General features: G+C 72.9%; 102 protein-coding genes and 3 pseudogenes (2 of these 105 only partly in view). 52 read left to right on the plus strand and 53 right to left on the minus strand.

Translation table 11 applies throughout. The features are described from left to right. Positions 1 to 784, minus strand: partial view of an amidohydrolase gene (locus KV205_RS25480; RefSeq protein ID WP_265866946.1) — the 5' end (the start) only. It extends 851 nt beyond the left edge of the window; only the first 784 of its 1,635 coding nucleotides appear in the window; it begins with the start codon at positions 782 to 784; the stop codon falls past the left edge of the window. Positions 785 to 910: 126 nt separating this feature from the next. Here KV205_RS25480 and KV205_RS25485 point away from each other — a divergent pair, with 126 nt between their 5' ends. The 3 genes from KV205_RS25485 (at position 911) to KV205_RS25495 (ending at position 4,498) form a co-directional block, all read left to right on the plus strand. Then, positions 911 to 1,633 carry a TetR/AcrR family transcriptional regulator gene (locus tag KV205_RS25485; protein WP_265866947.1) on the plus strand — a complete coding sequence of 241 codons (723 nt, stop codon included), beginning with the start codon at positions 911 to 913 and terminating at the stop codon, positions 1,631 to 1,633. A gap of 145 nt (positions 1,634 to 1,778) precedes the next feature. After that, positions 1,779 to 3,176, plus strand: coding sequence for an FAD-binding oxidoreductase (locus KV205_RS25490; RefSeq protein WP_265866948.1), 1,398 nt, complete (start codon positions 1,779 to 1,781; stop codon positions 3,174 to 3,176). A gap of 107 nt (positions 3,177 to 3,283) precedes the next feature. After that, on the plus strand, positions 3,284 to 4,498 hold the full coding sequence (locus KV205_RS25495) for an exo-alpha-sialidase (RefSeq protein ID WP_265866949.1): 1,215 nt from the start codon (positions 3,284 to 3,286) through the stop codon (positions 4,496 to 4,498). A gap of 1 nt (position 4,499) precedes the next feature. On the opposite strand, the gene KV205_RS25500 is transcribed toward KV205_RS25495, so the two are convergent. The 3 genes from KV205_RS25500 to KV205_RS25510 form a co-directional block, all read right to left on the minus strand. Further along, positions 4,500 to 5,552: a M4 family metallopeptidase gene (locus KV205_RS25500; protein WP_265866950.1), complete on the minus strand. Its 1,053-nt coding sequence runs from the start codon at positions 5,550 to 5,552 to the stop codon at positions 4,500 to 4,502. A 141-nt stretch (positions 5,553 to 5,693) separates the two neighbouring features. Beyond that, complete coding sequence (locus KV205_RS25505) at positions 5,694 to 7,001, minus strand: glycoside hydrolase family 6 protein (protein ID WP_265866951.1); 1,308 nt, start codon at positions 6,999 to 7,001, stop codon at positions 5,694 to 5,696. A 110-nt stretch (positions 7,002 to 7,111) separates the two neighbouring features. After that, complete coding sequence (locus tag KV205_RS25510; protein ID WP_265866952.1) at positions 7,112 to 8,011, minus strand: glycosyltransferase; 900 nt, start codon at positions 8,009 to 8,011, stop codon at positions 7,112 to 7,114. A gap of 358 nt (positions 8,012 to 8,369) precedes the next feature. Between KV205_RS25510 and KV205_RS25515 the strand changes: the two genes are divergently transcribed. The 8 genes from KV205_RS25515 to KV205_RS25550 all read left to right on the plus strand — a co-directional run bounded on the left by KV205_RS25515 (position 8,370) and on the right by KV205_RS25550 (position 20,371). Then, positions 8,370 to 9,845, plus strand: coding sequence for a sugar transferase (locus KV205_RS25515; protein ID WP_265866953.1), 1,476 nt, complete (start codon positions 8,370 to 8,372; stop codon positions 9,843 to 9,845). 92 nt (positions 9,846 to 9,937) lie between these two features. After that, positions 9,938 to 11,080, plus strand: a complete 1,143-nt coding sequence (locus tag KV205_RS25520) for a Gfo/Idh/MocA family protein (protein ID WP_265866954.1) — start codon at positions 9,938 to 9,940, stop codon at positions 11,078 to 11,080. After that, positions 11,077 to 13,209: an aminotransferase class I/II-fold pyridoxal phosphate-dependent enzyme gene (locus KV205_RS25525; protein ID WP_265866955.1), complete on the plus strand. Its 2,133-nt coding sequence runs from the start codon at positions 11,077 to 11,079 to the stop codon at positions 13,207 to 13,209. Before KV205_RS25520 ends, KV205_RS25525 begins: the two co-directional genes overlap by 4 nt. Next, entirely contained in the window at positions 13,206 to 13,922 is a 717-nt protein-coding gene (locus KV205_RS25530) for an acetyltransferase (protein ID WP_265866956.1), read from the plus strand. Before KV205_RS25525 ends, KV205_RS25530 begins: the two co-directional genes overlap by 4 nt. Then, on the plus strand, positions 13,922 to 15,037 hold the full coding sequence (locus KV205_RS25535) for a DegT/DnrJ/EryC1/StrS aminotransferase family protein (RefSeq protein WP_265866957.1): 1,116 nt from the start codon (positions 13,922 to 13,924) through the stop codon (positions 15,035 to 15,037). Before KV205_RS25530 ends, KV205_RS25535 begins: the two co-directional genes overlap by 1 nt. A 293-nt stretch (positions 15,038 to 15,330) precedes the next feature. Beyond that, on the plus strand, positions 15,331 to 18,585 hold the full coding sequence (locus KV205_RS25540) for a DUF4082 domain-containing protein (RefSeq protein ID WP_265866958.1): 3,255 nt from the start codon (positions 15,331 to 15,333) through the stop codon (positions 18,583 to 18,585). 79 nt (positions 18,586 to 18,664) lie between these two features. Next, positions 18,665 to 19,711 carry a glycosyltransferase gene (locus KV205_RS25545; protein WP_265866959.1) on the plus strand — a complete coding sequence of 349 codons (1,047 nt, stop codon included), beginning with the start codon at positions 18,665 to 18,667 and terminating at the stop codon, positions 19,709 to 19,711. 51 nt (positions 19,712 to 19,762) lie between these two features. Next, positions 19,763 to 20,371 carry an acyltransferase gene (locus KV205_RS25550; RefSeq protein ID WP_265866960.1) on the plus strand — a complete coding sequence of 203 codons (609 nt, stop codon included), beginning with the start codon at positions 19,763 to 19,765 and terminating at the stop codon, positions 20,369 to 20,371. On the opposite strand, the gene KV205_RS25555 is transcribed toward KV205_RS25550, so the two are convergent. Then, on the minus strand, positions 20,346 to 21,053 hold the full coding sequence (locus KV205_RS25555; RefSeq protein ID WP_265866961.1) for a hypothetical protein: 708 nt from the start codon (positions 21,051 to 21,053) through the stop codon (positions 20,346 to 20,348). The genes KV205_RS25550 and KV205_RS25555 overlap by 26 nt on opposite strands. 44 nt (positions 21,054 to 21,097) lie before the next feature. Between KV205_RS25555 and KV205_RS25560 the strand changes: the two genes are divergently transcribed. Further along, positions 21,098 to 23,167, plus strand: coding sequence for an O-antigen ligase family protein (locus KV205_RS25560; RefSeq protein ID WP_265866962.1), 2,070 nt, complete (start codon positions 21,098 to 21,100; stop codon positions 23,165 to 23,167). Then, positions 23,167 to 24,099, plus strand: coding sequence for a glycosyltransferase family 2 protein (locus KV205_RS25565; protein WP_265866963.1), 933 nt, complete (start codon positions 23,167 to 23,169; stop codon positions 24,097 to 24,099). The genes KV205_RS25560 and KV205_RS25565 overlap by 1 nt, the downstream gene beginning before the upstream one ends. On the opposite strand, the gene KV205_RS25570 is transcribed toward KV205_RS25565, so the two are convergent. From KV205_RS25570 to KV205_RS25610, 9 genes are all read right to left on the minus strand, one after another. Beyond that, entirely contained in the window at positions 24,096 to 24,899 is an 804-nt protein-coding gene (locus KV205_RS25570) for a glycosyltransferase family 2 protein (protein ID WP_265866964.1), read from the minus strand. The genes KV205_RS25565 and KV205_RS25570 overlap by 4 nt on opposite strands. Beyond that, positions 24,899 to 25,561 (minus strand): class I SAM-dependent methyltransferase, encoded by a 663-nt coding sequence (locus KV205_RS25575; protein WP_265866965.1) that lies wholly within the window; start codon positions 25,559 to 25,561, stop codon positions 24,899 to 24,901. The genes KV205_RS25570 and KV205_RS25575 overlap by 1 nt, the downstream gene beginning before the upstream one ends. A 129-nt stretch (positions 25,562 to 25,690) precedes the next feature. Beyond that, positions 25,691 to 26,743, minus strand: a complete 1,053-nt coding sequence (locus tag KV205_RS25580; RefSeq protein WP_265866966.1) for a hypothetical protein — start codon at positions 26,741 to 26,743, stop codon at positions 25,691 to 25,693. Continuing rightward, complete coding sequence (locus KV205_RS25585) at positions 26,733 to 28,280, minus strand: oligosaccharide flippase family protein (RefSeq protein WP_265866967.1); 1,548 nt, start codon at positions 28,278 to 28,280, stop codon at positions 26,733 to 26,735. The genes KV205_RS25580 and KV205_RS25585 overlap by 11 nt, the downstream gene beginning before the upstream one ends. Before the next feature lie 17 nt (positions 28,281 to 28,297). After that, a complete protein-coding gene (locus tag KV205_RS25590; RefSeq protein WP_265866968.1) occupies positions 28,298 to 29,110 on the minus strand; it encodes a chain length determinant protein in 813 nt (270 codons plus the stop codon). A 117-nt stretch (positions 29,111 to 29,227) separates the two neighbouring features. Further along, a complete protein-coding gene (wecB, locus tag KV205_RS25595; protein WP_265866969.1) occupies positions 29,228 to 30,343 on the minus strand; it encodes a non-hydrolyzing UDP-N-acetylglucosamine 2-epimerase in 1,116 nt (371 codons plus the stop codon). A 5-nt stretch (positions 30,344 to 30,348) separates the two neighbouring features. Next, entirely contained in the window at positions 30,349 to 31,608 is a 1,260-nt protein-coding gene (locus KV205_RS25600) for a nucleotide sugar dehydrogenase (protein WP_265866970.1), read from the minus strand. Continuing rightward, positions 31,608 to 32,390, minus strand: coding sequence for a WecB/TagA/CpsF family glycosyltransferase (locus tag KV205_RS25605; protein WP_265866971.1), 783 nt, complete (start codon positions 32,388 to 32,390; stop codon positions 31,608 to 31,610). Before KV205_RS25605 ends, KV205_RS25600 begins: the two co-directional genes overlap by 1 nt. Beyond that, positions 32,387 to 33,595, minus strand: a complete 1,209-nt coding sequence (locus KV205_RS25610; RefSeq protein WP_265866972.1) for a hypothetical protein — start codon at positions 33,593 to 33,595, stop codon at positions 32,387 to 32,389. The genes KV205_RS25605 and KV205_RS25610 overlap by 4 nt, the downstream gene beginning before the upstream one ends. Positions 33,596 to 34,066: 471 nt before the next feature. Between KV205_RS25610 and KV205_RS25615 the strand changes: the two genes are divergently transcribed. From KV205_RS25615 to KV205_RS25625, 3 genes are all read left to right on the plus strand, one after another. Next, positions 34,067 to 35,359, plus strand: coding sequence for an MFS transporter (locus tag KV205_RS25615; protein WP_265867042.1), 1,293 nt, complete (start codon positions 34,067 to 34,069; stop codon positions 35,357 to 35,359). Between the two features lie 5 nt (positions 35,360 to 35,364). After that, on the plus strand, positions 35,365 to 36,393 hold the full coding sequence (locus KV205_RS25620) for a TolB-like translocation protein (protein ID WP_265867043.1): 1,029 nt from the start codon (positions 35,365 to 35,367) through the stop codon (positions 36,391 to 36,393). 174 nt (positions 36,394 to 36,567) lie between these two features. Further along, complete coding sequence (locus KV205_RS25625; RefSeq protein WP_265866973.1) at positions 36,568 to 37,752, plus strand: hypothetical protein; 1,185 nt, start codon at positions 36,568 to 36,570, stop codon at positions 37,750 to 37,752. A 4-nt stretch (positions 37,753 to 37,756) separates the two neighbouring features. On the opposite strand, the gene KV205_RS25630 is transcribed toward KV205_RS25625, so the two are convergent. Genes KV205_RS25630 through KV205_RS25640 form a run of 3 tightly spaced genes read right to left on the minus strand, consistent with a single transcriptional unit; the run spans position 37,757 to position 39,062 of the window. Continuing rightward, a complete protein-coding gene (locus tag KV205_RS25630; protein ID WP_265866974.1) occupies positions 37,757 to 38,344 on the minus strand; it encodes a HutD family protein in 588 nt (195 codons plus the stop codon). 34 nt (positions 38,345 to 38,378) lie between these two features. After that, positions 38,379 to 38,588, minus strand: coding sequence for a hypothetical protein (locus KV205_RS25635; protein WP_265866975.1), 210 nt, complete (start codon positions 38,586 to 38,588; stop codon positions 38,379 to 38,381). A 54-nt stretch (positions 38,589 to 38,642) separates the two neighbouring features. After that, complete coding sequence (locus KV205_RS25640) at positions 38,643 to 39,062, minus strand: hypothetical protein (protein ID WP_265866976.1); 420 nt, start codon at positions 39,060 to 39,062, stop codon at positions 38,643 to 38,645. Between KV205_RS25640 and KV205_RS25645 the strand changes: the two genes are divergently transcribed. The 3 genes from KV205_RS25645 (at position 39,049) to KV205_RS25655 (ending at position 41,574) form a co-directional block, all read left to right on the plus strand. Further along, positions 39,049 to 39,435, plus strand: a complete 387-nt coding sequence (locus KV205_RS25645) for a hypothetical protein (RefSeq protein WP_265866977.1) — start codon at positions 39,049 to 39,051, stop codon at positions 39,433 to 39,435. The genes KV205_RS25640 and KV205_RS25645 overlap by 14 nt on opposite strands. 174 nt (positions 39,436 to 39,609) lie before the next feature. After that, positions 39,610 to 39,813: a cold-shock protein gene (locus KV205_RS25650; protein ID WP_007502648.1), complete on the plus strand. Its 204-nt coding sequence runs from the start codon at positions 39,610 to 39,612 to the stop codon at positions 39,811 to 39,813. A gap of 87 nt (positions 39,814 to 39,900) precedes the next feature. Continuing rightward, positions 39,901 to 41,574 carry a DEAD/DEAH box helicase gene (locus KV205_RS25655; protein ID WP_265866978.1) on the plus strand — a complete coding sequence of 558 codons (1,674 nt, stop codon included), beginning with the start codon at positions 39,901 to 39,903 and terminating at the stop codon, positions 41,572 to 41,574. Here the strand turns inward: KV205_RS25655 and KV205_RS25660 are convergent. The 6 genes from KV205_RS25660 to KV205_RS25685 all read right to left on the minus strand — a co-directional run bounded on the left by KV205_RS25660 (position 41,549) and on the right by KV205_RS25685 (position 44,387). After that, positions 41,549 to 41,980 carry a hypothetical protein gene (locus tag KV205_RS25660; protein ID WP_265866979.1) on the minus strand — a complete coding sequence of 144 codons (432 nt, stop codon included), beginning with the start codon at positions 41,978 to 41,980 and terminating at the stop codon, positions 41,549 to 41,551. The two genes, KV205_RS25655 and KV205_RS25660, sit on opposite strands and share 26 nt — an antisense overlap. A gap of 261 nt (positions 41,981 to 42,241) precedes the next feature. Then, positions 42,242 to 43,168: a MurR/RpiR family transcriptional regulator gene (locus KV205_RS25665; protein WP_265867044.1), complete on the minus strand. Its 927-nt coding sequence runs from the start codon at positions 43,166 to 43,168 to the stop codon at positions 42,242 to 42,244. Between the two features lie 70 nt (positions 43,169 to 43,238). Beyond that, complete coding sequence (locus tag KV205_RS25670; RefSeq protein WP_265866980.1) at positions 43,239 to 43,448, minus strand: multicopper oxidase domain-containing protein; 210 nt, start codon at positions 43,446 to 43,448, stop codon at positions 43,239 to 43,241. A 125-nt stretch (positions 43,449 to 43,573) separates the two neighbouring features. Continuing rightward, positions 43,574 to 43,702: a hypothetical protein gene (locus KV205_RS25675; protein ID WP_265866981.1), complete on the minus strand. Its 129-nt coding sequence runs from the start codon at positions 43,700 to 43,702 to the stop codon at positions 43,574 to 43,576. Between the two features lie 11 nt (positions 43,703 to 43,713). Next, positions 43,714 to 44,025, minus strand: coding sequence for a hypothetical protein (locus KV205_RS25680; RefSeq protein ID WP_265866982.1), 312 nt, complete (start codon positions 44,023 to 44,025; stop codon positions 43,714 to 43,716). Further along, complete coding sequence (locus tag KV205_RS25685; protein WP_265866983.1) at positions 44,022 to 44,387, minus strand: darcynin family protein; 366 nt, start codon at positions 44,385 to 44,387, stop codon at positions 44,022 to 44,024. Before KV205_RS25685 ends, KV205_RS25680 begins: the two co-directional genes overlap by 4 nt. Positions 44,388 to 44,522: 135 nt before the next feature. Between KV205_RS25685 and KV205_RS25690 the strand changes: the two genes are divergently transcribed. Continuing rightward, positions 44,523 to 45,239: a TetR/AcrR family transcriptional regulator gene (locus tag KV205_RS25690; protein WP_265866984.1), complete on the plus strand. Its 717-nt coding sequence runs from the start codon at positions 44,523 to 44,525 to the stop codon at positions 45,237 to 45,239. Between the two features lie 10 nt (positions 45,240 to 45,249). Here the strand turns inward: KV205_RS25690 and KV205_RS25695 are convergent, their stop codons facing one another. The 8 genes from KV205_RS25695 to KV205_RS25730 all read right to left on the minus strand — a co-directional run bounded on the left by KV205_RS25695 (position 45,250) and on the right by KV205_RS25730 (position 54,811). Further along, positions 45,250 to 46,116, minus strand: a complete 867-nt coding sequence (locus KV205_RS25695; protein WP_265866985.1) for a DUF4239 domain-containing protein — start codon at positions 46,114 to 46,116, stop codon at positions 45,250 to 45,252. A gap of 98 nt (positions 46,117 to 46,214) precedes the next feature. After that, entirely contained in the window at positions 46,215 to 47,765 is a 1,551-nt protein-coding gene (locus KV205_RS25700) for a polysaccharide lyase family 1 protein (protein ID WP_265866986.1), read from the minus strand. Positions 47,766 to 47,976: 211 nt separating this feature from the next. Further along, a complete protein-coding gene (gene menC / locus KV205_RS25705) occupies positions 47,977 to 49,089 on the minus strand; it encodes an o-succinylbenzoate synthase (protein WP_265866987.1) in 1,113 nt (370 codons plus the stop codon). Positions 49,090 to 49,113: 24 nt separating this feature from the next. Then, complete coding sequence (locus tag KV205_RS25710; RefSeq protein ID WP_265867045.1) at positions 49,114 to 49,842, minus strand: GNAT family N-acetyltransferase; 729 nt, start codon at positions 49,840 to 49,842, stop codon at positions 49,114 to 49,116. Between the two features lie 41 nt (positions 49,843 to 49,883). Then, positions 49,884 to 50,966, minus strand: a complete 1,083-nt coding sequence (locus KV205_RS25715; protein ID WP_265867046.1) for a M20 family metallopeptidase — start codon at positions 50,964 to 50,966, stop codon at positions 49,884 to 49,886. Between the two features lie 233 nt (positions 50,967 to 51,199). Further along, positions 51,200 to 52,825 (minus strand): CdaR family transcriptional regulator, encoded by a 1,626-nt coding sequence (locus tag KV205_RS25720; protein WP_265866988.1) that lies wholly within the window; start codon positions 52,823 to 52,825, stop codon positions 51,200 to 51,202. 148 nt (positions 52,826 to 52,973) lie between these two features. Then, the gene (locus tag KV205_RS25725; RefSeq protein WP_265866989.1) at positions 52,974 to 53,504 is read right to left on the minus strand and encodes a universal stress protein; all 531 of its coding nucleotides are present in this window, start codon (positions 53,502 to 53,504) and stop codon (positions 52,974 to 52,976) included. A gap of 5 nt (positions 53,505 to 53,509) precedes the next feature. After that, positions 53,510 to 54,811, minus strand: coding sequence for an SLC13 family permease (locus KV205_RS25730; RefSeq protein ID WP_265866990.1), 1,302 nt, complete (start codon positions 54,809 to 54,811; stop codon positions 53,510 to 53,512). A gap of 182 nt (positions 54,812 to 54,993) precedes the next feature. Between KV205_RS25730 and KV205_RS25735 the strand changes: the two genes are divergently transcribed. Continuing rightward, complete coding sequence (locus KV205_RS25735) at positions 54,994 to 57,141, plus strand: glycoside hydrolase family 9 protein (protein WP_265866991.1); 2,148 nt, start codon at positions 54,994 to 54,996, stop codon at positions 57,139 to 57,141. Between the two features lie 94 nt (positions 57,142 to 57,235). On the opposite strand, the gene KV205_RS25740 is transcribed toward KV205_RS25735, so the two are convergent. The 4 genes from KV205_RS25740 to KV205_RS25755 form a co-directional block, all read right to left on the minus strand. Then, complete coding sequence (locus KV205_RS25740) at positions 57,236 to 58,096, minus strand: class II fructose-bisphosphate aldolase (RefSeq protein ID WP_265866992.1); 861 nt, start codon at positions 58,094 to 58,096, stop codon at positions 57,236 to 57,238. 9 nt (positions 58,097 to 58,105) lie between these two features. Beyond that, positions 58,106 to 59,050: a 1-phosphofructokinase family hexose kinase gene (locus KV205_RS25745; protein WP_265866993.1), complete on the minus strand. Its 945-nt coding sequence runs from the start codon at positions 59,048 to 59,050 to the stop codon at positions 58,106 to 58,108. Then, on the minus strand, positions 59,047 to 59,988 hold the full coding sequence (locus tag KV205_RS25750) for an ROK family protein (protein WP_265867047.1): 942 nt from the start codon (positions 59,986 to 59,988) through the stop codon (positions 59,047 to 59,049). Before KV205_RS25750 ends, KV205_RS25745 begins: the two co-directional genes overlap by 4 nt. 74 nt (positions 59,989 to 60,062) lie before the next feature. Beyond that, on the minus strand, positions 60,063 to 60,935 hold the full coding sequence (locus tag KV205_RS25755) for an SIS domain-containing protein (protein WP_265866994.1): 873 nt from the start codon (positions 60,933 to 60,935) through the stop codon (positions 60,063 to 60,065). Between the two features lie 188 nt (positions 60,936 to 61,123). On the opposite strand from KV205_RS25755, the gene KV205_RS25760 reads away from it, so the two are divergent. Next, complete coding sequence (locus KV205_RS25760) at positions 61,124 to 61,909, plus strand: DeoR/GlpR family DNA-binding transcription regulator (protein WP_265866995.1); 786 nt, start codon at positions 61,124 to 61,126, stop codon at positions 61,907 to 61,909. Positions 61,910 to 61,945: 36 nt separating this feature from the next. Here the strand turns inward: KV205_RS25760 and KV205_RS25765 are convergent, their stop codons facing one another. Genes KV205_RS25765 through KV205_RS25775 form a run of 3 tightly spaced genes read right to left on the minus strand, consistent with a single transcriptional unit; the run spans position 61,946 to position 64,988 of the window. Continuing rightward, positions 61,946 to 62,803, minus strand: coding sequence for a carbohydrate ABC transporter permease (locus KV205_RS25765; protein ID WP_265866996.1), 858 nt, complete (start codon positions 62,801 to 62,803; stop codon positions 61,946 to 61,948). After that, entirely contained in the window at positions 62,800 to 63,684 is an 885-nt protein-coding gene (locus KV205_RS25770; protein WP_265866997.1) for a carbohydrate ABC transporter permease, read from the minus strand. The genes KV205_RS25765 and KV205_RS25770 overlap by 4 nt, the downstream gene beginning before the upstream one ends. A gap of 47 nt (positions 63,685 to 63,731) precedes the next feature. Next, entirely contained in the window at positions 63,732 to 64,988 is a 1,257-nt protein-coding gene (locus KV205_RS25775) for an extracellular solute-binding protein (protein WP_265866998.1), read from the minus strand. Positions 64,989 to 65,267: 279 nt separating this feature from the next. On the opposite strand from KV205_RS25775, the gene KV205_RS25780 reads away from it, so the two are divergent. Next, the gene (locus KV205_RS25780) at positions 65,268 to 68,441 is read left to right on the plus strand and encodes a TIM-barrel domain-containing protein (RefSeq protein WP_265866999.1); all 3,174 of its coding nucleotides are present in this window, start codon (positions 65,268 to 65,270) and stop codon (positions 68,439 to 68,441) included. 179 nt (positions 68,442 to 68,620) lie between these two features. Further along, positions 68,621 to 69,061, plus strand: a complete 441-nt coding sequence (locus KV205_RS25785; RefSeq protein WP_265867000.1) for an ATP-binding protein — start codon at positions 68,621 to 68,623, stop codon at positions 69,059 to 69,061. Here the strand turns inward: KV205_RS25785 and KV205_RS25790 are convergent. Further along, positions 69,058 to 69,708: a TetR/AcrR family transcriptional regulator gene (locus KV205_RS25790; protein ID WP_265867001.1), complete on the minus strand. Its 651-nt coding sequence runs from the start codon at positions 69,706 to 69,708 to the stop codon at positions 69,058 to 69,060. The genes KV205_RS25785 and KV205_RS25790 overlap by 4 nt on opposite strands. Before the next feature lie 185 nt (positions 69,709 to 69,893). Further along, a complete protein-coding gene (locus KV205_RS25795; protein ID WP_265867002.1) occupies positions 69,894 to 71,069 on the minus strand; it encodes an ROK family transcriptional regulator in 1,176 nt (391 codons plus the stop codon). 233 nt (positions 71,070 to 71,302) lie between these two features. Between KV205_RS25795 and KV205_RS25800 the strand changes: the two are divergent. The 5 genes and pseudogenes from KV205_RS25800 to KV205_RS25820 form a co-directional block, all read left to right on the plus strand. Further along, positions 71,303 to 71,665, plus strand: a pseudogene (locus KV205_RS25800) (alpha-galactosidase); the annotation flags it as partial. Between the two features lie 67 nt (positions 71,666 to 71,732). Further along, positions 71,733 to 72,404 carry a response regulator transcription factor gene (locus KV205_RS25805; protein WP_265867003.1) on the plus strand — a complete coding sequence of 224 codons (672 nt, stop codon included), beginning with the start codon at positions 71,733 to 71,735 and terminating at the stop codon, positions 72,402 to 72,404. After that, positions 72,401 to 73,723 (plus strand): sensor histidine kinase KdpD, encoded by a 1,323-nt coding sequence (locus KV205_RS25810; protein WP_265867004.1) that lies wholly within the window; start codon positions 72,401 to 72,403, stop codon positions 73,721 to 73,723. The genes KV205_RS25805 and KV205_RS25810 overlap by 4 nt, the downstream gene beginning before the upstream one ends. A gap of 96 nt (positions 73,724 to 73,819) precedes the next feature. Next, complete coding sequence (locus KV205_RS25815; RefSeq protein WP_265867005.1) at positions 73,820 to 75,487, plus strand: alpha/beta hydrolase; 1,668 nt, start codon at positions 73,820 to 73,822, stop codon at positions 75,485 to 75,487. Between the two features lie 72 nt (positions 75,488 to 75,559). Then, positions 75,560 to 75,797 (plus strand): annotated as a pseudogene (locus KV205_RS25820) (aldo/keto reductase); the annotation flags it as partial. A 32-nt stretch (positions 75,798 to 75,829) separates the two neighbouring features. On the opposite strand, the gene KV205_RS25825 reads toward KV205_RS25820, so the two are convergent. The 10 genes from KV205_RS25825 to KV205_RS25870 all read right to left on the minus strand — a co-directional run bounded on the left by KV205_RS25825 (position 75,830) and on the right by KV205_RS25870 (position 84,604). Then, positions 75,830 to 76,909 (minus strand): LLM class flavin-dependent oxidoreductase, encoded by a 1,080-nt coding sequence (locus KV205_RS25825; protein WP_265867006.1) that lies wholly within the window; start codon positions 76,907 to 76,909, stop codon positions 75,830 to 75,832. Further along, entirely contained in the window at positions 76,906 to 78,294 is a 1,389-nt protein-coding gene (locus KV205_RS25830) for an NtaA/DmoA family FMN-dependent monooxygenase (protein WP_265867007.1), read from the minus strand. The genes KV205_RS25825 and KV205_RS25830 overlap by 4 nt, the downstream gene beginning before the upstream one ends. Positions 78,295 to 78,314: 20 nt before the next feature. Then, a complete protein-coding gene (locus KV205_RS25835) occupies positions 78,315 to 79,520 on the minus strand; it encodes an LLM class flavin-dependent oxidoreductase (protein ID WP_265867008.1) in 1,206 nt (401 codons plus the stop codon). A 269-nt stretch (positions 79,521 to 79,789) separates the two neighbouring features. Then, positions 79,790 to 80,245 carry a rhodanese-like domain-containing protein gene (locus KV205_RS25840; RefSeq protein WP_265867009.1) on the minus strand — a complete coding sequence of 152 codons (456 nt, stop codon included), beginning with the start codon at positions 80,243 to 80,245 and terminating at the stop codon, positions 79,790 to 79,792. After that, on the minus strand, positions 80,236 to 80,799 hold the full coding sequence (locus KV205_RS25845; protein WP_265867010.1) for a cysteine dioxygenase: 564 nt from the start codon (positions 80,797 to 80,799) through the stop codon (positions 80,236 to 80,238). The genes KV205_RS25840 and KV205_RS25845 overlap by 10 nt, the downstream gene beginning before the upstream one ends. A gap of 109 nt (positions 80,800 to 80,908) precedes the next feature. After that, positions 80,909 to 81,895, minus strand: coding sequence for an ABC transporter substrate-binding protein (locus KV205_RS25850; protein WP_265867011.1), 987 nt, complete (start codon positions 81,893 to 81,895; stop codon positions 80,909 to 80,911). A 123-nt stretch (positions 81,896 to 82,018) separates the two neighbouring features. After that, on the minus strand, positions 82,019 to 82,771 hold the full coding sequence (locus KV205_RS25855; protein WP_265867048.1) for an amino acid ABC transporter ATP-binding protein: 753 nt from the start codon (positions 82,769 to 82,771) through the stop codon (positions 82,019 to 82,021). 62 nt (positions 82,772 to 82,833) lie between these two features. Further along, positions 82,834 to 83,874, minus strand: a complete 1,041-nt coding sequence (locus KV205_RS25860) for an amino acid ABC transporter permease (RefSeq protein ID WP_274710877.1) — start codon at positions 83,872 to 83,874, stop codon at positions 82,834 to 82,836. 23 nt (positions 83,875 to 83,897) lie between these two features. Further along, the gene (locus KV205_RS25865) at positions 83,898 to 84,428 is read right to left on the minus strand and encodes a GNAT family N-acetyltransferase (protein WP_265867012.1); all 531 of its coding nucleotides are present in this window, start codon (positions 84,426 to 84,428) and stop codon (positions 83,898 to 83,900) included. Continuing rightward, positions 84,428 to 84,604: a hypothetical protein gene (locus tag KV205_RS25870; RefSeq protein ID WP_265867013.1), complete on the minus strand. Its 177-nt coding sequence runs from the start codon at positions 84,602 to 84,604 to the stop codon at positions 84,428 to 84,430. The genes KV205_RS25865 and KV205_RS25870 overlap by 1 nt, the downstream gene beginning before the upstream one ends. Before the next feature lie 819 nt (positions 84,605 to 85,423). Here KV205_RS25870 and KV205_RS25875 point away from each other — a divergent pair. From KV205_RS25875 to KV205_RS25885, 3 genes and pseudogenes are all read left to right on the plus strand, one after another. Beyond that, positions 85,424 to 85,629, plus strand: a pseudogene (locus tag KV205_RS25875) (amino acid ABC transporter permease); the annotation flags it as partial. A gap of 147 nt (positions 85,630 to 85,776) precedes the next feature. Further along, the gene (locus KV205_RS25880) at positions 85,777 to 86,652 is read left to right on the plus strand and encodes a DUF1684 domain-containing protein (protein WP_265867051.1); all 876 of its coding nucleotides are present in this window, start codon (positions 85,777 to 85,779) and stop codon (positions 86,650 to 86,652) included. A 182-nt stretch (positions 86,653 to 86,834) separates the two neighbouring features. Continuing rightward, the gene (locus tag KV205_RS25885) at positions 86,835 to 87,158 is read left to right on the plus strand and encodes a rhodanese-like domain-containing protein (RefSeq protein WP_265867014.1); all 324 of its coding nucleotides are present in this window, start codon (positions 86,835 to 86,837) and stop codon (positions 87,156 to 87,158) included. Between the two features lie 33 nt (positions 87,159 to 87,191). Here the strand turns inward: KV205_RS25885 and KV205_RS25890 are convergent, their stop codons facing one another. After that, positions 87,192 to 87,944 (minus strand): bacterial transcriptional activator domain-containing protein, encoded by a 753-nt coding sequence (locus KV205_RS25890; RefSeq protein WP_265867015.1) that lies wholly within the window; start codon positions 87,942 to 87,944, stop codon positions 87,192 to 87,194. Positions 87,945 to 88,149: 205 nt separating this feature from the next. On the opposite strand from KV205_RS25890, the gene KV205_RS25895 reads away from it, so the two are divergent. The 19 genes from KV205_RS25895 to KV205_RS25985 are packed head-to-tail and all read left to right on the plus strand — an operon-like array spanning position 88,150 to position 112,244. Continuing rightward, complete coding sequence (locus tag KV205_RS25895) at positions 88,150 to 88,689, plus strand: DUF4255 domain-containing protein (RefSeq protein ID WP_265867016.1); 540 nt, start codon at positions 88,150 to 88,152, stop codon at positions 88,687 to 88,689. Next, a complete protein-coding gene (locus KV205_RS25900) occupies positions 88,686 to 89,267 on the plus strand; it encodes a hypothetical protein (protein ID WP_265867017.1) in 582 nt (193 codons plus the stop codon). The genes KV205_RS25895 and KV205_RS25900 overlap by 4 nt, the downstream gene beginning before the upstream one ends. A 23-nt stretch (positions 89,268 to 89,290) precedes the next feature. After that, on the plus strand, positions 89,291 to 91,840 hold the full coding sequence (locus tag KV205_RS36440) for a phage tail sheath subtilisin-like domain-containing protein (protein WP_265867018.1): 2,550 nt from the start codon (positions 89,291 to 89,293) through the stop codon (positions 91,838 to 91,840). Between the two features lie 34 nt (positions 91,841 to 91,874). After that, entirely contained in the window at positions 91,875 to 92,324 is a 450-nt protein-coding gene (locus KV205_RS25910) for a phage tail protein (RefSeq protein WP_265867019.1), read from the plus strand. 4 nt (positions 92,325 to 92,328) lie between these two features. Continuing rightward, positions 92,329 to 92,793, plus strand: a complete 465-nt coding sequence (locus tag KV205_RS25915) for a phage tail protein (RefSeq protein ID WP_265867020.1) — start codon at positions 92,329 to 92,331, stop codon at positions 92,791 to 92,793. A gap of 1 nt (position 92,794) precedes the next feature. Next, positions 92,795 to 92,968: a DUF5908 family protein gene (locus KV205_RS25920; protein WP_265867021.1), complete on the plus strand. Its 174-nt coding sequence runs from the start codon at positions 92,795 to 92,797 to the stop codon at positions 92,966 to 92,968. After that, the gene (locus KV205_RS25925; RefSeq protein WP_265867022.1) at positions 92,965 to 93,639 is read left to right on the plus strand and encodes a hypothetical protein; all 675 of its coding nucleotides are present in this window, start codon (positions 92,965 to 92,967) and stop codon (positions 93,637 to 93,639) included. Before KV205_RS25920 ends, KV205_RS25925 begins: the two co-directional genes overlap by 4 nt. After that, complete coding sequence (locus KV205_RS36445; protein ID WP_265867023.1) at positions 93,636 to 95,375, plus strand: phage baseplate assembly protein V; 1,740 nt, start codon at positions 93,636 to 93,638, stop codon at positions 95,373 to 95,375. The genes KV205_RS25925 and KV205_RS36445 overlap by 4 nt, the downstream gene beginning before the upstream one ends. 9 nt (positions 95,376 to 95,384) lie before the next feature. Beyond that, positions 95,385 to 95,660 carry a PAAR domain-containing protein gene (locus KV205_RS25935; protein WP_265867024.1) on the plus strand — a complete coding sequence of 92 codons (276 nt, stop codon included), beginning with the start codon at positions 95,385 to 95,387 and terminating at the stop codon, positions 95,658 to 95,660. Next, positions 95,657 to 96,070, plus strand: coding sequence for a GPW/gp25 family protein (locus KV205_RS25940; protein ID WP_265867025.1), 414 nt, complete (start codon positions 95,657 to 95,659; stop codon positions 96,068 to 96,070). Before KV205_RS25935 ends, KV205_RS25940 begins: the two co-directional genes overlap by 4 nt. Further along, complete coding sequence (locus tag KV205_RS25945; protein WP_265867026.1) at positions 96,067 to 98,775, plus strand: baseplate J/gp47 family protein; 2,709 nt, start codon at positions 96,067 to 96,069, stop codon at positions 98,773 to 98,775. The genes KV205_RS25940 and KV205_RS25945 overlap by 4 nt, the downstream gene beginning before the upstream one ends. Then, positions 98,772 to 100,595, plus strand: a complete 1,824-nt coding sequence (locus KV205_RS25950; RefSeq protein WP_265867027.1) for a hypothetical protein — start codon at positions 98,772 to 98,774, stop codon at positions 100,593 to 100,595. The genes KV205_RS25945 and KV205_RS25950 overlap by 4 nt, the downstream gene beginning before the upstream one ends. Then, entirely contained in the window at positions 100,588 to 101,433 is an 846-nt protein-coding gene (locus tag KV205_RS25955) for a hypothetical protein (protein ID WP_265867028.1), read from the plus strand. The genes KV205_RS25950 and KV205_RS25955 overlap by 8 nt, the downstream gene beginning before the upstream one ends. Before the next feature lie 14 nt (positions 101,434 to 101,447). Continuing rightward, complete coding sequence (locus KV205_RS25960; protein ID WP_265867029.1) at positions 101,448 to 103,490, plus strand: hypothetical protein; 2,043 nt, start codon at positions 101,448 to 101,450, stop codon at positions 103,488 to 103,490. Then, on the plus strand, positions 103,490 to 104,836 hold the full coding sequence (locus KV205_RS25965) for a contractile injection system tape measure protein (protein WP_265867030.1): 1,347 nt from the start codon (positions 103,490 to 103,492) through the stop codon (positions 104,834 to 104,836). The genes KV205_RS25960 and KV205_RS25965 overlap by 1 nt, the downstream gene beginning before the upstream one ends. Then, a complete protein-coding gene (locus KV205_RS25970) occupies positions 104,824 to 106,128 on the plus strand; it encodes an ATP-binding protein (protein ID WP_265867031.1) in 1,305 nt (434 codons plus the stop codon). Before KV205_RS25965 ends, KV205_RS25970 begins: the two co-directional genes overlap by 13 nt. Then, positions 106,125 to 111,230, plus strand: coding sequence for a hypothetical protein (locus tag KV205_RS25975; RefSeq protein WP_265867032.1), 5,106 nt, complete (start codon positions 106,125 to 106,127; stop codon positions 111,228 to 111,230). The genes KV205_RS25970 and KV205_RS25975 overlap by 4 nt, the downstream gene beginning before the upstream one ends. Before the next feature lie 16 nt (positions 111,231 to 111,246). Next, positions 111,247 to 111,879, plus strand: coding sequence for a hypothetical protein (locus KV205_RS25980; protein ID WP_265867033.1), 633 nt, complete (start codon positions 111,247 to 111,249; stop codon positions 111,877 to 111,879). Beyond that, positions 111,876 to 112,244 (plus strand): hypothetical protein, encoded by a 369-nt coding sequence (locus KV205_RS25985; protein ID WP_265867034.1) that lies wholly within the window; start codon positions 111,876 to 111,878, stop codon positions 112,242 to 112,244. The genes KV205_RS25980 and KV205_RS25985 overlap by 4 nt, the downstream gene beginning before the upstream one ends. Here the strand turns inward: KV205_RS25985 and KV205_RS25990 are convergent. Then, on the minus strand, positions 112,203 to 112,877 hold the full coding sequence (locus tag KV205_RS25990) for a BTAD domain-containing putative transcriptional regulator (RefSeq protein ID WP_265867035.1): 675 nt from the start codon (positions 112,875 to 112,877) through the stop codon (positions 112,203 to 112,205). The two genes, KV205_RS25985 and KV205_RS25990, sit on opposite strands and share 42 nt — an antisense overlap. A gap of 570 nt (positions 112,878 to 113,447) precedes the next feature. Continuing rightward, entirely contained in the window at positions 113,448 to 114,413 is a 966-nt protein-coding gene (locus KV205_RS25995) for a YafY family protein (protein ID WP_265867036.1), read from the minus strand. Between the two features lie 53 nt (positions 114,414 to 114,466). Here KV205_RS25995 and KV205_RS26000 point away from each other — a divergent pair, with 53 nt between their 5' ends. Beyond that, positions 114,467 to 114,872, plus strand: partial view of a TIGR03086 family metal-binding protein gene (locus KV205_RS26000; RefSeq protein ID WP_265867037.1) — the 5' portion only. Its footprint extends 209 nt past the window's final position; 406 of the gene's 615 nt are visible here — the first part of the coding sequence; its start codon is at positions 114,467 to 114,469; its stop codon lies beyond the right edge, outside the window.

Raw genomic sequence — 114,872 nt, forward strand, 5'->3', positions numbered from 1 at the left:
CCCGGTCCCACCACAGCGCGCCGGTGACCCTGGCGGTGAGGGTGCCGTCCTGGGCGGCGGCGAGATACGCGTCGGAGGGGTCGGGGCGGCCGGCGAACTCGCCGAGGATGGCGTCCTGCCAGCCGGTGATGCCGAGCGAGTGCAGCAGGGTCTGGGCGCGCAGCAGTCCGGCGACGCGGTCGGCGGTGGTGCCGGGCGGGATCAGCCGGGAGACCAGGGCCGCCGCGCCTTCCTGGAGGACGCCGGTGGGGTGGCCGTCGGCGTCCCGCTCGATCCGGCCGTCGGCCGGGTCGGGGGTGTCGGCGGTGATCCCGGCGAGTTCCAGGGCGCGGGAGTTGGCCCAGGCGCCGTGGTGGTCGCGGTTGACAAGCAGGACCGGACGGTCGGAGACGAGCGCGTCGAGCAACTGCCGGGTGGGCAGGCCGCCTTCGAAGCTCTCCATGGACCAGCCGCCGCCGGTGATCCACGCGTGGTCGGGGTGGGCGGCGGCGAAGCCGGCGATGATCCGCCGGTAGTCGTCGACGCCGGTGGTGCCGCTGAGGTCGCACTCGGCCAGCTCGACGCCTCCGTACACGGCGTGGATGTGGGAGTCCTGGAAGCCGGGGATCAGCAACTTACCGGTGAGGTCGACGACTTCGGTCTTCGGGCCGACGAGTTCGCGCACCTCGTCGTGGCCGACGGCGACGATCCGCTCGCCGGTGACGGCGAGCGAGGTGGCCCGGGTGCGGGCCGGGTCGCCGGTGAAGACGGGACCACCGGTGAAGACCAGGTCGGCCGTGGTCATCTGCGTACTCCTGGAGGGTGAGGGAGCCCCGGAAGAGGGCTGGGGAGGGAGGTGCGCCATGCAACCGCCGCCGCCGTTCGAACGTCAAGGGTGTTGTCGTAAGCGCTCCCCCGGTAGGGTCCGGCCATGGCCGAACGAGTGGTTCCGGAGGGCCGGCGGCAGCGCCGCCGCCCCACCAAGCAGGGCACCGTGCTCTCCGAGCGGGTGATCGTCGAGACGGCGCTGCGGCTCGTCGCCCAGCACGGCGCGGAGGCGTTGTCCGTACGGCGTCTGGGCGCCGCCCTGGGCTCGGATCCCAGCGCGCTCTACCGCTACTTCCGCAACACCGACGACCTGCTGCTCGCCCTCGCCGACGAGATGGTCGGCCGGGCGCAGGCGGGCTGGCGGGCCACCGGCGAGTGGCGGGCCGACCTGCGCGAGATCGCCCTGCGCATCCACGCCGCCTACCTGGCGAACCCACAGGTCGCGGCGCTCGCCGCGCACCGCACGACGGGCCGGGCGCACGAGACCCGCGCGGTGGAGGCGATCCTCGGCGTGCTGCGCCGCGCGGGCTTCCCGGACGCGGAGGCGGTCCGGATCTATCACGCCTTCGTCGACCAGGCCCTGGCCTTCGCCGCCCTCGACGCCGCCGCCCTCGCCCTGCCGGAACCGGCCCGCGAGGCCGACGAGCAGGTCTGGCACGCGGCCTACGGCAAGCTCTCGCCCGACACCCACCCGAACGTGGCGGCGACCTACCCGCTGCTCGCGGCGGACATGCGGGACAGCGGCCACCCCTTCGCGCTGGAACTGATGCTGGACGCGGTGGGGGCGCGGCTGGCGGCGCGCCTTGCGGCGCTCGGCGAGGGATAGGGGACCCGGTCCCGGGCGCGGGCCCGGGTCGGCGGCGCTTACGTCAACACCATTGACGGAAATCGGCCGTGCCCGGTCTCATGGCGGCACTTCGAAGGCGTGCGGCCCCGAGGCCCCGCCTCCGCGATCCGAAGGAGCACCGCCCATGGACCCCCTGCACGCGCTCCGGGACGCCTCGCCCACCCCCTTCTGGCTGGACGACGCCGACCGCCGGCCGCCCGCCGCGCCGGCTCTCGTCGGGCCGACCGACTGCGATCTGCTCGTGGTCGGCGGGGGTTACAGCGGGCTGTGGACCGCGCTGATCGCCAAGGAGCGCGATCCGTCGGCCGATGTCGTGCTGATCGAGGCGGGCCGGGTCGGCGGCGCCGCGTCCGGGCGGAACGGCGGCTTCTGCGAGTCGAGCCTGACGCACGGACTGGGGAACGGCCTTGCCCGCTGGCCCGGGGAGATCGGGCGGCTCGAACGGCTCGGCCGGGAGAATCTGCAGGCCATCGAGGACACGGTCGCCCGGCACGGCATCGACTGCGACTGGCGGCGCAGCGGCTCCCTGGTGGTCGCCACCGAGCCGTACCAGCTCGCGGGCCTGAAGGAGGAGGCCGAGGCCGCCGCGCGGTACGGCGCGGACGTGGCGCTGCTCGACGAGGCCGCGGTGCGGGCCGAGATCGACTCCGCCACCTTCCTCGGCGGGCTCTGGAACAAGGACGGGGTCGCCATGGTCGACCCGGCCCGGCTCGCCCACGGCCTCAAGCGCGCCTGCCAGGAGCTCGACGTGCGGGTGTACGAGCACACGCCGGGCATCCGGCTCACCGAGGACGGCGCCCGGATCGCCGTCACCACGCCCTACGGCCGGGTGCGCGCCCGCAAGGTCGCGCTCGCCACCAACGCGTACCCCTCGCTGCTTCGCCGGCACCGCCCGTACACCGTCCCCGTCTACGACTACGCGCTGATGACCGAGCCCCTGACGGATCATCAACTCGCCTCCGTGGGCTGGCGGAACCGGCAGGGCTTCGCCGACTGCGCCAACCGCTTCCACTATGTGCGCCTGTCGGCCGACAACCGGATCCTGTGGGGCGGCTTCGACGCCGTCCACCGCTTCCGGGGCGGTGTGCGGGCCGAGCGGGACCAGCGCCCGGAGACCTTCGCGACCCTCGCCCGGCACTTCTTCGAGACCTTCCCGCAGCTCGCCGGGGTCCGCTTCGGCCACGCCTGGGGCGGCGCGATCGACACCAGCACCCGCTTCTGCGTCTTCTTCGACACCAGCCACCGCGGCCGGGTGGCGTACGCGGCCGGTTACACCGGTCTCGGCGTGGGCGCCACGCGCTTCGGCGCCGAGGTGATGCTCGACCTGCTCGCCGGGGCGCGCACCGAGCGCACCTCGCTGGAGCTGGTGCGCCGCAAGCCGCTGCCGTTCCCGCCGGAGCCGGTGCGGTCCGTCGGCATCGGGATCACACAGTGGGCGCTCGCCCGCGCCGACGCCCGCGAGGGGCGCCGCAATCTCTGGCTGCGCGCCCTGGACCGCGCGGGCCTCGGTTTCGACAGCTGACCCACCGCCCGTACCGCTGCCGCGTTCACCTCGTCTTCGCCCGCCGACTCCCGTCCCATGGCCCGCTGTTGGGGGTCGTGTCGCCGGGGCGAGGTGCGGTGGGCGGCATGCGACGGGGGCGATGGCGGCAGTGGGGACGGGTGGCGGCGGCGGTCGCGCTGACGGCGGCGGCCCTGGCGGCGGACGAGCCGCCCGGGCCTGCGCGGTGCACGGGCTCGGTGCCGTACGCCGCCGGGACCGGCGGCTACGCGGTCTACCGGATACCGGCCGTCGTCCGCACCCCCGTCGGCACCCTGCTCGCCTTCGCCGAGGGCCGGGTGCACGGGGCGGGGGACGCGGGCGCCGTGGATCTGGTGCTGCGGCGCTCGGGCGACGGCGGCTGCACCTGGGGGCCGCTGATCGTGGTCGCGGCCGGACACGGGGACACCCGCGGCAATCCGGCCCCGGTGGTCGACCCGGCGAGCGGCGACGTCGTGCTGCTCTCCTCGGGCAACGCCGGTACGTCGACCGAACGCGCCGTGCTCCAGGGGCGGGTGGACCCGGCGCGCGGACGGCGGGTGTACGTCCAGCGCAGCGCGGACGACGGGCGCGTCTTCTCCGCGCCCGAGGACATCACCGCCTCGGTAAGGCGGCCCGACTGGCGCTGGTACGCCACCGGCCCAGGGCACGCGCTCGCCCTCACCCACGGCCGGTACGCGGGCCGGCTCGTCGTCCCCGCCGACCACTCGGCCGCGCCGCCGCCCGGCTCCACGGACACCGGCCGCGAGCCGCGCCACTACGGCGCGCACGCCCTGCTCAGCGACGACGGCGGCCACAGCTGGCGGATCGGCTCCGTGGACGAGTCCTACGACGGACGCGTCAACAGCAACGAGACCACGGCGGCCGAACTCCCCGACGGCAGCCTCTACTTCAGCACCCGCGACCAGCTCGGCGACGCCCCCGGCCAGCGCGCCGACAGCCGTTCGGCCGACGGCGGCGCGAGCCTGGAGCACCCGTACGCGCCGCAGCCCGCGCTCGCCGTCGTACCCGTCGTGCAGGGCAGTCTGCTGTACGTGCCCGGGCCGGGGCCGGGGCGGCCCGGGCTGCTGCTGTTCTCCGCGCCGTCGGTGCCGGACCGGCGCGCCGCCGAGGCGCTGTGGACCAGCGCCGACGGCGGCCGCACCTTCACCCGGGCGCTCACCCTGTCACCGCGCCCCGCCGCGTACTCGGACCTGGTGCGGGTGGACGCGGAAACGGTCGGCGTGCTGTACGAGACGGGGGTGCGCGGCCCGTACGAGTCGATCGCCTTCCGGCGCGTCCCGCTGGCCCGGCTCGGCCGATGACTCAGACGCCGGGTATCTCCCGGGCCCGGAAGGCGTCGCGGACCGCGTCGGCGGCGGCCTGCCCGTACATGCTCCGGGCGGTGGCGACGGTCTGGGCCGCCGCGGCCGAGAAGGAGGTGTCGGGGGCGAAGCCGAACTGGGCGTTCACGATGATCCGGTCGGCGGTACGGGCGCCGAGCGCCGTGCGGATGTCCCAGAGCGCGCGGGACCAGATCTCGCCGTCCGCGTGGACCTCGCCGACCCGGTCCGCGTAGACCTTGGTGCCGTCCAGGCGCCGCAGGCAGTGCGGGGCGCCGCTGTACATGACGGAGTCCCAGTCGCCGACGCAGGCGAGGTCGGTGCGCACCGGCCAGCCGTGGCGATTGGCGGCGTTCGTGCCGACGGCGACGGCGAGGTAGTCGCCGAAGGCCTCGCCGATCGCGCCGGCCTCGGCGGAGGCGCCGAAGCCGGGCACCTGGGCCTCGTGCACGGCGTGCCCGTACTCGTGGACGATCACCTCGGCGTCCTCGGCGTCGTCGACGCCGCCCTTGCCGAAGCGGATCTCGTCCTTCTTGTCGGTGAAGAAGGAGTTGTCGGCGCCCCACTGGTTGATCCGCACGGGCTGCACCCGGTCGTTGGCGCCCGGCAGTTCGCTGCCGAAGCCCAGGCTCTGGAGGTAGTCCTGCGCCTCGTTGACCCAGAAGTACGCCATGACCTGCTCGAACTGGTCGTCGTGGCGGTCGTAGCCGCCCGCGTCGGCGGTCTTGGCCGAGGCGCCGGTGTCGGACCGGACGGAGGCCCAGCGGCCGGAGAGGCCGCCGCTGCCGTCGAGGTTGCGCAGCTCCGCGAGCGTGTAGGCGGAGGCGGGCACCGCGGTGGCGGAGTCCTTGGCGTCGGTGAGCGACTGGTCGCCCGTGGACTGCACGGGGTTGACCATGAAGATGCGGGCCTGGGGCCCGGCGGAGTGCGGGGCGGTGTCCGCGGCGGCGGCCGGTCCGGCCAATCCCGCAGGGGCGATCAGCGCCACGGTGGCGGTGGCCGCGGCGATCAGGCCGCGGGATGTGCGGCGAGCCATCAACGTCCTCCCGGTGTGGGATGCGAGGTGAGGGTAGGGGGGTGGTGCCGTCGTGCGGCCGTGATCATCGCGCACGGCACCACCCCGCGTCGAGGGCCTGAGGCGTACAGATCCGCCGCGGTGCGGGGCGGCGGCGCGGGTTCAGGGCAGCAGCGCGGGCTCGGCGTCGCGGGCGAGCGCGTGGGCGAACTCCGGCCACCAGGCGCCGGCGGGCGGGTCGACCACTCCGTACACCGGGTCGGCGGGGCCGGTGGTGCCGCGGGTGCAGCTGCCGTCGGAGTCGCCGATGGTCTTCACGTACAGATAGGCGTCGACGAGCGGCTGACCGGTGTCGGCGGTGGGGCGCGGGCCCATGCCGCGGCCGGGCGGGTTGCACCAGGTCTCGGGGTCGGGGTACGTGCCGGCGGCGGGCTTCCAGGGGCCCTTGCCGTTGCGGCTGGTGTCGACGACGAAGTGGGCGAGTTCCGTGGTGGCGGGCAGGCCGACGGTCTGGTCGTACCAGGCGTCGGTCCAGTGCCAGGTGGTGGGGTCGTCGGCGGAGACGGCGTTGCCGGGGCTGCCGTCGTTGGGCGCGGCGGCGGAGTAGTACTGGCCGGCGCACCAGTCGGTGTGGCCGCGGCCCCAGTCGGGGCCCTGGGTCGCGAACCAGACGCACTTGGCCAGCCAGCCGCCGTAGCGGGTCTGGTGGTCGGTGGGCTGGAAGTTGGAGACGTTGAGCGCGAATCCGTCGGCGCGGTCGACGCCGGCGTCGATCAGCCGCTGGGCCATGTCGCCGACGGCGCGCCACTGGCTGTTGCCGGCGTCGAGGTAGACGAGGGTGCGGGGGTGTCGCTTGAGCGCGGTGACGGCGAAGCCGAGGTCGGCGAGGCGGGCCCTGGTCAGCTCGCCGGTGGGGTCGCCGGTGCCGGCGCAGTCCTTGGGGAGCGCGCCGAGTCCGTCGGGTTCGAGGAGGACGACGGCGGGGCCGTCGCCGATGCCGTCGGCGAGCGCGGTGACCCACTCCCGGTAGGCGGTGGAGGACGCGGCGCCGCCGCCGTCGTACAGGCCGCAGTCCCGGCCGGGCACGTTGTACGCGACGAGGACGGGCACCTGCCCGGCTGCGCCGGCGCGCGCGCCGAGCGCGGCGGCGTCCGTGCGCGCCCGCTCGGGCGTCCCGCCGGTGAACCAGGCCGCCTGCGGCAGGGCGGCGAGGCGGGTCATCCGGGCGGCGTCGTCCGTGTCCCCGGCCGCCGCGTCGGCGACGGCCTGCCGGGCGGCGCCGTTGTCGGGCTCCACATAGAACCGGGTCGTCGGCGTGAGGGTGGGCGCCACCGGCTCCTCGGCGCGCGCCGCCGGGCCGCCGGCCGCCCAGGCGGCGCAGACGGCGAGTGCCGTCACGAGTCCGGCGGTGCGCCGCCGCCGTCCCGGTCTCCGGTCCGTCTTCCGATCCGTCTTCCGATCCGTCTGCATCTGGCCTCCCTCGGCCTCCCCCGACGCGGTCGCGAGCAGCCTAGGTGTTTTCGATCTTCGACGGTGGCGGAATGCGGGCCTCCTCCGGCGCGAGGGGGCGCGCGGGCTGCTCAGTCCTGCCGGCTGCTCTCGTCCCTCAGCCAGGTGTCGAAGTCGCGCGCCCTGATCGCCTTGCGCGCGCCCCTGCGCGCCGTGAGCGCCGCCGACAGGAAGACGAGCATCGCGGGGAGCAGGGTGGGGTCGGCGCGCAGCAGGGCGCGCAGGTCGCCGAGGCCGGTGCGGGCGGTGGGCGGCGGGGCCGGGGTGGTGGGGGCGGCAACGTCCGGAGTGGGGGATTCCGCCGACTCCCGCTGCCGCTCCTCCAGTTGCGCCGTCGAGGTGGCCGCGCGGATCCGGCGGCGGATCAGGTCGGGCCAGGTGCGCGGCGGGCGGACGACGACCCTGGCGGCCGGGACGACGGCGCGTTCGGCGGGCGCGAAGGCGAGGGACGCGGCGAGGTCGTCGGCCATCAGCGGCGGGAGCGCGGCGATACGGGCATGGCCCTCGCCGGTCATGGCGATCACCCCGCGCCCGAACAGCCCCTCGCGCACGGCGGGCAGCCGCTGCCAGACCCGGTAGTAGGCCCGCACCCGCCAGGAGCAGCCGTTCATCGGCAGCTCGCGCTCGGGCGCGGCGGCGAGCACGGCGCCGGGGCCCGGGCCGGAGAGCGCGGCGGTCAGGGCGCGTACGTCGGCGGCGCCGAGTTCCACGTCGGCGTCCACGTACACCCGGGGGAAGCCCTGGGCGTGCCGGTCGCCGAGGCGCAGGGCCTCGTGCTTGGACGGGACGGGGGTCTCGACGACGCGGACTCCGGGGCCGCGGGCGGTGGCGACGGCGGCGGTGCCGTCCGTACAGCCGTTGGCCACGACGAGGATGTCGAACTCCCCCTCGCCGGCGCCGTCCAGAAGGCGGTCGAGCAGCCGGCCGAGGGTGCGTTCCTCGTTGTGCGCGGGGATCACGATGCTGGGCACGGGGACAGTATGACCAAGGAGTCCCACTCTTCCCACTCTTACATTTCCTTCAACTATCGGTAGGAGTTTCACACAACTCCTGGATGGCCTGCCCCAGTTGGTCTAGATTGAGCGCTGCCGGATCCGCTCGGTCGAAACAATCGTCCCGGGCGGATTCTGCGTCCTGTGCGGACCCGGCCGTGGCTGGGGAGACTTGCGACCTCGGTCCGCACCGTTCAGTCAGGCGGAAGAGCCGCGCACCCTCGTCGACCGTCGCCGCCCTTCCCCTGCCCGTGAGTCGTGCGCTCGCCGGGCGAATCGGGGGGAAGTGGCGCGGGGGTTCAACGGGGTGCGCGCGAAGCGCCCTTGGGGGGAATGGATGACCGTCCTGCCGGTCACGCATGAGCGGCACCGTGTCGAATCCACACATGTCGACCTTCCTCTCCGCCCGTGGCGGCGGAGAAGACACCAGCTCGCGCTGCTCGCCGCGGACTCCGCGGCGGCGGGCGTCGCCGCACTGTTCGTGCTGCGCGCGGGCGGTCACTGGCCGGCCGTGGCGGCGCTGCCACCGGCCTGGGCGGCGGTGCTGCACGCCCACGGCGGTTACGCGCGGGGCCCGTTGGGCTCCGGAACCGAGGTGTACCGGCGGGTGCTGCGCGGCGCGCTCGTCCTTCCGGCGCTCGCGGCCGTCCTGGGCTTGGGCCTGGGCCGCGATCCGGACCTGATGTACGAGATGATCCTGGCCGCACCGGTGGCCGCGGGGCTCTCGCTGGGCGTCCGGTACGCCCTGCGGCGGCGGCTGCGCGGGCACTGGGCGCGCGGCCGGGGCCGTACCACCGCCGTCCTGGTCGGCCCGTCGGCCGGGGTGGCCGAGCTGCTCGCCGCCCTGCTCCGGGACCGGCTGCCGGGCGCGTCCCCGGGCTCCGTGCTCCAGGGCATGGACATCGCCGGGGTGTGCCTGACGGACCCGGTGAACGCCGCCGAGGTGGACCTCTTCGACGTGCAGGTCCTCGGCGGGGTCGACGAAGTGCCCGGCGCCATACGGATGTTCGGCGACGCGACGGCCGTCGTGGTGCTGCCGTCGGCGGAGATCGACGCGCCGCTGCTCCGCCGGCTCGCGTGGAGCACGGCGGCCGCCGGGGGCGACTTCCTGATGGCCCCGGCCTTCGGCGACGTGGCCGCCTCGCGCCTGGAGGTGCGGCCGGTCGGCGGGGTGCCGCTGATCCACGTACGGGCGCCGCGCATGTCCCGGCTCTCCCGGCTCCCGAAGGAGCTGGCCGACCGGCTGGTGGCGGCGGTGCTGCTTCTGCTGCTTTCCCCGCTGATGTGCGGGGTGGCGCTCGCCGTACGACTCGGCAGCAAGGGTCCGGCGCTGTTCCGGCAGGTCCGGGTGGGGCTGCACGGCAAGCAGTTCACGATGCTGAAGTTCCGGACGATGCGGCCGGACGCGGAGGCCCGCCGGGCGGAGCTGGCGCACGCCAATCACAACAGCGACGGTCTGCTGTTCAAGGTGCGCGACGATCCGCGGGTGACCCGGATCGGGGCCACCTTGCGCCGCTACTCGCTCGACGAACTGCCGCAGCTGTTCAACGTGTTGAGCGGGCGCATGTCGTTGATCGGTCCGCGGCCGCCGCTGCCCGAGGAGGTCGCGGGCTACACCCACGAGGTGCGCCGCCGGCTGCTCGTGAAGCCCGGGCTCACCGGTCTGTGGCAGGTCAGCGGCCGCTCCGACCTGCCGTGGGAGGAGGCCGTCCGCCTCGACCTCGCGTACGTGGACAACTGGTCGCTCCGTCTGGACGCCGAGATCCTGCTGCGCACCGGCCCCGCCGTGGTCCGCGGCACCGGCGCCTACTGACCCCCGCGCGCCCCGCCCGTATACCCGCCCTGAAGACCGTCCCGAAGTCCCGCCACACCCCGATCCGCCCACCCTGTATGGAGGGGAACACGTTGAACGACGCCGACCGACCCGACGAGCGGCTGGGAGTCGCCGTCATAGGCGCCGGCTACTGGGGGCCCAACCTGGTGCGCAACTTCCAGGCCAGCGACCGGTTCCGGCTGCGCTGGCTGTGCGACCTCGACGTCGCGCGCGCCGAGCGGGTCCTCGGCGGGTACTCCACGGTGCGGGCCACCGCCGACTACGCGGCGGTGCTCGCCGACCCGGAGGTCGCCGCGGTCGCCGTCGCCACCCCGGCCGGCACCCATCTGGACGTGGCGCTCGCCGCGCTGCGCGCCGGGAAGCACGTGCTCGTCGAGAAGCCGCTGGCCACCACCTACGCCGACGGGGCGCGCCTGGTCGCGGAGGCCGAGGAGCGCGGGCTGACCCTGATGTGCGACCACACGTACTGCTACACCCCGGCCGTGGCGAAGATCCGCGAGCTGGTGCACGAGGGCGCGCTCGGCGAGATCCACTACGTGGACTCGGTGCGGATCAACCTCGGCCTGGTGCAGAAGGACATCGACGTGCTGTGGGACCTGGCCCCGCACGACCTGTCGATCCTGGACTTCATCCTGCCCGAGCACGTGGAGCCGGTGGCGGTCGCCGCGCACGGCGCGGACCCGATCGGCGCGGGCCGGGACTGCATCACGTACCTCACGCTGCAGCTCAACACCGGGGCCATCGCGCATGTGCACGTGAACTGGCTGTCGCCCACCAAGGTGCGCACCACCATGGTCGGCGGCGCCAAGCGCACCCTGGTCTGGGACGACATGAACCCGGCGCAGCGGGTGGCGGTCTTCGACCGGGGCGTCGACCTTGCGACGCCGCAGGACCTGGGCGCGGACGAGCGCCGGGAGGCGCTGATCTCGTACCGCAGCGGCGACATGGTCGCGCCGGCGCTGGGCGAGAAGGAGGCGCTGCGCGGCATGGTCGACGAGTTCGCGGCGGCGATCACCGAGGGCCGGGCGCCGCTGACCGACGGGCGGGCGGGCCTCAGGGTCCTGGACATTCTGGAGGCGGCCTCGCGGAGCCTGGAGTTCCGCGGTGCGGTCGTCGGTCTGCGGACCGGGGGTGACCGGGCACTGCCCGCACCGCCGACACCGCGGAACGGGTCTGCGAAGAACGTGAACGAAGCGGCGGGAGAACGGCGTTGAGCGACTTCGAGGGCAAGCGGATCCTGGTCACCGGCGGTGCCGGGACGATCGGCTCGCATGTGACGGACCTGCTGGTCGAGGGGGGTGCGCGCGAGGTGGTCGTGCTCGACAACTTCGTGCGCGGCCGGCGGGCCAATCTGGCCCGGGCGATGGCGAGCGGCCGGGTCGAGCTGGTCGAGGGCGACATCCGGGACGCGGCGACGGTGCGCCGGGTGACCGGGGGCGCCGACCTCGTGTACCACCTGGCGGCGATCCGGATCACCCAGTGCGCGGAGGAGCCGCGGCTCGCCAACGAGGTGATGGTCGACGGCACGTTCAACGTCCTGGAGGCCGCGGCGGCGGCCGGGGTGGGCAAGGTGATCGCCTCGTCCTCGGCCTCCGTCTACGGCCTCGCCGAGTCGTTCCCGACGACCGAACGCCATCACCCGTACAACAACGACACCTTCTACGGGGCGGCGAAGGCCTTCAACGAGGGCATGCTGCGCAGCTTCCACGCGATGTACGGCCTGGACTACGTGGCCCTTCGCTACTTCAACGTGTACGGGCCGCGGATGGACATCCACGGCCTGTACACCGAGGTGCTGATCCGCTGGATGGAGCGGATCGAGGCGGGCGAGCCGCCGCTGATCCTCGGCGACGGCACCCAGACGATGGACTTCGTGGACGTCCGCGACATCGCGCGCGCCAACATCCTCGCCGCGCGGCCCGAGTTGACCAACAAGGTGTTCAACGTGGCCTCGGCGACGGAGACCTCGCTGCGGGAGCTCGCCGACGCGCTGCTCGACGTGATGGGCTCCGACCTGGAGCCGGTGCACGGCCCGGCGCGCGCGGTCAACGGAGTGACCCGGCGGCTCGCGGACACCACGCTGGCCGAGGAGCGGCTCGGCTTCAAGGCCGAGATCGATCTGCGGACGGGCCTGAAGGACCTGGTCGACTGGTGGCGGGCCGAGAAGGGCGCGACCGCCACGGACGCCGACCGGGCGGCCGCGCAGCCGGTGAAGATCCCGGTGATGGTGCCGTGGCTGGGCGAGGAGGAGGCGACGGCCGCCGCCGACGCCGTGCGCTCCGGCTGGGTCGCGCAGGGGCCGCGGGTCGCCGCCTTCGAGCAGGCCTTCGCCGAGCGGGTGGGCGCCGCGCACGGCGTGGCGGTCAGCTCCTGCACCACCGCCCTGCACCTGGCGCTCGTGGCGCTCGGCCTGGGCCCCGGGGACGAGGTGATCGTCCCCTCGCTGTCCTTCATCGCCACCGCCAACGCCGTACGGTACGTGGGCGCCGAACCGGTCTTCGCCGATGTCGACCTGGCCACCGGCAACCTCACGGCGGCGACCGTGGACGCGGTCCGCACCACGCGTACCAGGGCGGTGCTCGTCGTCCACCAGGCCGGGGTGCCGGCCGACGTCACGGAGCTCCGGGCGGCCTGCGAGGGCTGGGGGCTGCCGCTGGTCGAGGACGCGGCCTGCGCGATCGGCTCGACCGTCGACGGCGGGTCCGTCGGCCGGGGCGCGCTGCTCGCCGCCTGGTCGTTCCATCCGCGCAAGCTGCTCACCACCGGCGAGGGCGGCATGGTCACCACCGACGACGCCGAGTGGGCGGCGCGGCTGCGGCGGCTGCGCGAGCACGGCATGAACGTGTCGGCGGCCGACCGGCACGCCAGCGGCAAGCCCGTCCTGGAGAGCTATCTGGAGACGGGCTTCAACTACCGGATGACCGACATCCAGGCGGCCGTCGGCCTCGCCCAGCTGGAGAAGCTGGACGCGCTGGTCGCCCGGCGCCGGGAACTCGCCGCCCGTTACACGGAGTTGCTCGCGGACGTGCCGGGTCTGCGGCCGGTGCGGGACCCGGAGCACGGGACGGGGAACTTCCAGTCGTACTGGGTGCTGCTCGACACCCGCTTCCCGGTCGGCCGCGACGAACTCCTCGCCCGGCTCGCCGAGTCGGGGATCTCGGCGCGGCGCGGCATCATGGCGAGCCATCTCGAACCGGCCTACGCCGGGCACCCGGCCGGGCCGCTGCCGGTCACCGAGCGGATCAGCCGCGATTCGCTGATCCTGCCGCTGTTCCACACGATGACCGAGGAGCAGCAGGACCGGGTGGTCGCGGCGCTGCGGGAAGCGGCGGCGGGTCGGTGACCGCACGGCTCGTGATCATCGGTGCGGGCGGGTTCGCGCGGGAGACCGCGCAGGCCGCCCGCGCCGCCGGCCTGCCGCTCGCGGGTCATCTGGACGACGATCCGGCGCTGCACGGCGCCGAGGTGGACGGGGTGCCGGTGCTCGGCGGCACCGGGCTCGTGCCCGAGCTCCCGGACGCCTCGTTCGTGGTGTGCGTGGGCAGCCCCCGCGACTACGCCTCCCGGGCCCGGATCGTCGCCCGCCTCGGCCTGCCCGAGGAGCGCTACACCACGGTGGTGCACCCGACCGCCGCCGTCTCGGCGAGTTCGGTGCTCGGCGCCGGCACGGTGCTGCTCGCGCACACCGTCCTGACCGCCGCGGTGACGGTGGGCCGGCATGTGGCGGTGATGCCGCAGACCGTGCTCACCCATGACGACGTGCTCGGCGACTTCGCCACCCTCGCCTCGGGCGTACGGCTCGGTGGCACCGTCCGGGTCGGCACCGGCGCCTATCTCGGGGCGGGCGCGATGGTCCGCGAGGGCACCGGTGTCGGCGCCTGGTCGCTGGTCGGCATGGGCTCCGTGGTCCTCGCCGACGTGCCGCCCGGCGAGGTGTGGGCGGGCTCGCCCGCCCGCCGCCTGCGCACCGCGCCGCCGCCCGCGCTCGAACAGCTCGCGGCTCACGACGACGTCGCCGCCGCCCCACCCGTACCGGCTCGAGGAGCGAACCGCTGATGAACCACATTCCCCTGGTCGACCTGAAGGCGGCGCACGCGGAGGTCGAGGCGGAGATACGCGCCGGCTTCGACCGGGTCCTCGCCGACACGGCGTTCATCGGCGGCGAGGAGGTCGCCGCCTTCGAGCGCGAGTACGCGGAGTTCGGCGGGATCGCGCAGGTGGTCGGCGTCGCCAACGGCACCGACGCGCTGGAGCTGGCGCTGCGGGCGAGCGGGGTCGGCGCGGGCGACGAGGTCGTGCTGCCCGCGAACACCTTCATCGCGACCGCCGGGGCGGTGGCCCGTACCGGCGCCCGGCCGGTCCTGGTCGACTGCGCCCCCGACACCCTGCTCATCGACCCCGCCGCCGCGCTCGCCGCGGTCGGCGGGGCCACCCGGGCCGTGGTGCCGGTGCACCTGTACGGGCAGTGCGCGGACGTCGCCGCGCTCGCCGCCGGTCTGCCGGAGCGGGTGCGGATCGTGGAGGACGCCGCGCAGAGCCAGGGCGCGAGCCGCGCCGGGCGCACCCCGGGCAGCGGCGGCATCGCCGCGACCAGCTTCTACCCGGGCAAGAACCTCGGCGCCTACGGCGACGCGGGCGCGGTGCTCACCGACGACCCGGAGGCCGCGGCCCTGGTGCGGGCGATCGCCAATCACGGCGGGGTGGCGAAGTACCGGCACGACGTGCCCGGGTTCAACAGCCGGCTCGACGGTCTGCAGGCCGTCGTGCTGCGGGCCAAGCTGCGCCGGCTCGCGGCCGGCAACGAGGCCCGGCGGACGGCGGCGGCCCGTTACGACGAGCTGCTCGCCCCGCTCGCGGAGGCCGGCCGGGTGGTCCTGCCGGTCACCGCCGGGGGCAACACGCACGTCTGGCACCTGTATGTGCTGCGGGTGCCGGGCGCCGACCGGGACGCGGTGGTGGGCAAGCTCAACGCGAGCGGCATCGGGGCGGGCGTGCACTATCCGCAGCCGGTGCACCTGACGCCCGCGTACGCCCATCTCGGCCATGGACGCGGGGACTTCCCGCACGCGGAACGGGCCGCCGACGAGATCCTGTCGCTGCCCCTCTTCCCGCAGATCACCCACGACCAGCAGCGCAGGGTCGTGGACGCACTGGTGAATGCCCTGGACTGACGTCAGGGCGTGGGTCTGTCCGGGCGGACCAGGGTCGGACAGGCCGCGGCGTCTGGTGCGGTGCATCGCAAGGCGCCGGAGCGTCTTGATAGCGGAGCTATCGGGACGCTTCGGGAACGCAGCGAGGTGCCGTGCCAGGCGTCGCGGCCCCGGCCATGGTCCGCCCGGACAGACCAGGCTCCTGCCGGGCCGGTCCGCTCCGCATCCCCGAGGACCGGTCCCCAGGGGCCCGCTCCCCCACCCCCGGCCGCTCGGGCCGGGACCTGCACTGCCCGTGAAAGGTACGTACAGCGATGCAGAACCCCATCCGCCGGGCCAGAGGCGCCGTGTTCGCCCTGGCCGCGGCGCTGACCGCGATATTCCTGCCGGCGAGCGGACAGGCGAGTGCCGTCGCCGACCCGTGCGGCACGGGCAGCAACCCGATCGTCTGCGAGAACTCCAAGCCGGGCACGCCGATGTCCGACTGGTTCGCCGGCAGCTCGTGGGGGGACATCGCCGGTTTCCCCACCAAGGCGAGCCTGCAGGCCGGGGAGACCCTGCAGTTCAAGGTGCAGTCGCCGTCCTCGTTCCATGTGAAGATCTACCGGCTCGGCTGGTACGGCGGCGACGGCGCCCGGCTGGTCTCCACGCCGGCGCAGGCCGCGCAGACCTACCCGGCCACGTACACGAACACCCGCCCGAGCTGTACGCAGGACGCGCCGACGGGTCTGATGGACTGCGGCAACTGGGCGGCCAACGCGAGCTGGACGGTGCCGTCCGACGCCGTCTCCGGACTCTACGTCGCCAACTTCGACCAGGCCGACGGCAACGGCCTCATGCCGTACCCCTTCGTGGTGCGCAACGACGCGAGCCACTCCGAGGTGCTCGTGCAGACCTCCGACCAGACCTGGCAGGCGTACAACGACTGGGGCGGCACCAATCTGTACGACGGGCAGGGCCCGGCGCCCGACGGGCGTGCCTACAAGGTGAGTTACAACCGGCCGATGGACATCGGCGGCGAGAACGGCATCTACGGCTCCGAGTACGAGATGATCGCGTGGCTGGAGCGCAACGGCTACGACCTGAGTTACGTCACGGGCCTGGACACCGCCACCCACGGCGCCCAACTCCTCGCCGGACACAAGATGTTCATGTCCCACGGGCATGACGAGTACTGGACGCAGGAGCAGTTCACCAACGTCCTCAACGCGCGCAAGGCCGGCCAGCACCAGACCTTCTTCGCGGGCAACGAGATCTTCTGGAAGACCCGTCTCGAACCGAGCATCGACGGCAGCAACACGCCCAACCGGACCCTGGTCTGCTACAAGGAGACCAAGCTCAAGTTCCCCGTGCCGAACGGCGTTCCGGACCCGAGCAATGTGTGGACCGGTACCTGGATGGACCCGGACAGCACCAAGGAGGGCGAGCCGTACCGGCCGCAGAACATCCTCACCGGCTCGATGTTCCAGGTGAACGGCTCCCGCAACGACGCCATCACCGTTCCGGCCGCGTACGGCAAGATGCGTCTGTGGCGCAACACCTCGGTCGCCGGGCTCACCGGCAGCCAGGTCGCGACCTTCCCGGCCGGCACCCTCGGCTACGAGTGGGACAGCGACGTGGAGAACGCCAGCCGCCCGTCCGGTGAGATCCGGATGTCCTCGACCACCGTCGACATCGCCGACGGCAAGTACCTGATGGACTGGGGCAACACCTACGGCAACGGCACCGCCACCCACAGCCTGGTCGCCTTCCGCGACCAGACGTCCCACGCCCTGGTCTTCGGCACCGGCACCGTGCAGTGGTCCTGGGGCCTGACCAACGTGCCGACGGCCGACCCGGGCGGCGGCGTGGTCACCGAGGACAAGCGGATGCAGCAGGCGACCGTGAACATCCTCGCCGACATGGGCATCCAGCCGAAGACCCTGCAGTCCGGTCTGGTCGCGGCCACCGCCTCCACCGACGCCACAGGACCTGCGGTCACCGTCACCAGCCCCGCGCCGAACGCCTCCGTCCCGGCCCTGCGGCAGATCACCGTGACCGGCACCGCGGCCGACACCGGCGGCGGCGTCGTGGCCCGCGTCGAGGTCTCCACCGACGGCGGCACCACCTGGAAGGCGGCCCAGGGCACCGGCTCCTGGAGCTACAAGTGGACCCCGATCGCCCAGGGCCCGGTCCAGCTGAAGGTCCGTGCCGTCGACGACAGCGTCAACATCGGCGCCGTCACCACCGTGCCGCTGACCGTGTCCGAGCAGGAGTGCCCGTGCACGGTGTGGCCCGCCTCAGCCGCGCCGGACCTGGTCAACGGCGGCGACGGCAGCTCCGTCGAGCTCGGTGTGAAGGTGCGCAGCTCGGTGCCCGGCACCATCACCGGCGTCCGCTTCTACAAGTCGGCCGCCAACACCGGCACCCACAAGGGCAGCCTGTGGTCGGCCGGCGGGCAGCTGCTCGCCACCGGCACCTTCACGGGTGAGACCGCGTCGGGCTGGCAGGAGCTGAAGTTCGCCAACCCGGTGCCGGTGAAGGCCAACACCACCTATGTCGCCTCGTACTTCGCGCCGAACGGCGGCTACTCCTACGACGCGCACTACTTCACCGACAAGGGCGCGGGCCTGGCCCCGCTGACGGCGCTGCAGTCCGGCACGGACGGCGGGAACGGCGTCTACAAGTACGGCGGCGCGAGCCTGTTCCCGTCGCAGGAGTCGGCGGGCAGCAACTACTGGGTGGACGCGATCCTGGAGACCGGCTCGGCCTCCACCGCGCCGCCGGTCGTCACCGCCCGCACCCCCGCGGCCGGCGCGACCGGGGTGGCGATCACCAGCCCGCTGTCGGCGACCTTCAACCAGAGCATCGACGCGAGCACCCTGGTGTTCACCGTGAAGGGCCCCGGCGGCACCGCCGTCCCGGGCAGCGCCGCCCTCGACGGCGACGGGAAGACCGCCGCCTTCACGCTCGGCAGCCAGCTCGCCCTCGGCACCGCGTACACGGTGTCGGTGCAGGCCGCCGACCTGTGGGGCAACGCCATGCCCGACCCGGTGACCTGGACCTTCACCACCAGCGCCACCCCGCCGGCGGCGAACTGCCCGTGCACCCTGTGGAGCCCGGAGACCGTGCCCGCGAAGACCGCGGAGACCGGTGACGGGAACTCCCTGGAGCTGGGCACCCGCTTCCGGTCGGCGCTGAACGGCAAGGTCACCGGCGTCACCTTCTACAAGGGCGCGACCAACACCGGCACCCACACCGGCAGCCTGTGGACGGACGACGGCACCCTGCTCGCCACCGGCACCTTCACCGGCGAGACCGCCTCCGGCTGGCAGAAGCTGACCTTCACCACCCCGGTGGACATCACGGCGGACACCACCTACGTGGTGTCGTACCACGCGCCGAACGGCAACTACGCCGCCGATCCGCAGTACTTCACGGGGGCCCGGCTCAACTACCCGCTCTCCGGGCTCGCGGACGGTGGCGGCAGCGCCAACGGCCTGTACCGGTACGGCGCTTCGAGCGCCTTCCCGAACAGCTCCTACAACTCCACCAACTACTGGGTCGCTCCGGTCTTCACGACCAACTGACCCACCGACGGACCGAAACGACCGACCGACCGAAACGACCGACCGAACGACCGACGAACGAAATCGGGGAACGCACCACATGAGCTCTGTCAGCGTCGTGATCCCCTGCTACAAGTACGGCCGTTTCCTGGCCGACTGCGTACGCAGCGTGCTCGACGAGCAGCCCGGCCTCGACGTGCGGGTGCTGATCATCGACGACGCGTCCCCCGACGACTCGGCGGAGGCGGCCAGGAAGCTGGCCGCCTCCGACCCGAGGATCGAGGTGCGGGTCCACGAGCGCAACAAGGGCCATATCGCCACCTACAACGAGGGCCTGCTCGAATGGGCGGACGGCGACTACGTCGTCCTCCTGTCCGCCGACGACCGGCTGGTCCCCGGGGCGCTGGTGCGGGCCGTCGCCCTGCTCGACGCCCACCCGGAGGCTGGCTTCTGCTACGGCCGGCCGCTGCGGTTCCAACACGGCGGGCCGCTCCCCGCGGCCCGTACGGAGTCCACCGGCTCCGTGGTCTACCCGGGCCACTGGTGGCTGGAGCGGCGCTTCCGCGAGGGCACCGGCTGCATCACCTCCCCCGAGGTGGTGGTCCGCACCAGCCTCCAGCGGAAGGTCGGCGGCTACGACCCGGAGCTGCCGCACGCCGGAGACATCGAGATGTGGATGCGGCTCGCCTCGCACGCCGACGTGGGCTATGTCCGGGGGGCCGACCAGGCCTACTACCGGGTGCACGGCAACAACATGTCCACCACCGACTTCGGCGGGCAGCTCGACGACATCCGGCAGCGCCGGGCCGCCTTCACCGCGGTCCTCGACAAGTGCGCCGACCAGCTGCCCCAGGCCCGCCGGCTCGCCGGGCTCGTCGACACCCGCCTGGCCCGCCAGGCACTGCGGCGGGCCTACCGGGCCTACGACCGGGGCCGCACCGACGTCGTGCCCGTCGAGGAGCTGGTGGCCTTCGCCCGCGAGTGCCGGCCGGACGCCGAGACGCTCCCGGAGTTCCGGGCGCTGCGGCTGCGCCGCCGGATCGGCGCCCGCGTCATGCCGTACCTCCAGCCGCTGATCCTGTCCGCCGTGGCCGAGCGGGGCCGCGAGTGGCTGTGGTGGCGGTCCTGGAAGCGCCGCGGCATCTGAGCCCCGTCACGATCCCGTACACCACCCCGTACACCGAGGAAAGGCAGCACCGTGAACTACCGGGTCCAGCCCACCGCGCAGGTCGACGAGAAGGCCGTCGTCGGCGCCGGCAGCAGCGTGTGGGAGCTCGCCCAGATCCGCGAGGACGCCCGCCTGGGCGAGAACTGCGTGATCGGCCGGGGCGCCTACGTCGGTCCCGGCGTGACCCTGGGCGACAACTGCAAGCTGCAGAACTACGCCCTGGTGTACGAGCCCGCGGTGCTCGGCGACGGCGTCTTCGTCGGCCCGTCGGCGGTGCTCACCAACGACCACAACCCGCGCGCCGTGGACCCCGACGGGAAGCTGAAGCGTGGCGGCGACTGGGAGCCGGTCGCCGTGGTGATCGGCGACGGCGCGGCCGTCGGGGCCCGCTCGGTGTGCGTGGCGCCGGTGACGATCGGGCGCTGGGCGCTCGTCGCGGCCGGTTCGGTGGTGACCGCCGACGTCCCGGACTTCGCCCTGGTCATGGGCGTCCCGGCGCGTCAGGCGGGCTGGGTCGGGAAGGCGGGCGTACGGCTGACCGCGCGCCCGGACGCGCCCGGCCTGTGGGAGTGCCCGGAGACCGGCGCGCTGTACGAGGAGCGGGACGGGCGGCTCACGGAGCACGGTGCCGGGCGCTAGCGCCCTGCCCGCCCCCGCCCTGGTCGCCCTGCCCGGTCGGCCCGGCCTCCTGGCGGCGGCGCCGGCCGGCCGCGTACCGCTCGGTCCACAGCGCGCAGACCACCCCGGCGAGGGTGCCGAGCGCGCCCACCCCGGCGTAGGCCCGGGTGCGGTTGGGCGGCAGGGCGACGGTGCCGGGGCGGTTGACCAGGTCGACGGTGAGCAGGGTGCCGGCCGGCACCTTCTGCTCGGCCTGGAGGGCCTGCAGATGCCGCTCGTAGACGTCGATGACCACCTGCACCACGCGGTCGGCCTCTTCGGGCGCGGTCTGCTCCGCCTCGACCTGCAGGGTGGGGATCGAGTAGTACGGGGTGGCGCTGGTGCCGCTGTTGCGCGGGGTGAGGCGGTAACTGCCGTGCGCCCCCGCCGCCTTCAGCTCGGCGCGCCCGGCGGGCGACTGGAGCCGCTGCACGACCGCGTAGGACACCATCGCCAGCGAGGGCTGGAGGTTGGTGAGCTGGTTGGGCTGGTTGTCGGTGCGCGGCGGTTTCACCACGAGCACCGCGGAGCTCTGGTAGCGCGGCGCGGGCCGCAGCGCCGGGTAGCAGGCGGCGGCCGTGACGAGCGCGGCGAGCAGCAGGACGTACCAGCGGCGCAGCAGCACGCGGGCCAGTCCCTCGGGTGTCAGCACGTCTCTGTCCATCAGCACCGATACTGGCAGCACCGAGGGGAACCGGGGGAGGGTTCGTGAGCATCGCCGAGATCTTCCGCGTGCTGGGCCGGCGTTGGTACGTGACGGTGCCGATGGTGCTGCTCAGTCTGCTCGCGGGCGGCTACCTCTACACGACGGTCCCCGTGACGTACGAGTCGCAGAGCCAGCTCGCGCTGCTCAACTCCAGCCGGGTGGCCCGGCCCGCGCCGAGCTACGGCAACACCCTGGCGTACGCGAGCGGTTCGCTGATCGGGACGGCCGATGTCCTGATCCGGGCGCTGCAATCGGCGGAGACCGTACAGGAGTTGCGCGGGCACGGGATCACCGACGAGTACGCGGTGGACTTCGCCGCCCAGGCGGAGGGGCCGCTGCTGACCCTGACGGTCAAGGGCGACGACCGGGACCGGGTGCTCGCCGAGACCCGCCGGCTCACCGACTACGCGGCGGAGCAGCTGCAGCAGTTGCAGGAGCAGGCCCGGGTGCCGGACGGCTACTACGTGGAGTCGGCGCGGATCGTGCCGGCGCAGAAGCCGGTGTCGCAGCCCAAGTCCCGCTATCAGAAGGTCGCCGCGGTCGTCGTGTTCGGCGTCGCGGGCGGTTTCGTCCTTGCCTTCGTGGTGGAGATCTGCTCGGCGGCCCGGCGGCGGGCTCGGGGGCTCGCCGGCTTCCATGACGCGCCGCCGGTGCCGCGGCCCGGGGCGGGGCGGCTGCGACGGCTGCTCGACCGGCCGCTGGACGCGACGGCGGTGCTGACCGGCTATCTGGCCCTCGCGCTGTTCCTGCCGTCCAATCTGGCCCTTCCGGCGCTCGGCGGCGCGGGCACCCCGGCGAACGTGTTCGCGCTGCTCGGCCTCTTCTGGTACCTGGCGACCTGGTGTCTGGGCCGGATCGCGCCCGCGCCGGGCACCCGTCCGATGCGGGTGGTGATGCTGGTGCTCACCGTCACCATGCTGCTGTCGTACATCACGAACCAGGACCGGATCAGCACCCAGAAGGAGATCCTGGCGGCCGACCGGGGGCTGATCGTGCTTCTGGTGTGGGTGTCGCTCGTGGTCCTGACGACGGCCGGGATCCAGGACCGGGAGCGTTTGGACGTGCTGCTCCGCCGGCTCGTGGTGATGGGGTCGGTGGTCGCGGCGCTCGGTCTGTACGACTTCTTCACCGGCACCAACATCGCCGACTCGCTGCGCATCCCGGGCCTCAACTCCAGCACGGCGAGCGTGAGCGTGATGGACCGCGGCTCCTTCACCCGGCCGCGCTCGCTCACCGCGCATCCGCTGGAGTTCAGCGGGATGCTGGCGATCCTGCTTCCGTTCGCCATCTGGCACGCCTTCGACCCGGCGCGCGAGCACCTGGGCCGGTTCAAGCGCTGGGCGCCGGTGGTGCTGCTCGGCGGCGGGCTGCCGCTGACGGTGTCCCGGACCTCGATCATCGGGGTCGCGGTGGTGGTGCTGATCATGGTGCCGCGCTGGAGGCCGCAGCGGCGCTGGACGGCGATCGGGATCCTGTTCGGGGCGGTCGCGGTGTTCAAGGTGCTGGTGCCGGGCCTGATCGGCACCATCACGGGGCTGTTCTCGGGCAGCCTCAACAACGCGGACAGCAGCACCCAGGCCCGCACCATCAAGTACCCGAAGATCTATGAGTACTTCGTGCAGGACCCGGTGTTCGGGCGGGGCTTCGGCACGTTCACTCCGGAGCGCTACTTCTTCACCGACAACCAGTATCTGCTGACGGTGGCGGAGCTGGGCGCCCTGGGCGTCGCCTGTCTGCTGCTCCTGGGCCTGGCCGGGGTGCACAACGGCGGGGCGCTGCGGCGGCTCGCGCGCACCGAGTCGGACCGGGAGCTGGGGCAGGCCTTCTTCGCCTCGTCGATGGTCGCCCTGGTGATCAGCGCGACCTTCGACACGCTGAGCTTCCCGATGTTCGCGGGCGTGTTCTTCCTGCTGATCGGTCTGGGCGGCAGCGCTCTGGGCTTCGTGCGGCGCGAGGCGGACGCGAAACCCGCGTCACCGGCGGATCCCGCGTCACCGGCAGAGCCCCCGCCGTCCGCGTCGCCCGCGCCTTCCGCCCGTACCCCTGACTCGCCTCGTCTCGTGGAGATCTGATGTCCCCTCACGCCCGCGCCGCCGCCGGGCCCGTCGCCGTTCTGGTCGTCACCTGGAACAGCGCGGCCGTCCTGCCCGGCTTCCTCGACTCCCTGGCGGCCGGGATGAAGGGGCTCGACTGGCGGCTGGTGGTCGCGGACAACGCCTCCTCCGACGACACCGTCGGTGTGGTCCGTGCCCTGGCCCCGGACGCCACGGTCGTGGAGACCGGCCGGAACGGCGGCTACGCCTTCGGTGTCAACGCGGCCCTGCGCGCCGCGGACGGCTGGGAGGACCGCTACCGGGCGGTGCTGATCTGCAACCCGGACATCCGGATGGCCGAGGGCTGCGCGGCCATCCTCGTCGAGGCCCTGGGCACCCCGCTGCCGGACGGCTCCCGGGTCGGGATCTCGGTGCCGCTCCTGTACGAGGAGGACGGCGCCCTGATCCACTCGCTGCGCCGTGAGTCGAGCCTGAGCCGCGCCCTGGGCGAGGCGGTCCTTGGCAACCGGCGGGCCGGGCGCTTCCCGCGCCTGAGCGAGCTGGTCACGGCGCCGGCCGCCTACCGGGCCCGGACCACGGCGGACTGGGCCACCGGCGCCCTGATGGCCCTCTCCCGGGAGTGCGTGACGGCCTGCGGGCCCTGGGACGAGTCGTTCTTCCTCTACTCCGAGGAGACCGAGTACTGCCTGCGGGCCCGCGACCGCGGTCTCGCGACCCGGCTCGAACCGACGGCTCTCGCCACCCACCTGGGCGGGGATTCCCGGGTGTCGCCGCGCCTCTGGTCGCTGCTCTGCGTCAACCGGGTGCGGCTCTACCGGCGGCGCCACGGCGCGGCGGCGACGGCCGCCTTCCGGGGCGCGGTGCTGCTGCGCGAGCTGTCCCGGGCGGCCCTCGGACGGGCGCCCGCGCGGGCCGCCGTCGGGGCCCTGCTCGGGGCTCCTCGGTCCTAGGCTCCTCGGTCGGTCCAGGAGGTGTAGAAGCTGCCCGGGTTCACCAGATAGCGCACGGTGGGCCGGGGCAGATGGGCCACCCGGTGCCCGCGCGCGTACCGCCGGATCAGCTCCCAGTCCTCGCGGGGCAGCACCTCGGGGGTGCGGCGGAGCCGGCTGAAGCGCAGGGCCGGGGTGCGGCGGGCGACGAAGGCGTTGGTGTCGAGGAAGGCCCGGTGGGCCGCGTCGCGCCGGTCGAAGGGCACGGACAGGACGTCCATGTCGGTGCCGTCCGGGCGGACCCGGCGCAGCGCCGTGTAGACGCCGTCGGGGCCGCCCGGCTCCTCCAGGGCGGCGAGGGCCGACTCCAGGTGGTCGGGCTCCCACAGGTTGTCGTCGTCGAGGAAGGCGACGTACGCGGAGGAGGTCAGCCGGATCCCGACGTTGCGCACCACCCCCGCCACGCCCGTGTTCCGGGCGAGCGAGACCGCGAACAGACGGGGGTCGTCCGGGAGTTCGGGCGGCAGTCCGGCGCCGTCGTCGACGACGATGACGACCTGGTCCCGCACGGTCTGACCGAGCGCGGAGACCACGGCCCGCCGCAGCGCCTCGGGGCGCCGATGGGTGGCGATGACGGTGGCGACCCGGGCCGCCGGGCGGTGGCCGAGCCGCCGGGCGAGCCGGGCGGTCTCGGCGTCCTCGATCCGGCGCAGCCGGCGGGCCGTGGGCGCGAGCAGCACCTTGTTGCGCAGCTCGTACAGGACGAGCCAGCCGAAGCGCCGCTTGAGCAGCTCCCAGGGCGCGCGCAGGAGCCGGCGCATCAGGCTCGGACGCGGACGGCCGTGAGGGACTTGGTGAGGCCCGCGACCCGCTCGCTGAGGATCACGGAGCGGGGGAAGAGATGGCGCATCTCGGTGCGGGTGAGCAGCTCGATGTTGACGACGGCGTCCATGGCCTCCTCGGCGTTGCCGGGGCGGCTGTGGGTGAGCGGCCAGTGCCGGATCAGCCGGGTCTGGGCGGCGAGCGGCAGGAACTGGAAGCCGGGGGCGAGGAAGTGGGGTTCGACCGGGAAGTAGCGGTAGGGGGTCTGCACCCAGTGCAGCGGGGCGAGCTTCTCGATGGCGGTGACGAAGCGGCGGCGCTGGCTCGGGCCGCCGACGTGCTCGATGGTCGAGTTGGACACCACGAGGTCGAAGGTGCCGAGCCGGTCCGGGATCTCCGGCTCGGTCACGTCGGCGATCTCCGCGCTGATCCAGTCCGGCAGTTCGGCCGGGTGCACCTCCAGGTTCACCAGGTGCACGTGCTTCGGACGCAGCGGCGAACGCAGCCAGTTGTCGGCCGTGCCCCCGAGGTCGACCACCCGCAGCTCCGCGATGCCCGGGAAGCAGGACCGGAACCGCTCCCAGCGGGCCGCGCGGAAACGTTCGCCGAGCGAGTCGGGCGCGTCGACGAATCGGTTGCGGAGGGCACGGATGCCGGACATCGCATCAACCACCTGGTGTTCGGGAAGGCGGGGTGGGGTCGTGGCCCACCGTAGTGCCCGATGAGGGGATTTATCAGGTCGATGCCCGGAACGTGACCTCGCACTTTCCGAACGACCGGCTGGCATCGGTCAGTTCGGCGGTGGCGGGTTCACGGGCGTGCCGTCGGCCATCCGATTGCCCCGCCAGACGTTGCCCTTTCCGGTGGGGTTCCAGTAGGAGACGGCACCGTACTTGCCGCCCGCCGGGTAGTACTGCGGCGAGAAGACGTTGTCGGTGACCTCGATGCCCGAGGAGTCCTTGCCGCCCGCGTAGAGCGTATAGGCGCCGCCCGCCAGCCAGTTGTCGTGGACGACGGTCCCGGTGACCGGGGCGCTGTCGGCGAACAGACCGACGGCGGCGGAGGCGCCCTTCTCGACCGGTGTCGGGTTGAGCAGCGTGTTGTGACGGATGGTCAGCTTGCCCTTGCCGCCGCCGTTGCTGATGACGGCGTTGGTGTGCTGCCATTCGCCGTCCAGGTTCTTGAACGGGACGATGTCGTGCACGTAGTTGTCGTGGATCTCGCCCTGGCCCATGGAGAGGGCGTCGCCGAAGACCGAGATGTCGCAGTAGCCGATCTCGATCGAGCTGGTGGACATGTTGGAGACCGCGTAGTCCGAGCCGCCGTTGTTCAGGCCCTTGCCGGGCACGGCGGTGATCGTGGTGTGGAGGATCTTCAGGCCGGAGAAGCCGGGGCGCAGGTTGATGCCCCACCAGTTGGTGGAGGTGATCCGGCTGTCGACGACGGTGACGTTGTTGGCGTAGACGTCGAGGGAGCCGGTGATGTCCCAGCCGCGGATGACGGTGCCGTCGGTGCGGATGGCCGCGTTGCCGGTGCTCTGCGGGGTGAGCGTGGCGGTACGGGGGCCGGTGGTGGTCTCGTCCGGGTAGCCGCAGTCGCGGGGCCGCGCGCAGCCCTTCGGCGCGGCCGGCTTGCCGTCGTCGGCCTTCCCGGAGGGGCCGCCGTCGGCGCCGGGGGCGGTGATGGCGCGCGAGTCGCACAGCGCCGCGCCGCCCAGGCAGAGCGCCTGCTGGCCGAGCCCGGTGAAGGTGAACAGGGCGAACAGCAGGACGGCGGCGAGCAGCGCCGCGCCGAGGGCCTTGCGGCGACGGGGTCGGGCCAGGGAACTCACCTCATCGTTCACGGGCCGGCTCGGCCGGCCGCTTCGGTGCCGGTACGGAAGGGGCGGCGCCCGTGTCCTCCGGCTGCCCGGTCCGGTCGCGGCCGAGCCTGGCGCGTGCGCCGCGCACCAGTGTGCGGGCGGGCAGCGCGCACACCGCGTAACACACCAGGCCGATGACACTGGTGGCGCACACGGCCGGCGCCCCCTCCCCCAGCCGCTGCCGCAGCACCACCAGGACCAGGGCCATCACCAGGCCGCCGAGCACCGGCCGTACGCACACCCGAACGAGGGCCCGGACGGCCACGCCGCCGCGCCGCAGGGCGAGCACGAAGACGGGCAGGACGACGGCGCCCGCGACGACCACATGGCCGGCGGCGACCGTCTCGATGCCGCCGGCCCGGGCCGCGAGGACGAGCACGGGCACCAGGGTGACCAGCCAGAGCCCCTGGATGAGCAGCAGGGCGCGGCGGCGGCCGATCGCGACGAGACAGTCGTACGTGAGCTCGGCGGCGATCCTGGCCAGGCCGAGGGCCATCAGCCAGGGCAGCGCCTCGGCGGCGGGCCGCCACTTCGCCCCGTACACCAGCTCGACCAGGGGTCCGGCGAGCGCGCCGAGCAGGACGCAGGCGGGCACGGTGGCGGTCATCAGGGCGCCGAGGGCGCGGGCGAAGCCGTCGGAGAGGGCCTTCGGGGTGTCGGCGAGCCGGGAGAAGCCGGCGAAGGACACCCGCCGCGCGGTCTCGGAGATGACCCGCACCGGCCAGCCCGCCATGTTGAAGGCGAGCATGTAGAAGCCGAGGGCGACATGGCCGAGGACGGCGCCGACGATCATCGCGTCGGCGTTCACCACGGCGAGCGAGAGCAGGCTGGCGCCGGCCAGCGGCAGTCCGAAGCGGAGCAGCGCCCGGGCCTGCTCGCGGTCCCAGCCGAAGCGGAGCATGCCGGGCGCGGCGAGCGCGCAGCCGGCCAGGGCGACCACGTTGCCGGCCACGGCGCCGCAGGCGAAGCTCATGGCGCCCCAGCCCTGGAGGGCGAGGACCAGGGTCACGGTGGTGCTGACGACGAAGTTGAGGGCGTCGACGATCATCCGGCGGCCCTGCCGGAACTCGCGGGTGAGGACTCCGGCGGGCACCTGGGACAGGCCGTCGAGGATCAGACAGAGGCACATCACCCGCAGGACGGCGGTGGCCTCGGGGGCGCCGAGGAGCGCGGCGACGCCGGGGGCGGCGGCGAACAGCGCGACGTAGAGCAGGGAACTGGACAGGGCGCCGAGGGTGAGGACGGTGGGCGCGAAGCGCCGTACGTCGCCCTCCCAGCGCACGACGGCGAGGGTGACGCCGAGCTCGTTGGCGGCGAGCAGCACCATGAGGACGGTCTGAGCGACGCCGTACACGCCCCAGGCGGCCGGGTCGAGGACGTAGCGGACCAGGACGATGCCGGTGGCGAAGTTGCCGAGCCGCATCACCACGGTGTTGATCAGGCTCCAGCGGGTCGCGGAGCGGACCTTGGTGCCGAGGGAGGCGGGTCCTGCGGCAGGGGCGGCGGAGTCGTTCGCCATGGGTGGTGGGTGTCCCGTCACTTGGCCCAGGAGGGGGGTCGTTTGGCGGGGCGGCGCTCGGAGACGGGCAGGACGGGCAGCTGCACGGTGGGCTGGTCGAGCTGCTGCGGTACGGCGGCCCGGTCCCCGTCCAGGTCCTCCTCGTCGTCGTCAACCGCATCCGCGTCCGCGTCCCGGCCGGCTTCCGCCGCTTCCGTAGGCGCCTCGGCGGCGGCCCGGGCCTTTGCCCTGTCCTTGGCGCGGCGCCGCGCCTCGGCGAAGAAGGTCGCCACGAGGCTGAGCACGATGCCGAGGCCGGCGGCCATGATCAGGTACTGGACCTTGGACTTCACCTGGGGCTCGGGGTCCTGCGGCGGGACGATCGTGGTGATCCGGATCATGGCGTCCGGCGAGACCTTCTGGTCCGCCTGGAGGTCCTTGAGCCGCTGCGCGGTGAACGCCATGAGGGTCTTGTTCCCGGCCAGGACCGCGTCCCGGTCCTGGCCGGTCACGGTGAGCCAGAGCAGCGGGCCCTGCGCGTTGTCCGCGATCTTCGCCTCGTACTTCTCACGCATCCCCTGGGTCTTCAACTCGGCGACAGAGGCGTCGGAGTTGACGTTGCGGGCGAGGCTGTCGGCCATGCCGGTGAGCGAGGGCTCCATGCTGAGGAAGGGGTTGCCGTCGGCCTCCGCGCCCTTGCGGGAGTTGAGCATCGCGACGGTGCTCTGCGACTCGTACGTCACGGGCACGACCAGCCACGCGCCCACCGTGAGCCCGGCGGTGAGCAGAAGGCCGGGCAGCAGGACGTACCACCGCCGGCACATGACCCGGAAGATCTCTGCGAGGTCCATGGCATTCCCCCTTGCGCGCCCCCGTTCGGCGGCGGCTGCTCAACTGCCGTACCGCAGATGAGAATAGGTGGGATCGCGAGCGGGCGTGACCCCTTCGCGATCACCACGTGCGGCGGTTCAGCGGCCGTCGGTGGGCCTGGGGCGGGTGGTGGCGGTGCCGCCGTCGAGGAGCACCCGGGCGATCCGCTCCCCCGCCCGGCCGTCCCACAGGGCGGGGCGGCGGGGCGGCGGCGGGGCGTCGAGGAGCTTCAGGGCGGTGGCGAGGATCCGGTCCGGGTCGCGGCCGGCGAGCACGTTGGTGCCCTGCTCGACGGTGATCGGGCGTTCGGTGTTGTCCCGCAGGGTGACGCAGGGCACGCCGAGCGCGGTGGTCTCCTCCTGGACGCCGCCGGAGTCGGTGAGCACGATCCGGGCGCCGGCCTGGAGGGCGATGAAGTCGAGGTAGCCGGCGGGCGGGACGAGCCGGATGCCGCCGGGCGCCCCGATCGCGTCGATCCTCTCGGCGGCCCGGGGGTGCACGGGCAGCACCAGCGGGCAGTGCGCGGCGACCTCGCCGAGGCCCTTGAGCAGGCCGGCGAGGATCTCCGGGTCGTCGACGTTGGCGGGCCGGTGCAGGGTGACCAGGCCGTACGAGCCGGGGGTGAGGCCGAGGCCGGCCAGGGTGCCGGAGGCCCTGGCCCGGTCGAGGTTGGCGAAGAGGGTGTCGATCATGACGTTGCCCACCACGTGGATCTGGTCCTCGTGGTAGCCCTCGGCGCGCAGGTTGTCGGCGGCGTCCTCGGACGGGGCGAGGAGATAGTCGCTGACCCGGTCGGTGGCGAGCCGGTTGACCTCCTCGGGCATCGACCAGTCGCGGCTGCGCAGGCCGGCCTCGACATGGGCGAGCAGGGGTCCGGCCTTGGCGGTGACGAGGGCGCAGGCGAGGGTGGAGTTGACGTCGCCGACCACGACCACGAGGTCCGGGGCGAGTTCGTCGACGAGGGGTTCGAAGGCGGTCATGACCCGGCCGGTCTGGGCGGCGTGGCTTCCGGAGCCGACGCCGAGGAAGCGGTCGGGCGGGCGAAGGCCCAGGTCGCGGAAGAACACGTCGTTCATGGCCGGGTCGTAGTGCTGGCCCGTGTGGACGAGGAAGGTCTCGGCGCCGTGTGCCTCCAGGGCGTCCAACACCGGTTTGATCTTCATGTAGTTGGGTCGCGCGCCGGCGACACAGATGATCCGCATGGGGGTCCGCATGGGGGTCAGAGCACCTCGATCCGGGGACCGCTCAGCCGGCGGCGGCAGTCGAGTACGTAGTCGGCGTGGGCCTCGACGAGGGCGTAGTCGAAGGCGTCGTGGTCGGTGAGGAGCACCACCGCGTCGGCGGCGGCGAGCTCGGCCTCGGTGAGTTCGACCCGTTCCAGCCGGTTGTCGACCCGCTGGCCCTCGACGACGTGCGGGTCGGCGGCGCGGACCTCGGCGCCCATGTCCAGGAGGAGTTGGGAGATGCGGAGCGCGGGCGACTCGCGGGCGTCGCCGGTGTTCTTCTTGTAGGCGAGGCCGAGGAGCAGGATGCGGGAGCCGTTGACGGACCGCTTGCGGGTGTTGAAGGCGTTGACCAGGCGCCGGGTGACGTAGTCGGGCATGTGGTTGTTGATGTCGTTGGCGAGTTCGACGAATCGGAAGCTCTGCCCGAGTTCGCGCTGCACCCGCCAGGACAGGTAGGAGGGGTCGATCGGCAGGCAGTGGCCGCCGACGCCGGGTCCGGGGGTGAAGCGCATGAAGCCGAAGGGCTTGCTGGAGGCGGCGTCGATGGCCTGCCAGACGTCGATGTCGAGGTGGCGGGCGAACATCGCTATCTCGTTGACGAGGGCGATGTTGACGTGCCGGAAGGTGTTCTCCAGGAGTTTGGCGAGCTCGGCCTCCTTGGGCGAGCCCACGGGCACGGTGGTCTCCACCAGGGCGTCGTAGAACTCCTGGACGGCCTTGAGGGAGCCGGCGTCCACTCCGGAGACGATCTTCGGGGTCTGCTCGAAGCCCCAGACCGGGTTGCCGGGGTCGATCCGCTCGGGGCTGTAGCCGAGGTGGAAGTCGGCGCCCGCGACGAGTCCGGAGCCCTCTTCGAGGAGCGGTCCGAAGAGCTCCTGGGTGGTGCCGGGGTAGGTGGTCGACTCCAGGATGACGGTGGCGCCGGGGCGCAGATAGCGGGCGAGGGCGCGGGCCGACTCCTCGATGTAGCGCAGGTCGGGGGTGCCCTCGTGCAGCGGGGTGGGCACGGTGACGACGGCGACGTCGAAGCCGCCGCAGTCCCGTACGGAGTCGCTGGCCCGGTAGGTCCCGGCGTCGAGGGCGGCGCGGATCCGCTCGGCGGAGACGTCCTCGACGTACGACTCCCCGGCGGCGAGGCTCTTCACCCGCTCGGTGTCCACGTCGTAGCCGATGACCTCGTGACCGGTCTCGGCGGCGCGGATGGCGAGCGGCAGTCCGACGTATCCCTGTCCCACGACGACGACGCGGCGCATCACGATTCCCCCCTGCTGGCGGTGCTGATCGACGGTGAGGCGGTACGGCCGAGCAGCAGCTCGCGGCCGGTCATCAGGGCGAAGGAGACATTGGTGGTGAGGTAGCGGCGGCCGAGCCTGCGCGGCTCCTGGAGCGTGCGGTAGAGCCATTCGAGGCCGAGCCGCTGCCAGCGTTCGGGGGCCCGGCGGGTGACGCCGGCGAGCACGTCGAAGGAGCCGCCGACGCCGTGCACGAGCGCCACCTTGCTGCGCTCGCCGTAGCCGGCGGTGAAGATCTCCTTCTTGGGCGAGGTCATGCCGAGGAAGAGCAGGTCCGCGCCGCCGGCGGCGATGGCGTCGGCGACGGCGGGCTGTTCGGCGTCGGCGAAGTAGCCGTTGCGGCTGCCCGCGACCCGCAGACGGGGGTGGCGGACGGCGATCCGGCGCAGCATCTCGTCCAGGACGTGCTGCTTGGCGCCGAGGAAGTAGACGGACAGGCCCTCGCGTTCGGCCTCGGCGAGCAGCCGGGTGAACAGGTCGATGCCGGCGACGCGTTCGGGCAGCGGGCGGCGGAGCAGCCGGCTCGCCCAGACCACGGCCTGGCCGTCGGCGAGAACGAGGTCGCAGCCGGAGACGGCCCGGGCGAGGGCGGGGTCGCGGCGCATGTTGACCAGCTTGGCGGCGTTGACGACGCCGATCTCCAGGCGCTCGCCGGCCCGGATCGCGGCGAGGCAGTGGGCGACGGTCTGGTCCATGGTGAGGGCGTCGAGGGTGACGCCGAAGAGGTTCTGACGCGGGGTCATCTCTCGCCACCCCCGGGGAGCGAGCCGAGCCAGGCGAAGAGCATCCAGCCGAACTCGTACGGGCGGCACTCGCGGTCCACGGAGGCGGGTTTGAACACGGCGTCGAGCGCCCCGAGCCGCAGGCCCGGCAGCAGGCGGGTGCTCAGGCCGCGGGCGGCGCGGACGGCCTTCTTCGGGTCGCCGCGGTAGACCTTGCGCCAGGTCACCCCGAGCTCGTCGAGGATCATCGGCTCGGTGGCGCCCGCGCGGGCGAGCTCGGGCACCTCGGTCATCCAGCGCAGTCCGCGCCGGATCGGCTCGCCGAAGTCGGTGCCGCCGGCCTCGGCGAGGTCGAGCAGCGCGGTGGGGGCCATGGCGTGCTGGTGCACGCTGTAGACGGGGTAGCCCTCGACGAGGGTGCCGCGGCGGGCGTCGTAGTGCCACCACCACTGGCCGCCCTCGCCCTGGAGGGCGCAGATCCGGGTGGCGCAGGCGTCGGCGGCGGCCAGCGCCTGCGGGTCGTCGCCGCTCGCGTGGGCGCGGGCGAGGGCCTGCAGGGGGTACGTCTGGTCGGCGAAGCAGCCGATGTGGGCGCGGAACCAGGGGTTGAGGCCCGGGCCTGTGGCGTGCGGGAAGAGCGGGCTGCGGCCGATCCGGGCGCGCAGCAGCCGGTCGCGGGCGGCGGCGAGCCGCTGCTCGACGTCGAGGAGGGGGCGGGCGGCGGCGAGCGCCGAGAGCACCCAGGCGGCCTCGACGGTGTACTGGGGCCGGCCGGGCGGGTCGAGGAGGGCGACCCGGTCGAGGGCGTCGGACAGCTTGGGGTGCCCGGTCTCGGCGGCGGCCCAGGCTATGAGCGCGGCGTCGCCGAGGTTGCGCACCCCGGGCAGCCGCTCGATCAGGAGCCCGGTGAACTCCTCGGCGGTGTGGCCGCCGAGCACCGCGCGCTGCCGGTCGGCGGGCAGGAAGCGCGCGCCGAGGGCGGTGATCGCCGCGTAGCGGATGCTGGTGCCGCGCTGCTCCAGGACGAAGGAGCCGGCGCCCGAGGGGCGCCCGGCGCGGGTGAAGACGAATCCGGCGCCGTCCGGCAGGAGCATCCGCGGAAGTCCGCGCTCCGCCACGGTGAGCAGTCGGGTGGCGAGTTCATGGAGCGTTCCGTCGGCTCGGGAGAGCTCCGTCAGCCGTGAACTGTGTGGAATGTCGGGTGTGTTGGCAGGACGATCTGACACACCCACCCCCCTCGGGTCGGTCCGGTCCAGAGCGGCTGGTCCGGGTCGGCGTGTGAACGGCCCGGTGTGGGCGGGCCGTTGTGGTGCGGCGCTGAGCGATGAGAGCGGCGGGGGTGAGGTGAGGGGGACGGCCTTTCATGTGTGCGGGAGCGCGGCACGGCAGGCCGGGAGGGTCTCCTCCAACCCCCCGGGCGGCACCGCGCCCACGCGTCCGCTCGGTCACCCGGTGGATCCCCATCCTCCGGACGTGCCGACAAGTCCCCCTCGAACACCCCCTGGGCACAGCGCGACGGCTGTGCTCAACTCGCAGCGTACAACGGGAAGATAGGCGCACAACACGGTGACGATGAGGCCTTTCGCGGAATTGGTGGCAAGCAGCCGCGAAGCCGCACCGATCCTGCCGTTCCGCCGGGCGCCAGCCGTTACAGTGGGCGCGCGTCCACCCGTTCGACGAGGCTGGAGTCCTTGACCGTGTACCTGGCCGATCGCTCCGCCCCGCGCGGGACCGCCACCGCGCGGGACCGTGTCCGCGGCACGGTGCGGGCGGTCTCGCCGACCGTCTTCGCGCTCGGCGCGGTCAGCCTGATCACCGATGTCTCGACCGAGATGGTCACCGCCGTCCTGCCGCTGTACCTGGTCCTCGGGCTTGGCCTGAGCCCGCTCGGTTTCGGTGTGCTCGACGGCGTGCAGAACGGGGTGAGCGCCCTGGTCCAGCTCACCGGCGGCCACCTCGCCGACCGGGTGCGCGACCACAAGCTGGTGGCGGGGATCGGCTACGGCCTGTCGGCGCTGTGCAAGCCGCTGCTCCTCGTGCACCACATGGGCGCCCTGGGCGCGGCCCTCGCCCTGGACCGTACGGGCAAGGGTCTGCGCACCGCCCCGCGCGACGCGCTGATCTCGCTGTCCGCGCCGCCGGAGCGGCAGGGCCGGGCGTTCGGTGTGCACCGGGCGATGGACACCACCGGAGCGCTGCTCGGTCCGGTGCTCGCCTTCCTCATCCTCGGTGTGGCGGCGGGGGGGTACGACGCGGTGTTCGCGGTCAGCGGGTGCGTGGCCGCGCTGGGTGTCCTGGTCCTGCTGCTGTTCGTACCGGGCGGGAAGCGGGCGTCTGCGGCGTCGGCGGCCGCGTCCGCGGCGGCGCCGGTCGAGAAGGTCGATCTGCGGGCCGCCTTCGGGCTGTTGCGCACCCGGCGGCTTCGGGTGCTGTTCGGCTGCGCGGTGCTGCTCGGTCTGACGACGGTCAGCGACGCCTTCCTCTACCTCCTGGTGCAGCGCCGTACCGGAGTCGCCGAGCAGCTGTTCCCGCTGCTGCCGCTGGGCACGGCGACGGTCTTCCTGCTGCTCGCGCTGCCGCTCGGGCGGCTCGCGGACCGGGTGGGCCGGCGCACCGTCTTCCTCGCCGGCCACGCGGGGCTGCTCCTCGCGTACGCGCTGCTGCTGTGGGCCCCGGCGACGCCGGCCCTGCCGTACCTGGTGCTCGTGCTGCACGGCGCGTTCTACGCCGCGACCGACGGGGTGCTGCCGGCGGCGGTGGGCGCGGTGGTGCCGGAGCGGCTGCGGGCGAGCGGGCTCGCCCTGGTCGGCACCGGTCAGGCCCTCGCCCGGTTCTGCTGCTCGCTGGCGTTCGGTGCGGCGTGGGCGGCGTGGGGCGACGGGCCCGCGCTCGCCGCGGCGGCGGCCGGGCTCGCGTGCTGCGCGACGGCGGCGGGCGTGGCCCTGCGCCCGACCGCTCCTGCCTTGTCCTCGTCCCCGGGAGAAGAGTGATGTCCCTGACCCCGCTGCGCCGACTGCTGATCCTGGCTGTCGGGGTGCTGCTGCTCGGGGGCGTCGGCGCCTGGTCGGTGCTGTCCGCCGCCGACCGGGCCGAGGAGGAGAACAAGCCGCGCCCGGGCGGCCCGGCGTTCACCGCGGGCCGGGTCACCCTCGACGAGCCGGGCCGCCTTGTCTTCCGCAACACGGCCGCCGGGCCGCAGCGCGACCACCTGGTGTCGGTCCCGGCCGACCGGGCGGCGGGCTCCGTCCGTACCGCCTCGGACCTGAGCTGTCTGCGCTTCCACTCGGCCGCAGGCACCGGTGTGTGCCTGCAGTCCACGACGGCCCTCGGCCGCCCCGCGTACCGCGCGCAGATCCTCGACGCGGGCCTGCGCACCGTGAAGAGCTACCCCCTCGCCGGCATCCCGAGCCGCGCCCGGGTCTCCCCCAGCGGAAAGCTGGCCGCCTGGACGGTGTTCGTGAAGGGCGAGTCGTACGGCACCGCCTTCTTCTCCACCCGCACCTCGATCCTGGACACCCGGGGCTGGCAACTCATCCCGAACCTGGAGGAGTTCGCGATCACCCTGGAGGGACGCCCGTACCGCAACCAGGACGTCAACTTCTGGGGCGTCACGTTCGCGACCGACGACGACACCTTCTACGCGACCCTGTCCACGGGCGACGACACCTACCTGGTGCGCGGGTCGGTGCGGGCCCGCGCGGTGACCACCCTGACGCGGAACGTCGAGTGCCCCTCGCTGTCCCCGGACGGCACCCGCGTCGCGTACAAGAAGCGGGTCCTCGGTACGGCCGCTCTCTGGCGCGAACACGTTCTGGATCTGCGCACGTTGAAGTCCACCACGCTCGCCGAGCGCCGCAGCGTCGACGACCAGGCCGTCTGGCTCGACGCCCACACCCTCGCCTACGCCCTCCCCGCCGACACCCGCCCCAACAGCAACGACACCTGGACCGTCCCCGCCGACGGCACCGGCACCCCGAAACTCCTCTTCGAGGACGGCCAGGCCCCGCCGACGCCGGTCAAATGACCGGATGATCCTGCGCCCGGCGGTACCGCTGTTCACGTCCGACTGGTGAGCGTGCGAGGCGACGCGGTTTTCGATCACAGGATTAGCATGTGCACGCCATCGCACACGCCAACGGCACCGCACTGCACTGCACTGCACTGCCCTGCATCGAAACAGTCACGACGGAACGGGACCATGTACTTCAAGCGGATCACCACCGCCCTCACCACCATCGCCGCGCTGACCGCGCTCACGGCCTGCGAGGACACCGGCCACGACCGCACCGTCGAGGTGACCAGTCCGACCGCCGCTCCGGGCAAGGGAACTGACGTCTCGTCACTGGAGCAGGCGCAGGCGTACGTGCAGGGTTACGCGTCCTGCGAGAAGATGGGGACGGATCCGAACGACTCGCGACTGCCGCTCACCGACCTCACGACGGTCGGGAAGTGGGCGGTGACCGAGCGGGGTGTGTGCAGCGACCGGGTCGAGCACGGCGAGTTGATCTTCTACATGACGTCCGACATGAAGGCGTTCCAGGAGAGCTACAAGAAGCGGGTGTTGGACAAGATCACGGCGGGCGAGGCCACCTACGGTCTCTTCAGCCGGGTCTTCGTCGGCAAGAACTTCGCCGTCACGCCGACGGAGACCAAGACCGCGCTCAAGCTGTCCCGTTCGGATCTACGCATTCTCACCTGCAACCCGACGGCGACCGTGCCGGAGGGGTACAAGCGCGAGAAGGCCTTGGTCGACGGCTGCGTCCTGAGCGACTTCGTCGGCAGCGCGGACGGCTCCGGCAGCCCGAACTTCGAGGCGCCGCGCGATCCGGCCGCGAGCGACGAGCCGTCCGACAAGCCGGGGCAGCCGACCGAGGGAAGCCTGGGGCTGCCGCGCGCCGAGAGCCTGGACGAGCTGAAGAGGATGCTCCACCCGAACTACATCGACTGCGCGAACTATGCGACCGACCCCGACACCCTCGCGGTCGAGTCGATCGACTACCGGCCCGTCATCACCGGTGACCACCGTGCCTGGGGCGTCGAGGACCGTGCGCTGTGCGGCTACCCGGCGGGCGAGCAACGCGCGCACGACCTCAACTGGATCGACACCGTCTACGACATGACGCTCCTTCAGAACCGGGCCAGGGACGCCCAGCGCGAGGACCTGAAGGACGACAACCGGCTCAGTTCCACCGCGAGCCGGCTGCTCGTCGGCCAGAACATCGCGGTGGAGACGAACGACCCGGCCGTCCGCAACGGCCTGTACCAGCTCCAGTTCCTCTACCTGAACTGCGAGCCGGGCTTCGCCGCCCCGGCGGGCTACCGTCTGGAGAAGGCGAGTGCCGACGGGTGCGTCCTGACCAACTACGAGCCCGGCGGCAACTGAGGCCTCAGTTCGCTGCGGGCGTCACCGTGACCACGGCCGTCACACCGTCCACGCGGAACGATCCGGCCTCACCCTCCTCGTACAGGACCGCGTCGAAGCGCTCCAGGGTGCGGCCGGAGCCGGTCTCGGTGGCCGTGCCCGACAGCACGACGACCAGGGTCACGGCGCCGGCCGCCGGGGCGGCGACCTCGAACGGCTCGCGGGTCGGCCGTACCTCCGCCGTGGCGGCCGTACGCCGGGTCATCACGTTGAAGTCGACGAGCGGGCCGCCCAGGAGACGGCAGTCCGTCGCCGCGTCGCCGGAGAAGGCGAACGGTTCGTAGGCGGTGTCGACGAGGTGCGGGGTCCCGTCGACCGTCAGCTCCATGCCGGGGCCGTCGACGACCGTGATGATCCGGTCCACGCCCGGGAAGGCGGAGAACGGGCCGCCGGCCGCGACATCGGCGAGGCTGACCCGCCAGGTGAAGTCGTCAAGACCCGCGTCGGCGGGCCCGGCGGCCACCTCGCGGGTCACACCTCCGCCGTTCCGCCAGGGCGTCGCCGGCCGGTCGTGTGCCCTGAGCAGGCGTCCTGCGTGGCGTCCTGCGGTCATCTCGTCAGCTCCTGGTGCCGGTGGATCTTCACGGTCAGGCCTCGCGGCGGTGGTCGGCGATCGCGCGGCGGCTGTGTTCGAGGTGCCGGACGGCCAACTCCTCGTCGAGGTGGGCGCGGAGCCGCGCGAGTCCGTAGCTCCACGAGCTTGCTCCCGGGGGCGGGCGGACCCCGTCGAGAATCTCGTCCCGGAGGTGCCGTGCGACCCGTTCCGACTCCGGTTCGCACTCCCCTGCCGCTGCCATGCGCACAGTCTCCCACGTGGGGATCTACGGCTACGGCTACGGCTACGGCTACGGCTACGGGGCGAGCGTGGTCTGGGGCAGTGAGGCCCGCTGGACGCGGGTGTCCGCGTCCGTGTCGATCAGGCCGATCATGAGCGGGTTGGGGCCGGGCGCGGCACCGGTGGCGGCGCGGATGCGGTAGCGGTGGGTGACCACCGCGTCCTTGGCCAGGGCCGTGCCGCCGGTGGCGAGCTCGTACGGATAGACGTCGTTGGCGATCCGCAGCGTGGCCGCGCGCCAGGTGCCGGCCGAGGCGTCCCAGCGCTCCAGGCGGTAGGCGGGGTCGGCGGTGGCGCCCGGCATGATCTCCATCTGGAGGGCGAGCGTCAGGTGCCGGTAGGCGCGGGTGTTGCCGTTGCGGAGGGTGACGGTGAACTCCTGCGCGGCGCCGCCGGCCCTCAGCCTCAGCCCGCCGCCCGGCGTGGCCACCCGCATCGCGAGGGAGGTCGGCGCCGGCGCCGGCGTCGGCAGCCTGGTCGCGGCCTTCGAGGACGACGCGGGCGACGTCGGTGCGGTGGGCGAGGCGGGGCGGGTGGTGACGCTCGCCTCGGGTGTCGGCGTGGGCGTGGCGGTGAGCGCGGCCGTGGCCGTGGGCGAGGGGCTCGCCGAGGCCGGGGAGGGGGAGGTCGTCGCCTTCCCGGTCGCCTCCGGGCCGCAGCCGGTGGCGGCCGCCGCCAGGAGCACGGCGCTCACCGTGCCGACGACGACGGCGTGGGTACGGCGCATGTGGTTCTCCCTGGCGTTGCTCGGTGCGGTGGGCCGGGTCAACCTACCGGCGGCAGGACACGGTGCAGCCGAGGAGACGTAACGCTTCGGACGCGCGGTACCCCGTCGAGCCGCGGCCGGGCCGTGTTAGCCTTGCGAGGTTGCAGTTGCGGTACCCATGAACCTATGTGCGCCTGACGGGAATGCTTCTCATCGGGCGCATATTTTGTTTTCCGGCATCTCCGGATGGGGCCTCTGCCTACAGAAGGAGAAAGTCATGGCGCAGGGAACCGTGAAGTGGTTCAACTCCGAGAAGGGCTTCGGCTTCATCGAGCAGGACGGCGGCGGCCCGGACGTCTTCGCCCACTACTCGAACATCGCCACCCAGGGCTTCCGTGAGCTCCAGGAGGGCCAGCGTGTGTCCTTCGACGTGACGCAGGGCCAGAAGGGCCCGCAGGCGGAGAACATCGTTCCCGCCTGATCGCCGTACGCGTATCGGTACACCGGGGTCGGCACCGTCATGGTGCGGGCCCCGGTTTGCGCTGTTTCCAGGAAGGCAGACCTCCGCATGTCCCGTAGGCCCCAGAAGTCGAACCGACGCGCCTCGAAGCCGTCACCGGCCCCCTCGTCGCCGAGGGAGTTCCAGCTGCCGGAGAGCACGACGCCCGCGCTTCCCGCCGTCGAGGAATTCGCCGACATGGGCATGCCCGGGGGGCTCCTGAAGACCCTGGCCGCGCAGGGGGTCACCACCCCCTTCCCCATCCAGGCCGCCACGCTGCCGAACTCGCTGGCCGGCCGCGACCTGCTGGGCCGCGGACGCACCGGCTCCGGCAAGACCCTCGCGTTCGGTCTCGCGCTGCTCGCCCGTACCGCCGGACTGCGGGCCGAGCCCAAGGCGCCCCTCGCCCTCGTGCTCGTACCGACGCGGGAGCTGGCCCAGCAGGTGACGGACGCGCTCACCCCGTACGCCACGGCCGTGAACCTCCGGATGACCACCGTGGTCGGCGGGCTCTCGATCAACAAGCAGGCCTCCGCGCTGCGGCGCGGCGCCGAGGTGCTCGTGGCGAGCCCCGGCCGGCTCAACGACCTCGTGGAGCGCGGGGACTGCGTGCTCGACGACGTCCGCATCACGGTCCTGGACGAGGCCGACCAGATGACCGACATGGGCTTCCTGCCGCAGGTCACCAAGCTGATCCAGCAGGTGCGGCCGGACGGGCAGCGCATGCTCTTCTCGGCGACCCTGGACGCCAACATCGACCGGCTGGTGAAGCGGTTCCTGACGGACCCGGTCGTACACTCCGTGGACCCGTCCGCGGGCGCGGTGACCACCATGGAGCACCATGTGCTCCACCTCATGGACGAGACCGACAAGAAGGCCGTCACCACGCGCATCGCGGCCCGGGACGGCCGGGTCATCCTCTTCCTCGACACGAAGCGGTCGGCCGACCGGCTCGCCAAGCGCCTGCTGTCCGTGGGCGTCCGCGCCGCCGCGCTGCACGGCGGCCGCTCGCAGCCGCAGCGGAACCGGACCCTGGACCAGTTCAAGAACGGCCAGGTCACCGCGCTGGTGGCGACCAACGTCGCGGCCCGGGGCATCCACATCGACAACCTCGACCTCGTCGTGAACGTCGATCCCCCCACAGACCACAAGGACTACCTGCACCGCGGCGGCCGCACGGCCCGCGCCGGCGGCACCGGCAGCGTGGTCACGCTGGTGCTGCCCGAGCAGAAGCGGGACGTCTCCCGGCTGATGTCCGACGCGGGCATCCGTCCCAGCACGGCCCGCATCAAGTCCACCGACGCGGAACTGACCGACATCACCGGCGCCCGCGAGCCCTCCGGCGTCCCCGTCGTCGTCGAGGTCCCCCAGCCCGCGACCCCGCCGGCGCCGCGCCGCGAGCGCAGGACCGACGCCGAGCGCGGCACGGGCGCGCGGCCCGCCCGACGGCGCCGCAGGGCCGGTGGCGGTGCCGGCGCTGGTGCTGCCACTGGCACCGGCACCAGGGCGGCGGAGGCCGCCACCGGTACGAAGGAGCGCGGCACGAAGGACCGGGTGGCGAAGGACCGGGTGGCGAAGGAGCGGGTGGCGAAGGACCGGACCGCGAGCCGCCGGACCGCCGCCGGCGCGTCGGGCACCGCCCGCTCGGCCGGCCGCCCGGACCGCCGGGGCGGGGAGGGCAAGGAGTCCCGCGGCGCCTCGGCCAGGACCGCCGGCGTCAGGCGCGGAAGTCGTGGTGCGTGAGGTCGATCGCAAGCGAGTTGCCGAGGTTGTTGAAGAACACCGCGGTCGTGCCGCGCGTCGCCACCCTCTCGAAGGGGTTGGAGTCGGCCATGAACACCACCCACACCAGGTTCCGGTCCGTGTCGAGGCGGGCCGCGAACCCTTCCGAGCCGTGTGCGCCGTCTCCCCCGCACACATAGCCGGACGCGTCCGGCAGCTTCGCGAAGCACCGTCGGTGGATGTCGATCTGCGTCACGCCCTCCGGATCCTCCGCCAGCAGGGCGTCCAGGTCGAGGGGCGCTCCGAGCTCGAACCACGACAGCGCGGCGCCGTCGGTCGCCGCCTCGCGCGCCGAGCCGTCGGCCCGGTAGAGGCCGCTGCGGGCGGGTGCCAGGCCGGCCCGCCACAGATCGGTGATGCGGCTCATCGTCCCTTCCCATCAGTCGGTCGTGCGCAAAAAGGTGGCGGCTCCGGTCCAGGGGTTGACCGGAGCCGCCACAGTGCACGCGCGTGGAGAGGCGGTGCACGCCGTTCAAACACGAGGGCCGTCTGAGGAGGAGGGGGCGACCCTGCAGTGTTCTGTTCGGGCCCGTGGGGGCGCACTCAGTAAATATTCTTACGGTCGAGAAAGCAAGAGAATGAAAATTTTCATGCACCGACCGTGCGCACCGACGTGCCCGGAGCGCCCTCAGTCGTCCATGAAGAAGTCGTACTGCTCCGCCGCCTGCTCGTACTTCTCCAGACGGGTCTGCGTCCGCTCCGGATCCGCGTCCGCCATGGCCTGGAGGATGGCCGCGGACAGCACGCCCGGCGCCGCGTAGGAGTCGAAGACGAGGCGGGCCCCGGTGCCGGCGCTGAACACCACATCGGCCTCGTCGACCAGCGGCCCGAGCGTCAGGTCGGTGATCAGCGCGACGCGCAGCCCGACGCGGCGCGCGGCCCGTACGACGGCCAGCGTCTCCTTGGCGTGCCGGGGCATGGCGAAGGCCAGCACCCACTCCCCGCCCGCCTCGCGCGCCTGCAGCAGCCCGTCGTACGCGACGCTGCCGCCCCGGGTCACCACCCGTACGTCCGGGTGGATGCGCCGCGCCGCGTACGCGAAGTACTCGGCGAGGGACACCGAGATCCGCAGGCCGAGGACGGTCAGGGGGACGGACCGGGCCAGCTCACGGCCGATGTCGAGGATCCGGTCGGGGTCGGCGAACACTCGCCGCAGCGACGTCAGGTTCTCGATCTCGGCGTCGACCGCCGACTGGAGCTCGTTCCGGAGCCGCCGCTCGTCCGGCGCACCGGCGACCGCGCTGAGCGCGATGGGCTGGAGGGCCTCCCGGAGCGCGGGGTACCCGCTGAACCCCAGCGACGAGGCGAAGCGGGTCACCGACGGCTGGCTGACGCCCACCCGCTCCGCGAGCTCGGTGATCGACAGGAACGCGGCCTCGGTGAGGTGGTCCGTCAGGAACTGGGCGATGCGCCGCTGCGCGGGCGACAGCCGGTGCCCGCCGAACAGCACCTGCAGCCGCTCGGCGGGGGACGCGGTCTCCCCCTCCTCCTCCGGCGCGCGCCTGCCCGGCGTGATCGCGGCCGCCTGTGCGCGCGCTTGCTGCTCGGATGGCACGGGCCCAGATGACACGGGGTGGCTCCTTCTCGTCTCGCTGCTGCCCAAGATAGTTCAACGGTGGCGCGTTCTAGATCACCTGAAAGGTGGCCATCATGGCCATGTCCTCGTGTTCGAGGTTGTGGCAGTGCAGCATGGAGCGGCCCTGGTAGCCGTCGAAGCGGACCAGGACCTCGACGACCTCGTACGGCCGGACGTCGACGGTGCCCTTCCAGCCCGCGTCGCTCGGACGAGGCCGCCTGCCGCCGCGCGCGACGGCCTGGGAGTGGGCCAGGTGCACATGGACTGCTCGTCACCGCTGTGGGTGCGGCGGAAGTCGAAGGTGCGGACCGACATCGCCTCGGTGGGGGTGAGGGCGGCATACGCCGAGAGGCGGGCGGGGACGCGGCTGTCGTCCTTCGCCCTTCACGTGACACGGAAGCGCGTGACGTGCCGCATCGGGCCGCTCGCCGCGGTGTTGACCAGGGTGACCCGGCCGCCGAGGGGGAGGGCGGAGAAGTCGACGACGACGTCGAAGCGTTCGGCCGGCGCCATGCCGACGGTGCTCAGCGGCCGGGGCGCGGCGAGCAGGCAGCCGTCTCTGCCGATCTGGACGAAGGGCGGGTGGCCGCCGCCGTCGCCGTCGAGGCGGAGCCGGCAGCGGCGGGCGCTGGAGGCGTTGAGGAGACGGAAGCGGTAGCGGGCGGCGGGGCGCCGAGGAGTTCCGCGTTCGCCGCGTGCCAGGCGAGGAGGTCGAGGTCCCCCGTGACGAACAGGCCGGCGAGCGCCGCCTGCAGGAGGGTGTCGAGCAGCAGGAGCGCGGCGCTCGCCCTCAGCACGTGGAGCGGCCAACGGGCCTGGCGGGGAAGGGACTTCACGCCCGGTCCCCCCGTTCCACCGAGCCGGCCGGGTCGGCGAGGGCGCGCTCGTACGCCTGGAAGCCGTCCTGGACGCCCAGGAAGATCTCGCCGAACTCCAGGTAGCCCTCGCTGATCAGCGGGGTGTCGCGCAGTGCCTCGACGAGGAAGTAGTAGGACCGCAGGTCCTCCGTCTCCAGGACCGCGAAGTCGGTCACCTGCGCGTGGAAGGCCTCCGCGTCGAAGAAGCGGGCCGTCACCCGGGGCGCGTGCGCGGCGAAGAGCGGGTCGAGGTGGGTGGCGCGCCGGGCGTTCCGCTCCTGCCGGGACAGGGCCAGCCAGCGCGGAGTGACGCGGTAGGTCAGCACGATGCCGTACTTCAAGGGATCCCCCGTTTGCTAACACCGTTTACTTTCGGGTGAGAACTAAAGTGATACGTGTTAACTTTGTCAAGCGGCGTCGCCCGCGGATCCGTTGTCGCACCCTTGCCACCACCAGCCCCACCGCGAAAGGCCACCGTGACCCGCTCTGACGCTCCCCCGCCCACCCGTCGCCACCGGGTCCGCGAACAGGCCCTCGGCGAGATCCTGCGCACCGCGCGCCGGCTGCTGGTCGAGGAGGGGCAGACCGCCGTCACCCTGCGTGCCATCGCCCGCGAGATGGGCATGACGGCGCCGGGCCTGTACCGCTACTACGCCAACCACCAGGACCTGATCCAGGCGCTGGCCTCGCATCTGTACGACGAGCTCGCCACCTCACTGGCAGCGGCGCGCGACCGGCAGCCGGAGGACGGCCCGGGGCCGCGGATGCGGGCCGTGTGCGCGGAACTGCGCCGCTGGGCGCTGGCCCACCCCAGGGAGTTCGGCCTGCTGTTCGCCAAACCCCTCACCGACGCCGCCACGGACCCGGACCGGCCCGCCCACGACGCCGGCTGGCGTTTCGGCGGCGTCGTCCTGGAGCTGATGGTCCGGCTCTGGCAGCGCGGCGGCGTCACACCCCCCGAGGACCTCGACCCCGCCTGGATCACCCAGCTGGAGGAGGTCAGGGAGCACCTGGCCGGCGAGCCCGTGCCGCTGGAGGTCCTCTACGTCTTCGTCGCCTGCTGGACCCGGCTGTTCGGGACGGTCGCCGTGGAGGCCTTCGGCCACCTCGACTTCGCTCTGACCGACGCGGAGCCCCTGTTCACCCGCGTGGTCGACGAGATCATGACCGCCCTCGGCGAGGGCACGGGCTGAGGGCCCGGGGTCAGGTGCGGCTGGGCCGGCCGGTCGGGTCGCAGGGAAGGGGACGGCCCGGGTGGTCGGCGGCGAAGTCCTCGCCGATGTCGTCGGCGGTCTCCTCCATGGCCTCGCTCGTGATGCGGATCTGCCCGGAGAACGGCTTGTCGATGTCCTCGATCAGCAGCAGCGACCCGGTGAAGAGGCCCGCCAGGACGAAGAGCAGGACGAAGTGCGAGGGCCCGCGCCTGCGTGGCAGCCCGAAGGCGAAGCCGCCGATGGTCGCGGCCAGCGAGATCACCATGAACCAGTACACGACCGTCGGGATCGTCGGCGTGGCCTCGGAGAGCCTGGTCTGGCGGGCGACGGAACGTTCGTCGTCCGCCTCGACGAGCAGTTCGAACGCGCTGGCGTCCTTGTGGGCCAGGGCCTTGAACTGGCTGCGGAACTCCGAGGACCAGACCGACGCCTCGGGCGCCTTCTCGCCGGTGTTCATCGCCGGCCACTCGTACGACATGATCGCCTGCGCGTAGCAGACCGCCGCGCCCTGCATCCGCTCGCGCTCGGGCTCGGGAGCGTAGTCGGCCACCTCGTACAACTGGTCCACCCGGTGCGCCTCGGCTTCCACGGCCGCGCCGGCCGCCCCGTACGACTCGGCCGCCACGACGATCACGAACGCCACGAGCAGCACGGCCAGCGTCTCCAGCGGGCTGATCAGGTCGCTGATCGACGCCTCCTCGTCCTCGGGTCCGGCCGCCGCGCGGCGGCGCCGCAGCCAGTTGGCGAGCAGGCCGGCGGCGAGCGCGGCGGCCATGATGAGGATGGTGATGGTGGTGAGCATGAGCGAGGCCCCGGGTAGGCGGTCGTAGTCGTCGTACCGTGTCTCCCCGCCCACCCCACCACGCTCGCCGCACGAGGGCCCACCGCGGCTGCGCCGTCCGGCCCAGCCCCGCCGAAGACGGGGCCGGGCCCTCTTTCCGCAGTCGCCGCCCGCTAGCCGGCGTAGGTCTCGAACTCGGCGACCTTCGGCGTGCCGGTCGCGCCGGTGATCTCGAAGGTGACCTTGCGCAGCGAGGTCCGGGGGAAGCTGATGGGGCCCGCGCCGGTGCCGGTGCCGGTGGCCAGGACGGTGCCGGTGTCGGCGTCGGTCACCCGCCAGGTGCCGATGGTGCCCGCGGAGCCGGACGCCTCCCGGATGACGATCGAGGAGACGGAGACTGCGGAGCCCCACTTGATGGAGATCGAGCCGGTCGAGCCGGCCGGCGACCAGTATGTGCTCAGGTCACCGTCGCGGACGTTGCCGTAACTCGTGCCGTCGGCCTTGCTGGAGCCGTCGGAGCCGGCGCCGATGCTGAGGTTGGTCCCGGAGGGCTGGGTCGCCGTCGGGGTGGGGGTGGGGGCCGGGGTGGTCGTGGTGGGCGTCGGGGCCGGGGTCTGCGGCGAGCAGGAGCCGTCCGACACGAGCAGGCCCTTGCCCGCGCCCGCCGTCCGGCTCACAACGTCGGGTACGCAGGCGGCCGCGTCCATGGGGTACGCGTACGGGATGCTCACCGTGGTGTTCGACCGTACGTCGGGGCCGGCCGGGTGGTAGTCCGACTCCGGCGCCGACCAGGTCACGCCGTCGAAGATGTTGCCGCTCACCTGCCAGTAGCCGGCCGCGTCGGTGTAGAAGGTGCCCAGGACGTCCTTGGAGTCCTCGAAGTAGTTGTTGTCGACCTTGGCGTGGGCGCCCGCACGGGAGTTGATGCCCGATTCGTTGAGGTGCAGGTAGTGGTTGTTGTACATGTGCGCGGTCCCGCCGCGGAGCAGGGGCGTGCGGGAGTCGATGTTCTCGTACAGGTTGTGGTGGTACGTGAGGAAGCCGTTGGACAGCTCGGTCTCGCTGGAGCCGACGAGGCCGCCCCGGCCGGAGTTGCGCAGGATGCTGTAGGACATGGTCACGTACTGGGTGTTGTCCTTCAGGTCGAAGAGGCCGTCGTACCCTTCCGACTCCCCGCCGGACGCCTCCAGGGTGGTGTGGTCGACCCAGACGTTGCGGACGTCGTTCTCCATGCCGATGGCGTCGCCGCCGTTGGACGTGGGCGAGCCGGACTTCTTGACGTTCCGGACGGTCACGTTCTGGATGATGATGTTGCTCGACTCGCGGATGTGGATGCCGAGTTGGTCGAAGACGGCGCCGCTGCCGACGCCGACGATGGTGACGTTGCTGATCTGCTTGAGCTCGATGACGCCGTCCGCGGTGTTGCAGCTCGCGCCCGACACCTTCGACGTGTTGGCGTGGTTGATGGTGCCTTCGACCTCGATGGTGATCGGTGTGCTGCTGCTCGCCCGCCCGCAGAGGGCGGCGTGGATCGCGGTGCCGGTCGTGGCCCGTACGGTCTGCCCGCCGGCGCCGCCGGTGGTCCCGCCGTTCTGCGTCGCGTAGCCGGTGGCGCTCCCGGTCGCGGCCGAGGCCTGGGGCATCGCCACCACCACGCCGGCCGCGGCGGCCAGCGCCGTCGCGGCCAGACCCGCCGAGAGTCGCGCCGTCGTCGATCGTCGCACCGTCGCCGATCGCTCTACTGTCGATCGCCTTGCCGTCGATCGCCTCATCGCCGTCTCCGAATCTCTGATTCGTTGTCGATTTCCTTACCCCGCAAGGCAGAAAGCGCTTTCTGCCCGTCGCACGATAGGGGTCCCGCAGAGGGCTGACAAGGCTCGCGGAACGAACGTGTTCCCGGGGCCGCGCCCGCTCCGGCCGGCCCCGCGACACGTTCTAGAGCACGATCCACTCCGTGGACGTCGTGACCTCGTTCAGGACGTCAGGGAGCGGCTCGATGCCCAGACCGGGGCCCGTCGGGACGTCGAGATGCCCGTCGGCGAGCACGAACGGCTCGGTGATGTCGGTGGCGAAGTAGCGGTGCGAGCCGGAGGTGTCGCCGGGGAGGGTGAAGCCCGGCAGGGCGGCGAGGGCGACGTTGGCGGCGCGGCCGATGCCGGTCTCCAGCATGCCGCCGCACCAGACGGGGACGCCGTGGGCGCGGGCGATGTCGTGGATGCGGCGGGCTTCGAGGTAGCCGCCGACCCGGGCCGGCTTGATGTTGATGATCGAGCAGGCGCCGAGGGTGATGGCCGCGGCGGCGTCGGCGGCGGACTCGATGGACTCGTCCAGGCAGATCGGTGTGCGCAACAGCTTCGCGAGCTGGGCGTGCTGGACCATGTCGTCGTTGGCGAGGGGCTGTTCGATGAGCAGCAGCCCGAAGTCGTCGAGCTTGGCGAGGTGTTGGGCGTCGACGAGGGTGTAAGCGGCGTTGGCGTCGACCTGGAGGAGGAGGTCGCCGCCGAAGCGCTCGCGGACCGCGCGGACGGGCGCGATGTCCCAACCGGGTTCGATCTTCAGCTTGATCCGGACGTAGCCCTCGGCGACATAGCCCTCCACCGCGTCCAGGAGCTCGGGTATCGAGTTCATGATGCCGACGGAGACGCCGCAGGGGACGCGGTCGCGGGACGCGCCCAAGTGGGAGGCGAAGGACTCGCCGGTCAGCCGGAGTTGGGCGTCGAGGACGGCGGTCTCCAGGACCGACTTGGCCATGTGGTGGCCGGTGAAGGGTGCGAGGGCGCGGCCGACGCCGGCCGCGTCCACGCCGTCCTTCGGCAGGGCCGGGACGAGGTGGCGGCGCAGGACGTCCTGGGCCCCGTCGACGTACTCGGAGCAGTAGCGCGGCTCGGACATGGCCGCGCACTCCGCCCAGCCCTCGGTGCCGTCGGAGGTGACGACGCGGACGAGCAGGACGTCGCGGCTGGTCTCGATGCCGAAGGAGGTGCGGAACGGGGCGACGAGCGGCATCGCGATGCGGCGCAGTTCGACGCCGGAGATCTTGGTCTTCATGTGCGGGTGGCTCCTGGGGCTGGTTCAGGCTGCGGTGCGGTGGACGACGTAGCCGCGGCGGTCGTGGAAGCCGGCGACACGGGCGCCTTCGGCGAGCAGGCCGCCGAGCACGTGCCGTACGGCGAGGCGCCAGTCCCGGGCGGCGCCCGGGTCGGTGCGGCGCAGGGACTCGATGTCGTCGGGGAGGTCGACGAGGACGGTGCCGGTGTCGGCCGGGCCGATCACGGGGCGGCCGTCGTCGTTCCGGACGCCGTACGAGGCACCGGCCGGCGGGTCCGGGGGGTACGGCGCCACGGGCGCGGTCAGGTCCCAGGCGGCCAGGACGCGGTCGGACTCGTCGCCGCCGTTGATGGCGTCGCCCATCTCACCGTAGAACGACTGCAGGTACTCCACCGGGCGGGCGCCGAGCTTGACCAGGTTGAAGTGGGCGTTGCGGCGGATCAGCGGATCGTAGGTCCAGGTGATCCGCTTGATCCCGCGGGCGAGGGCCCAGTCGCGCTGGTGCAGTTTGAGGGCGAGGCCGATGCCGCGCCCCATGGCCGTGCCGGTGATGTGGGAGTGCAGGGTGGTGCCGATGGGGTCGCCGTAAAAGGCGACGGACGCGCCGACCAGGCGCCCGCCCTCGTACGCCCCGGCGACGTAGTTGCCCGCGTGGGACAGGGCGCGCATCACCTCGGCGGAGACGGGCGGGCTGCCCGCGTCGGTCCCCCATATGCCCGCGTAGAGGCGGCTGACGGTGTCGAGGTCCTCCATCGCGTGGAGTTCTCTGAGTTCGAGATCGAGGCCTGGTGCGTTCACTGCAGCGCTCCGACGAGGTGGGCCAGGAGCCGGGCGCGGTCCGGCATCGTGGTGGTGACGACGTGTTCGTGGGCGGCGTGGGCGCCGTCGCCGACGGCGCCGAGACCGTCGAGGGTGGGGCAGCCGGCTCCGGCGGTGTAGTTGCCGTCGGAGGCGCCGCCGACGGCCGCCTGCCGCAGCGGGCCGAGGCCGAGCCGCGCGGCGACGTCCCCGGCGAGGGCGAACAGCTCGGCGGAGGCCTCGGGGTCCAGGGGCGGGCGGTTGGGGCCTCCCGCGACCAGGAGGCGCGCCTGCGGGTCGTGCGGCCGCAGGGTCCTGATCAGCTGGTCGACCGCGTCCTGGGCGGCCGCGCTGGGCACCCGTACGTCCACGCTGAGGTCGGCCCGGGCGGGCACGGTGTTGCTCGCGGTGCCCGCCGAGGCAAGCGTGGGTGTGACCGTCGTCCCGGGCCCCGTCCGCGCGGTGACGGTGTCGGCGATCCGGCCCAGGGCCAGGAGCTGGTGGGCGAGTTCGGTCGCCGCGTTGACGCCCTTCTCCGGTTCGAGCCCGGAGTGGGCGGCGCGGCCGTGGACCGTGAGGTCGTAGAGGGAGACGCCCTTGCGGGCGGTCTTGAGGGCTCCCCCGGGCGCGGACGCCTCCAGGACGAGGGTTGCCTCGCACTGTCGCGCCAGCTCCTCGATCAGCGGACGGGAGGTGTCCGAGCCGACCTCCTCGTCGCCCGTGACGAGCACGCACACCCCGTCCAGGGACGGCAGCGAGGCCAGGGCGTGGAACATCTGCACCAGGCCGGCCTTCATGTCGAACACGCCGGGGCCGCGGGCGATGCCCTGCTCCACCGACCAGGGGTGGGTCTTGAGGGAGCCGATCGGCCACACGGTGTCGTGGTGTCCCAGGAGCAGGACGCGCGGGGCGCCGAAGGTCCACCGGACGTGCGTGACGCCGTGGACGACCGGTGTCTCGGGGCGGGCGCCGAGCAGCCGGCTCCCCTGGTCGGCGACGACGCGCGCGCTGCGGGCGACGGCGGCGTGGTCGGCGGAGTACGACTCACAGGTCACGAGCTCTTCGAGGTCGGCGAGCATGGCGCCGAGGCCGGGCGCTGGACGCGCCCGGGCGGGCAGGGGCTCTTGGTCAACCGGCACGGTGGTTCCTCCTGGTGGGATGGACGCCACGCTAGGCAGGCCGCGATCACCGCGGTTGGTGTCACGGTGAGGAACGTGGAGGCCCGGTTCGTACGGGGAACCCAAGGCCGGCGCGCCAGGCCGTGTCCTTCGGATCAGGGCCGGACAGGCCGCCGAGATCCGAAGGACACGGCCTACGCCTCCGGGCCGAGGAGCCGCAGCTGCAGCATCACGGCGAACCGCGCCGCCGGGTCCTGGAGGTCCAGCTCGCCCACCTCGGCCACCCGGCGGATCCGGTAGCGGAAGGTGTTGGGGTGGACGAACACGCTCGCCGAAGCCGTGATCACGTCACCGAAGGCGTCCAGCCAGGCCCGCAGGGTCTCGACCAGGTGGGCGTTGTGCCGGGCGTCGTACGCGACGAGCCGGGCGAGCGGGCCCGACAGTTCGTCCCGGTTGGCGACGGCCAGGTCCCGCAGTTCGAGGAGCAGGGCGTCGACGTACACGTCGGAGATGGAGGCGGCGCGCCTGCCGTTCCGGCCGTCGGACAGGACGCGCAGCGCCCGGTCGGCGTTGGAGCGGGAGCGCGGCAGCGCGGCCGGCTCCTCGGCGACCGAGCCGATCCCGATGACCGCGCCGGCCCGGTCGCCGGTACGGGCCAGGAAGTCGGAGGCCACCTGCAGGGCACGCTCCCGGGCCGCCGGGGTGTCGTCGGGCACCGGGAAGAGCGCGTACACGACGTCGCCGAGCAGCGCCACGGCCGAGCGCGGCTGTACGGCGGCGAGGTGGACGGCCAGGGCGGAGGCCAGGCGCTGGCGCTCGGCCGTGACGTGGGCGTGGTCCTCGCCCTGTTCGGGTGCGAGGCCCATGGCCAGGACGAGGGTGGGGCCGTCGACGAGTCCCAGCCGGCCGAGGGCCGCCACCGCCCCGGCCCCGCCTTCCAGCGCGGTCGTGACGAGGTCGGCGCGCAGCCGGTTCTCGGCGTCCGTGCCCGCCCGGAAGCGGAGCATGTGGAGGGCGACGAGCTTGGCCGACTCCAGGAAGGCCTTCTCCCGCTCGGGGGTGAGGGGTTCGCGCAGCGCCGCCCACACGGATCCGAGGAACTCGTCCCCGGCCCGGACGGCGACCGCCACGCGCGGCAGCGCCACCTCGTCGTCGAGGGTCGGCGCGGGGACGTGCACCAGACCCCGGCTCAGATACAGCTCCTTGAAGACGCCCTGCTCCTCGTGGAGGCGCAGATAGCGCTCGGGCACCTGGCGGGCCAGGATGCTCTCCACCCGGGGAGCGTCCGCCTCGTCCTGCCGGCCGGAGAACGCGAGGATGCGGGAGCGCCGGTCCTCGATGGTCACGGGGGCGTCGAGCAGCGTGGCGACGGCGTTGGCCAGGGCGAAGAGGTCCCCGGACGGCACCCCGCCCAGGGTCTGTTCCTCCCCCTCCCCCACATCGCCCTCGGCGAGCTGCGTGCGCAGCATCGCCGCGAGCTGGGCCCAGGAGGCGCCACGGGTCAGCGCGAGCAGCGCGACACCCGTCTCACGCACGACCGGTTCCAGCGCGCCGGCCTCGTCGACGGGACCGCGGACGACGAGGGCGGTGGCACCGGTCGCGGCGAGCTGCCGCAGCAGCCGGGCGGTCTCCTGGGTGCCGTGCACCCCGACGCCGAGCACGATGGCGCGCTCGGGGTAGTGCTGTTCGTCGTGGGGATCGTGGATGCCGACCCCGCCGATCCCACCGGCCGCGTCGGGGTCTCCGTACAGCAGGTCCAGAAGGGTGTGCCCGAAGTCCTCGAGCACCCGGCCGAGGCTCCGCCCGGGACGCGTCGACATGTGCCTGATCATCTCCGCAGGTTAGGAGGTGCGCAGCCCTGCGATGTGGTGCGTACGGACGAGGTTACGCCGACCGGTTCGTGCCCCGGTACGAACGGCGGCCCGGGCCGCTCCCCGGCAGCTCGCCCTTGCGCGCCTGCGCCGCCCCTCAGGCGGTGTGGGGCGGAGGAGGCGGCATGGCCGGGGGCATGGCCGGGAGCCCTGGCGGCGGCTCGGGCCACACGAGCAGGACCGGACAGGGAGCGTGGTCGACGACGAAGCGTGCGGCGGGGCCGAGGCTGTGCGGCCCCAGATGGGTGCGGTCGCCGTCCCGCGCCAGGATCAGCAGCTCGCAGCCCTCGGCCGCGGCGACGACCTCGTGCTCGACCCGTCCGGTCCGCTCGGTACGGGTGCAGGGGCGGCCGAGCCGGTCGGCGGCGTCCTGGAGCAGCTGCCGCGCGGAGGCGGCGGCGAGCTGCTCCAGGCGCGTGCCGGGGTCCCTCCCCCAGCCCTCGCCGGGGCGGTGCTCCTCGGGGTGGCCGCGGCCGAGGAGTCCGGCGAAGGCGCCGTGTGCCGCGCCGGGAACGTCGGCGGGGGTGACGTGCAGGAGGACGACGTCGGCGTCCGCCGGGGTGTGCGCGCGGGCGGCGTCCACACAGGCGGGCCAGGTGCCCTCGACGATCCAGACGACCACGGCCATGGGTGTCAGCCTCCTCCGATGACGGTCAGCGAGAGCCACAGGGCGAGCACGGCGGCGACCAGGCTCGCGGGTACCGCGTACACGCCGAGCCGGGTGAACTCCTTGAGCTCCACCTCGCCGTCGTGTGCGTGGACGATACGCCGCCACAGCAGGGTGGCCAGGGAGCCGGCGTAGGTGAGGTTGGGCCCGATGTTCACCCCGAGCAGGACGGCCAGGACGGCCCCGGGGCCCAGCGGGGCGGTCAGCGGCAGCAGCACGAGGACCGCGGGCAGGTTGTTGATGACGTTCGCGAGGACGGCGGCCAGCGCGGCGAGGGCGAGCAGCGCCGGCAGTCCGGTGCCCTCGGGGATCAGCTGTCCCAGGGCGTCGTCGAGTCCGTTGTCCACCACCGCGAGGACCACGATCCCGAGGGCCAGGACGAAGGCGAGGAAGGGCACGGAGGCGGCGCGGACCAGCGCCCGGGGCGTGGTGCGGCGCCGGATCAGGGCCCGTACGGCGAGGGCCAGGGCCCCCGCCAGGGCGGCCCACGCCGGGTCGACGCCGACCGCCGAGGTCAGCACGAAGCCGGCCAGCGTGCACCCCACGGTCACGAGGGCGAACAGCGGCAGCGGCGGTGGTTCCACGGCGGCGGGGGCCTGCGCCCCGGCGTCCAGGTCGGTGGCGAAGAAGCGCCGGAAGACCAGGTACTCGACGCCGATCGCCGCCGCCCACGGCAGGGCCATCAGCGCGGCGAACCGGGTGAAGGTCAGCCCGCTGGCCGCGAACGCGAGCAGGTTGGTGAGGTTGGAGACGGGCAGCAGCAGGGAAGCGGTGTTCGACAGGTGGGTGCAGGCGTACACGTGCGGCTTGGGACGGGCGCCGATACGGGCGGCGGTGGCGAACACCACCGGGGTGAGCAGCACCACCGTGGCGTCCAGGCTGAGCACGGCCGTGATCGCCGACGCGGCCAGGAACACCTGGGCGAGGAGCCGGCGTGGCCGGCCCGCCGCCGTACGCGCCATCCACGCCCCGCACGCCTGGAACAGCCCCTCGTCGTCGCAGAGCTGAGCCAGCACCAGTACGGCCGCCAGGAAGCCGATCACCGGCCCGAGCCGTTCCGCCTCGGCCAGCGCGTCGTCGAGGGAGACGGCCCCGGTGGCGACCACCAGGGCCGCGGCCGGCACGGCGACGACCGCCTCCGGCCAGCCGAAGGGGCGGATGACCGCGCAGGCGAGCACGAGGACGAGCAGGGCCGCGGACAGCGTCTCCGCGAGCTGGGGGTTCAGGATCCGATCCTTCCTCGGCGGCGGACCGACCGCCCGCACCATCGCACGGAACGCTACCCCCTCGAAGATCGCGTCCCGCGCACGCGGGAGAGTCCGGCGTCGCGAGGCGCGCCGGGCCCGTTGACGGTGCCCTCAGCCGTTACTACTGTGCGCTCCAGATCGAGTGGGAGCGCTCCCACCCCATGCTTGTCATGCTCATCTCATAGCCCTCGAAGGAGCTCCTCGTGCCACCCTCTCGCTCGTTACGCCGCTCCGCCGCCCTGCTGACGGGCGTCCTCCTGCTCGGCGGCCTCACGACCGCACCCGCCGTCGCGGACGTCCAAGCCGCCGCCGCGGCGACCGCCGCCGTACGCGTCAACCAGGTCGGCTATCTGCCGGACGGCCCGAAGCGCGCCACGGTCGTCACCACGGCGGCGCAGTCGCTCACCTGGCAGCTGCGCAACGCCTCCGGGACCGTCGTGGCCTCCGGCTCGACCGTCCCGCACGGCGCCGACACCCCTTCCGGCCAGTCCCTCCAGGTGGCCGACTTCTCCTCGTACCGGGAGACGGGCGCGGGATACGTCCTGGCGGTGGACGGCAGCAGCAGCGTGCCCTTCGACATCCGCGCGGACCTCTACGACGCGCTGCGCTCCGACTCCATGGCGTTCTTCCACCACCAGCGCAGCGGCATCGCCATCGACGCCTCCCTGGTGGGTTCGGCCTACGCCCGTCCCGCCGGGCATCTCGGCGTCGCCCCCAACAAGGGCGATGTCTCCGTCCCCTGCCAGGCCACCGTGTGCGACTACACCCAGGACGTCAGGGGCGGCTGGTACGACGCGGGCGACCACGGCAAGTACGTGGTGAACGGCGGCATCTCCGCCTGGCTGATGGTCAGTTCCTTCGAGCGGGCGAAGCGGGCGGGGCAGGAGCAGGCAGTCGGCGACTCGACCCTGCGCGTCCCCGAGCGCGGCAACGGCACGCCGGACGTCCTGGACGAGGCGCGCTGGGAGCTGGACTTCCTGATGCGGATGCAGGTGCCCGAGGGCCGGCCGTACGCGGGCATGGCCTTCCACAAGGTCCACGACGCGGCCTGGACCGGCATGCCCATGCGCCCCGACCAGGACCCCCAGGCCCGCGAGCTGCACCGCCCGTCCACGGCGGCGACGCTCAACCTCGCGGCGGCCGCCGCGCAGTGCGCCCGGGTCTTCCGCCCGTACGACTCCGCCTACGCGGACCGCTGCCTGTCGGCCGCCCGGCGGGCCTGGACCGCGGCGCAGGCCAACCCCGCCCTGTACGCACCCGCTTCGGACAGCACGGGCGGCGGAGCCTACGACGACACACGGGTCACCGACGAGTTCTACTGGGCGGCCGCCGAGCTGTACGCGACGACCGGCGAGAGCGCCTACCGGGACGCGGTCACCTCCTCGCCCTGGCACACCTCGTCCGACGCCTTCAGCGCGTACGGCTTCGGCTGGGCGGACACGGCCGCGCTGGGGCGGCTCACCCTGGCCACGGTCCCCAACGGACTGCCCGCCACCGACGTGGCCCGGGTCCGCGCCTCGGTGACCTCGGCCGCCGACGGCCACCTGTCCCGGATGGCCGCCCAGGGCTACGCGGTGCCGACCCCGGCGGACGGCTACTTCTGGGGCTCGAACGGCAACATCGCCGACAACGCGATCGTCATGGCCGTCGCCGGTGAGCTGACGGGCGACACCCGCTACCGCACCGGCGCCCTGGAGGCGATGGACTACCTGCTCGGCCGCAACGCCCTCGGCCGGTCGTACGTGACCGGCTACGGCGAGACGTCCGCCCAGAACCAGCACCACCGCGTCTGGGCACACCAGTTGGACGCCTCGCTGCCCCACCCGCCGGCCGGCTCGCTCGCGGGCGGCGCCAACAGCGGGCTCCAGGACCCGGTGGCGCAGGAGAAGCTGGCGGGGTGCGCGCCGGCCGCCTGCTACATCGACGACATCGGCTCGTACTCCACCAACGAGGTGGCGATCAACTGGAACGCGCCGCTGGCCTGGCTCGCCGCCTACGCCGCCGAGCGGCCCTCCGGCGGCGGTGAACCGCCCACCGCGGCCTGCGCGGTGACGTACACGGCGGGGAGCGTCTGGAGCACCGGCTTCACCGCGACCGTCACGGTCAGGAACACCGGTCCGACCGCCGTGGACGGCTGGCAGCTGACCTGGGACTGGTCGGCCGGCCAGCGCGTCACCAGCGCCTGGAACGCCACCGTCGCCCAGAACGGCACCACGGTCACCGCCCGCGACGCCGGCTGGAACCGCTCGATCGCCCCCGGCGCGACCGCGAGCTTCGGGTTCCAGGGGAGTCACACGGGTGCGAATCCCGCCCCCACCGCCTTCACGCTCAACGGCGGCACCTGCGCCTGACCTGCCTGACTCGTCCGAATCGGACGTGGTGGACGCCGATGTGGCGGATCTCGTCGCATCGGCGTCCCGGCCGACGCAGGCCCGCCTCGGCCCGTCACCGTACCGGCGTCGCGGACACGGCCTGAGCTCTGAGCACGCCGAGCAGCCGCGTCACCTCGCCGGCCATCGCCGTGCGGCCCGCGCCGAGGTAGCGGCGGGTGTCGACCAGCGACGGGTCGCTGTCGAGCACCTCGCGCGCGGCCGTGGTGAAGACCCGGTTCAGGTGGGTGGCGAGATTGACCTTGGTCATGCCGTGGTCGACGGCGGCGGTCAGCGCGTCGTCCGCGGCGCCGGAGGAACCGTGCAGGACCAGCGGTACGGGGACGGCTTCGCGCAGCGTACGGATCAGGTGGAAGTCCAGGACGGCGTCGCGGGTGCGCATGGCATGGGAGGTGCCGACGGCCACGGCGAGCGCGTCCACTCCCGTGGCCGCGACGAACGCCGCGGCCTCGGCCGGGTCGGTGCGGGCGCCGGGGGCGTGGACGCCGTCCTTGCCGCCGACCTCGCCGAGCTCGGCCTCCACCCAGACCCCGGCCGCGTGGCAGTGGGCGGTGATCGCCGCGGTGGCCAGGAGGTTCTCCTCGTACGGGAGGACCGAGGCGTCGTACATGACGGAGGTGAAGCCGAGTTCCACGGCCTCGTGGACCAGGGCGTCGGAGGTCGCGTGGTCGAGGTGGACCGCGACCGGGACCCGGGCGCCGCGGGCCACGGCCAGGGTCGCCGGGCCGATGGCCTGGAGGCCGCCGTGGTAGCGGGCCGCGTTCTCGCTGATCTGGAGGATGACCGGCGCGCCGGCGGCTTCCGCGCCGGCCACGATCGCCTGGGCGTGTTCGAGCTGGATGACGTTGAAGGCGCCCACGCCGTGGCCGGCGCGCGCTGCGGGGGCGACGATGTCCCCCGTACTGACGAGAGGCATGACGGTTCCTTACGAGAGGGGCGGGAGCGGCGGGAGGGACGGGACGGGGTGGACGTCCACCGCATCGCGAAGGCGCCGGTGGACGGCGGGGTCGAACGAGCCCGCCAGCGGCGCGGCGACGGTGGCGGTCGAGAGCGCCACCGCCTCGGCGAGCCGCCGCGGCCAGGAGACGCCGGCCGCCAGGCCCCGGGCGAGGGCGGCGACCGCCGCGTCACCGGCGCCGGTCGGGTTGCCGCGCAGCCGCTCGGGCGGCACGGCGCGCCAGGCGCCCTCCGGGGTGACGGCGAGGAGGCCGTCCGGGCCGAGGGAGGCGACCACGGCTTCGGCGCCGGCGGCGCGCAGGGCCTGCGCCGCCCGGCGGGGGTCCGACTCGCCGGTGGCCTCGGTCAGTTCGTCGGCGTTCGGCTTGACGAGGGCCGGGCCCGCCGGAAGGGCGGCGCGGAGCGCCGGGCCGCTGGTGTCGAGGACCGCCGGGACGGCCCGGGCCCGGGCGGCGTGGACGAGGGTCGCGTACGCGTCCTCGGGCAGGCCGGGCGGAAGGCTGCCGGAGAGCACGACGACCGTGGCCCGTTCGACGCACGCCTCGAAATCGGCGAGGAAGCTCCGCCATTCCTCCGGCCGGACGACGGGGCCCGGTTCGAGGAGCGTCGTCGTGTCGCCGGTGTGCTCGTCCACCACGGCCACCGTGCGGCGGGTCTCGCCGTCGACGGGTGTGAGGAGCTCCGGGAGCTCCGCCCGGCACAGTTCGCGGCGCACCGCCTCGCCGGTCGGTCCGCCGGCCAGGCCGGTGACGAGCGTGGGGAGGCCCAGGGTGTGCAGGACGCGCGACACGTTGACGCCCTTGCCGCCCGCCCGGGCGCCGACGTCGCGGACGCGGTGCGCGGAGTGGGGGCGGAGGCGGTCGACGCGGTGGGTGATGTCGAGGGCCGGATTGAGGGTGACGGTGAGGATCACGGTCCTGTCGCCTCCCGTTCCAGGAGGTCGTGGGCGAGCAGCGCCGCGCCCAGGCAGCCGGCCCGGTCGCCGAGCCGGGCCTCGGTGACCTCCGGTACCGCCTGGAAGGTCAGCCGGTGGGCGAGGGCCTCACGCAGGGGCGCCAGGTAGGCCTCGCCCGCGCGGGCCAGGCCTCCGCCGACGACGACGCGCTCGGGGTCGTACAGCGTGACCGCCGTCGCCAGGGCGTCGGCGAGCGCCTCGATCGCATCGGTCCAGATCGCGGTGGCCACGTCGTCGCCGGCGTCGGCGCGGGCCTGCACCTCCCGGGCGGTGATGCCGTGCCAGCCGGTGGCGCGGGCGTAGCGGCGGGCGATGGCCGCGGCCGACGCCACCGTCTCCAGACAGCCGCGTCCTCCGCAGCGGCAGCGTTCGCCGCCGGGCCGGACGACGACGTGGCCGAGTTCGCCGGCCCGGCCGTGCCCGCCGGTGAGCGCGCGGCCGTGCCGGAACGCGGCGGCGGCGATGCCCGTACCGACCGGCACGAACAGGAAGTCGGCGCAGCCGCGGCCCGCGCCGACGCGCGCCTCGGCCAGTCCCCCGGCGCGTACGTCGTGGCCGAAGGCGACGGGGAGACAGAGGTGTTCGGCCAGCCAGTCCTGGACGGGTACGTCGGTCCAGCCGAGGTTGCCCGCGAGGACGGCGAGGCCCGATTCCTCGTCGACGATGCCGGGGACGACGATCCCGGCCGCGTCCGCGTCCGGGCAGCGCCCGGCGAGTTCCTCGGCGCAGGCGAGGACGGTCTCCAGGACCGCCTCGGGGCCGCGGTCGGCGCGCGTGTACCAGCGGTCGGTGTGTTCGAGGGTGGTGGCGCCGTCGGTGAGGGTGCCGCCCTTGATGGAGGTGCCGCCGACGTCCAGGGCGATGACCGTCCGTGCGGCCGTCCTCGCGGCGCCCATGGCGCTTCCGGTGCTCTTGGTGCTTCTGGTGCCCATGGTGCTTCCGGTGGTGCTTCCGGCGCCCGTGGCGGTGGTCATGAGCCGGTGAGGACGATGGAGCGGGTGAGGTTGCGCGGCTGGTCGGGGTCGAGGCCCCGGCGTTCGGCGAGGGCGACGGCCAGGCGCTGGGCGCGGATCAGGTCGGCGAGCGGGTCGCCGGGGGACGCCGTGAGGTACGCGCCGGTCGCGCGGACCTGGTCGGCCAGGCCGGCCGGCGGCTCGCCGAAGAACCACACGACCGTGCCGGGGCCGCTGACGCTGATGGGGCCGTGCCGGTACTCCATGGCCGGGTACGACTCCGTCCACGATCCGGAGGCCTCGCGCAGCTTCAGCGCCGCCTCGTGGGCCAGGCCCGTGGTCCAGCCCGTGCCGAGGAAGGTGAACTGACCGGCGGTCAGGAGCTTCTCGGGCAGCCGGGACGCCAGGGCGTCGTCGGCCTGCCGCAGCAGGTCCTGCGGTACGGGGCCGAGGCTCGCGCGCAGCAGGAGGAGCGCGGTCGTCGCGAAGCGGGTCTGCACGACGGAGCGTTCGTCGGCGAAGGACAGGTCCACGACGGTGTCGGCGGCGTCCTTGACGGGCGTGTCGAGGTCGCCGGTCAGCGCCACCGTCGCACTGTCGCCGGCCCGTTCGAGGGCGTCGAGGACCTCGGTCGTGGTGCCGGAGCGGGTGATGGCGACGACCCGGTCGTAGCGGCGCGCGGCGGGGAAGTCGGACGCGGCGAACGCGTCCGTCTCCCCGAGCCCGGCGCCCTCGCGCAGCGCCGCGTACGCCTGCGCCATGTACAGCGAGGTGCCGCAGCCCACGACCGCGACCCGCTCACCGGCCTGCGGCAGCCCGGCCGGCCGGGCCTCCAGGGCCCGGCGCCAGCACGAGGGCTGCTCGGCTATTTCCACCTCGACGTGACTCACAGGGCCTCCCAGAAGGCGCGTCGGCCGGCCTATGCCCAGCCGAATGATTGAACATGACTCGTTTATAGCTTCTTCGCTCAGCTTTGAGCAAGCATGCGCAGGGGTTGATCACACAACTGCGAACCGGGATACCCTCGGCTCCTGCACGTCATGTCGCGAGGCGACAACACGAGACGAGGAGAACGGCGATGGCCACGCACGAGCGGTGGACGCGGCTGCTCGACGCTCTGAGCGAGCGCGGCAGCATCGAGGTCGGCGAGGCGGCCGAACTGCTGGACGTCTCCCCCGCCACCGTGCGCCGCGACCTGGAGGAGCTGGCCCGTCAGCAGCTGCTGACCCGCACCCGCGGCGGGGCGGTGCTGTCCGGCGTCACGTACGACCTGCCGCTGCGGTACAAGACGGCGCGCAAGGCCGACGAGAAGCACCGCATCGCCCGCGCCGCCGCCGCGCTCATCCCGCCCGGCGCGGTCGTCGGGCTCAACGGCGGCACCACGACGTCCGAGGTGGCGCGCGAGCTGGCGACCCGGGCCGACCTGGCCGAGCACGGTGGGGCCACGGCACTGACGATCGTGACCAACGCCGTGAACATCGCGAACGAGCTCGCGGTCCGCCCGTACGTGAAGACCGTGGTGACCGGCGGGGTCGCCCGCCCCCAGTCGTACGAGCTGACCGGCCCGCTGGCGACGGCGGTGCTCCAGGGCCTCTCGCTCGACTACGCGATCCTCGGCGTCAACGCCGTCGACCCGCGCTTCGGCGCCGCCACCCACGACGAGGGCGAGGCCAGCGCCAACCGCGCCATGGCCGAACGGGCGGAGAAGGTGATCGTGGTCGCCGACTCCACCAAGCTCGGCCAGCGCGCGTTCGCCCGGGTCTGCACGATCCCCGAGATCGACACCCTGGTCACCGACCACGACGCCCCGGACGAGCTCGTCGAGCAGCTCACGGCCCAGGGCGTCGACGTCCACTGCGTGTAGGGCCTGTCCGGCGGAACAGGGCCCCGGCTCCCGGGCCTACTTGACCGAGCCGGCCGTCAGCCCGGACACCACATGGCGCTCGATGACCGCGAACAGCACGATCACCGGCACGATCGCCACCAGCGACGCGGCGAACACCTGGTTCCACTGCACGCTGTAGGCGCCGATCATGTTGTTGATGCCGACGGTGAGGGGCTGCCGCTCGGGTGAGGTGGTGAGCGTCAGGCCCATGATGAACTCGTTCCACGCCGCGATGAAGGTGAAGATCACGGCGGTGACGATGCCGGGCATGGCGAGCGGCAGGGTCACCCGGAACAGCGCGCGGGCCCGGCCGCAGCCGTCCATCATCGCGGCCTCCTCCAGCTCGACGGGGATCGAGCCGATGTAGGCGCTGATGATCCAGACCGCGAAGGCGAGGTTGAAGGCCGCGTTGGCCACCATCAGGACGGTCGTCGTGTCCAGCAGGCCGAGGGCGTGGAACTCCCGGTAGAGGCCCACCTGGAGCGCCGTCGGCTGGAACATCTGCGTGACGAGCACGAGCAGCAGGAAGGCGGTGCGGCCCCGGAAACGGACCCTCGCCGTGTAGTACGCGGCGGGCAGCGCCACAAGGAGCACGAGCAGCGTCGAACCGGCCGCGATCAGCAGGGTGTTGCCCAGGTTCTGCCCCAGCGTGGTGTCGCTCCACACCCGGGTGAAGGCCGACCAGGCGAAGTGCGAGGGCAGATAGGCGTTGTCGCGCAGCTCGTCGGCCGGCCGCGCGGCCGTGATCACCATCTGGACGTACGGCAGCAGGAAGAGCGCGGCCAGCGCCCAGGCCGTGCCGGTGAGCAGCACGGTCTTCGTACGGGGACGGGGACGGGGACGTGGACGGGGGCGAAGGGTCACCGTGCTCATCGGTCCGTCTCCTTCCAGCCGCTGACCTTGAGGAAGACCAGGACCATGACGATGACGGCGGCGAAGTTGACCACCGACAGGGCGGCCGACTCGGCCACGTCGTAACTGCGCAGCATGTACATGAAGACCGTGGTGGTGGCGGTGTCGGCGTTGGGGCCGCCCTGGGTCATGCCCCAGATGATGGGGAACGAGTTGAAGACGTTGATCAGGTTGATCACCAACGCCACGAGGAACGCGGGCCGCAGCAGCGGCAGCGTGATCCGGAGGTACGTCTGCGGGCGCGAGGCGCCGTCGACACGGGCGGCCTCGTACACCTCGCCGGGGACCGTCTGGAGCCCGGCGAGGAGCGTGTACGTGGTGAAGGGCAGGGAGACGAAGACGGCGACGGCCACCAGCCACGGCTTCGCGTGCGCCGCGTCGCCGGTCCACGCCTCGGCCGAGTCGATCAGACCGAGGTCGAGCAGGAGCCGGTTGAGGACGCCGGCGACCTGGTCGAGCATCCAGCGGAAACCGATGGCGGTCATCAGGACGGAGGCCGCCCAGGGCGCGATGAGCGCCCAGCGGGTGATCCGGCGGCCCGGGAAGCGCTGGTTGAACAGCTGGGCCAGGGCCAGCGAGATCAGCATGGTCAGCGCGACGACGGCGACCGTCCATACGGCGGTCCAGGTCAGGACGTCGGGGAGCCGGGGGTCGGCGAACAGTTTGCGGTACTTGTCGAGCCCGGCCGGTCCCTGGTCCACGCCGGAGGTGTCGATCCTGCGCAGCGAGGTGCGGATCATCTCGACGACCGGCCAGACGACGACGGCCAGGATGAGCAGGACGGAGGGCGCGATCCAGGGCAGGGCGCCGAGGCGCTTACGGGGTGGGGTGCTGGTGGCCACGAGCGTTCTCGTTTCGGAGGTGCTTTGGGAGGTACGGCCTCGGCCCGTCACCGCCCCGCCTGCTCGGCCGCCTGCTGGAGGGCGTCGAGGCCCTTCCGCGGGTCGTCGAGGGCGCTGCCGATCTGGGTCTTGATCTGGGCGGAGACGCCGGGCCAGGTCGGGTCGCTGAGCGGGTAGAAGGTCGCGGTCGGCAGGATCTCGAGGAAGGGCTTGAGCTCCTTCGTCGCGGGGTCCTCGACGAGCGCGGCGCGGGCCGACTGGGTCACGGGCAGCAGGTTGTAGGTCTTGGCGAACCTGACCGTGTTCTCCTTGCCGTACGCGAAGTCGAGGAAGGCCTTGATCTCCTTCTTGTGGCCGCCCTTCTTGAAGGCCATGACCCAGTCGGCGACGCCGAGGGTGCTGGGGCTCTTCTGGTGCGCGCCCGGCATGGCGGTCCAGGTGACGTCCATGCCCTTGAGCTCGGCGAGCTGGCCGGGGAAGCCGTTGAGCATGCCGACCTTGCCGGAGGCGAAGTTCTTGGTGAGGTCGGTGCGGTTGACGGCGGCCGGGCTCTTCTCCGTGAGGCCCGCGTCGGCCCACTTCTTGAGCTGGGTGAACGTCTCCACGTTGGCGGAGGAGTCGATCGCGTACGTGCCGCTGGAGTTCTGGTAGCCGCCGCCGTTGCCCATCATCCAGATGAACGCCTCGGCCTGGGCCTCCTCCTTGCCGAGCGGGACGCCGAGGGGCACCTCGACACCCGCCTTCTTGAGCGCGGTCGCGGCGGCGGTGACCTCCGCCCAGGTCTGCGGCGGCTTCCTGGGATCGAGGCCGGCCTTGCGGAACAGCGCGTTGTTGATGAGGAACATCCGGGCGCTGGAGACGAACGGGATGCCGTACCGGGTGTCGTCCTGGGCGCCGGCGTCGGCCATGGCCGGAATGAGGTCGCCCTCGGTGGAGACCGAGAGCACCTCCGGGACGGAGTACAGCAGGCCGCTCTTGGCGAAGTCGGCGTAGCCGCCGGTCTGGAGGACGTCCGGCTGGTTCCCGTTCTGGACCATGGTCTTGACCTGGGCGTCGATGTCGTTCCAGTTGATCACCCGGAGGTCGACCTTGACCTTGGGGTTCTTCTGCTCGAACGCCTTGATCACGTCCTGCCAGTAGGCCTGGCTGGGGTTGTCGCCGTTGGAGCCGTAGTCGGCCGCGACGAACGTGAGCGTGGTGACCCCGCCGGCGCCGGTCGAGGCGCCGGATCCGCCCCCGCATGCCGTGAGCACGAGCGCGCCGACGACCGCGGCGGTGGACAGGGTGAGGAGACGTCGCTTCATGGCAACTACCGCCTGGTTCACGAGGTGAGAGGTTGACGCGCGAAACTGATCAGGTCGGCGCGTATTGCTCAACTTAGAGCACTCAACCTGCCCGATGTCACCCGAGAGCCCCGCTCGGTTATGGACTTGTGACCGCGAAGTCGGGGCCGAGACTTCGTGCGCAGATCTGATTGCTTTTGATTGTTGAGTGCACTAAGCGCGCACTTGACGTCATTCGACGGCGGCTGCTGTCATGTCGCGACCACTCTCGGCAGTGTCGGCGAGCGAAAGGCGACAGCGATGCGAGCACGCTCTTCAGTACGGATCAGGGGCCGAGGGCGGCGACCAGCCGTCCTCGGCCTGGTGGTGGCCCTGGTGGCGGCGGTCTTCGCCGTCGCGGGACCGGTGTCGCCGGCCGCGGCGGCGACCGCCGGGGACGCCACGGGGGTCAGCCAGACCGGCAACACCTTCACGATCAGCACCTCGACGGCGGCCAAGGCCCGGGTCCAGGTGGCCCGCCAGGACATCTTCCGGATCTGGCTGTCGCCGAACGGCGGCTTCACCGACGACCCGGCGGGCAACGCCCTCGCGATCGACACCGACTTCGGCGCGGTGACCACGAGCGTCACGGACGCCGGCACGTACTACAAGATCGCCACTCCCGCCCTGAACATCCGGGTCAACAAGTCCCCGCTGCGCTTCTCGGTCTACCGGGCCGACAACTCCACGCTCGTGTGGGCGGAGTCCCAGCCGCTCTCCTGGACCGGCACGCAGGCCAGCCAGTACCTCACCCAGGGTGCCGACGAGCAGTTCTACGGCACGGGCCTGCGGCTCGGCGAGTGGGCGCTGCGCGGCAAGACCGTGCCCGTCTCCGGCAGCAACAAGTGGCTGGAGAACCACAACGCGAGCCCCGCGCCCTTCTACATGTCGACCAACAACTACGGCGTCATGCGGAACACCTGGGCGCCGGGCACGTACAACTTCGGGGCGCCGGGCACGTTCACACACAACGAGAACCGGTTCGACGCCTGGTACTTCGTCGCCGACTCCCTCAAGGGCGTCCTGGACGCGTACACGGACGTGAGCGGCAAGCCGTTCCTGGCGCCGATGTGGGGCTTCGAGCTCGGCAACGCCGACTGCTGGAACGCCTCGAACCCCGACTACACCGGTGACCACGGCCGGCTCCGTCACCAGACCACTCCCGACGTGGTCGGCTACGCGAACGACGCGCGCGCCGCCGACATGCCGTCGGGCTGGTTCCTGCCCAACGACGGTTACGGCTGCGGCTACACCGCGCCCCTGAAGAGCACGGTCGACGCCCTGAAGGCCAAGGGCTTCCAGACCGGCCTGTGGACCTCGACCGGTCTGGCGAACATCGGCGAGGAGGTCGGCACCGCCGGTTCGCGCGGGGTGAAGACCGACGTCGCCTGGATCGGCGGCGGCTACAAGTACGCCTTCGACGGCGTCCAGCAGGCGGTCGACGGCATCGAGAAGAACTCCGACGCCCGCCGCTACGTCTGGACGGTCGACGGCTGGGCCGGCACGCAGCGCAACGCCATCGTCTGGACCGGCGACACGCCGGGCACCTGGGACGCCATGCGCTGGCACGTCCCGGCGATCACCGGCGCGGGCCTGTCCGGCCTCAACTACGCCTCCGGGGACGTGGACGGCATCTTCCAGGGCAGCCCCAAGACGTACGTCCGCGACCTGCAGTGGAAGGCGATGACACCCGTCTTCATGACGATGTCCGGCTGGGGCGCCACCGGCCCGGAGGCCGGCTACCAGGACAAGCAGCCCTGGCGCTTCGCCGAGCCGTACCTGTCCATCAACCGCACGTACCTCAAGCTGAAGATGCGGATGATGCCGTACTTCTACTCCATGAGCCGGGTGGCGACCGAGACCGGTACGCCGACGCTGCGGGCCATGGTCCTGGAGTACCCGGACGACCCGGTCGCGCGGGGCAACCAGACGAGCGGTCAGTTCATGTCCGGCGACTCGCTCCTGGTGGCTCCCGTGGTGACGGACACGACGAAGCGGGACGGCATCTACCTGCCCGCCGGCACGTGGACGGACTACTGGAGCGGCCGGACGTACAGCGGTCCGGGCTGGCTGAACGGCTACGACGCCCCGCTCGACCGGCTCCCCATGTTCGTCAAGGGCGGCGGGATCGTGCCGATGTGGCCGCAGATGAACCACACCGGCGAGAAGCCGGTCGACACCCTCACGTACGACGTGTACCCGCGCGGCTCGTCGACGTTCACGCTGTACGAGGACGACGGTGTCACCCGCCAGTACCAGACCGGCGCGTACGCCAAGCAGAAGGTCGACGTGACGGCACCCACCTCCGGCACCGGCGACGTGAAGATCAGCGTCGGCGCGAGCACCGGCACGTACACCGGCAAGCCCGCGAGCCGCGGCTACGAGTTCACCGTCCACGCGGCCGCCGCCCCCACCGGCGTCACCGTCGACGGCGCGGCCCTGCCGGCCCTGACGTCGAAGGCCGCGTACGACTCCGCCACGACCGGCTGGTACTTCGACCCGGCCGACCGCTCCGGCACCCTGCGGGTCAAGACGGGCTCGAAGTCGGGCGCGTTCACGGTCACCGCGTCCGGTGTGACGCTGCTCCCGGCCACCGAGGTCCCCGCCACGGGCGCGCCGATCTCCAAGTCCGCCTGGAAGATCGCGTACGCCGACAGCCAGGAGACGGCGTACGAGGACGGGGCCGCCGCCAACGCCATCGACGGCGACCCGGCCACCACGTGGCACACCGCCTACTCCGGCGGCACGGCCGCACAGCTCCCCCACGAGGTCCAGATCGACCTCGGGGCGCGCTACGACGTCGACAGCCTGTCGTATCTGCCGCGGCAGGACGGCGGGAGCAACGGACGCGTCGGGTCGTACGAGGTGTACGTCTCCGACACCACGGCGAGCTGGGGCAGCCCGGTCGCGACCGGCACGTGGGCCGACAGCGCCACGGAGAAGAAAGCCTCGTTCGCGCCGAAGACGGGACGCTACCTGCGCCTGAAGGCCCTCAGCGAGGCCGGGGACAGCGGCCCGTGGACCAGCGCCGCCGAGATCTCCGCGTCCGGCCTGCCCACCCCGCTCCCGTCGAACGCAACGCTGGTCAACGGGGCTTCGGGCACCTGCGTGGACCTGCCGTACAGCGCCACGGCCCCCGGCACGGAACCGACGCTGTACGCCTGCCACGGCGGCGCCAATCAGCGCTGGACGTTCACCACGGCCGGCACCCTGACCGGCAAGGACGGCGTCTGCCTCGACGGCTCCGGCACCAGCGTGACCGTCCAGGCGTGCAACGGCTCGGCGGGTCAGAAGTGGCAGCTCGGCGCGCAGGCGACGATCACCAGCGGCGGACGCTGCCTGGCCCCGGTCGGATCGGGCACGGCCAACGGCACGAAGCTGACGCTCGCCACCTGCTCGGGCACGGCGGCCCAGCGCTGGACGCCGACGGCCTGACGGCCACCACCTGAGGAGGGGAGCTGCGCCCCCGGCCGGCATCGGTCGGGGGCGCGGCCATGAGTTCCCTGAGGCCCCTCACTCAAAAACCTAGACTTCCAAAGTTTTCATGCTTACCGTGGCATGACCGGCGGTTTTCGCCGCCACCGCGCCCCGCCCCCCAGGCGCCGAGGAGCCCCATGTTCACCACCACCGACCATCGAGCCCTGTGCGTGATGCGCGCGACCGTCGAGGCGGTCCCGCTACTGCGCCGCTTCGTCCGGGAGACGGCCGGCCCGTGGGAACTCGGGGACGAGGTCGACGAGGCGCTCGGCGTCATCGTGACCGAGCTCGTCGCCAACGTCGTCCGGCACAGCGGCAGCCCGGACGTGGCCGTCCTCCTGACGACCACCGGGCGCACGGCGACCCTCCAGGTCCAGGACACCGGCAGGTGGCGCGCCCGGCGCCCTCGTCTCGCCGGTGACGACGACGCCGCGTGCTGCGGCCGCGGCCTGCAGCTCGTCCGCGCGTACGCGGAGGACTGCGCGATCGTACGGACGGCGCGCGGCACGCGCGTGGCCGTGACGCTCGCCGCCGACGTGATGATCGGCCGGCGGCCGGCGGGGCCGGACAGGCCCTAGTGGGCGGGGCTGTCCTCGGACCCCGGCTGCCGCTGCCCCTCCAGCGCGTCCAGCAGCACGTCCCGAAGTCGACCGATGTCCCCGGCCATGTCGATCGTCGGCTCGAGCAGCCACTGGAGCTGGATGCCGTCCGTCGCGGCCAGCAGGACCCGCGCGGCCCAGTCGGCGTCGACATCCACTCCCGCCCCCGCCCCCGCCCCCGGCTCCTCGGAGCCGAGCCCCGCCGGCGGCCCCCCGGCGAGCAGCGCCGCGATCTGGAGCCTCAGGCCGCGGTACCGCTCGGTGAAGAACGCATGGCCCGGGTGGTCGGGGTCGGCCGAGGCGGCGGCGATGTCCAGGAACAGCTTGACCAGTCCGGGCGTGGCGGCGTTCTGGGCCAGCAGCTCCGTCCGCCAGAGCACGGTCTCAGGGGTGTACGCCGCCGACGCCGCCGAGTCGCGGGCCTCCACCACCGCGGTGAGCAGCGCCTCGCGACTCCCGAAGTGGTGCAGCACGCCCGCGTCGGTCATCCCCACCCGCTGGGCGATGTCCCGTACGGACACGCCCCGGCTGCCCGCCTCCGCGTACGCAGCCAGCGCGGCGTCGAGGATCTCCTGCCGTTTGGCGGCGGTCTTGGCGTACGGGCCCCGGGCGCGTCGTGTCGTCACCGCATCACTCTAGCCGGACTCCACCGGGAAAACCTTGCACCCCTACCTTTTCAGGACGAGCGCACAGACAAGGTCCCCGAGCTCCTGTCCCGGTCGGTCAGCAGGAGCACGGCACCGCCGTGGCGGCTCCGGAGGCGGGCAGCCGGGCGTGTCCGTACGGGACATCGCTCAGCGGGCGGGCGTGGTCAGATCGACTCGGCGGTGAACAGGGTCTGGAGGGCGACCGCGGCCGCGCCGCGCGCCCATTCCTCGAAGGGCAGCGGCCGGATGACCAGCACACAGCGCGCCGCCGCTCCGAACGCCTGCTCGGCGAAGGACTCCCGGATCTGCGGCTCCAGGAGGTCGTAGGCGGCAAGCCCCGCCCCCGAGACGACGATCCGCCCGGGCCCGACGAGGTTGGCGACGGCCGCGAGGCCGAGGCCGATGGCGTGCCCGGCCCGGTCGAAGGCGTGGCGTACCGCCTCGTCGCCCGCGCGGGCACGCTCGACGGCCTGCGTCATCGACAGTTCCGGGTCGCCGGAGGCGCGGCGGGCGTGGGCGACGATGGCCTCGGTCGACGCCAGGGTCTCGATGCAGCCGCTGCCGCCGCAGTGGCAGACGGGCCCCGATGCGGCGACGCGTAGGTGACCGAGTTCGCCCGCGACGTTGTACTCGCCCGCGACCAGGCCGCCGTTGAGGACGAGGGCGCAGCCGATGCCGGCGCCCACGGTCACGAGGGCGAACGAGGACGCCTCGACGCCTTCGCCGAACCACTGCTCGGCGACGGTGAGGGATTTGACGTCGTTCTCCAGGGTGGTGACCAGGCCGGTCGCCTCGGTGAGCAGCCGCGCGAGCGGGACGTCGCGCCGGCCGAGGAGGGGCGAGTACCGGACGACGCCCGAGGCCCGGTCGACATCGCCGGAGACGGCGACGCCGAGGCAGTGGGTGCGCTCCCGGTAGGCGTCGGACTCGGACAGCAGCGCCTCGACCAGTTCGGCGAGGGCCGCGACGACCCCGTCCACCGTCCGGTCCGTCAGGACGTGGTGGCGGGAGGCGCGCGTCTCGGCCCGCAGGTCGCAGACGACGCCGATCAGGTCCTCGCCGGTGATCTTGACGCCGATGAAGAACTCGCGGTCGGCCCGGATCGAGAGCGGGCTGGCCGGGCGACCCGCGCCCGGGGCGTTGCGCTCCTCGGCCTCCAGCTCCTCCAGGTAGCCGGCCTCGATGATCGGACGGGCCGTTCTGGTGACCGCCGCCGAAGAGAGCCCGGTCCGTCGGGCGATCTCCACCCGGGAGACCGGGCCACGCGTCAGGACGGTGGTGAACACGGCCGCCGCGGCGGGCGTGGTGATCGGGGCACGGGACTCTGGGGTCGGAGGCATGCGCCGTACCGTAGGGGTATTGATTACCTCCGTCGATAATTGAATTCCAGGGAGTCGGGAACCTGCGCTGCCCCGACTGACCACACCCCCGCCGCCCCCGCGCTGCGGATCCGGTTCGCCGACGGCGGCAGGGCGTCGAGTGGCGGTACCTCGACCACACCGTGGACGGCGGCGAGGTGTGCCGCTCCCGCCCTCGCCTGGAGCGGCAGCCGGCACATCACCGCCCGGCGCTCCCGACCGGCTTCGACGTCGACGAGGCCGGCCAGACGCACCTCGCGGCGCCGGCCTCGGGGATCGGTGCGGAGCTGTTCGTGATGGACGACGGCTGGTTCGGCGCCCGCCGCGACGACACCGCGGGTCTCGGCGACTGGACACCGAACCCGAAGGCGTTCCCGTACGGGCTGAACCCGCTCATCCGCGAGGTCCACTGGCTGGGCATGCGCTTCGGGCCGTAAGTGGAACCGGAGATGGTCAACCCCGACAGCGAGCTCTACCGGCGCCACCCGGACTGGATGCTGCACATGCCGAGCCGCGAGCGGACGACCATGCGCAACCAGCTCGTCCTCAACTTCGCCCGCCCCGACGTCGCCGCCTGGGTCGCAGCAGACCTGCCCGTCCGACCGGCTCCGGGCCCGTCCGCGTCCGCCGGTTAGGGTGAGCGGCGTGCGCGTACTGCTCGTCGAGGATGACGAAAACCTCCGATTCGGTGTGGCCGCCGCCCTGAGGGCGGCCGGGCTCGCCGTCGACGAGGTGGCCGATCTGCCGCAGGCGGACGAGGCGCTGTTCGTGACCGCGTACGACTGCGCGGTGTTCGACCGGATGCTGCCTTCGGGGGACGCGGCGGTCTTCGTCGACGCGCTGCGACGCGCCGGCCAGGGCGTGCCCGTGCTGTTCCTGACCGCGCGGGACACGGTGGCTGACCGGGTGGAGGGGTTCGCGAGCGGCGGCGACGACTATCTGGTGAAGCCGTTCGCCGTGCCCGAGCTGGTCGCGCGGGTACGGAGTCTGTGCCGGCGGTCGGCGGCGGTGCGGCCCCCGGTGCACAGCGTCGGCGGCCTGGAGGTCGACACGGCACGGCGGCAGGTCCGGCGGGACGGTGTGCTGCTGACCCTGACGAGCCGGGAGTTCGCGGTGCTCGAAGTGCTCGCGACCCGCGCCGACCAGGCGGTCTCCCGTGCCGAGCTGATCGAGAGCTGCTGGGACGAGATGGCCGAGCCGCAGTCCAACGTCCTGGAAGTGCTCGTCTCCCAGCTGCGGCGCAAGCTCGGGGAGCCCGCGCTCATCCACACCGTGCGCGGGGTCGGATACCGGCTCGCCTCGGACGATGCCCGGTGACTTCTCCTCGCCGTCGGCGTTCGCCATGGCGGTCCCGGGAGCACGCCCTCACGCCCACCGCTCGGGTGCTGCGGCTGCGGCGGCGGATCAGTCTGCTGTTCGCGCTCACCAGCGCCGTCGGGCTGGTCGCGATGGCCCTGCTGGCCGTGCGCAGCGACAGCAGCCGTTGGCGGGAGCAGCTCGACCACTCGATGGACGCGGACACGAGCTGGGCCCTCGGGCTGCTGGAGACCGACGAGGACGGGCGGCTCGACACGGGCGTCCTGGCGGAGACGGTCAACACCGACTGCCCGCCGCTCACCGTGCTCCTGGTCGACGCGGACGACCCCGACGGCGTGAGCGTCCAGCACGCGCCGGCCAAGGCCTGCCTGGACGTGAGCCGTGCGGTGGTCCTGGAGGCGGGGCGCGCCTCCGTGCACGCCGACGACACCCGGGCGTTCGACCGGCGGACGAGGGACGGCAGGCCGGTACGGGTGTTCGCGCAGCCCTTCTACGCACCCGAAGCCGCCGATGACGCGGGCCCGCAGGGCGTGCTCGTCGCCCTGGCCGACGCTTCCGGCCCGCGCGCCGACCACGACCGGCTCGTCTGGGCCGTGACGGGCGGCTGCGCCGTGCTCGTCCTGCTGTCCGCGGCCGTCGGGCACGTCTTGTCCGGGCGCGCGGTACGGCCCGCGCTCGCCGCGCTGGGCCAGCAGGAGGCGTTCCTCGCGGACGCGGCGCACGATCTGCGGACCCCGGCCGCCTCGCTCCGGACCCTCGCCGAGACGGCGCTGCGCGGCGAGACGGACAGCGCGGACGTGCACCGGCGTACCCTCCGCCTGGCCGAGGGCATGGGCGAGCTGGTCGACGGGCTGCTGACCCGCGCCCGGCTCATGTCCGGCACGGCCACGGTGGCGCGCCAGCCGCTGCGGCTCGACCAGTTGGTGGAGGCGGTCGTCGACGAGGCGCCCGTGGCGGGGCACCGGGTCCGGGTCGACGTCGAGGACACGGTCGTGGTGGCCGATCCCGATCTGGTGCGCCGGGCCGTCGGCAATCTGCTCGGGAACGCGCTCGCGCACGGGCACGCTCCGGGGGTGCCCGCGGACGTCCTGATCACGGTGAGCCGGGACGGCACGCTGACGGTCGAGGACGCCGGTCCCGGGCTTCCTCCGGAGATCGCGGGCGCGTTGTTCGAACGGTTCCGCAGCGGTTCGGGTTCCACGGGCCTCGGTCTGTCCATCGCCTCGTGGGTCGCCCACGCGCACGACGGCACGCTCACGGCGGGGCGCGGGGAACGCGGCGGTGCCCGGTTCGTCCTGCGGTTGCCGACGCAGGACTGAGGGGCCGGACGGGCTCAGGCGGGGCCGTGTCGGGCCGCGGTGGCCGAGGGCTGCCGCCGGCGGCCCGCCGCCTCAGCAAATCCTCAGCATCCGCGCGTGATCATTCCCTGGACCGACCAGCTACGGGAGTACCTCGTGATCCGCGCCGCCGCACGCCGCCGTCAGGCCTTCGTCATCGCCCTCGCCGTCCTCGGCTCCGCTTCCCTGGCCGCCTGCACGGCCGGGCCCGGCTCGGCATCGGGACGTCCGAGCTCGGCGGCCGCCTCCGCGGACCCCGCCGACCGGCCGGACCTGCGGCGCTTCTACGGTCAGAAGCTCGCCTGGCACGCCTGCGGCGCCTACCGGTGCGCCGAGCTCACCGTACCGATGGACTACGCGCACCCCGCCGACGGCAAGACCTTCGTCCTGCCGGTGGCGAAGGCCGGCACGGCCTCCGCCGGAAAGCGGATCGGCTCGCTTCTCTACAACCCGGGCGGCCCCGGCGAGCGCGGTGTGCAGGCGCTGAAGGACGGGCTCGCCGACACCCTGGGGCGCGGGGTGCGGGAGCGGTTCGACATCGTGTCCTTCGATCCGCGGGGTGTCGGGGAGAGCAAGCCGGCTTTGACCTGTCTCACCGGGGAGGAGGCGGACGGCGAGTCCCCGGCCTCCGCCGAAGCGCCGCTCTACCCCCGTACCGACGCCGAACGCGCCGATGCGCTCGCGGGAGCGCGGGCGACGGCCGACGCCTGCCGGAAGGCCAGCGGTCCGCTGCTTCCGCACGTGGGAACCGAGGACGCGGCCCGGGACCTGGACGTGCTGCGGGCGGCGCTCGGCGACCGGAAGCTGACGTACGTCGGGTGGTCGTACGGGACGAGCCTGGGGACCTCGTACGCCGAGCAGTTCCCGCGGCGGGTGCGCGCGATGGTTCTGGACGGGGCGGTCGACCCGTCGCTGGACTGGCGGCAGCGCATGCTGGGCCAGGCCACGGGGTTCCGGGACGCGGTCGCGGACTACGCGGAATCCTGCGCCGCCGCGGTCGGCGACGGCTGCCCCGGATCCACCCCCGGGGAGATACGCGCGCTGATCGACCGCCTGCTGGAGCGGACGCAGCGGGAGCCGCTCACGGTCGACGGTTCCGAGGACGGTCTCGATGCCGCCGGCGTGGTCTCCGCGCTCAGCCTGTCCATGTACACCCCGGAGTCGCAGTGGGAGGTCCTGTCGGAGGCGCTGCGCGAGGCGGAAGGAGGGGACGGTACGAAGCTGGCGGCCTTGGCGTGGGGAGAGGAAGACGGCACGGATGGCGAGGAGTCCGAGGACGAGGCGCATGCGGAGTCTGATCCCGGTGGCGACTCCGGAACCACCGTGCCCGAGGACAACAGCGACGCGGCCCTGATCGCCGTCAACTGCCTCGACGTCCCCCACCCGCGCGACGACCGCGCCTACTGGGACGCCTTGGCCCCCGCCGACAAGGCCGCCGGTGTCTACGGGACTTCCGGTCTGACGGGCGAGCTGGTCTGCAAGGACTGGCCGGCCGGCACCCAGCGGCCGCACCGGGTCGACGCCCCCGGCGTGCCGCCGGTGCTCGTCGTCGGTACGGCGGGCGACCCGGCGACCCCGTATGACGAGGCGGTGAGCCTGGCACGGCAGTTCCCCGGCGGCATGCTCCTGTCCTTCCGGGCGGCGGGCCACACCGGCTACGGCCGCAACGCCTGCGTCGACCGGAACGTCGAGACCTATCTGGTGTCCCTCACGAAGGTCCGGCCCGGCACGACCTGTGCCCCGTGACGGCCCGTTACGTCACGCAGGCCGAGAGCGCTTCGCAGAACCGTCGTTGCCCCTTAAATCGACAACGCCGAGAACTCGGCCAAGGTGGAGGCCGTCGAGGCGCTCGCCGTCCTGGCCGAGCAGGCCGGGATCACTCTGATCGAACTGGCCCTCGGCTTCGTGCTCGCCCACCCGGCGGTCACCGCCTCCGGACGTACTGGACGAGATCGACAGGATCGTCCCGCCGGGCACCACCCTCTCGGCACGGGACGCGGGCCACGTGCCGCCGGCCCTGCGCGACCCCGCGGCCCGCCGGCGGCCCCTCGGCTGAAGTCGAGGATGTCGTCGACCTGCTCGCCGTAGTCAGTTGGGGTCGGGCTCGGGTGCCGCTGTGACCGGGGTCCAGGGGAACGGCGGATCGGGGATCTCGCGTCGCAGCACCGGAGCGATATCCGACTGGAAGAGTTCGAGCGAGGCTCGGTGCTGCGCGTGCGTCAGACCGCTCGCGTCGGCCTGCAGGTGGAGCACGCTGTGCCCGAACCGCTCGTGGTAGCGGTGCACCTTGTCGATGATCTGCTGCGGGCTGCCGATGAGCGCCGAGCTGCGTTCGACGAAGTCCTCCAGGGTGGTGAACACCGGCTCCAGGCCCTGGCTCTTCTGGAAGGCGAGTTGGCCCTCGAACACCGGCCGGTACGCGGCGACGGCTTCCTGCGAGGTGCGTGCCGCGTGGTAGCCGGCCGTTCCCGCGCCGACGACGGCTCGCGCCGGGTCGTGGCCGTAGTGCTCCCAGCGCTCCCGGTAGTGGCGGATGAGTGCGGCGTACGGCTCGATGGGGTGGGTGACATTGGCCGAGAAGAGCGGGTCTCCGTAGCGGGCGGCGAGGTCGACCGACTCCCGGCTGGTCGCGCTGCCGTGCCAGACCCGGACGGGCTGCTGAAGGGGTCGCGGCCAGACCTCCGCGTCGGTCAGCTCGGGGCGGAAGCGCGGCGCGGCGCTCACCTTGCCCTGCCGCCAGATCCGGCGGAACAGATCGTAGCCCTCGGCGTTGCGGTCCCACTGGTCCTCGGGCGTGACGTGGAACAGCTCGCGCTGTGCGGTGCCGTTGCCCTTGCCGATGATCAGGTCGAGGCGGCCCCCGGACAGGTGGTCCAGGGTCGCGTAGTCCTCGTACGCGCGCACCGGGTCGAGCAGGCTGAGGGTGGTGACGGCGGTGAACAGCCGGATCCTGGAGGTGAGCGCGGCGATGTGGCTGAGCACGACCGGTGGTGAGGAGGAGATGAACGGCCGCTCGTGACGCTCGCCGACGCCGAAGCCGTCGAATCCGAGCTCCTCGGCCAGCAGGGCGTTGTCGACCACCTCGCGGAAGCGCTCGCTGGTGGACTTCTGTACGCCGGTCACGGGATCAGGGGCGTGCACGATGAGGGTGATGGCGAGGAATTTCACGACGCCACCCGCTCGTCGCGCACGTGGTCGGGGTGGGCGAGGCCGAGGTGGTCGCGGAGCGTGGTGCCCGTGTAGTCGTGGCGGAACACGCCGCGTTCCTGGAGCAGCGGGACGACGGTGTCGGCGAACTCGTCGAGGCCGCCGGGGGTGAGGTGCGGGACCAGGATGAAGCCGTCGGCGGCGTCCGTCTGGACGAAGTGGTCGATGGTCTCGGCGACGGTGGCCGGGGAGCCGATGAACGACTGGCGGCCGGTGGTCTCGATGACCAGTTCACGAATCGACAGATTCTCCGCGGCGGCGCGCTCGCGCCACTGCCGGGCGACGGCGACCGGGTCGCGGAACGACCGCACGCTCGCCCGGCCGCGGGCGATGGTGTGCTCGCCGGGGTCCGGGTCGATGTCGGGGAGCGGGCCGTCCGGGTCGTACGCGGACAGGTCCCGGTTCCACACGTGTTCGAGGTACGTGATCGCCGTCTGGCCGCTGACCTGTTGGCGTCGAACCTCACGGGCCAGCTCCTGCGCCTCGGCGTCGGTGTCGCCGAGTACGAAGGTCGCAGCGGGCAGGATCAGGAGCTGGTCGTGGGATCGGCCGTGGCGGGCCAGGCGTCCCTTGACGTCGGTGTAGAAGGCCCGGCCGGCCTCCAGCGTGCTGTGCCGGCTGAAGATGGCGTCGGCCTCGGCGGCAGCGAACTCGCGGCCCTCGTCGGAGTCGCCCGCCTGGAAGATCACCGGACGGCCCTGGGGGCTGCGCGGGACGTTGAACCGGCCGGCGATGTCGAAGTGCTGCCCCTGGTGGACGAAGGCTCCGGCTCGCGCGTCCTTGAGGAAGATGCCGGACTCCCGGTCGGCGAGGATCTCGTCGCCGCGCCAGGAGTCGAACAACTCGGTGGCGGTGGACAGGAACTCCTTGGCCCTGGAGTAGCGCTGGTCCTCCGGGAGGAAGCCGCCGCGCCGGAAGTTCTCGCCGGTGAAGGCGTCCCAGGAGGTCACGACGTTCCAGGCGGCACGTCCGACCGACAGGTGGTCCAGGCTCGCGAACTGGCGGGCCACCTCGTAGGGCTCGTTGAAGGTGGAGTTGATGGTGCCGGTCAGGCCGAGACGATCGGTGACGGCGGCGAGCGCGGACAGGACGGTAAAGGTGTCGGGCCGGCCCACCACGTCCAGGTCGTGTATCCGGCCGCCCTGTTCGCGCAGCCGCAGTCCCTCGGCGAGGAACAGAAAGTCGAACTTGGCGCGTTCGGCCGTCCGCGCGAAGTGCGCGAACGAGCTGAACTCGATGTGGCTGCCCGCCCGCCGGTCGCTCCACACGGTGGTGTTGTTGACGCCGGGGAAGTGGGCCGCGAGGTGGATCTGCTTCGGGGGCTTGCCGGTGTTCGGGTTCGTCATGGTGGTACGGCTCCTGCGGCTCAGACGGCGGCGGCGTAGCGGTTCGTGGGGCGGGAGAGACCGAGCAGCCCCCGGAGGGTGTCTGCCTCGTAGGCGTGCCGGAAGGCGCCTCGGCGTTGGAGTTCGGGCACCAGGCCCCGCGTGATCTGTGCCAGGTCGTGGCCGATCGCTCCGGGGCGCAACCGGAAGCCGCTCAGGCCCGCCTTGCGCAGCTCAAGGAGCAGATCCGCCAGTTGCGCGGGCGTGCCGGTGAACACCCGGGCGTCGCTGGTGCAGGCGTCACCCGCCAGGTCGTCCAGGCGAGCCTTGTGGTACTCCGCCGCCTCGGGATCGTCGTCCAGGAAGACGACCAGGTCGCCGAAGATGTGCAGTCGTTCCTCCGCCCGTCCTGCGGCGGCCTGGGCGGCACGGATCTCGGTGACGATGGCGCGGGCCTGGGCGGTGTCGTGCGGAGTGACGTACCCGATGTCGGCGGAACGGCCCACCAGTCGGTACGGCACGCTGTCGTGCGCGAGGGCGCTGACGAGGGGCTGGCCCTGCGGGGGCCGAGGGGTGATCGAGGGGCCCTTGACGCTGAAGTGCTTGCCCTCGAAGTCGATGTAGTGCAGCTTGTCGCGGTCGATGAAGCGTCCGGTGGCGACGTCACGGATCTCCGCGTCGTCCTCCCAGCTGTCCCACAGGCGGCGCACCACCTCGATGTGGTCCGCGGCCTCCTCGAAGAGTTCGGCGATCAGGTCCCGGCCGGCCGGGGTGTCCCGGTCCTCGATGCGGAGGGCCGGGAAGGCGCGTCGTCCGAAGTGCGCCGCCTCGTTCTGTCGTGCCGTCACCTGGACGCGCAGGCCCGCGCGGCCGCCGCTGACGTGGTCCAGGGTGGCGATCGCCTTGGAGATGTGGAACGGCTCGGTGTGGGTCGCGACCACGGTGGGCACAAGCCCGATGTGCCGGGTCAGCGGTGCGACCCGGGCAGCGACGAGGACGGCGTCCAGTCGGCCCCGGACCTGGTCGGTGCGCTCGTCGGGTTCCGTGGGGTGCGAGGACTGCGGCCCGAGCCCGTCCTCGAACGTCACGAAGTCGAGCAGGCCGCGTTCGGCCTCGGCCACGAGGTCGGCCCAGTAGCCGGCGGTGAGCAGGTCGTGGGGCCGGGCGTCCGGCTCGCGCCACGCGGCCGGGTGCCAGCCGGTGCCGTCCAGCGCCACGGCGAGATGAAGAGGGGGATGTGCGGACATGGCGAAGGGGGCCTTCCTGGTCGACCGTACGGGTCATCGGCCCTCGTGCGGAGGACGGGGGACGACACCGTCGCCTCCGCTCTTCCGGTTGCTCGTCCGCTCGGGCCGGGGCCTGCCGTACGCTCCGCCACGGCAGGTCTTCATGTCCTCGCAGCCTAGGCGGAGCCGGACGGACGAAGGTGGAGAGCGTGTTGCGGCTCCATGAAACCGTCCGGGATACGTGAGGGAGCGTCAGGCGGCCCTTCGGCCGTCGTCAAGAGAGGGCCTTCTCATGTTGCGCTCGCTGTCTCACCTCCTGGAAGGTGGCCGCCGCCTCGGCGAGTGCCGGGCGGCTCCACGGGCAGGCCGGCCCGCCGCCATGCCTGGAACCCGCCGTCCAGGTCCGTCGCCCGGTGCAGCCCCAACTGCCGCAGCGACACCGCTGCGAGGCTGGACGCGTACCCCTCGTTGCACACCACCACGACGGTTCGGTCATGGTCGGTGACCTCCGGCGACCGGTGATCGCAGAGCGGATCGAGCCGCCATTCCAGCTCGTTGCGCTCGACGACCAGCGCGCCGGGGATGGTGCCGTCGCGCTCCCGCAGCGCGGCGTAGCGGATGTCGACCAGCAGCGCGCCGGAAGCGACGGCTTCGGCTGCCTGCAGTGGTCCGAGCCGGTCCAGTTCCGCGCGGGCCCGGGCCAGCAGTTCGTCGATTCCCCGTTCCGGTGGGCGCGTCACGTCCATGCCTCCGGTCGCTCGACCGTCTCCAGCCGCAGCACGGGCCCCGTACGGCTGTAGCGCCGGATCAGCGGCAGTGGCGGGTGGTAGACGTGGACGGAGACGGCGTGCGCCTCGGCGGAGAAGTTCACCACCTGGTGGACGTGGTGGGGGCCGAAGGCGCGCCCCTGCCCTGCGCCCAGCCGCCGCTCGCGGTCGATACCGTCGGCGAGTTCGAGCGTTCGCCATCCTTCCGTGGGCAGCTGGGCGGCGAGGGACTGTTCGGTCAACTCGCCGTCCGCGGTGGCGAAGGCACCCCGCGAGCCGCCGTGGTCGTGCCATCCGGTGCCGGTGCCCGGTGGCCAGCCGATGAGCCACGCCTCGCTGCCGCCTGGACCGTCGAGTCGGATCCAGGTACGGCCCTCGGGGTCCAGCGGGAGGGTGGCGACCAGCTCGCTGTCGGAGGCGGTGCGGCGGGCGAAGTCGAGCAGTTCACCGAGTGTCGGGCCCGTACGGGTGACACCGTCGGGCGGAGCCGCGGACTCGGCTGCGCGCTCGGACACGGAAAGGACGGTGGCCATGGCGGGACTCCTTCGGGAGCGTGAGTGAGCATGTGCGTGGGACGGGTGCGGGGTCCGGGCCGCGTACGCGACGAACCGCGGCGTACGCGGCCCCCGACTCCCGTGACGGCTACTTGTCGGTCTTCGGCAGACCAGGCGGGTTGATCGCGGACGTGGTCACGGCCTCGTCGGACAGGCCCCAGCGCTGAAGCACCTTGGCGTACGTGCCGTTCTCGATGACGTGGTCGAGGGCGTCGGCGAGCGGCTTGGCCAGTCCGCTGTCCTTCTTGGTGGTGGCCGCGATGAGGCCCTGGAGGGTGGAGCCTGCGCCGGAGTAGGTACCGACGACCTCGGTCTTCCCGGTCGTCGCGGCGTGGTAGGCGGCGGTCGGGTTGGGGCCGAGGTAGAGGTCGATGCGGCCGGACTGGAGGGCGAGGTAGGTGTCGCTGTCGTTCTGGTAGTACGTGATGTTCACCGGCTTGCGACCGGCCTTCTCGTTCTCCTTGCTCCACTCGACGAGCAGCTTCTCCTGGTTGGTGCCGCTGCTCACGGCGACGGTCCTGCCCGCCACATCCTGCGGACCGGTGATCTTCAGGCCGCTGCCCTTCTTCGCCTCGAAGCCCAGGTTGTCCTCGCGGTAGGTGGCGAAGTCGTACTTCTCCTTGCGCTCCTCGGTGACGGTGATGTTGCTGAAGCCGACGTCGTACTTGGCGCTGTCCAGGCCGACGAAAATGTTCTCCCACGAGACCGTGTTGAGGTGCGGCTTCAGGCCGAGGACGTCGGCGACCAGGTAGGCGATGTCCGGCTCGACACCGATGACCGTCTTGTTGTCGGTGGCGAAGAACGTCAGCGGTGCGGCCGAGCCCGAGGAGTCGACGATCTCCAGGGTGCCTCGCTTGCGGATCTCCTCCGGGACCCCGGCGGCTATGGAGTCGACCTTGCCCGTGGTGACGCGGTTCTGGTCCGGGCTCAGGTTGATCTTCACCGTGCCGCCCGACGCGGCCGCGACCTCGGTCGTCCCGCCGTCGGAGGGGTTGCCGCACGCGGCGAGGACGAGGGCTGCGGCCAGTCCCAGCGCGGCGGCAGTGGTGGTGCGGCGGTTGATCGAGGTGGACATGGTCGTGCTCCTTGCTCGGGGAGATCGGGGGATCGGGGGATCGGGGGATCGGGGGATCGGGGGATCGGGGGATCGGGGGATCGGGGGATCGGGGGATCGGGCGTATGGGGTCGGTCGGGGTGGTCAGAGGACCTTGGAGAGGAAGGCGCGGGTGCGCTCGTGCCGCGGGTTGTCCAGGACGGCCGCCGGCGGGCCCTGCTCCACGACGGCGCCGCCGTCCATGAACACCACGGTGTCGGCGACCTCGCGGGCGAAGCCGATCTCGTGGGTCACGACGATCATGGTGGTTCCGGTGCGGGCCAGGTCCTTGATGACGTCGAGGACTTCGCCGACCAGCTCCGGGTCGAGCGCCGAGGTGGGCTCGTCGAAGAGCAGCACCTTCGGTTCGAGGGCGAGTGCGCGGGCGATGGCCACGCGTTGCTGCTGGCCTCCGGACAGCTGCCGCGGATAGGCGTCCGCCTTGTCGGCGAGGCCGACCCGGTCGAGGAGCCGGCGGGCGGCCTCCTCCGCCGCCCTGCGCGGGCGGCGCAGTGCGGAGACCGGTGCCTCGACGAGGTTGTCGAGCACCGTCAGATGCGGGAAGAGGTTGAAGTTCTGGAAGACGAACCCGATATCGGTTCGCTGCTTCAGGACGTCCTTCTCCTTCAGCTCGTGCAGCTTTCCGCCGGAGCGGCGGTAGCCGATGAGCCGGCCGTCGATGCTGATCCAGCCCCGGTCGACCTTCTCCAGGTGGTTGATGGTGCGCAGCAGGGTGGACTTCCCGGAGCCGGACGGGCCGAGGATCACGGTGACCTCGCCGGCTCGGACCTTGAGGTCGATGCCGCGCAGCACCTCCAGCGGGCCGAAGCTCTTGTGGACGCCGTGGACGTCCACCATCACGCCGTCGTCATCGTCATTGTGCGTCTGTTTCGCGTCCTTGGCGGCCGCGGTCACGTCGCTCATCGGCTTCCTCCCAGGGGCTTCAGGGGTACGACGGGCTGGTCGCGCCGTACGGCCGCCGCGCGCAGGTCGTGTACGGAGCGCCGGGCCCGTTGGAGCGGGGTGGGCGGCGGGGTCCGGTCGGCGCCCCGGGCGAAGCGGCGCTCCACGTAGTACTGCGCGACCGACAGCAGGGTGGTGAGGACCACGTACCAGGCGGTGGCGACGAGCAGGAGGGGGATCACCCGGCCGTTGCGGCCGTAGATCACCTGTACCTGGTAGAACAGCTCGCCGATGGACATCACGTAGACCACCGAGGTGCCCTTGAGCAGGCCGATGATCTCGTTGCCGGCCGTGGGCAGGATGGCGCGCATGGCCTGCGGCAGCACGATCCGGCGGATCTGCCGCAGCCGGGGGATGCCGAGTGCGGCGGCGGCCTCCAGCTGCCCGTGATCGACGGCGATCACGCCGCCGCGCACGATCTCCGCGGCGTAGGCGGCCTGATGCAGTGTGAGCCCGATGACGGCGGCGCCGATCGTGCCGATGAGGCTGTTGCTGTCGACGGACCAGAGCACCGGTCCGAAGGGGATGCCGACGCCCAACTCCTCGTACAGGGCGCTCAGGTTGAACCAGAACACCAGCTGGACGATCATCGGGATGGACCGGAAGATCCAGATGTAGGACCAGGCGACGGTCTGCAGCACCGGGCTGCTCGACAGCCTCATGAAGGCCAGGACGGTGCCGAGGAGAAAGCCGAGCACGGTGGCGTACGCGGTGAGCTGGAGGGTCACCCACACCGCCTGGACGATCGTCTCGGACAGGAAGTAGGCGCGGAAGACGCCCCACTCCCAGACCGGGTTGGTGGCCAGTCCGTGCACGAACTGGGCGACCAGCACGATCACGGCGGCGGCCGCCGCCCAGCGTGCGTAGTGGCGGGCGGGCACGACCTCGAGGGAGGCCGGGTCGTCCGGGTCCGGCCGTGATTCGGGGTCGGTGCCCGGGGAGGCCGCGCCCGGTGGCGCGACGGCGGAGTCGGCCTTGCCGGCGGCGGCGATGCGCAGGCGTGTTCCGATGGCACGGGCGCTCACGGTTGTGCTGCCTTTCCTCGGTGAGTCGCTCGGTGTGTCGCGGTTGCCGGCAGGTGTTTCTCGAAAGGCAGCGGGCCGATGGTCTCCGGGTCGGCCTCCGTGTCGAACAGCGGGGTGTAACCGGTGGCCAGGTACAGGCCGCGAGCCTCGGGCTGGCGCGGGCCGGTGGTCAGGTGGATCCGCCGGTAGCCACGGGCCGTCGCCTCGCGCTCCAGTTCGGTGACGACACGTCGGGCGAGACCCCTCCGCCGATGGGCGGAGTGCGTCCAGATCCGCTTCAGCTCGGCCGTGGTCGCGTCGTACCGGCGGAAGGCGCCACCCGCGACCGGCTCGCCGTGTTCCAGGAGCAGGAGCAGAACGCCGCCGTGCGAGGCGGTGAACTCCTCGTCGGGGTAGCGGGAGATCTCGCCGTGCGCGTCCTTGCCGTAGCGCCGGGAGTACTCGTCGCCGAGTTCCTGCAGCAGGGGTCGAACTCTCGGGTCGGAGACGGGGACATGAATCACCGTCAGTTCCGTGGCGTGCGTCATCACCTGACCACCGCGAGCGTTCCGCGCGCCGCCCGCTCGGCGTCGCGTTCGGCGTCGCGCTCGGCGACCTCCTCACGGACGATCGGAATCACGTACCGGCCGACGGCGGCGCCGGAGTGCGGGGTGGTTTCGGAGCCGGCGTTGGTGGCGGCGATGCCAAGGAACTCCACGTGCATGGGGAGATGGCCTTTCCTCAAGTCCTCTGGGCCGTATGCCGGGGTAGCGGCACGGACCAGGCGCGGCAGGGCGGAGCAGCCTTCGGCGCGGACGGTGTGCCGGCGCTTCAGGGTGCTGGGAAAACAGGTCGGGGAGGGTGTGACGACGCCGGGGCAGGGGCCTCGGACGAAGGAGGGCAGCGGCAGGCACGGGGCAGCTCTCGCAGAACGGTCCGTACGGGGACTCGGCGTGTGCCGAGCACATGCGTACGACGGTGCTACGAGGGAAGGATCTCGGCCCGCAACGGGGTCACCGAGGGAGGGAAGGGCCGGTCAGACGGCCCGCTGCCGCTTCAGGCGCAACACGCCGCGGACCACACCCGACCGAAGTCGATGTGGTCCCGGGTGACCAGGCGCTGCTCGGCATTCATGCGACCAATTGAGCAGTACATCGCGCTTCCCGTCAACCACGGCCCGGATGCCGGACCGGCGTTTGGCCGTTCCTGGAGGTGGCGTGGTTGACACCTGCTCGCGGCATGCCCGTACGATCGAGGCCGGACCGGCTCCGCCTCGCGCGGCGACCGGACCGGCCGCGTTGAGGGACGCGGCGAGTGTGACGACGCCGGAAAACCGGCCACCCCCCTGGCCCACGCTGTGTCTCCCCGGAGTCCGTGTACGTGCGCCGCCGGGTGGTCACCGCTGCCCGCGCCTCCCTCGCCTGGAGAGCCTTCTGATGGCCTCACCGTCCGACGTCCACGTCCCCTCCCGCGTCCCCGCGTCCGTACCACCTCACGACACCCGAGCGCCCCCAGCGGCCGGGGCTTTGAGGCCGATCTCCCGCATTTGTGGATCTCCCGGTCCGCCCCGCTGCCGGTGCAGCTGCTGTTCTGGTTCGACATCGGCGCGCTCTAGCCGACGCTCGGACTCGGCATCCCCTTCGGACCCGAGTTGGCCACCGTCAAGACGGTCAACCTGCTCGACCCGTCATCGGCCTGACCCTGCACGAGGCGGCCTGCGCCGCCGAGGTGGTGCGCGGCGGCGCCCTCCGTCGCGTTCCCCCCCCGTGGTGCCTCCTGCCTCCCGAACTCCGCCTCGGGCCTTCGGCTTCCCGGCCCCGGCCGCAGGGCCGCGCACACCACGCCATCCATCCATCCATCCATCCATCCATCCACTGCACCAGAAGGAGACGACACATGAGCGTCCATGACATCCCCGAAGCCGTCGACCACGCCCCCGACGGCCGCACCAGCACCGCCGACGTACCGGATCCGGAGGTCTTCGCCGCGGAATGGCAGGAGTGGCACCGGGACAAGGACGCCCGGCTCGCCTCGGAGCACGGCTTCCTCGCGGTCACCGGTCTGCACTGGCTCTCCGTCGAGCCGCAGAGCTTCCCCGGCGTACCGGGGACCTGGTCGACGGGGCCCGAAGGCGTCGTCGTGGAGCTCGACGAGGGGACGGAGCTCGTCGTCGACGGCGCGGTGGTACGCGGGCGGCACCTCTTCGGCGTCATTCCGGAGCGCGGCGGCGTCGACGCCGTCTGGGGCGACACGGTGATCGAGGTCGCCAAGCGCGGCGGCCTCGACGTGGTCCGGCCGCGGCACCCCGACCACCCGCTCAGGGTCGCCTTCACCAGCACGCCCGCATACGCGCCCGATCCGCGCTGGGTGATCGCCGGCCGCTACGAAGCCTTCGACGAGCCGCGACCGACCACAGTGGGCGCCTCCGTCGAGGGCCTTCGGCATGTGTACGACGCTCCGGGCCGGGTCGTCTTCCGGTTGGACGGACAGGAGTTGGCCCTGACCGCGTTCAACGGAAACACGCCCGGGAGCCTCACGGTTCTGTTCACCGACGAGACCTCAGGTGTCACCACGTACGCGGCCAACCGTCAGCTCGCGGTAGCCGCGCCCGGCCCCGACGGCGCGGTGCTGCTCGACTTCAACCGCGCCACCAACCTCCCTTGCGCCTATACCGACTTCGCGACCTGCCCGCTGCCGCCGGCCGAGAACCGGCTGCCCGTCGCGATCGAGACCGGCGAGAAGATCCCCCTCGAGCGCGGCCCGGTCTCCTAGCGGGCCGGCGGAAGGGGGCGGCTGGGATCGTTGCCGCGATGTGACGGCGTCATGGCCACCTCGTGGCGATGCCGTCCGGCTACGGGTGGAGCCGCCCGTCAACGCCTAACCTCTGGGGACGGCCCCGTGCTGGTGGTTACGGGGCCGCTCCCGTCTCTGCCAAGGGCAGGTTTCTCATGGGCATGTCCAGCATCCTCAGCGTCGACGAGGCCGAACCTCGGCTTCCCGAGCTGCATGTGGTCGACGTCCGCACTCCCGGCGAGTTCGCCTCCGGCCACGTGCCGGGCGCCGTCAACGTTCCCCTGGAGCTCGTCAAGGGCAGCCTGGCGGAGCTGCGGAGCGCTGCCGAGAGCGGACGGCTGCTCCTGGTGTGCGCCTCCGGCGCCCGCTCCGAGCAGGTCGCCGCGGTTCTCGCCTCCCACGGGATCGCGGCGGCGAGCCTCACCGGCGGCACCCGGGCCTGGGCCGCCGCCGGTCACCGGCTGCTCGTCCACGGACTTCAGTAAGTGTGCGATCTCATCGGCGTGCGGCGCAGCCGATCACGCGGCCGAGGTGGGCAGGTCCGTTCTCGACTCGACTCTCGACTCTGTGAGGAGCCGCTGGACGACCGCGATGAGCTCACTCCCCGGATCCAGGCCGAGCTCGCGGCGCAGCATCGTGCGGCACAGCTTGAACTGGCGCAGCGCCTCGGCCCGGTTGCCCAGGTGCGCGTGCGCCTCGATCACGATCCGGTAGGCCGCCTCGCGGAGCGAATCCGCCGCGAGCACGGCGCACGCGGCCTCGATCGCCCGGTAGTACTCACCGGCGACGAGCAGCGACTCGGCCATCCGTTCCAGACCGCCGAGGCAGAGCAGGCGCAGCCGCTCGCGCTCGACCAGCACCCACTCGTCGTCCCAGCCGGGCAGCAGGTTGCCGCCGAGCACGGCGGGATCGACCGGAGGCCGGCCGACGAACTGGTCGTGCGCCGCCGCGGCGGCCGCCCGGGTGTCGAGGCGGTGCGGGCACAGGGCCACGGTGGTACGCCCCGCGCGCACCAGCGGCTGTTCGAGCCCGCAGTTGGCGCGCCAGATAGCCGAACGCAGACAGGCCGCCGCGCGTTCCTCCGTGCGGTCCCCCCACAGCGCCCCGGCGACCTGTGACCGCGTCAGCGCGCTGCCCCGCAGGGCCAGATAGGCGATGAGCCGGGCGGCGGCCGGGGTGACCTCGTGAGCGCGACCCTCGACTTCGAGCGCGAAGCCGTCGAGCAGCCGCAGGCTCATGGCGGCCTCGGGGCGGGTGTGAAGCAGCGTCATGGGAGGACGATCGACCGGGCTGCGTCTCCGCGCCGTCACCGCCGCGTCAACGGCGCACGGCCGGCCCCGAAGCTCTCGCCTCGTACGGAACTCGACGCTACGGGCGCCGCGTTCCCGCGTCGACCCCGTACCGTCACCGGCCTCGCGACGATCCGGTGATGGAAGCGTGACGGTCCGGTGATGGCGTCCCGTCACGATGACCGGCGTGATCAGGGAGGTGTCCGAGCTGCTGGTCGGCGTGGTCAACAAGGCCAGGCCGGCCCACCCGCCATGGGCCGAGCTGTCGTCGCTGTCCGCGGCCGATCCCGACCCGACGAGCTCCAAGCTGGCGGTCGCGCTGTACGCCGTCGAAGAGCACCCCCACCTGCGCAACCGGCCGCTGGTCAGCTCCCCGGAGGGACACGTGCGCCCGCCGCTCGCGCTGCGGCTGCACTATCTGATGACGTTCATCGGCGCGCACGACGAGGCGCAGACCCGGCTCTCGCTGGTCGCGGCGGCCTTCCACACCACGCCGGTCATCAGCGGCACCGGTCTGCCGCCGGCCCTCGCCGGCAAGGTCCAGTCGGTCACCGTCCGGCTGACCAGCCCGACGGACGACGAACGCAACCAGATCTGGGGCGCGCTCGGCCGGCCCGGCCGGCTGGCGCTGTACTACGAGGTCGACGTGGCGCCGGTCGAGCTGCTGGTGAAGGACGGCCACGGCACCGTGGTCACCCACCGGATCGACTACATGGACGCCTCATGAGCGGACTCCCGGGCCGGATCGCCGCCGGCACCACGGTGCGACTCGCCCACACCGTACGGGTGTTGCACGCGGTCAGTGGTGAGCCGGTCGAGCCGCTGAGCGCGCGGCTGGACCGACCGCGCCCCGGCTGGTCGGTGCGGACCCGGGCGAACACGGTGGCGGTCGCCGTCCGGGACGGGGCACCGGCGCCCTCCGGCCCGCCGGTGCTGAGCATCGCCGTGGCCGACCCGGTGCTCGCCGCGGCCCTGGCCACACCGGCGATGACCGTCCCGCTGACCGGCGCCGAGCTGGAACTGCGGCTCGCTCCCGTGCCGATGACGCTGAGCGTCGAGCTGCTCGCCACGGAGGACCACACGGCGACCGGGCGGACCATGGTCGCCAGCGCGAAGTCGGGGCCGTCACCGCGGCCGACCGTCGCGCTGCCCGAGACCGTCCCCGGGGTCTACGTGTCGGCCCCGGTCGTGTGGACCGCGGCGTTCCGCCCGCTGGAGCTGCTCGTCGACGGAGCCTCGCTCGGTGAGATCACGATCGACGTCACCCGTGGATCGCCCCGGGTCCGGCTCGTCGCCACTGCCTGAACCGTTCATCGAAGGAGCCCACCGTGAGCTACCAGTCTCCCGGCGTCTACATCGAGGAGGTCCCTTCCGGGCCCCAGCCGATCGCAGCCGCGTCCACCAGTGTGGTCGCCGCCATCGGCAGCCTGTGCAAGGGACCCGTCGGGGTGCCCACCCGAGTCACCGGATGGGCGGACTTCGTGCGCACCTTCGGTACGGCGCACGCGCGTGGCTTCACGCCGGAGGCCTTGTACGGGTTCTTCGAGAACGGCGGTACGGCGGCCTGGGTCGTCCGGGCCGATCCTTCGGTCGCCGCAACGTGGAAGATCTACGACAGCGCGACCACGGCCACACTCTCCTTCGAGGCCACCGCGACGTCTCCCGGCGCCTGGGCGAACGGTGTGACGCTCGGCGTCTCCCCCGATCTGACCGGCGGCGCGGGGGCCATGGCGCAGGCGGTGGTCTCCAGCCCGGTGAGTGTTCAGACGAACCCGATCGACATCCCGGTGCGCAGCTCGGGCGGGTTCCTCGCCGGGGACACCGTCACGCTGATGAAGGGCACGGGTGCCTCCGTCGACGCTACGGTCAACACGGTCGCCGCCACCACTCTGAACGTCACCGCCGGCACGGCGATCGAGCTGGCCACGGGTGACGTCGTTGCCGCACGCACCGCCGCGTCACCGACCACGATCCTGCTCGCCAGCGGCTCCGGCCTGAAGCAGGGCGACCTGCTCGCGATCCAGAGCGCGGACGGGTCGCGGGTCACCGGGGTGATCGCCGCTGTGGTCAAGCAGGGCCCGCGCACTGCCGTCACGCTGAGCGCACCGCTCGGCTCGGCCGTGCTAGGTGCCGGTCTCGCCCGGCGGATCGCGCGGTTCCGCGGCACCATCGCGGGCGGCGCCGCCACCTTCACCCTGGGGCAGATCACCTGGGAGGTGGACCCGGCGCTGGCTCCGGTGGACTCCGAGATGTCCAACGCCCGGGCGACGGTGAGTTCAGGCGTCGTGGCGGCATTCGCCGGAACGCAATTCGCGATGCCTGGCGGCCAGAACGCCCCGGCCGGGACCGTTCTGGTCGACGCTCAGGTCAGCGTCGCCGTGTACACCGAGGCGATCGACTTCGCCGCCGGCACGGTCGAGGACGTGCTCGCCCGCTTCGCGTTCCTGCCGGTGGGCACCAGTCTCGAGCTCACCGACGGCGTCCATACCACCACGGTCACCCGTACCGACGAGACGACCGGCACCGAGTCCGGCGACGACCTGCCACAGACCTTCACGAGCGCGCGGTTCGTGCTGCCCGCGAACGCCTCGAACGGTGTGGTCGTGCGCTGCGCCGTTCCCCCGCAGGTGGGCGAGTTCGTCGACTTCGCCGCGACGAAGCGCTTGCGCATCACGAAGGTCACGAAGGCGAGCGGCGCCGTGTACGTGCTGAAGTTCGCCGAGGCGACCGACCTCTCGGCGATCGCCACGAGCCGGTTCCCGCTGGTGGCGTTCAGCCCGACGACGTTCTTCCCGGTGCGTTTCAACCTGACGGTGACGGACGGCGGTGCGGTGGCCGAGTCGCACACGGGGCTGGCCCTCGACCCGTCGCATCCGCGCTACTTCGCCCGCGACGGCGTGGTCAACGGAGTCTCGGCCTATGTCACCGTGGCACCCCGGGCCGCCGGGGCGGCGGCGATCGGCGAGACCACGACACCCGCCTACGCACTCTCGGCACAGGCAGGTGTCGACGTCGCACCGGCCAACGCTGACTTCAGGAAGGCGCTCACCAAGCTGGAGGAACAGCAGGAGCCCTCGCAGGTGATCTGCCCGGACAGTGTCACCCTGGAAGATCCGCTGCTGCAGGCCGATCTGGTCGGCGCGGTGGTGGACCACTGCGAGGCGTTCCGGCGGTTCGCCATCCTCGACGCACCCGACTTCGACGAGACCGCGCTCGTCACATGGCGCAACCAGACGGTGGCGAGCACCTGTGCGGCGGTGTACGCCCCGCATCTGAAGATGGTCGCCATCGATCCCTACGCGACCGAGCGGTTCCGTACCGTCCCCCCGTCGGGATTCGTCGCCGGTGTGTTCGCCCGTACGGACCGGGAGCGAGGGGTCGCCAAGGCCCCGGCGAACGAGCAGGTGGGCGGCATCGTCGGACTGTCGCGGACGTTCACGCCCCGGCATCAGGACCTGCTGAACCCGGCGGCCGTCAACCTGCTGCGCGCCTTCCCGGGGCGGGGCATCCGGATCTGGGGCGCGCGGACGGCGACGGACGACGTGACCTGGCGCTACGTCAATGTGCGGCGGCTGTTCAACTTCGTCGAGCGGTCGGTGGAGAACGCCACCCAATGGGTGGTGTTCGAACCGAACACGGCTTCGACCTGGATCCGTATCAAGGTCTCGCTGGAAGGGTTCCTCGACCAGCTCTGGCGGGCCGGTGCGCTGGCGGGCGGCAAGCCGGAGGAGGCGTACCGGGTGTCCGTGGGGCTCGGCGAGACGATGACCGCGGCCGACATCGATCTGGGTCTGGTGATCACGGAGGTGGCGCTGGCGCCGGCCAAGCCCGCCGAGTTCGTGATCTTCCGGTTCAGCCACAAGCGGCAGTCCGAGTGACCGCGCACCGCCACCCGTACCCGAGGAGCCCCAGATGAGTCCCGCGATCAACTACCCGCTGACCACCCTCCACTTCGAGGTGCAGTGGGACAACAACCAGACGTCGAGCTTCTCCGAGGTCAGCGGCCTGACCATGGAGGCGGAGGTGGTCGAGTACCGCGGCGGCAACGACCGTGCCCTGACCGTGCAGAAGCAGCCTGGCCTGAAGAAGTTCGGCCCGGTCACCCTCAAGCGCGGAATCATCCCGTCGGAGTCGGGCAACGGCCTCTTCGCCTGGTTCAACACCATCGTCGCGGGCGGTGTGGAGCGCCGCGACGTCTCGGTGAGCCTCCTCAACGAGGAGCGCCGTCCGGTCATGACCTGGAAGATCCAGGCGGCGTGGCCGACCAAGATCGAGGGTCCCGGACTGAAGGCGACCGGCACCGACATCGCCCTGGAGACGCTCGAGTTCGCCTGCGAGAACATCACCATCGAGGTGAAGTGACGCGATGCTGCCCGTCACCGCCCCGCAGGCGCGCCCCTACCTCGCGGCGCACTTCGTCCTCGCCGTCGAGGGGCTGAGCGCCGTCTCCTTCTCCAAGTGCTCCGGACTCGCGGGCGAGGTCGGCGTCGAGGAGTACGCGGAGGGCGGGGAGAACCGCTTCGCGCACCGGCTGCCGACGCGGGCCTCGTTCCCGAACCTGGTGCTGACCCAGGGGACGGGCCCGTCCACAGAGTTGTGGAGCTGGTTCTTCGAGTACCACACGACCGGGAAGGTCAGGCCGCGCGCCGGCCAGGTCTCGCTCCTGTCGCATGTGGACGGCGCGATGGTTCCGGTGCGGGTGTGGGCGTTCCGGCGCGCCTGGCCGGTCAAGCTGACCGGCCCCGACCTGGACGCGCAGGCGAGCGCGGTCGCGGTGGAGTCGCTGGAACTGGCGCACCACGGGCTGGTCCTCGCACCGGTGGGGGTGTGACATGGCGGTGGTGATCTCGGAGATCGTCACGGAGTTCGTGGTGGCGCCGCGCCCGGAGGAGGCGGGTGGCGCGCCGGCCGGAGCCGCCGCGGTGCCCGAGGAGGTCGTGGACCTGATCGTCCGGCGGGCGGCCGAGCGGGTGCTCGAGATCCTGCGACGGGAGTGGGACCGGTGATCCTCGACGCGGCACTGCTCACCAAGCTCACGCTGGAGCCCTACCGGGACCAGGAGTTCCAGGAGCCGGCCGGGACGCCGTGGCGGGCCATGCTCAACCCGACCGAGCTGGCGTTCTCCCGTAAGAACACCTACCAGGCAACGCCGTCCGCCGGGTCGTCGGCGCCGCAGCAGTCGTTCGGCGGCGGCGAGCCCGACCAGGTGCAGATCGACCTGCTCCTGGACGGGACGGGCGTGATCGAGTCCGACGAGTCGGTGGGCGAGCGGCTCGACGCGCTGCTCGCGCTGACCGAGTTCCAGTCCGACACCCATCAGCCGTACTACGTGCACGCGTACTGGGGCCGGTTCGACTTCCGCGGCGTGCTGACCCAGGTCGACGTCACGTACAAGCTGTTCGACCGGGCGGGCGAGCCACTGCGCGCCGCGGCGAAGCTGACCCTGAAGGAGGTCGTCGCCCCGCAGGAGGCCGCCGCCCAGGAGCGTCGCGAGTCCCCCGACCTCTATCAGACGTGGGAGGTACGGGAGGGGGAGCGGCTCGACACGATCGCCTACCGGGTCTACGGCGACCCGGCGTTCTGGCGGCCGCTCGCGGAGGTCAACCGGCTCGTCAACCCGGCCGGCCTGGTGCCCGGGCAGGTCCTGCTGCTGCCGCCGAAGGCGGCGGACCGGTGAGCCGCTACGGCGACGGGGCGACGCCCGACCGGCCGGAGTTCGAGGTCCGGATCGGCGGGACGGCGCTCGCGCCGCTCGTCCAGCGCGACGTGGTCGAGATCGACGTCTCGGAGGAGGTCGGCCGGCACGGCAGGCTCAGCCTGGTGATGCAGAACTGGGACGCGGACACCCGTACCGTGCGGCACAGCGACGGGGCCGGTTTCGCACCGGGCCGTGCGGTGGAGGTGCTGCTCGGCTACCACAGCGACCTCTCCCCCGTGTTCGCCGGGGTGATCACCTCGCTGACGGCGCACTTCCCGCACGGCGGCCGGCCGCTGCTGCGGGTCGAGGCCCGGTCCCGGTCGGTGCTGCTCGACCACCCGCCGCACTCAAGGCAGTTCACCGAGGTCACCGACGCCGATGTGGTCGCCGCCATCGCCGCCGACCACGGCCTCACCGCGGACGCCGCGACCGGGGTGACCCGCCCGGCGGTGGTGTTCGACCGGACCGGCGACTGGGACTGGCTGACGGCGCGTGCCGCGGAGCTCGGCTGGGTCACCTACGTGCGCGACACCACCCTGGTCTTCCGCGCGCCGGCCGGCGAGTCCGCGCGGCACTCCCTCGAGTACGGCCTGAACATCACCGAGCTGCACCTCACCCAGGACCTGACGCGGGCGGTCGACCCGGTGGTCGCGGCGGGCTGGGACGTGGCCACGCTGGAGGTGATCGAGCAGGAGGCCGGCCCGTCCCAGGCCGGCCTGGACCTCGGTGGCCGTCCGGACCACGGTGCCGCGCTCGCCGACGCCGGTTGGCCGCTGCGCGCGGCCCGGCCGGCCGACCCCGCCATCGGCTCGGCGGAGGCCGTCGACGCGCTCGCGACGGGCGCGCAGCGCCGCGCGGCCCTGGGCCACCTGTACGGCACCGCACGGCTGGTCGGCAACGCCGCCCTGCGCTGCGACCAGTGGATCTCGGTGTCCGGGGTCGGCGAGCGGATGTCCGGCCCGCACTACCTCACCGCGGTGCGGCACCGGCTCTCCGACCAGGGCTACTGTACGGAGATCCAGGTGGGGAGTCCGCCGGTGCTCGCCCCGCGGGAGAGCCGGGGCGGCGCCTGCGCGGGAGGGCTCGTGATCGGCGTGGTGGCCTCGCTGGAGGACCCCGAGGGCCTCAACCGGGCCAGGGTGACGATGCCGTGGCGCGGCGACGACGGCGAGGGGGTCTGGGCCCGGCTCGCCACGCTCGACGCGGGGGACGGCTTCGGCACGGTGTTCTCGCCGTCCGTCGGCCAGGAGGTGCTGGTCGGGCGGCTGAACGGAGACCCTTCGGAACTGGTGGTGCTCGGCTCGCTCTACAACGGCACCCAGCAGCCGCCGGTGCCGGTCACGGACGACGCCAACCAGGTCCGGGCGATCGTGACACCGGGCGGGCACACCCTACGGCTGGAGGACGGCGACTCCTCGGCCGTGACCGTCGAGACACCCGCGGGCAACCGCCTCCTGCTGGCCGAGTCCGACTCGACCGTGTCGCTCACCCACGGCGACAGCGGGAACAGTCTGACGCTGTCCGCCGACGGGATCACGATCGAGGCCGCCCGGGGCGACATCGTGCTGAAGGCCCCCTCCGGTGCGGTGAAGCTCGACGGCGTACGGATCGAGGGCGCGTCGACCGGCCCCTCGAAGTTCGCCAGCTCCGCCACCTTCGACCTGTCGGCTTCCGCGACCGTGAAGGTCTCCGGCGCCCTCGTCACCATCAACTGAGGAGGGATCATGTCTGCCGCTGCCCGGGTCGGGGATCCGACCGTCCACGGCGGGACCGTCGTCGGCCCCGGTGTCACCACCGTGCTCATCGGCGGGATGCCGGCCGCGGTCCTGGGCGACATGCATGCCTGCCCGATCCCTCCGCCGTCCCACGTGCCCTCCGCGCCCTTCGTCGCCGGTTCGGCGACCGTGCTGATCGGCGGCCGACCCGCCCTCCGCATGGCGGACCCCTGCGGCTGCGGCGCGAGCGTCGCGGTCGGCTGCCCGACGGTGGTGCTCGGATGACCTGGTCCACCGAACCCCAGCTGGGCCGCGGCTGGGCCTTCCCGCCCCGCTGGGAGGAAACCGAGGGCGAAGCCCGGGTCGCGCCGAGCGAAGGCGCGGACCGGGTCAAGGAGGCGCTCCGGCTGCTGCTGCGCACCGAGCTCGGCAGCCGCGTCATGCGTCCCACCTTCGGTGTGGGCGTGGAGCGGTACGTCTTCGAGCCGCGCACCGGCGATGTCTGCCACCGGCTGGCGTCCGCGGTGGAGCGGGCGCTGATGCTCTGGGAGCCGCGCGTGATCGTCGAGGAGACGCAGGCCGTGCCGTCCGCCGAGGCCGATGACCGGATCGACGTACGGATCGTCTACCGCACCGACCGGCACAGCCGGCCGGACAACCTCGTGCTGCCGTTCTGGGTCGGGAGTCCGGCATGACCGCCACCACGGGCGCCGGGCGGGACGACGCGACGGCGGGACCGCGCGCCGAGCTCGCGGCCGTCGCCGCGCTCACGCCCTTCGCGGGCGAACGGAGCTGGCGGGACGTGCTGTTCGCGGCGGACGGCGGCTTCTCCCGGCCCGACGACCCCGACCGCAAGCTGCTCGCCGCGCTGCTGGCGGAGTACCCCGTGCTCGACCGGCACGCCGCCACCCTGCCCGAACGCGCGCACCTCGACTGGCTGGAGCGGATCCTCGGGATTCCCCGGTTGCCGGTGCTGCCCGACCGGGTGGTCGCCCGGGCCACCGTCGACCCCCGGTCGGCGCCCGCCGTGGTCGAGCGCGGCACGCTGCTGCGCGGCGGGAAGGACGCCACCGGGGCGGAGCGGCGGTACGCCACTGAGGAGGCCCTCACCGCGCACGGCGCGGCCCTGGTCGGGGTCCGCACGCTGGTTCCCGGCGGTCCGTCACCGGCCCTGCCGGGACTGGCCGGAGCGGCGCCGGAGTTCCCCCTCGACCCGCACGCGGGCTCCGCGGCACCGCACCGGCTGCGGGTGCACAGTCCGTTGCTCGCCTTCGAGGGCGGCTCGATGACGGTGGAGCTCGGCTTCGCCGGTGCCGCCGGCGCGGCCGGGCTCGCCCCGGCCTTGTGGCATTTCCCGCGCCCCGACGGCACTGAGGGGGCGGTCACCGGAGCCGTCTCCGCGGCCACGGTGACCGTCGTGCTGACCGGGGGGTGCACCGTGGCGCCGGGCCGGGTTCCGTGGATCGAGGCCCGGATCCCGGACACGGCGGAGCTCCCCGTCGACCTGGTCTTCGAGCGCGTCGAGGTGAAGGTGGTCGGCCGGGCGGTGCTGCCTCAGGCCGGCTTCTTCAACGACGGCGCGCTGGACGTGACCAAGGAGTTCCAGCCGTTCGGCGCGGTCGCCAAGCGCGGCGACGCCCTCTATCTGCGTTCGGACGAGGCGTTCGGCAAACCGCTCGCGGCGCTCGAGGTCACCGTCGAGGTGCTGCAGGAGGAGGGCACCGTGCTCAGCTCGGCGTTCGGTGGCAGCGGGGTCCCCGCCTATCTCAGCGAGGCCGTGACGCGCGAGATCGAGGAGTTCTCCCGTACCAGCTCGGTCGAGGACTCCGACCAGATCTGGCTGACCCTGAGGAACATCCGGCGCTTCCTCGCGCCGCGCTCCGGTCCGAGCGTGCACTGGCAGCGGCACGAGGCCGACGGCTGGGTCACGATCGCCACGGTGGAGAACACCTTCAGCGGCTTCGGCCGTACCGACCTCGGCGGGGTGAGCTCCTCGCCGAGCGCGGCGGGCGGGAAGCAGGGGCATTTCGTCCGGGCCTTCCTCGCCGAGGGCGACTTCGGCTGGACGCACTACCAGGAGGCGGTCGCCGACTTCGCGACCAAGGCCGTGGCCGGGAGCAAACCCACCATGCCGGTGCCGCCCGTGCCGCCGGTCTGCTCACGGATCGCGCTGCGCTACACCACCGTCGCGGTGCCCGCCGAACGCGTCGAGGTCCTCAACGGCTGGGCGAGGCGGGTCAAGCTCGCGGACGACGTGCCGTTCCGGCCCTTCACCCGGTCGGTGTCCGACCGGGGTGACACCGGCATGGTCGCGATCGGTCTGGGCCTCCCGGCGAACGCCGCCGGATCGACCGTCTCGCTGTACCTCGACGTCGACTCCGCGGCGCCCTGCGACAGTACGGAGGACCCCGACGCCCGGTGGGAGTGGTGGGCGGGCGGCCGGTGGCGCCCGCTCGCCGTCACCGACGGGTCCTCGCTGCTGCGGGAATCCGGCCTGCTCCGGTTCCTCGCGCCGTCCGGCTGGCCGGACGGCTGCCCGGACGCCGACGCCGACACCGGGCGCTGGATCCGGCTGGTGACCGGGAGCCCGCAACGGATCGGCGGGCTGCAGGCCGTGGTGCCGGACGCGGTGACCGCCGCGTACGTCAGCACCACCGCCACGCCCGAGCTGGACCCGAGCTCCCGTGCGGCGCTGCCCCCGGGCACCATCCGGGGGACGGTCGCCAAGGTCGCCGGGGTGAAGAAGGTGACCAACCTCGCCGGCGTCGCGGGCCGGGAGCCGGAGAGCGACACCGCGTACCGCCGCCGGGCCTCGGGGCTCACCCGGCACCGTGGCCGGGCCCTGACCGCCTGGGACTACGAGGAGCTGGTCTCCGTCGCCTTCCCCGAGGTGGCGGCCGTGCGCTGTCTGCCGCACACCGCCGCCGACGGCACCCGCCGGCCGGGCTCTGTGGGACTCGTCGTCCTCCCGGACCAGCCCGCGCGTCCGGCCCCGCGCCCGTCGGTCAGCCTCTCCGGACGGATCGCCGAGGCCCTGGCGCCCCGGCTGCCGGTGCACGCCTCGCCCGCCGTGATGTGCCCGCTCTACGTGGCCGCGACGGTCGACGCCGTCATCACGCTGCGGCCCGGCTTCGCCGCGCTGACCGGGCTCCGCGAGATCACGGCCGCCCTGGAGACCTGGCTGCACCCGCTGAACAGCGCGCCGGTGCGGTGGGGCGTCGGCCTCTACCGTTCCTCGCTCGTGGCCTTCCTGGACCGTCTCCCGTGGGTCGGCACGCTCGACTCGCTGGTCCTGAGCGGTCCGGACGGAGCGCCCGTCCAGTCCCTGCCGGTGGATGCCTGCCGGGGCCTGTACTGCTCGTCCGCCCTGCACACCCTCGACGTCCGGGAGCACCTGTGAGCGAGGAAGCGGCCCGTTCCGGGCAGCCGACCGTCGATCCGCTGACGGTGCGTCCGATCCGGCTGCCGCGCCCGGTGGCGCCGGACGCGGACTGGGCGACGCTGCGCGACCGGATCCTCGCCGCCTGCGGTGCGCCCGCCCCGGGCTGGAGCGACCAGAGCGCCGTCGACCCCGGCACCACGCTGGCCGAGGCCGCGGCGTTCGCGCTGGCCGATCTGCACCACCGCACGGCGCACCGGCTGCCCGTGTGGCCGGTGGAGGTGCCCGCCTGGCTGCCCGAGGAGGAACGCCACTGGTACGCCACGCTGCCCCCGGGTGCGTCGGGCGCCCTCGCCGACCGGCTGCGCGCGCCCGCGCCGGAGGACGCCGGTACAGGCAGCACCGCCGCGGTCCTCGAACGCGAGGTCCGGCGGTGCGGCTCGCCCGACCAAGCCGCCGCGCTGTTCGTACGGGCCCCCTGGGCCGGGGTGTTCGACGCGGCGCAGGTGCCCGTCGTGATCGCGCTGCTGCGGGCCCGGCTGGTCCGTGCGACGGCCCACGAGTTCACCGGCCCGGTCGCGGACGCGGTCGAGGAGCAGCGGGGCACGGGCGGCACCGTGGCCGAGCGGGACGCGCGCGCGGCGGCGGCGCTGGAGCGGGTGCTCCCGCTGTGGCCGGGGGAAGTCGCGGCGCTGGTGCGCCGGGAGCGCCGTCGGCGTGGTGTCGCGACCGTCCTCGACCGGCTCTCCGAGGTGGCCGCCGCCACGCCCGGGACGGCGGCCGCCGTCCGCGCGCGGCTCTCGGCAGCACCGTACGAACTCACGCCGGGCGAGGTCGACGCGGCGATGGCGGCCGTCCGGACACCGCCGGGCACGACACCCGAGGACTTGGAGCGCACCGACGGGGAGAGCCGGCTGTGGCCTCCGCACCCGGTGCAGGCCCTGACCTGCGAACCGGTCACCGCCGACGACTACGCCCGCCGCGCCCGCGCCCACGACGAGGTGGGCCGGGCGTGGGCGGTGCCCGGGAGGCTGCCGGGCATCGGCTGGGACGGCCGGAAGACCGTGGAGGCGGAGGACCGGGCCGGCACGCTGACCCTTGTCGTCGAACGGGCCGCCGGCACCGGGTCCGTGGAGAGGTTCCTGCGCGAGGTGCTTGCCACCGCGATCGGCTCCGAGGTGGTCCAGCCGCACCCAACCTGGCGCGACGACCTGGACGCGCTCGACCCGCGCCGGGTGATCGGCGACGAGGTGGGCGCCGCGCTGCTGCGCGAGGTCCCCGTCGCCGTGCGGGGATGGCTGGTCGCCGACGTGGGCGCCGACTGCGCGGAGCTCGTACGGCGTGCCGAGGCACGGCTCACGGCGCTGTTCACACGGGGCCCGGAGTCACGGCGCCCGGAATCACGGGGCACGGCCGGTCCGCGGGAGCGCACGCCCGGTGCGGCGGGCGCGGTGGAGGTCGAGGGACCGTGGCCGCGCGAGGACCAGCCGCAGGACGGGTGGACGCCGGGTGACCCGATCCGGTTCTCCGACGTGGTCGAGGCGCTGGCCGACGATGCCGAGGTGCTGGGTGTGGAGGACCTCGCGATCGGGGTGGACGGCGCACCGCCCGTCGCCTTCTCGGCCGGCGCGGTGCTGGCGCCCGCCTCGACGGTGCCGGTGCCGGTGCCGGTGCCGGTGCCGGTGCCGGTGCCCACCGAACCGGCCGGGCCGGAGACCGCCGGCGAGGAACCGTCGCGCGCCGGCTGGGTTCCGGTCCCCGCCGACGCGGTGCCCGGGCGGACCGACGTGTCGTACCTTCGGGTGCACCTGGTGCCGACCGCGGGGTGCGGCCATGGGTAGCGCCGACTACACGCGGATCGCCTCGCTGCTGCCGCCGGTCTACCAGGAGGACGCCCTGTCCTTCGCGCAACTGGACGCCTTCCTCGGCCTGGTGGACGAACTCAACCACGCGTACCTCGAACGGCTGGAGGACCTGGGTCTCGTCCTGGGCCCGGACGCGGCGCTGCGCTGGCCTGCGGGCCTGCCGCTCGACGCGGGCGGCGACGCGCTGATCGACGCGTATCTCGCGGTCTACGACGAGATCGCCCGGCGGGCGGCCTTCACGTTCCCGGACAGCTGGAGGCGGGACGAGAAGGGGGTGGTGCTGCGGCGTCGGTTCCTGGCCCGGTCGGGGCGGATCTGGCGCCGTCGCGGCACTCCCCGCGGCTTCCTCGACTGGTTCTGCCTGGCCTTCGGGATCGCCCCCGTGAACCGGCCCTACCTCCTGGAGCACTTCAAGGTGCCCGGGCCGCGGATCGCCGAACCCGAGCTCACCGGCACCCTGTTCGTGCCGGCCGCCCACCCGTTCACCGAGCACCGTCGGCGGGTCGAGGCGGTCGGCTTCGTGGACCGGTACGCCCCGGCGCACGTGGCTCTGCGGGTCTGCTGGACCGAGTGCGGATGGGCCCCGCCGCAGCCGCCGGACCCTCCGGAGCCGGGACCGGACGGTGACCTCACCCCGGGGCAACGGGCCGCGTTCGACGCCGAGGTCGACCAGTACCGCAGGGACCTGCGCGCCCTGCTGTGCTCGACCACCTCCTACGTCGGGCACGGAGACGCCCTCCGGCTCCGGGAGTTCGCCGGCAGGCCACGCATCATCGACCGTCTCGACGTCGGGCACCTGCCCGGCGAGGAATGACCGAGGAGCCTCACGTGGAGACCAGCTACCCCGTGTTCGAGGGCGGACAGACCCTCAGGGCGGACGACCTCAACCGGCTCGGCTCCTACCACCGCGACCGGGAGCGGCTGCTCGGCCTGCTCGCCGGCTTCGGGATCAACACGGGGCTCACCGGCGCGGTCGAGGGGAGCGTCGCGCTCGTCCAGCCGGGGCTGTGCGTCGACCAGGCGGGCGAGGCGCATCTGGTGGACGCCGTCATCCCGGTCCCGCTGCCGCCCACCGCCGGCCCGGAGACCTTCCCGTTCGTGGACCCCGCGCAGGGCGGTTTCAGCGTGGTCCTCGAGGGCACCGACGAGCCGGGACAGGAAACGGACTGCGACGACCCGGACTGCGCCGGTCACGCCGTGCCGCACACCCGGAGCGCGAAGCTGCGTGTCGTCGCGGGCCGGGTCACCGGGCCCCGGTTCGACTTCGGTCAGGAGCCGTTGCTCGCGGCGAACCCGCTGACACGGGACGCGACTCCCACGGCGTACGCGACGTTGCGCGAGGCGATCGCCGACCGGCTGACGAACTCCCCCGGCGACGTGCTGATCTCCCCGGCCGCGATCACCGCGCTGCGCGCCACCTCGCTGGAGTCGGGCGACCTGCCCGGTGTCAAGGCGTACAAGGCCGGTTTCCTCGACCACGTCCTGTTCGCGGCCCTGGACCTGCTGCGCATCTCGCGGCTCCTCGCGACGCCGACCGAGCGCACCGGCGTGACCCGGCCCGGTGTCGTCCTCGGGTGGCTGCACCTCGTGGGCACGCAGTGGGTGTGGGACTGCGAGTTCCGGCACGCCTGGGAGCCGCCCACCGGTCTCGTGCGCTCCCTGCTGGGCGGCGGGTGCGGCGACCCGGCGAAGCGGTACCGGGACGCGATCGAGGCCCTGATCGCCACCTACGCGCCGCCCAACCCGCCGCCGTCGACGGGCGGTGGCGGCACCGGACCGATCGTCGTCGTGCCGGACGACTTCGACTTCTACCCGGACGGGAAAGGCACCATCTACGTCCCGCCGAAGGTCTTCCCCGAGGTCTGGCCCCCCGAGATCCTCATCAGGCCGATCGACCCGCTGTGGGATCCACCGGACTACCCCGAGCGCTTCGAGGAGATCGTCAAGGAGGTCTACCGGCAGGAGACGTTCACCTTCTTCGGCACCGGCGTGATCGACCAGACCGCGACGCTCGGCCGCCCCGCCGAGACCGTCCGGCCCATCCTCGCGGAACGGCTCACCGAACTGTCCGGCTCGGCCAACGTGGTGACCGTGACGCAGTCGGAGGCGGAGGACCTCGCCGGGTTCGAGCCCGCCGGCAACCTCAACGTCGCCGACACCGCGGTCCTTGTCACCAACAGCCAGGGCACCGTGGTGGCGACCGGACGGATCCCGGCGGCCCACAGCGCCCGCGAGATCGGCACCAGGCTCCCGGAGGCGACGGCGAAGGCCGAGCAGGCGATCGCCCTGTCCACCGGGCATCAGGAGTCGATCGGGGCGCTCACCGCGACGGTGACGGAGTTCTCCGGGCAGATCGAGGACTTCACCGCCTTCACCGTGACCGCGACCGAGAAGTTCGCCACGCTGACCGACGGGCTCGCCCACCTGGGCGAGGCCCAGGAGAAGATCACCCCGCTGGTGGACACGCTGCACAGTCGCCTGGGCGAGGTCGAGGGGCTGACGAAGAACCTCCAGGGAGCAGTCACGACGCTCACCTCGGTGGCCGGGAGGGCCGGTGGTGCGGCGGCCGGGGGGCGCCTCGGCGCCGAGAGCGGGCGCAGTCTGGTCGGCTTCGCCGGCCTCGTCACCGAAGGGTTGAAGCAGCTGGTCACCCCCGACAACGAACAGACCCTCGGCCGTTACGTCGCAAGCGCCACGAAGGCGGCCGCCGCGCTCGACGTGGTGACGGCCACGGGCGGCGAGGCGGAGATCGGCACGGCGACCGTCGCCCTGCTCGGCACGATGCGGTCCGCGATCAAGGCCGCCGGGATCGCGCCGGAACAGGCGCGTGCCATCGACGCCCAGTTCCAGGTGGTCAAGGGGCTGCTGTGATGACCGACATCGTCGTCGACCGGCTCAGCATCCGCGGACCGGCGGGACGCCGCCTCGCGGCCATCGCCGCGCGGTCCCTACCGGCCGCCCTGGAGGAGGCCCTCGGCGATCTGGAGGACGTCGAGCTCGGCCGGCTGCACGTACGGATCGAGCTCGATGTGACGGGCTACGACGACCGGACCGTGGCCGTGCTCTGGGCGGACGCGGTGCGCCGCAGCGCCATCGCGGCCGGAGCCGCGATCGCCGTACGCCGGAAGCCCGGGCGGGAGCCGGACGGGGACGGGCGGTCCGGCGCCGCCGACGGATCCGGCGAGCCTCCGGTACGCCCGGAGACGGCCCGGGCGCCCGGCGGAGAGGGCGCCGCCGCGCCCGACGACGGTGCGGTCGAGGAGGCGGTCACCGCCGCTCTGTCCTGGCTCGGCGCGGGAGCACCGCCGTCCGCGGTCCCCGTCGCCGTGCTGCGGGCCGCCGAACCCGGCGTGGCACGGGCGGTCCTGGAGCGACTGGGCCCGGCGGCGGGCGGCTCGCTCGTCGCACGCTTCGAAGACCTGCGGCGCCCCGGCACGCCGGCGCCTGCTCTCCCGTCGACGTCGGCCGGCGGCCCCGATGCCGAGGCGTCCGCCGGTGCCCCGGCCCCGTCCCCGCGCGCGGACGACCGGGCGGCGGGGCGGCCGTCGCACACCGCCTCCGCCCCGCCGGGCCCGGATGCCACCGCGCCGGACCTGTCCATGTCCCTGGCGCTGTCGGCGGAGCCGTTGCGGGCGCTCGCGGCCGTCGCGGCGCCGGGCGCCACGGTCGGCCTGCGCCACGTGACCCGGGTGGCGGGCCTGTTGCTGCTCTACCCGTGGCTGCGCGACCTGTGCCGGGAGTGGGTCACCGGCGCCGGGGGCAGCCACGCGGAGGGCCACGCCGTGGAGGGCGGCGACGCGGAGGGCAGCGACCCTGTCGTCGTCGACCTGCGCCGGCGGGCGCTCGCCCGGCTCGCCGACCCGGCCGACCCGGCCCTGGTGGACGATCCGCTGGTGCTTCTGCTCGCCGGGGCACCGCTGGCCGGTGAGCCGCGGCCGCTCGACGCGGACCAGGGGCCGGACGCCGCGACGGAGGCAGCCGCGGATCGGGTGCTGCGCGGTTTCGCGGCGCTGCTGCCCGGGTTCGGGGGCTCGAGCCCGGAGTTCGTACGGTCCGCCTGGCTGCGCCGCGACGGGCTGATCGAGGCCGAGGGGCCAGTGGTCCGGATCGCCGCGCGGGCCCTGCCGCTCGACCTCCTGCTGCCCTCCCTGCCCTACCCATTGGGCCTGGTGCGGCTGCCCTGGACGCCGCCGATGGCCCTGGCGTGGCAGCGGTGACGGCCGTCGACGAACTCCGTGCCGCGCTGGAGGCGTTGGAGGCGCTGATCTCGGTCCGGCTGGAGGAACGCCGTACCGACGCGGCCGACCGGCCGCTCGAGACCGCCGCGGACGACCCGCTGCCCCCGCTGGAGCGCTACGGCCGCGACGGGCCGCTCGCGACGGCGGTGACCCGGGCGGGGCTCACCTCGCCCGAGGCGCTGGTGCTGCTGGCGGCGCTGGCCCCGTGCGTGGACGAGAAGTTCGACGTGCTCTTCGGCCGGCTCACCGACCGGCCGGGATCCACCGGCCTGACGGGCGAGGTGGCCCGCACCCTCATGGCCCGGACTTTCGCCGGCCGGCTGCACGCGACCGCCCTCCTTGGACCGACGGCGCCGCTGCGGGCCTCGGGTCTGCTCACCCTGGAGCCGCCCGGGGACCTGACGGGCCGGCTCGTGCTCTCCCCGGAGCTGCGCGCCTGGCTGCTCGGCCTGCCCGTGGTGGGCTCGGCGACGGCCGCGGGCTCTCCGGCCCGCCCGCTCGACACCGTGCACACCCTCGACGACGTGGTCCTGCCGGGGTCGGCGCGGCGGCGCGTCGCCGAGCTGGTGGACCGGATCGCCTGCCGTGACCTGGTCGTCGAGGACTGGGGGTTCGGGGCTCACCACGACGGTGTGTCGGGGCTGATCGCGCTCTTCCACGGCCCGCCCGGCACCGGCAAGACGATGACGGCCGCGGCGCTCGCGCGCACCTGCGGGCTGCCCGCGTACGTGATCGATCTCTCCGCCCTGGTCTCGAAGTACATCGGGGAGACCGAGAAGCACCTGGCGGCCGTCTTCGACCGGGCCGCGCGGGAGCAGTGCGTGCTGGTGTTCGACGAGGCCGACGCGGTGTTCGGCAAGCGCACCGAGGTGTCGGACGCGCACGACCGGTACGCCAACCAGGAGGTCTCGTATCTGCTGTCCCGGGTCGAGCGGCACCCGGGTGTCGTGGTCCTCACGACCAATCTGCTCGCCAACATCGACGAGGCGTTCCTGCGCCGGATCCATGTGGCCGTCGAGTTCCCGAGCCCAGGGCCCGCGGAGCGGTCCCGGCTGTGGCGCACCGTCCTGCCCAAGCAGCTCCCGGTGGACACGGCGGTCGATCTCGACCGGCTGGCCCAGGGATACGACCTGACCGGGGCGCAGATCCGGGACGCGAGCCTGGACGCGGCCTACCGCGCCGCCGCCGAGGGGCAGCGAGTGCGCGAGGATCATCTGCTCGCGGGGATCCGGCGCCAGTACGAGAAGTCCGGGCGGACGGCGCCGCGATGACCCCGACCGCCGCGGCTCGTACGGCTGTGACCGGGCCGGAGGCCGAGGCCCGGCACGGTCCGGCGACCGGTACGGCGACCGGTACGGCGGCGGTGTCGAAGCAGGAGGCCGCAGAGGCCGCCGAAGCGGCCAGGGCCGCCGTACCGCTGGACCGGGTGCCGGTGGCCGAGGCCGGGGCGCTCGTCGACCTGGGCGGCAGGCCGGCCGGTGGTCTGACGGCCCGTCATGTCGAGTGGTCGGTGGACGGCGCCCGCGTCCTGCTCACCGGCGCCGCGCCGTTCGTCGAGCTGTCGGGTCGCGCCGGGGTCCGTGCCGACGGGAGTTTCGATGGCACGGTGGCGATGCGGGCCGTCGTACGGCTGCTCGGGCTCGACGTCGCGGAGGCCGAGTGGACGGTGGCGGGCTGGGCGGGCGAGCCCCTCGCGGCGCCCGCGGTCACGCTGCGCGGGTCCGCCCTGAGCATCGACCTGGGTCCGGTCGGGGCCGATGTGACGACTCGCGTCGGCTCCGCCCTGCCCGTCGTCCGCGAGGGCGAGGCGCTCACCGTCGCCCTTCCGGCCGGGCCGCTGCCGCCGGGGCTTCCGGTCGAGCCGCGGGTGGCGGAGCTCTTCCGGGGGATCCGTGGGTGGGATCTCTCCGGCGTACGGGTCCACCCCGACGCACCGGTCAACGGCGCCCCGGCCTTCGTGACCCGGCAGGACCTCTTCTTCGCCCCCGGCGCGTACGGCGCCGACAGCCCCGAGACGGTGGCCCTGCTCGACGCCGCGCTACGGGCGGCCCTCGCCGGGCTCATGGGTCCGGTGACGCCGACCCCGCCCGCGCCGCCGCCCCGGGCAGCCGAACCCGGATCCCCTCCGTCTGCCGACACGACCCCGGTCCCGGCGAACGTACCGGCGGGCGTCCCGGCGCCCGCGGCGGCGACCACAGCGCCCGAAGCCCCGCCGGCCGAAGCGCCGTCCACCGAAGCACCGTCGGTCGAGCCCACCGCGGAGCCCGCCGCCGAGCCCTCCCCCGCCGCGGCCGGGGAAGAGGCACCCACCACGGCGGGGGCTCCCGCGGCGCCGGTCGAGCTGCTGATGCCGCCCGCCCCGAGTGCCCCCGGGCCCGCGGCGCTGGCCCGCGGTGACGCGATCGGCGCGGCCGCGGGCGGCGCGGCGCGGGCCGCCCGCGATCTGCCGCCCGCCCAGGAGACCGTCGACGCGGCGCGCGGCGCGGTGGCCGAGCCGCCGGGTGAGACCGCCGCCCGCGCCCAGCAGGATCTGGCCGCCGAGCTCGGCGCGCAGCCGGCACCGAGCCCGGAGATCGTCGAACTCTGCGAGCGGATCCGTACCGCGATCCGGGAGCACCGGCCCGTGGACGAGGACGCGCTGCTGCGCTCCGACCCCACCAGGGAGGCCGCGGCGGCCGGGGCGACGGTCTCGGGGTCCGTCGACACGCAGGTGCGGCAGGTCGGCTCGACGTACGACGGCATGGCGAGCCCGCCCGCCGGAACGCCCGCGCTGACGCCCCGGCAGATCACGCCGCCGCCGGCGGGCGCGCCGGGCATGGGAGCGGACGCGGCGGGCGCCACGCCCGACCCGATCCCGACGGAGAACCTCTCCCTCGACGGCGACGTCGCGGCCACCGACGCGCGGATCGCAGGATCCGGCGTGGACACCCGGGTCACCCGGGAGATCCCCACCGAGCCGTTCTCCGCCGTGCGCGAAGGCCGCGGCGAGCTCGGCGAGATGGCCGAGACCACCCCGCAGCAGCTCGCCGAGCAGCAGGCCGCCGCGATCGCCTCGGCCCAGGCCGACATGGCCTCGCTGCAGGCGCGGGCCACGCAGGCGCTGCGTACCGCGCGCGCCGGCACGGTGGAGTCGGTCGGCGCCGGTCAGGGTGCCGCGGTGACCTCGGAGGAGCAGACGCGGGAGGCGGTGTCCCGGCGCGCCCAGGGCATCTTCGACGCCGCGCGGACCCGGGTCGGCGGTCTGCTCGAACCGCTGTCCCGTACGGCGATGTCCCGCTGGGAGACCGGTCTCGCGCGGGAATCGCGGGAGTTCCACGACGCGCTCGACCGCGTGCAGCGGTGGATCGACGACCGGCACTCGGGCGTCGGCGGCTGGATCGTCGGGATCGGCGACGCCGTGTTCGGCCTGCCGGACTGGGTCACCGAGGAGTACGACCGCGCCGAGCGGGCCTTCGGCGACGGCGTGTGCGAGCTGCTGCTTGCCATCTCCACCGAGGTGAACGGCGTGCTGGCGGCGGCGCAGGCGATCATCCAGCAGGCCCGGGACGACATCGACGCCGCGTTCACCGCGATGGAGGCCGAGTTCCCGGAGTTCGTGGCGCGGGAACGGGCCCGGTTCGGCGGGATGCTGGACGGCCTGACCGAGCGGGTGACCGCCGCCCGTACGAGCTTCGTGGAGGACCTCTCCCGGCGTGCCACGCAGGCGGTCGCCGAGGCGCAGACCGCGGTCGAGGAGCGCCGCGAGGCCGCCCGCGGAGTGCTCGGGCGGATCGTCGCCGCGATCGAGGCGTTCCTCGACGACCCGGTACGGGCGATCATCAACGGCCTGCTCACGCTGGTCGGCATCCCGCCCGCCGCCTTCTGGGCCCTGGTCGACCGCATCCAGCAGGTGATCTCGGACATCGCCGACGACCCGGAGAACTTCGTCAACAACCTGGTCGCCGGGGTCAAGCAGGGCTTCCTGCAGTTCTTCGACAACTTCGGCAGCCATGTGCTCCAGGGCTTCTGGGACTGGCTGTTCTCCGGTCTGCAGACCCCGATCCCGATGCCGACCGACCTCTCCGCGCGGTCGCTGTTCTCCTTCGCGCTGCAGTTGATGGGGATCACCTGGCCCCGGGTACGGGAGATCCTCGTCCGGCACATCGGCGCCCAGAACGTCGAACTCATCGAGGCCGCCTGGCAGTTGATCACGACGCTGATCGAGCGCGGCCCGGACGGCCTGGTCGAGATGATCAAGGAGCGGCTCACCCCCGAGGTCCTGGTCCAGGCGATCCTCGAAGCCGCCGTCGAGTACCTGGTCGAGACGCTGATCCAGCAGGTCGTGGTCCGGGTGGTCGGGCTGCTCAACCCGGTCGGCGCCGTAGCCCAGGCGATCGACCTGATCTACCAGGTGTGCGCGTGGATCTTCCGTAACGCGGCACGGATCTTCCGTTTCGTCGAAGCCGTCGTGAACGGCATGGCGGACGTGATCGCCGGCAACATCACCGGCCTCGCCAACGCGGTCGAGCGTGCGCTGGCCTCACTGATCCCACCCGTGATCGACTTCCTCGCCGGTCTGCTCCACCTGGGTGACCTTCCCGACGAGGTCGCGGAGGTGATCGGCGCCCTGCAGGCCCGTGTCTTCGAGGTGATGGACCTGGTCATCGGCGCGCTGGCCGAACGCGGGCGGGCTCTGTTGCGCACGCTCGGCCTGGGCGGCGACGAGGAGGCCGAAGGCCGCGAGGACAACGAGCTCGGCACGACCGTGCGTTTCGCCGCCGCCGGGCACCAGCACCGGGTCTGGGTGGCGACCGCGGGCACCGACGCCACGGTCATGGTCGCCTCGGCGCCGCAATCGGTGGCCGAGGTGCTCGGTCGATGGCAGGACGACCTCGCCGCCGGAAAGCCGGCGGCGAACGACGCGCGTACGGAGGCCACGAGCCTGATCGGGCAGGCGGAGGCCGTCGCGGACGAGACGAACGCCACGGGCGACGCTCTCGCGGCGGAGTTCCTGGCCGCCGCGGCGCGCGCCGACGACGAGGTCCGGCCGCCGTCCGACGATGTCCTGGAGAACCGTGAACGCGCCCTCGCCGGGATGCTGCGCCGGCTCTTCGAGCTGATGGAGCAGAAGGACCCCGAGGAGTATGTCCGGGACATCGCCGCACACCTGCCCCGGCACGCGGCACGCTACGCCGGGACGGTACGGGACCAGTGGCTGCCGCGGATCCGGCGGGTGGAGCGAACTCCCCCCGGCGGCCCGGGCGGTGAGCGGGTGTGGCCGGACACGGTCCTCGCGGGCTCCGCCACCGGCGCGCTCGACCTGATCGCGCAGGACTCGACCCACCGGATGCTGCTGCCGTGGTTCCTCGTCGGCAGCCAGTCGAACCCGCGACAGGCCTCGGGCGGCCCGTTCTTCTCGCAGGCCCTGCAGTCGGACAGCCCCGACCCACCGCACTCCGTGCGCACGATGTTCGTCACCGCCCTGGGCACCGCCGCGGCGCAGAGCCTGCGCGACGCGGGGCTCGCCGAGGTGACCGAGGAGGAGAACGCCGGGCTGCGCGCCGTCGTCGGGCAGATCGCGTTCTCGATGACTGGCGGGCGCTGGGGCACGTTCGAGCCGTGGCCGGCCGACGAGGTGAACCCCATGGTCAGCACGGCGGTGACGGCCGCGGGCGGCATCGTCCCGTTCCTGCGCGAGATGGTGCGCGGCTCCTCGGGGGGTGTGACGTGGGCACAGCTGAGCGCCCTCTGGACGAGCAGTCCCGCGACCAAGAACTGGGTCAAGGACCGGTTCCGCGACGTCGCTTCCGGCTCGCACGAGTGGATTCCCACCGGGTTCATTCCCCAGGTGGTGGAGACCGCGATGGCGGTCTTCGCACGGGGGGACGTGGACAACGCACTGCGCTGGATCACCGCGCACACCAGCTTGCGTTCCCCGACGAACTACGTGCTCCACAAGCTCGACATCGTCCCCACGCGCGCTGCTCGCGGGGTGTCCGCCCGCGACAGCAGGCTGACCAAAGTCACCGTCTCGGGTCACGTGGGCGCGTTCCGGGTACCCGACCCTGACGACCCCACGCGGATGGTGACGGCCGGAACAATCGGCACCGAGGCGTTCCACGACTGGCTGCGGGCCGAGTTCACCGCGAACAGCGGTCTTGGCCCGGCCGGCTTCATCTCGTACCTGCAGGGACGGCTGTCGCTGCACGTGTGGGACGGCAGCGTCGCCGACGTGCCGGACGAGGCGCTCGACCAGCCCGTCGGGATGCTCTACCGGGTGGCGCCCGGCGTGGACGTCGCCCTGACCCTGAATCAGCTGGCCTTGCGTCAGCGGCTCAACTGGCAACGCATCCAGCAACAGTTCGCGGCCGCCCTGGCCGAGACGTCGCGATGACGCACCGGAGGATTCCATGGACGAGGCACTGCGCTCGGCGATCGCCGAGCTGACCGCGATCGGCGAGCTGGACTCCGGCGCGAAGCCGGGCGACGTGGTCGACCTCGTCGTCCGGCACGCGCGGGACCTGGCCGGCATCGAGGAGTTCACGAGTCTGCGCACCCTGTCACTGATCGGCTGCGAACTCGACGACTGGTCCCTGCTTGCGACGCTGCACGGCCTGGAGGTAATCGCCGTCGAGTACTCCGACCTGACCGACCTCGACTGGGTGCGCGGACTGCCCCTGACCGTGGTGTCCCTTCGCTGCAACCGGATCACCGATCCGGGCCCGTTGGCCGGGCTCGCCTCGCTCCAGACGGTCGATCTGCGCGGCAATCCGCTGAGCCCGTCGGCGTACGCCTGGGCGTACGCCGCACCGGCGGTCCGGGTGGACGACGAGGACGCCTGGCGGCTGTGCGCCGGCCTCCTGGCGGCCGGTGTGCCGGTGGTGGTGTACCGCGACGACCGTGGGCTGCTGCGCGTGGCGTGGACCGGGCTGACGGGGTCACGGGCGCCGGAGGCGGGGCACCCGGTCGTCACCGCCGAGCAGGTGAACCGGGCGATCGGGAGCGCGCATGCGGACGAGCTGTTCGCCGGAGGCACCCGATGACCACTGCTCCCGACGGGCCCGGTGAGCGGTCCCCCGATTATGGACCGGGAGTGTCCTGGCTGGCCGAGCGGACAGGGCGGCCTCCCGCCGAACTGCTGGCCGACCCGGCGGGGATCGTCGCGGCGGTCACCTCCGCGACGCGCGCGTGCCTGGACATCGCGGCGGGCATCGTCTCCGAAGATCCCGCGGTCCGTGCGGACGCCGAGCTGCGCCGAACGCGGCTGCTCGCCCGGTTCGACAGGGCGCCCACGCCAGGCGCGCCCCTCGCTGCCCGGGCGGCGGCCGCACTCCGCGCCGCGGCCGACCACGTACGCGACACCGAGTCAGTTCATGACGGACCGGCGGGCCGCGGCGACCAGCGCTGAGGTCTCGGCCGAGGGTCTCATGCCGAGTTCGCGGCCGAGGACGGCGAGGCAACGCTGGTACGCCTGCTCGGCAAGCCCCGCGTTCCCCTCGGCCACGTGCACCTTGATCACCGCCCGGTGGGCGCTCTCACGCAGCTCGTCCCCACGCCGCGCGGCGATCGCCGCCTCCATGGCCAGCCCGTACGCTCCCTGGACCGCGAGCTGTTCCGCCAATGCCTCCAGCACATGCAGGCGCAGCTGAAGCAGCCGCTCACGATCGACGACCAGCCACTCGTCCTCCCAGTCCGGCAGCAGCTCGCCGTCCAGCCCGAGCAGCTCGATCGGATCACGGCTCGGACCGGCACCGGAGAGCGTCGCGTGGGCCAGGGCCGTCAAGCGCTGCGCGTCGACCTGGACCTCGGGGCTCAGCCAGAGCGCGCGCGACTCGGTGAGCACCAGCCCCGGAAGGGCACGGTTCGCCCGCCAGACGGCGGTGCGCAGGTTGCCAAGAGCCTGCCCTTCGCCCTGGTCGGGCCACAACGCACCGGCCAGCCGGCTCCGGCCGGACCCCCCACGAAGGGCGAGGAACGCGACGACGCGCTGAACCGAGCCCGGCAGCCGGACATCCCCCTGAAGCCCGGTCAGCCGGAACATGCCGAGCAATGTGAGCCGAAAGGCCCTCAGATCCGTCTCAGGCACGATGCAGACCCCCTCCACCGCCGGGCACCCTGTCGAGAGGAGTCCGTCGCGGCCTAGACAATGCACATGTGCACGAGTTCGCGGCGAGACCCTTACCCGAGGCTCCCCCCGGGTAAGCCGGTGTCTGAAGGAGGCAACCACTCCCCTCCGACCCCGTAACCGACGATCCGACCGGCCCAGCCTCAGTCACGCACGGTGAACGACCGATCATCAGCCGACGTAACGGAAGCCCGGACTCACGTTACGGGCACCCCTTCTCGCAGCCGGACACGGAGGAGTCACGGTGACGGCTCTGCCCTCCGGTACGCGCACCACGCCGCCACTCGGTACGGCCGGACCTGGCATCGGACCAACCGGCCACATAGAAGACGCCCGGGTGAGCCATGAACCGCTTGATTTTCGTACCGCCATCCCTCACATCCAACCTTTCGGCAAAATCCAGAGCACTGAGTCGGGGAGCCACAACAAGGGCCTGCTCGATGACTTCGTGAACCCGCTCCTGCAGCGTCAGCGCGCCGCCTCTACTCAGAAGGAGCCCGGCGGCCCGTACACACCGGCCAGCTCGGCCGCCAGACGTGCGAGCCGCTCCCGTGCCTCCGGCGGATCCAGCACCTCGATGCGTGCCCCCAGCCCGGCCAGCTGTGTCGCGACGACCTCCGGCGTCGGCCCGTCGACCCGTATCTCCGTCCACCCGTCGGGGAGCATCGGACCGACGTGCAGGCGTCCGTCGAACAGCCGCTCCAGGATCGCCATGGCACCCGGCTCGGCCCTGGCCCGAACCGTCGCCGCGTAAAGCCGCTCCTCCAGGCGCGCGGCGAACGAACGCCAGACCGTGGGGAGATCGAAGCCGGGCGGTCGTACGACGGGCTCGCCGGTTGCCTGGACCGAGGCGACCCGGCTGAGCCGGAAGGTACGCAAGCCCCGCTCCGTCTCGGCAACGAGGTATTCGTGACCGGCCTTGGTCACGAGCCCGAGCGGATGGACGGTTCGCACGCCGACGGGCTTGCCGGGCCCGGCGTATGCAAGCCGCACCTGGATGCCGTCCACCACGGCCCGCCGGAGCGCGTCGAGGTGCGGCCCGGTGGCGGTGACATCGACCCGTGACCAGTCCGTGCCGTCGGTGAGGCCGGCCCGCGACGCGGCCTCGGCTCCCGCACGCAGGGGGGCGGGCAGCGCACGTACCAGCTTGCGCAACGCCGTACGGAGTTCGGGCGTGGTTGCCGAAGGTCCCGCAAGCAGGAACAGTGCCCGGATCTCCTCGGCGGTCAGCCCGCTGAGGTCCGTACGGGCCCCGCCGACCAGCGACCAGCCGCCGCCGCGGCCACGCTGCGAGTAGACGGGGATGCCGGCGGTGGACAGGGCCTCCAGATCGCGGCGTGCGGTTCGTGGCGACACTTCGAGTTCCGCGGCGACCTCGGCCACGGTCACACGTGTGCGTGTTTGGAGGAACAGCAGGGTTGCCACCAGGCGATCGGCTTTCATGGCGGCCATTCTCTTTCGAAAAGTGGCCAGGAGATGACCTGTTCGGCTTCCAGGATGAGATCATGACGCACATCGAGAACACCCCGCGGTCCACTGTCACCCCTGACGCCACCCACGACCCTCGTCAGGCCCTGCTGAAGGCAATCGCGCTGGCCGGACGCACCGTCGCCGCAGTCCGGCCCGAGCAGTTCGACGGGCCCACGCCCTGCACCGAGTTCACCGTCCGGCGGCTGGCCGGGCACCTCGTCGCCGTGCTGCGCCGGATCGCCCTCGCCGGACGCGGCGGCGACGTGACGAGCCTCCCCACGCTCGCCGACGACCTCGTGGACACCGAATGGCAAGCGGCGTGGGACGCCGCAGTGCGCGAGGTCGAGGCGGCGTGGGCGGATCCCGCGATCCTGGACCGGATACTGACACTGCCGTTCGGTAACCTTCCGGGTGCTGCCGCCGCGGCCGTCTGGACGTCGG

The organism is Streptomyces sp. SKN60 (genome assembly GCF_026236535.1).
In the GTDB taxonomy this organism is placed as follows: Bacteria; Actinomycetota; Actinomycetes; order Streptomycetales; family Streptomycetaceae; genus Streptomyces.

Bases quoted from the DNA above. Each gene is read 5' to 3' on its own strand.
- KV205_RS25945 (WP_265867026.1), top strand. From the start codon at position 96,067: ATGACCGCCACCACGGGCGCCGGGCGGGACGACGCGACGGCGGGACCG.
- KV205_RS25830 (WP_265867007.1), bottom strand. From the start codon at position 78,294: ATGACGAACCCGAACACCGGCAAGCCCCCGAAGCAGATCCACCTCGCG.
- wecB (WP_265866969.1), bottom strand. From the start codon at position 30,343: ATGCGGACCCCCATGCGGATCATCTGTGTCGCCGGCGCGCGACCCAAC.
- KV205_RS25785 (WP_265867000.1), top strand. From the start codon at position 68,621: ATGTTCACCACCACCGACCATCGAGCCCTGTGCGTGATGCGCGCGACC.
- KV205_RS25545 (WP_265866959.1), top strand. From the start codon at position 18,665: ATGAGCTCTGTCAGCGTCGTGATCCCCTGCTACAAGTACGGCCGTTTC.
- KV205_RS25600 (WP_265866970.1), bottom strand. From the start codon at position 31,608: ATGCGCCGCGTCGTCGTCGTGGGACAGGGATACGTCGGACTGCCGCTC.
- KV205_RS25760 (WP_265866995.1), top strand. From the start codon at position 61,124: ATGGCCACGCACGAGCGGTGGACGCGGCTGCTCGACGCTCTGAGCGAG.
- menC (WP_265866987.1), bottom strand. From the start codon at position 49,089: ATGAAGACCAAGATCTCCGGCGTCGAACTGCGCCGCATCGCGATGCCG.
- KV205_RS25575 (WP_265866965.1), bottom strand. From the start codon at position 25,561: ATGTCCGGCATCCGTGCCCTCCGCAACCGATTCGTCGACGCGCCCGAC.
- KV205_RS25565 (WP_265866963.1), top strand. From the start codon at position 23,167: ATGTCCCCTCACGCCCGCGCCGCCGCCGGGCCCGTCGCCGTTCTGGTC.
- KV205_RS25965 (WP_265867030.1), top strand. From the start codon at position 103,490: ATGACCGACATCGTCGTCGACCGGCTCAGCATCCGCGGACCGGCGGGA.
- KV205_RS25910 (WP_265867019.1), top strand. From the start codon at position 91,875: ATGAGTCCCGCGATCAACTACCCGCTGACCACCCTCCACTTCGAGGTG.
- KV205_RS25995 (WP_265867036.1), bottom strand. From the start codon at position 114,413: ATGGCCGCCATGAAAGCCGATCGCCTGGTGGCAACCCTGCTGTTCCTC.
- KV205_RS25955 (WP_265867028.1), top strand. From the start codon at position 100,588: ATGGGTAGCGCCGACTACACGCGGATCGCCTCGCTGCTGCCGCCGGTC.
- KV205_RS25765 (WP_265866996.1), bottom strand. From the start codon at position 62,803: ATGAGCACGGTGACCCTTCGCCCCCGTCCACGTCCCCGTCCCCGTCCC.
- KV205_RS25605 (WP_265866971.1), bottom strand. From the start codon at position 32,390: ATGACCCCGCGTCAGAACCTCTTCGGCGTCACCCTCGACGCCCTCACC.
- KV205_RS25655 (WP_265866978.1), top strand. From the start codon at position 39,901: ATGTCCCGTAGGCCCCAGAAGTCGAACCGACGCGCCTCGAAGCCGTCA.
- KV205_RS25940 (WP_265867025.1), top strand. From the start codon at position 95,657: ATGACCTGGTCCACCGAACCCCAGCTGGGCCGCGGCTGGGCCTTCCCG.
- KV205_RS25725 (WP_265866989.1), bottom strand. From the start codon at position 53,504: ATGGCCGTGGTCGTCTGGATCGTCGAGGGCACCTGGCCCGCCTGTGTG.
- KV205_RS25540 (WP_265866958.1), top strand. From the start codon at position 15,331: ATGCAGAACCCCATCCGCCGGGCCAGAGGCGCCGTGTTCGCCCTGGCC.
- KV205_RS25835 (WP_265867008.1), bottom strand. From the start codon at position 79,520: ATGTCCGCACATCCCCCTCTTCATCTCGCCGTGGCGCTGGACGGCACC.
- KV205_RS25485 (WP_265866947.1), top strand. From the start codon at position 911: ATGGCCGAACGAGTGGTTCCGGAGGGCCGGCGGCAGCGCCGCCGCCCC.
- KV205_RS25900 (WP_265867017.1), top strand. From the start codon at position 88,686: ATGAGCGGACTCCCGGGCCGGATCGCCGCCGGCACCACGGTGCGACTC.
- KV205_RS25980 (WP_265867033.1), top strand. From the start codon at position 111,247: ATGGACGAGGCACTGCGCTCGGCGATCGCCGAGCTGACCGCGATCGGC.
- KV205_RS25640 (WP_265866976.1), bottom strand. From the start codon at position 39,062: ATGCGGGTGGCCACGCCGGGCGGCGGGCTGAGGCTGAGGGCCGGCGGC.
- KV205_RS25775 (WP_265866998.1), bottom strand. From the start codon at position 64,988: ATGAAGCGACGTCTCCTCACCCTGTCCACCGCCGCGGTCGTCGGCGCG.
- KV205_RS25500 (WP_265866950.1), bottom strand. From the start codon at position 5,552: ATGGCTCGCCGCACATCCCGCGGCCTGATCGCCGCGGCCACCGCCACC.
- KV205_RS25555 (WP_265866961.1), bottom strand. From the start codon at position 21,053: ATGGACAGAGACGTGCTGACACCCGAGGGACTGGCCCGCGTGCTGCTG.
- KV205_RS25660 (WP_265866979.1), bottom strand. From the start codon at position 41,980: ATGAGCCGCATCACCGATCTGTGGCGGGCCGGCCTGGCACCCGCCCGC.
- KV205_RS25720 (WP_265866988.1), bottom strand. From the start codon at position 52,825: ATGTCGACGCGTCCCGGGCGGAGCCTCGGCCGGGTGCTCGAGGACTTC.
- KV205_RS25635 (WP_265866975.1), bottom strand. From the start codon at position 38,588: ATGGCAGCGGCAGGGGAGTGCGAACCGGAGTCGGAACGGGTCGCACGG.
- KV205_RS25990 (WP_265867035.1), bottom strand. From the start codon at position 112,877: ATGTTCCGGCTGACCGGGCTTCAGGGGGATGTCCGGCTGCCGGGCTCG.
- KV205_RS25495 (WP_265866949.1), top strand. From the start codon at position 3,284: ATGCGACGGGGGCGATGGCGGCAGTGGGGACGGGTGGCGGCGGCGGTC.
- KV205_RS25490 (WP_265866948.1), top strand. From the start codon at position 1,779: ATGGACCCCCTGCACGCGCTCCGGGACGCCTCGCCCACCCCCTTCTGG.
- KV205_RS25715 (WP_265867046.1), bottom strand. From the start codon at position 50,966: ATGCTCGCCGACCTCGAAGAGCTCGTGACCTGTGAGTCGTACTCCGCC.
- KV205_RS25515 (WP_265866953.1), top strand. From the start codon at position 8,370: ATGACCGTCCTGCCGGTCACGCATGAGCGGCACCGTGTCGAATCCACA.
- KV205_RS25740 (WP_265866992.1), bottom strand. From the start codon at position 58,096: ATGCCTCTCGTCAGTACGGGGGACATCGTCGCCCCCGCAGCGCGCGCC.
- KV205_RS25840 (WP_265867009.1), bottom strand. From the start codon at position 80,245: ATGGACGTGACGCGCCCACCGGAACGGGGAATCGACGAACTGCTGGCC.
- KV205_RS25750 (WP_265867047.1), bottom strand. From the start codon at position 59,988: ATGGGCGCCGCGAGGACGGCCGCACGGACGGTCATCGCCCTGGACGTC.
- KV205_RS25920 (WP_265867021.1), top strand. From the start codon at position 92,795: ATGGCGGTGGTGATCTCGGAGATCGTCACGGAGTTCGTGGTGGCGCCG.
- KV205_RS25885 (WP_265867014.1), top strand. From the start codon at position 86,835: ATGTCCAGCATCCTCAGCGTCGACGAGGCCGAACCTCGGCTTCCCGAG.
- KV205_RS25870 (WP_265867013.1), bottom strand. From the start codon at position 84,604: ATGCACGTGGAGTTCCTTGGCATCGCCGCCACCAACGCCGGCTCCGAA.
- KV205_RS25845 (WP_265867010.1), bottom strand. From the start codon at position 80,799: ATGGCCACCGTCCTTTCCGTGTCCGAGCGCGCAGCCGAGTCCGCGGCT.
- KV205_RS25915 (WP_265867020.1), top strand. From the start codon at position 92,329: ATGCTGCCCGTCACCGCCCCGCAGGCGCGCCCCTACCTCGCGGCGCAC.
- KV205_RS25855 (WP_265867048.1), bottom strand. From the start codon at position 82,771: ATGGTGGACGTCCACGGCGTCCACAAGAGCTTCGGCCCGCTGGAGGTG.
- KV205_RS25850 (WP_265867011.1), bottom strand. From the start codon at position 81,895: ATGTCCACCTCGATCAACCGCCGCACCACCACTGCCGCCGCGCTGGGA.
- KV205_RS25710 (WP_265867045.1), bottom strand. From the start codon at position 49,842: ATGGAGGACCTCGACACCGTCAGCCGCCTCTACGCGGGCATATGGGGG.
- KV205_RS25570 (WP_265866964.1), bottom strand. From the start codon at position 24,899: ATGCGCCGGCTCCTGCGCGCGCCCTGGGAGCTGCTCAAGCGGCGCTTC.
- KV205_RS25880 (WP_265867051.1), top strand. From the start codon at position 85,777: ATGAGCGTCCATGACATCCCCGAAGCCGTCGACCACGCCCCCGACGGC.
- KV205_RS25890 (WP_265867015.1), bottom strand. From the start codon at position 87,944: ATGACGCTGCTTCACACCCGCCCCGAGGCCGCCATGAGCCTGCGGCTG.
- KV205_RS25535 (WP_265866957.1), top strand. From the start codon at position 13,922: ATGAACCACATTCCCCTGGTCGACCTGAAGGCGGCGCACGCGGAGGTC.
- KV205_RS25795 (WP_265867002.1), bottom strand. From the start codon at position 71,069: ATGCCTCCGACCCCAGAGTCCCGTGCCCCGATCACCACGCCCGCCGCG.
- KV205_RS25935 (WP_265867024.1), top strand. From the start codon at position 95,385: ATGTCTGCCGCTGCCCGGGTCGGGGATCCGACCGTCCACGGCGGGACC.
- KV205_RS25780 (WP_265866999.1), top strand. From the start codon at position 65,268: ATGCGAGCACGCTCTTCAGTACGGATCAGGGGCCGAGGGCGGCGACCA.
- KV205_RS25650 (WP_007502648.1), top strand. From the start codon at position 39,610: ATGGCGCAGGGAACCGTGAAGTGGTTCAACTCCGAGAAGGGCTTCGGC.
- KV205_RS25975 (WP_265867032.1), top strand. From the start codon at position 106,125: ATGACCCCGACCGCCGCGGCTCGTACGGCTGTGACCGGGCCGGAGGCC.
- KV205_RS25865 (WP_265867012.1), bottom strand. From the start codon at position 84,428: ATGACGCACGCCACGGAACTGACGGTGATTCATGTCCCCGTCTCCGAC.
- KV205_RS25675 (WP_265866981.1), bottom strand. From the start codon at position 43,702: ATGGCGCCGGCCGAACGCTTCGACGTCGTCGTCGACTTCTCCGCCCTC.
- KV205_RS25625 (WP_265866973.1), top strand. From the start codon at position 36,568: ATGTACTTCAAGCGGATCACCACCGCCCTCACCACCATCGCCGCGCTG.
- KV205_RS25730 (WP_265866990.1), bottom strand. From the start codon at position 54,811: ATGGTGCGGGCGGTCGGTCCGCCGCCGAGGAAGGATCGGATCCTGAAC.
- KV205_RS25630 (WP_265866974.1), bottom strand. From the start codon at position 38,344: ATGACCGCAGGACGCCACGCAGGACGCCTGCTCAGGGCACACGACCGG.
- KV205_RS25505 (WP_265866951.1), bottom strand. From the start codon at position 7,001: ATGCAGACGGATCGGAAGACGGATCGGAAGACGGACCGGAGACCGGGA.
- KV205_RS25590 (WP_265866968.1), bottom strand. From the start codon at position 29,110: ATGGACCTCGCAGAGATCTTCCGGGTCATGTGCCGGCGGTGGTACGTC.
- KV205_RS25585 (WP_265866967.1), bottom strand. From the start codon at position 28,280: ATGGCGAACGACTCCGCCGCCCCTGCCGCAGGACCCGCCTCCCTCGGC.
- KV205_RS25985 (WP_265867034.1), top strand. From the start codon at position 111,876: ATGACCACTGCTCCCGACGGGCCCGGTGAGCGGTCCCCCGATTATGGA.